The organism is Clostridium sp. YIM B02569 (assembly GCF_022320765.1).
GTDB lineage: Bacteria > Bacillota > Clostridia > Clostridiales > Clostridiaceae > Clostridium > Clostridium beijerinckii.
The window spans coordinates 1-115,343 of the sequence record NZ_JAKJJX010000001.1 but is presented as its reverse complement, the minus strand read 5'-3'; the positions used below and the strand labels follow the sequence as shown (position 1 = coordinate 115,343).

Genomic DNA, 115,343 nt, shown 5'->3' with positions numbered 1-115,343 from the left:
GGCTTTTTAAATGTTGAGCTCACACTTATTGTTAAGCTGATATTATGCATGAGGGAAATCCTTTTTCTTATTTCCTGCGCTAAATAATAACACTCATTTATTATATCCGCTTCACTAATGGTTGGCGACAAGCGTACAATAGCTGTGAATTCTCCATTTTCACTATAAAAACATTCACCGATATTGAGTTCTTCGATGGTTTCAGAAACATTTTTTATTATTTCATTAAGGGTATTTGTATAGAAATTCTCATCTTCTATATATTTAAAGAAGTTATCTATCTGGATAAGGAAAAGAACAAAAAGTTTTCCGTTTAGATTAAGGTTAAGGTTTTCAATAAGGTTATAACAATCATCTTGACTTATATCATTAAATATAAGCTTTCTTAGTGCAATATCCTTATTTTCCTTTAGGAAATTTAAAAGTTTATGTTCTTTTTTTATTTCACTCTTTTTTATAGTTATATTATCAAGATCAGTTTGAGTTTTTGCTAATATTCCATATAGATCATTAGGTGTTATTAAATCTTTTATCAAGTAGTCTGTTACGCCCATTTTCATAGCTCTTTGCGCATACGTAAAGTCCTCATAGCAGCTTAATATTAAAAATTTTTGAGATTTATTTATTTTCTGTACTTCTTCTATTAAATCTAAACCATCTATAATAGGCATTTGTATATCTGTAATAATAAGATCTGGTTTTATATCAGTATATTTGTCCAGTGCGTCTTTACCATTTGAAGCGCTATATACTATTCTAAAATCAGTGTCTTCCCAATTTATGATGCACAAGAGAATTTCTCGTGCAGGTATTTCATCGTCTACAATCATTACTTTATACATGCTATTTGCCTCCTTTTTTAGAATTAAGGCACACTGACTTGTTATTTCCCGAATGTGCTCTAGTAAATGTATGGAATATTGAATTCTATACAAGTTCCAATTCCAGTTTTGCTATATACTTTTAAGTCATATTCGCTTCCAAAATATAGTCTGAGTCTTTCGCTTATGTTATCTAGGCTTATACCATTAAAGCCTTTGTGAGTTGATTTTCTCTTACTAATTCCTACGCCATCATCGATAACTTTTATTTTTATAAAATCTTTTTGTGGCAATATATCTATTTTTATAGTCCCAGCACAACCTTTAGGTACTATTCCATGATAAAGAGAATTTTCAATAAGTGGCTGAAGAATAAGTTTGGGCACTAAACAGTTATTCAATTCTTCAGGAATATTACATACTAGTTTAACTATATCTCCATATCTATACTTCTGTATCTTCAGATAATTTTGAGTGCATGTAAGTTCATCTTTTAACGTTATAAGATTTTTACTTGTTGATATGCTTTGTCTTAGCAGACCATTAAATGATTGAATAAGTTCTCTTATTTCATTTTGATTATTTTTTATAGCCAAATAGTTTATTGTATTTAGTGTATTATGTATAAAATGAGGATTTATTTGTGATTGCAGTAAATCCAGTTGGGTTTTCATGGATTCAACTTCAAGCTTTTTGTTTTCCTCTTCTTCCTTATAGATTTGTTCAATTAGATTTTTTATATTGTAAATCATTTTATTAAAACTAATTATAAGATACTTAAGTTCGTCTTCGGTTTTGGCTTCTAGTTTGTCTGGCCATTCTCCATTTTCAAACTTATTCATTGCTTTTGTAATATCATATATAGGATCTGTAATTTTCTTTGAAGTAAAGTGGCTGATAAAAAGTACAACTGCAATACTAAAAATACCAATACAATAAATTAACCATCGAATAGAATCAAGGTTTCTGGTTAAAGAGTCCAAAGATATTAATCCAATGACTCTCCATTCTGGATATGCTTCTATAACACTATTAAATTCCATATACTTTACGTTATTAACATTTACAGTATCATTATTAACTTTTTCAAGCATTATATTGTCATAATCAATATTTCCTATTTTATAAATCAGATTACCATTTTTATCAACAATAAAAGTGCTATCAAAGACTCCATGGCAGTAATCATCTATGTTCATAAATAAATTCTTTTTCTTTATATTGATCATAAGGTAGCCGATAAGGGAGTAGTTTTCTTTATCCAAATACCTAGAAAAATAAGTTATAGTTGTTCTTTTTTCATAGTCGGCATTCTCATAATTGAATGGAAAAGTATTAGGAGAAGAAAATTTATTTGAATATCCACTTTCAATAAAGTTGTCCAATTCTTTATTTCCATAAATTAATTCACTATAAGGATATTGTGAATAAAGAGGATCCATTATTTTTTTATCTGTTGTTAAAGGAATTATAGAAATTATATAGTTACTCCATTTACAATATTCTGAAAGAGTATTAAAAAATTCTGCATTAGTTTCTGGAGTTGCAGAGTTATTTCTATTAACTTTAGACATATAATCATAAATATTTTTATCATTTTCAATCATATAAGAATCATGTCTTATAGAATCTAAATTTTCATTAAGGATTTTAGAAATTACAGTTATTTTCTCAGTAGCAACGTTATTATATTGTTTAATTATTTCTTTAGAAAAAATAGAACTTATAGAGGACGTAACAGCTAAAGTTAATCCAAGTATTATAATTGAAAAATATATAGTTATTCGATTTCTTATCTTTGTGATTTTTTTTACCTTCATTGATCATCACCATAGGAAATTATAGCACTAAGAGTATAGGAATTCTAGTGAAGGTATGTACTTAATAGTGGATTTAAATTTATGTACTGGCTAATTATAAATTAAAGATGTGGTGTAGAATATATCTTAAATTAAAAATGATGAATATTTTTAATTGAGTGCTGTATGGAAATCGGAGTAAAGAAATGTTTATTATTTTTTAAGACCAACTATGAAAGAGGGATATATAAAATTTATTTTTAATTAAGTTAATATTTTATAAGAAAAGTTAATAAATAAGATTTTTATAATGGAACGATTTCAATATAATGTGATTAACGATTACAGAAAACAATAACATACTGTAGTTTACGGAAATATGAACAGTTTATATTTAGGGCACTTATTAAAATCAATTGTGGAATTCCATGTGAGATGTAAACGTTCGTAATTTTAAAGGAGGAAAAAAGCATGTTAACCGTTATTTCATTTTTATTTTGCATCGTATTAGTAGCAACAATTACGTATCGTAAGCTAAAGGGGCAAAAAAATAATTCAAAAGATTCTTATTTCTTAGGTGGACGTAGTTTGACAGGTGGTGTGATAGGGGCATCTTTATTACTTACAAATTTAAGTGCATCTAATTTTGTAGGTATGAGTGCTCAAGCTTACTCAAGCAATATGAGTGTTATGGGCTGGGAAGTTGGCTCTGGTATTACTCTTGTAATTGTAGCTTTATTTTTACTTCCAAGATATTTAAAACAAGGGGTTACAACTGTGCCTGATTTTCTTGAAGAACGTTTCGATTCAGGTGTTAAAAAGATAGTTTCAATATTATTTTTATTAGGTTATGTTTCGAATTTACTTCCAATAACTCTTTATTCTGGTGCTATTGCATTGGCTCAAATATTTAACGTGCAAGAAATGTTTGGTATAAGCTATACAGCTAGCATTTGGATTATGGTTTGGATTATCGGTATAATAGGATTTATTTATGCTATACTTGGTGGATTAAAAGCAGTTGCAGTATCAGACACATTAAATGGTATAGGATTAGCCATTGGCGGATTAATGGTACCTGTATTCGGAATAATATATTTTGGTCATGGAAACTTTTCAACAGGATTATCAAATATATTAGTTAATCATTCAGATAAATTCAATGCTATAGGAACATCACAAGATCCTATACCTTTTGGAACTTTATTTACAGGAATGCTTTTAGTTAATCTTTATTATTGGGGAACTGATCAAGCAATCATTCAAAGAGCATTAGCAGCTAAAAATTTAGCAGAAGGGCAAAAGGGAATAATTTTTGCAGGACTTTTAAAAGTATTAACACCATTAATAGTTATAGTACCAGGAATAGTAGCTTTTCATATATATGGAGCAGGTGTTGAAAATCCAGACTTATTATATTCAAGACTAGTAAACGATGTATTACCAAAACCTTTAATTGGTTTCTTTGCAGCAGCTATGTTTGGATCAGTATTAAGTGTGTTTAATGGAGTGTTAAATAGTGCATCAACCCTATTTGCATTAAATGTATATAGTCCTGTATTTGGAAAAGGAAAGTCTGATAAGGAAATAATATCAAAGGGTAAGATATTTGGACTTGTGTTAGCTATAATTTCAATGACTATAGCACCATTTATAATGTATGCACCACAAGGATTATTCCAATACTTGCAAACAGTAAATGGGTTCTTCAATGTGCCTATATTCACAATAGTTTTTATAGGATATGTAACAAAAAAGGTACCGGCTATAGCAGCAAAAATATCAATAATATTTTTTGTATTAACTTATGGAACACTTCAATTAATAATAAAACCAGAAATGCATTTCCTTCATCAATTAGGAATCTTATTTGTAATCACATGTATGATTATGCTAATTATTGGTAAAATAAAACCAAGAGAAAAGGAATATGTGTTAAAAGACAATAAAGTAGTAGATATTAAGCCATGGAAATATCGTTATGAAGCTTGTGGAGTAGTATTATTCTTGATGGTATCAATGTATGTTGTTTGCTCAAAATTAGGATTTGCCAGTGGAAATGGAATAGGAATTAGAACATTGGTACCTATAGCTGTAATTGCAGTAGTAATGTATGGATTAGTGAAAGTAGTCAAGGCAAGAGGTCTAAGAAAGAAAGCGGGAGATAATGCAGAGTTAGTTTACAGAAATTCAGTAGAGAAATTGGATTTTTAACTAAAAAGTCATTAGGGATTTAGTATAGGTGAACATATTTAATCCTAATTATGTATAAGCAGAAATCATACTTAAATAATGATTTAGTAAGTCGATAAAGTTAGTATTATTATATGAGTTTCTGCATAATATATTATACCCATATAATTTTAAACATCTCTTCAGATAAAATCTCCCACCTTATTTATTTAAGGGGGAGATTTTAGACTTTTCATTAACACTTTATTTAGAACAATAAATGTTGCGAATTAAATGATTAATGTTCTCATATAATATTAACATCCTTTTAATATTTATTTTCTTTTAACATTGCTTAGCTCCTTTATGGGAGCTTTGTATTTATTATAATAAAAGCACAAAAGCTAGAAAGTTAAGTACTTTCTAGCTTTTATATATGTTGCAATAATAAACTTACATTTAAAATTCTAATAATCCAAGTGCTTAATTTAAATAATAATGTAGGAATTAAATTGTAGTATATATACATTCTAAAATATTAAATTATTTACGTCTTATAAATATAAACAAATCATACTTTTTTGAAAGTATGGAGTATGAAAGAAAGCTAATAACACCAGTTACTAATGTTAATACTAAACTATCAAGAAATGGAAAGGTGACAGCTAAAGAAGGAATTTTAGTCTTTAGAAAAGACATAATCATAAATGGAATTAACACAATTCCAAAGATTAATAATGAGCGAAGCTTAGAACTGGATGTTTCCTTATGTCTTAAAATAGTATTTGAGATGAAATACCCTATAGATATTAGAATACAAGTAATTAAGGTGCTCATTAATACTCCTTTTTCAAATAAAACATCTAGTAAAGTAAAGAAAAAAACTAGTATTGAAAAAGTAAATATGCCTTCAAGTACTTGTTGAATAGCAGACACTGAAGAATTATACTCATAAATTAACTTATTACAAAACTTATCCAGATCTTTGTTGCATTCTAATTTTTTTGTTGGAACCTTCTGATTTTGAGCTGTAAATACAATATCAAAAATTTGTTTTTCTATATTTCTTGGTAATAAAAGGCTAAAGTTATGTTGCATCAAACATGCTTGTATAGCATGATAGGTCTCTAAGTAGCTATTTTTTAATAAAGATATATTAGGTCTACTTTGCATGTTATCCCCCTCTTAAAAACTAATGATTTTAATTTTGTATACATTTATTTCTATAGTTAATCATTTTTATGTATTAAAATCACGGCAATTACACCTTCTACCATTTTAGCAGAGGGAAGTTAATAAGTAAATAAGTTGAAGTAATGCAAAATTGTGAACAAATATTTTAAGTCATTGTATGTAATTGGCTTATAATATATAATTTATAGTATATTTATGCAGGAGTTAAAAATATAAATAAAACAATAAAGGTTGGTTGTGTTTATATGGAATTAAAAAGATTTAATCAAAAGGATATAATTTTTGCCTTAGATATAGGAACTAGGTCAATTATAGGTACAGTAGGAATAGTAAAAGATAAGAAGTTCCAAGTTGTATGCGAGAAATATTTAGAGCATGAAGAAAGAGCCATGGTGGATGGGCAAATACACGATATTAATTTAGTGGCGTCTGTTGTTCAAAAAGTTAAGAATTATCTCGAAGATGAACTTGAAATACAGCTAAATGAAGTATCCATTGCGGCGGCAGGTAGATTTTTAAGAACTATTGATGTGAGAGCAGATATTGAGCTTAATGATGATGAAGAAGTTAATAAAGAAATCATAAGAAGTCTTGAATTGAGTGCTGTAAAAAAAGCAGAGGAGCAGATAGCTTCTACAACTGAAGGAAAACTATATTGTGTTGGATATTCAGTTAGAAATTTCTACTTAAATGGATTTTTAATATCTAATTTATTAGGGCATAAGGGAGAAAATATAGGTGCAGAAGTTATAGCAACTTTTTTACCTAGATCTGTAATTGATTCACTTTATGCAGTAATGAATAGGGTTAATTTAAAGGTTGTAAATTTGACTTTAGAGCCTATAGCTGCTATGGAAGCAGCTATACCTAAAAATTTAAGACTGCTTAATATCGCGCTTGTAGATATAGGAGCTGGAACTTCGGATATAGCCATAAGTTCTAAAGAAAGTATATCTGCATATGGAATGGTTCCAATGGCTGGAGATGAGATTACAGAAACTATTGTTCAAGAATATTTAGTAGACTTTAATACGGCTGAAAATATAAAAAGATCTATAGTAAAAGAAGAAGAAATAAAATATATTGACGTTCTGGGTATGGAAAATATAATATCATCAGAAAGTGTATACAAACTAATTGATTCTATTGTTATTAAGACTGGAGAAGAAATATCTAAAAAGATTTTAGAATTAAATGGGGGCAAGGCTCCAAGTGCTGTATTTTTAGTAGGAGGTGGAGCTCATACACCTGGAATTTTAGAGGCTATTGCTGATAAATTAAAATTACCACCTCAAAGAATAGCTATTAAAGATAGGCAGGCAGTGATAGAGTGTGTTTCAGATAATGATATGGGATCATCAGGTGTAACTGTTTTAGGAATAGCTTTAACAGCAATACGTAGTATGGGAAATGATTTTATTGATGTTATTTTAAATAATGATCCAATTAGTCTATTTAACTCCCATAAACATACTATAATGGATGTATTGCTTCAGGCGGGAATAAATCCATCGCTGCTTATAAGCAAAAATGGTAAAAGTGTCAGGTTTAACTACAATGGATGTAAAAGAATTGTTTTTGGTGAATATGGAACTAATGCAAAGATCACAATAAATGGAGAGGAAGCAACTCTTGAAACAGAAGTTAAAGCAAATGACAATATAATACTAGAATACGCACAGAATGGAAAAGATGCATCACCTAAATTATCAGAAAATATAAGAAACATAAATTCAGTTTCTATTTATTTAGATGATAATATTATGAATATAGAACCTGTAACGCTTGTTAATGAGAAAAGAGAAGAGTTAGATTATATAATAAAAAATGGTGATGAAATAAGAGTATTCTTACCATGTAAAGTTAATGAATTTAAGAAGTATATATTAAAAGAAGAGGTAATATTACTAAAAGGTGGAGAATACTTAGAAGATAATTATGAAATTTTAGAAGGTGATCACATTGTAATTAAAGCAATGGATTCACATATAGGACATGAAGAGGCTGCTAAGGTAAATGATAGGGAAGATTATGTAGATGTGATAGAAAGCGAAAATATAGAAAGTTGCAATGAAGAGAGTGAAAATATTAATTCAGATAAAATCGAAATAGCAATTGGTAGAGAAGAGTTTAGAAATATAACAGTTAATATCAATGGAGAAAATGTAGTATTGAAAGGAAAAGTTCAATATCTAATAGTAGATATATTTGAATATATAGATTTTGACTTAACAGTTCCAAAAGGAATAATTAACTTGAATTTAAATGGGGAAAAGGCACCATACACAGCAAATATAAAAGATGGAGATATAATAGAAGTTTTTTGGAGTGATAATTAAAGTTTATTATTTCTTAGAGCTAATGTTTTAAATTTAGGCATATTCAAAATTAAAATAAGTCGATATACGAATTTATTTTGTACAATTGGCATATTGTCTTCTTTAAATATGCTTAAAAATTTAATTATTATTAAATAAGGAGGAATTAGAGAAGTGATAGATTTCAAGAAAGAAGCCAATCTTATAAAAGACGAACTTATAAAAATAAGAAGGGATTTACATGAACATCCAGAACTTGGATTTGAAGAGGTTAGAACATCTAAAGTAATCAAGGATTTTTTAGAATCTAATAATATTCAGTATATTGAAGTAGCAAAAACAGGTGTATGTGGAATTATAAAAGGTACAAAAGAAGGAAATAATAAAACTATAGCCTTAAGAGGAGATATTGATGCACTTCCTATTAAGGATATGAAAACTTGTGAATTTAAATCAAAAATTGATGGAAGAATGCACGCTTGCGGACATGATGCTCATACAACAATACTTATGGGAGCAGCAAAGTTATTAAATAATAATAAAGATAAGTTTTCTGGTACAGTAAAGTTATTATTTGAACCTGCTGAAGAAACTACTGGTGGAGCTACGCCTATGATAAACGAGGGAGTTTTAGATAATCCAAGAGTTGATTGTGTTATTGGACTTCACGTTGATGAGGAAACAAAATGTGGCACTATAAAAATAAAAAAAGGTGTAGTCAATGCAGCCTCAAATCCATTTAGTATAAAGATAACTGGTCAAGGTGGTCATGGAGCATCACCGCATACTACTATTGATCCTATTGTTATTGCTAGCCATATTGTAGTAGCACTTCAAACAATAGTAAGCAGAGAAATATCACCAGTTAATCCGATTGTTATAACTGTTGGTACATTACATGCAGGAACTGCTCAGAATATTATCCCAGGAGAAGCTACCCTAAGTGGAATGATTAGAACCATGACAAAAGAAGATAGGGCATTTGCAATAAAAAGATTAAATGAAATTGTAAATGGGATTGCAGTTATGTCAAGAGCTAAAGCAGAAGTAAAAATAGAAGAAAGTTATCCTTGCTTATATAATGATGATGAGTTTGTAGATTTAATAAGTGATAGCGCAAATGAAATTTTAGGAAAAGAAAATGTTTTAGAACAAAAAGCGCCTAAAATGGGAGTTGAAAGTTTTGCTTATTTTGCAAATGAAAGGCCAAGTGCATTTTATTTTTTAGGTTCAGGAAATAAAGAAAAGAATACTACTGAGCCGGCACATAGTAATTTGTTTAATATAGATGAGGATTGTCTTCCAATTGGAGTTTCTATTCAAGCTTTGGCAGCATTTAATTATTTAACAAAGTAATAGTATTATTTTGCGATTTTATGTAAAATAAATTGACAATATGTTTAAAAAACTAGATAATGCTAAGGGTAATAAATTTAGGAGTGATTATATTTGAAAATAGAAATAGGTCCAAACGAGGCAGGTCAGAGATTAGATAAATTTTTAAGAAAATTATTAAAAGATGTGCCATTAAGCGCAATTTTTAAAGCTTTAAGAAAAAAAGATATAAGGGTTAATGGGACAAAACAAAATGAGAAATACTTCTTACAAGAAGGCGATGTAGTAGAAATAAAATACATACAAAGTAACAAAGAAGATAAAAAAGAAAAGTTTATTAAAGTTGATCCTAAAAGAATCAAGATTGCATATGAAGATGAAAATGTAGTAGTAATTGAAAAATGGCCAGATGTATTGGTTCATTCAGATAGCAATAATAGTGAAGAACCTACTCTTACAGATTATGTTCTTTCTTATTTAAATGATAAGGGTGATTATATTCCAGAAAACGAAATAACATTTACACCAGCAGCATGCAATAGATTAGATAGAAATACTTCAGGAATGGTCATGTTCGGAAAGACTTTCGAAGGTTTAAAAGCCATAAATGAAGCTATTAGAGAAGACGAAATAAGAAAATATTATTACGCTTTAGCAAAAGGAAAAATAAGAGCTGGACTTTATGAGGCGTACATATTAAAGAATCCTGAAACTAACACATCTAAGATATACGACACTGAGGTTAAGAACTCAAAAAAAATATCGATGGAAATAAGTATAGTGGAAAGCAATGGTGCATATTCACTTTTAGAAATACACTTAATTACAGGAAGAAGTCATCAAATTAGAGCACATTTAGCACATTTAGGAAACCCTATAATTGGAGATAATAAATATGGAGATAAGAAATTAAATTCATTTTTTGAAAGTAAATATGGTCTAAATTTTCAGTATTTATATGCTTATAAGTTGAATTTTAGAAAAATTAATGGAAAGTTAGAATATCTAAAAAACAAGACTATAGCATCGGCATTACCTCCAATATTTAAAAAAATAAAGCAAGATGTATTTAAGTTCTCACTTAGATAGGAGGTAATTATGGAAGATCAATCAGCCAATAGTAGCAGAGGCTTTTTAATTCTTTCAATAGCAGGGCTTTTAACCAAAGTTATATCAGTTTTTTATATACCACTGCTTCAAAGAATAATTGGGTTAGATGGATATGGAATATATCAGAATTGTTATGAAGTGTTTTTATTTGTATATGCAGTCACCAACTTAGGGACTCAACCAGCTATTGCTAAGGTAGTTGCAGAGCTTACAGCATTAGGAAAACCAAACGATGCTGTAAGAGCTCTTAAAATATCAAGAACTCTTTTATCTTTAGTTGGTGCGGTATTAACTATATTTTTAATGCTGTTTGCTTTTCCTATTGGAAATATGATTGGAAACCCAGCAGCTTCTTATGGAATTTTGATGCTTGCGCCAAGTATATTTGTTACATCGCTTTTATCATCGTATAGAGGATATTTTCAAGGAAGAAATAGTATGACTGCAATTGCGGTATCACAAGTATTGGAACAAGTAATAAATATCGCAATTAGTTTAGCTTGTGCATATTTCCTAGTACATATAAGTGTTGAATATGGTAGTGCAGGGGGAACTATAGGTACTTCCGTAGGTGCTTTCGTTGCATGTCTATATATGGTATATGTTTATGGAAAGAAGAATTTTGAAGAAGATTCTATGTATGCTCAACAAAATGTTAAAAGAGTAAGAACTAAGCATATCATAAGAAAGTTAATTAAATATGGTTTACCAATAACATTAAGTTCAGGGCTTCAGAATTTTGGTAGCTTAGTAGATATGGTGAACGTAAATAGTAGATTAGCATTTGCAGGATTTAATTTACAGCAATCCCACGTGCTTTATGGGGTTCTTGGGAGATATAAGACCTTATTATCTGTTCCATTGATAATAGTTACTGCCCTTGGGACAACCGTATTACCGGCTGTTTCGGCAGCTATGGCATTAAAAGATAAGAAGGAAATAAGAAGAAAAACTTCTTTTGCTTTTAGAATAACATTAATAATAACAATACCAGCAGCTGTAGGCCTTTCTTGCTTAGGGCAAGAGGTTTTTGAATTGCTTTATGGAACTGATCAAGGATTTGAATTAATGGTAATGGGATCAGTAGTTTTAGTTCTAATGGCCGTTGTGCAAATACAAACAATAATACTTCAAAGTATGAATAAGCTTTATTATGTGCTTGGAACATTTAGTATAGGTATAGTAGCTAAAATAATAGCAAATTACATATTAGTAGGGATACCAGAAATTAATATTTTAGGAGTAGTAGCAGGAAACTTTTTATGGTTTGCAATACCAATGATCTTAAATAAAAGAGCATTAAAAAAGGCACTTAGAGTTAAGATTCCTCTTTTTAGAAGTGCAGTTAAACCTCTTTTTGCTTCTGCAATAATGGCAGGTATAATATTTATTCTGAAGACACCAACATCAGTTATACTAACATTAACTAATGGAAATATTTTCTTGAAAGCAATCACAACGATTTTAATTATTTCTATAGCCGGTTTTGTTTATTTATATTCAATGATGCTAATAGGTGGAATAAAAAAGAATGATATTGACAGCATATCACCTAGAATATTTAACTATTTACCTAGATTTTTGAGAAAAAAACTTCAAAAGTAAAGAATGGGATTTAACTATAAACATTTAGTCAGTGTATTTATAATATCTAATATGGCCAGACGGCTTGATAGGATTATATAATGTACACTAGCAAAAATTATAGTTAAATCCCAATTTGCTTTAAGTAAGAACAAAATCTTATTAAGCTAAACTATATAAATAACTCAGATATATTAATATTCATTTTCTCCAAAGGTACCAAGGTACGTAAAAATTAAGAAAACAAGACCCATTATAATAAAGTTATTTATGATCATAGAATTAGTGAACATATGTTTTGAAAATATGTTTATAATTAAGAAAGTTAAAAATCCAAGTAATATATATATTACTATATTAAACTTGTTTAAATTAAGTTCAATATGTTTGTTAACCTCGTACATATTGAGAATAAAGCCAATCGTACACGCTACAAGCATAGTTAAACTATAACCAAATATATTAATTGAATGAATAGCAGTAAATATGTATAAACATATCAATTCAATTACAGCTTCTATTAATGAGTTTCTTAAAATTATCCCTTGTCTATTAAGTCCATTTAGTATTCCAAACATAGTTACTGCAGGAAAGAATATTGGTGCAGTAAGTGAAGCAAATCTAATATATAAACCTAAGTCATTTCGCCCATAAAACATCTCACCAAGGCTATGGGGAATAACATTACAAATTATTGTGGTCGCTATACCAAGCAAGAAAGCAACTTTAAGGACCTTTCTTATTCTAACAGAGGCTTCATATTGTTTTCCTAAAACTAGACTTTGAGAAAGATCTGGAATTAATAATGTATTAATTGTTGAGACTACAATTAACGGTATTGTTATTATGCTAAGAGCCATCCCAGTATACTTACCTATCATACTTAAAGCTTCAGTATAAGTAAAACCAGCTACTAGTAAACGCCGAGGAACAATTAGTGTTGCAAGAGTTCCTAGAATATTAGTTAAAAAACCATTTGCACAAAGTGGAATTGCTATAATTACCACATCAAAGAGAAGTTGAAATCTGCTTTCAGTCTTTTCATAAGAAATAGGCATTTTTCTAATAGAGTATTTGTAGTAAATATAGAGGAAAAATAAGCTTTGAAATTCACCAATGCATAATGCAACTGTAGCTAATGTTACCATACCTTCTAAAGTATTAGCTTTAGTAAAAAATATAAGCATACTTACAGTTAGAATTCTCATGGCTTTTTCAAAAATATCAATTATAGCTGGCACTGTAATCTTAGAAGTTCCGTAAAAGTATCCTTTAAGTATATTTGAAATTGCTATACATACCATAGCTGGACAGATAACTTTTATTGCATTTATAGTACGAGCGTCATTTACACCGTATTTACCAATTAGTGGGGCACATATAAATACTAGTATACCTACCAAGAGTGCCCAAGATATATTAAATAATGAAACAACTCTAATTGTTTTTTCTATATTTTTATGTTCCCCTTTTTGTGCATAGACAGCAGTTATTTTAGATATAGAAGCAACTATCCCTGCAGTCATAAGACATATAAATAAATTGTAAATAGGCATAACCAAATTATAGAGCCCCATTCCTTCGGCTCCTAGGACTTTAGAAAGATAGATGGAAAATATAAAACCGAGTATACCCGTAGTCACGTTAGAGGACACTAATAAAAAAGAATTTTTTAAAAAATTATCTTTGCCCAAAGTTCATTCACTCCTTTAAATTACTTTAAATAATATTCAAAATGATAACTAAATATGAATTTGAAAATTTTAGATGTAAAGGTAATATAATATAGAATAAAACAAATATTTACAGAAAAGTACTAAAAAGATATAATTATCTGTGGCTAAGTTATAAAAAAACAATTGTACTAAATGGGGGAAACATAATGAACAAAATTTCAGATAACGATATGATAAATTTTTTCTATAATGCATTACCATCTATAGGAGTCCTTTTTGATGAAGATGTATCTATGGCATTAACTGATACTAAGCAATATTTATATACAAAGTACAGCCCTAAATTGGAATTAAACACAAATAAGGGAGATATAATTCCAGAAGGAGGAGCTATAATTGAAGTGTTGAGAACTGGGAATAATATGATAAAAGTTGTACCAGAGCATGTATATGGAACTGCTTTTAAATCATTTGCAATTCCAATTAAAGAAGAGGGTAAAGTTGTAGGTGTTTTTGTCGTAGGAAAAAGTTTAGAAAGAAAAAATGCTGTGATGAGCATAACTAAAAATTTAACGGAAACTTTATCACAAATATCAATAACTATAAACGAAGTTGCAAAAGATGTACAAGAGTTAGCGACAATGAATGAAGAATTATTATTGGAAACTAAAGAAACTAATGAAAAGACCAAAGATACAGATAATATAGTAACATTTATTCAAGGAATTTCATCACAGACAAATTTATTAGGGTTAAATGCTGCAATTGAAGCGGCTAGAGCTGGTGATGCAGGTAGAGGGTTTAATGTTGTTGCACAAGAAATTAGAAAACTATCTAATTCTTCAAATGAGTCAATAAAACAGATAGATTCAGTTATAAAACATATATCAACATCAATAAATAGCATAAATGATGGTTTAATTAAATCTAATAATGTCTCACAAAGTCAATCAGCTGCATTAGAAGAAATAGCAGCATCTATAGTAGAGTTAAACTCAACAGCTAAGAAATTAGGAGAATTAGCTGAAAATCTTTAATTTATGGAATATTTATTAACATATATAAATGTGTTTACATAGTTAAAAAGAATATAGAAATTAGTAGGAGTAATAATACATATATTTTATGTGAGTTATTGCTCCTATTTTAATATGTAAAACAAAATAAAATAAAATGAGACAAATATTTACAAGGAAATGTTAAGAAGATATAATTATCTAGACCAAATCTATAAAAAAACAATTGTATTAAATGGGGGAAATATAATGAACAAAATTTCAGATAATGATATGATAAATTTTTTCTACAATGCAGTACCATCTATAGAAAGTCTTTTTGATGAAGATATAGCTATAGTATTAACTGACACTGAGAAATATTTATATACGAAATATGGCCAAGAATTAGTGTCTAATGTAAAAGAAGGAGATCTAATACTTGATGGTGGTGCTATAGTTGAGGTAATAAGGACAGGTAGAAATATAGTTAAATTTGTTCCAAAACATGTATATGGTGTTGAGGTAAAATCATTTGCAATTCCTATAAAAGAAGAAGGTAAGGTTGTTGGAGTTTTTGTAGTTGCCAAAAGTCTATCTAAGAAAAATGCTGTTACAGATATCACGAGGAATTTAACGGAAACTCTTTCACAAATATCGATAGGCATAAACGAAGTTGCAAAAGGTGTACAAGAGCTGGCTACAATGAATGAGGAACTATTATTAGAAACTAAGGAAACTAATGAAAGAACAAAAGATACAGATAATATAGTGACTTTTATTCAGGGGGTTTCATCACAGACAAACTTATTAGGATTAAATGCTGCAATTGAAGCGGCTAGAGCTGGCGATGCAGGAAGAGGATTTAATGTTGTTGCCCAAGAAATTAGGAAACTATCAAATTCTTCAAATGAGTCAATAAAACAGATAGATTCAGTTATAAAACATATATCAACATCAATAAATAGCATAAATGATGGTTTAATTAAATCTAATGATGTCTCACAAGGCCAATCAGCTGCATTAGAAGAAATAGCAGCATCTATAGCAGCGTTAAACTCAACAGCTAAGAAATTAGGAGAATTAGCTGAAAATCTTTAATTTATGGAATATTGATTAACATATATAAACATCTCTTTACATAGTTAAAAAGAATATAAAAATTAGTAGGAGTAATAATCCATATATTTTATGTGAGTTATTGCTCTTATTTTAATATGTAAAACAAATAAGATTTTTAAAGAGAGGTCTTATTTTATTAAATTTACAATATAAATTTAATATGGATATTATGATTTGTACATAAGAAGTATTTTTAGAATTTAATTATAGAGGTAAAGGAGGGAAGTGTAGTGAAAAGATTTCTAAAGTTTTTGATTATATCAATTATAATAGTTGTATTAGCTTTTGCTGTATTTAAATTATCTAATGAATATAGGATGAATACATTAAAAAATAATGTTAGCTGGAGTGTTGTTTATAAAAATTGTAAAGATTCTGTAGCTTTTGAGAAAGATGAAAACCAAAATACCTATATAGCTTACAATAATTATATTAAAGTTATTAAAATAGATGGTAGGGAAGAAACTTTATTGGAGGATAAATCCTTAGAAATAGAAAACTTGCTTTATTATAATAACAAATTGTATTTTATTTCTAAAACAGATTTATATGAATATGATTTAGCATCAAAAAGTTTAAAAAGCATTTTAGGGAATATACCTAGTGAAGGGAAATATTTGGATAGGAATTTAATTATAAAGGATTCAAAATTACTTTTAGCGATAGGAAGTGCTACGAATTCAGGAATAGCATCTAATGATAGCGAGTATTCGCAGAACAAAATACCTTATGATAAAAGCTCTATAGATGTAACATTAAATGGATTCAATTATGGTGAAAAGAAAACAGGAGCTTTTATGCCATATGGAAATTCCAGTGAAGGAGGGCAAAAAATAAAAGCCCAGAGTATAGCAAACTCTTGTATAATTGAAGTGAATCTAGATAATGATAAGACATCATTATATGCTTCAGGAATAAGAAATGTAAAGGGATGGGATCTAGATAGTGAAGGAAATCTAATTGGAATTGTTGGTGGAATGGAGAATATAGGGGATAGGCCTATTAATAGAGATTTTGATTATTTGTATAAACTAGATAAAGGAAAATGGTATGGTTGGCCTGATTTTAGTGGTGGAGATCCTATAAGTTCACCAAGGTTTAAAGGGGAAAAATTAGTATCACCTCTTATTGCTAATCCTCCTAATAAAATAGTTCAAGCACCTATATATCAATATTCAGAAGTCAGTGCTATAAGATACTTAGCCATAGATAAAGATGGAAAAATATTAGAAAAGAATTCGAATGTATATTTTAATAGTAAAGAGAACCTTATAGCTGGAATAAATTCAGAAAGTGTTGTATATGACTTATTAAAGTTAAAAGATAAGAGTAAAATACAGGGAATTAAATATTCAGATGGAGATATTTATATATTAGATAGTGGAATGGGCTGTATATATAAATTGCAATCTAATAATTTTGGATTAAAATTTAATCTTCCAAAACCAATTTGGATATTCATATTTGTATTTCTGTTTATATTAACCTGCTTAATAATATTTAAATTTTATTCTAAGCATTCATATAAAAAATAATAAAAAAGAGTTTGAGCTGTCTTAAGTGATGTTTTATCAACTTAAGACAGTTTTATTATTTAAGTAATCTAATAAACAAAAATAATTTATATTCAAATTTATGGAATAAATGCTAAAATATAATAAAAGGTATTAGTGATAATGGAGGAGATGTTATGGGAAAAACATTAGTAATTAATTTAGAGGATGTTATATTTCAAGGAGACATATTGGATGTAGGAGAAAAAAATCTTGGTATAATATATAATATATCAAAAGAAGCAAAGGATGAGATATCATTAGATTATGTATCTAGCGACAGCAAAGTAGATCTAAAAGATAGAAAATACGATGCATGTACATTTTTCTTTGAGTTAAATAAAATATGGACTAGTTTGGAGAAGGAAAGATTAATAAGAGAAATAAGTTCATATATAAAAGAATCTGGTGAAATATTTATTTGGGATATTAACAAAGAAAGGGGGAAAATATTTAATAATAAGATAAAAGTAATATTACAAAATGAAAAGGTTAAGGAGTTTACGTTTAAGAATTTAAATGTACTTTTAAGTTCTAATATTGAAGAAATAAAAAAAATTCTTGAAAAATATTTTGAAATAGAAGAAACTAAAGCATGGGAAGATGTTTTCTTCATAAAAGGAAAGAAACTGAAGACTAAAGCTGAAGTAGAGGAGAAAATTAATTATGAAGGTATTAATCACAGCAGTTGACTCTAAATTCATTCATAGTAATTTAGCAGTTAGATACTTAAAAAGTTTTACAAGAGATATGGATTATGAAAGTAAAATAAAAGAATTCACTATAAACGATAGGGAAGGTAGAATACTTGAAGAAATAATTAAAGAAAAACCAGATATTGTAGCATTTTCAACATATATTTGGAATGTTGAACTTGTCTCAAGAGTGGCTAATTTGATAAAGAGAGTGGATTCTAATATAGAAATCTTATATGGTGGACCAGAAGTTTCATTTGACTCAAGAAGTTTCTTGAAAAATAATGTAGGAGAATATGTTATTGAAGGGGAAGGAGAAAAAACTTATAGAGATTTTATTCTATATAAATTAGGTAAAATTAAACTGGAAGATGTCAGAGGGCTTCATTATAAAGTTAATGATATAGTTTATTCCAATGAAAAGCGTCCACTTATGTCAATGGATGAAATAGTTTTTCCATATGAAGAAAATGAAGATTTGACTAATAAAATTGTATATTATGAGGCTTCACGAGGGTGTCCTTTTAACTGTAAATACTGTCTTTCATCTACAAGTCATGGAGTTAGATTTTTAGATATTGATAGAGTATTAAAGGATTTAATGTATTTTATAAATAAGGAAGTTAGATTAGTTAAATTTGTTGACCGTACATTTAACTGTAATTCTAAATTTGCTATGGCAATATGGGATTTCTTAATAAATCAAGATACGAATACTCAATTTCATTTTGAGATATCAGCAGACATATTAAAGCCACAGGAAATAGAACTTTTATCAAAAGCTCCAAAAGGAAGATTTAGATTTGAAGTTGGTGTTCAAACCACTAATGACGAAGTTTTAAGAAATATAAATAGATTTGTTAATTTCAGTGATATAAAAGAAAAAGTCTTAGAAATTGAAGCATTAAGAAATATAGATCAGCATTTAGATCTAATAGCAGGACTTCCAGGAGAAGATTATGAATCTTTCAAAAAGTCTTTTAATGATATGTATGAAATAAAACCAGAGGAAATACAACTTGGTTTTTTAAAGTTATTAAAGGGATCTTCTATGAGAGAAGATGCAGACAAATATGGAATGGAATACTCACCATATCCGCCATATGAGATATTAAAAACGGATAAGATCTCATACGAAGAGTTATTAAAACTAAAAAAGGTAGAAGAGATGGTAGATAAATATTATAATTCTCAGAAGTTTAATCATATAATTAGATATTTTGAGAGAAAATTTGAGTTACCATTTGATTTTTATTATAGTCTAGGAATGTTCTTTGAAGATAAAGGTTATTTTAGCAAAAACATAGGAAATGCTGAATACTATAAAGTATTTTTAGATTATAGTGAAAGTGTATTACAAGAAAGTAACAAATATTTAAAAGAGATTATTAGATTTAATTACTTAATATTTAATAAGAAACGTGGTCTTCCAGAATTTTTGAGAAGTGGCATGGAGAAAGAGGAAGAAAAGAGTATAAAAGAAAAACTTAAAGAACAATATTCATTTAAAGAATATCATTTAGAAAAGTTTAAAATTAACATAGAGAAATATATTGAAACTGGAGAGATGTTAGAAGAAGATACTTATTATTTATTTAATGATAAAGCTGATTGTATTAGGTGCATGTAGGTAATACAAAAAAATATTTAGATTTATTTATGTAAGTTAAAAAACAGAAGAATTATTTGAATATAAGAAAGAGTAACATACATAGGAATAATATGAATGTTACTCTTTTGTGTAATTATATAATAAACATATGGGGGAGAGCGTAGTGGAAAATAATTGTACAATAAGTATTTTGCCTGAAACATCAAAAGTTGATGAACCTGTAACAGTAAAAATAAGTGGACTTAAAAAATGAAAGAGTATTAATTCGAATCTTTAAAAGATAAAATTTGGCCTTCTAAAACTCACTGTGAAATAATCGTGGAATTGCTTAGAAAAGCTCATTTTAAACATGAATATAAACATATCACATACGAAAAATCTGGACATATGCTAACTGTACCGTATCAATCTATATATTCTTCAAATAAATATCCAGACGATATAGATGGTTTTGCAAAGGCAAATATAAATTGTTGGAATGAAACTATAAACTTTATAAACAAATGGTCAAGACAAGATATCTAATAAGGAGAATGATTTACCCTAGAAAATGTATCTAAATTATTGAAATGGCTCCAACCCCTGATGTTTCCTATAAATATTTATATATTTTAATAGTTAAATATTAAAGTATATAAATATTTAACTATATATGTTTGAAAATATATATCTTTGATAATATTTAAATATAAACATATGTTAATATTTAAATTTAAATCTATTGTTATTTTAAGAAAATCTGATTTTGAATTAAATGAATGGCTAGGATATAATGATATGACAATCAATCATCTTTACACTTGAATTGTAATTAAAAAGTGTAAAGAGTTTTTTTGTTTATATTTATAACTATTGAAGATCCGAAAAAACATCTTGACTTGGAGTTAACTTCAAGTGATAAGTTATATATGACAATAAAGATAGAAATAATGTATTCCTAAAAAGAATTGGATTGTAAAATTTCATTAAGTATTAAGGAGGTGATTTTTATGACAATTACTGAAGTAAGTCAAAAGTACGATATAACGGCAGATACACTGAGATATTACGAAAGAATCGGTTTGATTCCGCCGGTGTCTAGGAATTCGAGTGGTATAAGAGATTATACCGGGGAAGATTGTAATTGGGTTCATTTTATGAAGTGTATGCGTGGAGCAGGGCTTTCTATCGAAGTATTAATAGAGTATATATCAATGTTTCAAAAAGGAAGCTCTACAATTAATGCAAAAAAGGAACTTTTGATAGAACAACGCGGTAAGCTTGCCCAAAAGATTAAAGAAATGCAGCAAACCTTGGAACGGTTGGATAATAAAATTGATGGATATGAGGAGAGGATGCTGGCAAAGGAAAACAGTATTTAGCCGATTCATAATAAAGCATTTTTTATGAATTACTAAATATAATAAGTTTAGCTAAGGAGGAATTTTTCGAGGATGAGTAAGAAAGGAATTTTGATTGTAACACTGGCGTTATTGTTATCAAATGCAATGGCTGGTTTAGATGGAACAATTGTAAACACAGCATTACCAGCAATAATAAGTGATTTGCATGGAATTCAATACATGGGGTGGATAGTAGCTGTTTTTTTATTAGGAATGGCAGTAGTGACTCCTCTTTGGAGCAAATTAGGAGAGCGTATTGGGAACCGAAGAACATATCAAATAGCCACATTATTATTCGCAATTGGTTCAATATTTCAGGCATTATCAAGTAATATAATTTTTTTTCTTATTGCAAGAACCATTATGGGAATAGGGGCAGGTGGAATGAACACTATCCCATTTATCATTTATGCAGATTTGTATACAAACTTAAGAAAGAGGGCTAAGGTCATTGGATATGCGACAGCAAGCTTTAGTGCAGCAGCAATTATAGGGCCTTTAATAGGCGGATGGATAGTTGATACTTTTAGTTGGCATTGGGTATTCTATATCAATGTCCCAATTGCAATTATCTCAATACTAAGTGTTCAAATTTTCTTTAAAGAGCCCCAAAAGATTTCTACGGTAGAAAAAATTGATTACTTAGGTGCTGTAATTATGATAGTTAGCTTGGTAACTCTTTTAACAGGTATTCAAATGATAGAGAAAGCTTCATTAAGCTTGGTTAGTAGTTTGATTATTATAAGTCTTATTTTATTGATAGTACTATTTAAAGTTGAAGAAAAGGCAGCGGATCCTATAATACCTAATAGACTTTTTAAAAATGGGCCATTAGTAGTTGATTTCATATTATTTTCTCTTTTATGGGGCGCATTTGTTGCCTTTAATATATACATACCAATGTGGGCGCAAGGGTTATTAGGAGTAAGTGCTTTAATTGGAGGGGTGACTCAGATTCCAGGGTCTATTACTAATTTTCTGGGCTCAGTAGTTGGACCAGCTATGCAGCCAGGATTGGGTAAGTATCGTACAGTTGCTCTAGGAACGTTAGCTTTTATAATTTCTTTTGGAATCATGGTATCAGCAGGATTAACTGTACCATTGTGGGTATTATTAATGGCTGGAGCATTTGAAGGGTTTGGTCTAGGTTTAAGTTTTAATATATTACAAATTAGTGTACAACAGGATGCTGAAAAACGAGATATTCCAATTGCAACATCATTTGCATACCTTTTACGTATTTTAAGTCAAACATTTATGTCATCAATATATGGAGTAATTTTAAATAATGCTTTAAATAAAGGTGTGGCTGAATCTCATGGCGAAGTCACCATTGAAGCGCTAAATAAATTAAGTGACTCCCAAAGCGCAGGAGATTTACCTAAAAATTTATTGCCACTTATGAAACAGATTATGTACGGTGGTTTACATAATATTATGTTAGTTGCATTAGTTTTGTTAGCTATTGCGTTAGTTTTTAATATTGGAATACAACTAAAGGTGAAAAAGAAGTAGTGTTTTAAGAGGAAAAAATTATGTTCTTAGTTTTTAATTAGACCGTAATAATTTTGTAATTGATATAAAATATCTTTAATAGTATAATCAAATAGGAAGTAAACCAAGATGGAATACTTGGATATAATTTACTACTGTATATTTAACTAAGGAGTAGGAAAGATGGATTATGTATTAGCAATGGTAATTTCACTTATAACTGCATTAATTACCATGCCATTTCTTATGAAACTAGCTAACAAATTACATTTCACGGATAAGCCCAGCAAAAGAAAACAACATAAAGTGCCAACACCATTATGTGGAGGTTTAGCATTATATTTTGGCTTTTTTGTTTCGTATTTTATATTCCCAAGGGACGATATGAAGCAGCAATTAACTGTTTTTGTTGCAGCAACAATGATAATAATAATTGGTTTAATAGATGACTGGTATAAGACTAAAGGAAAAGAATTTGCTATATTTCCAAGATTAGTTATTCAGCTATTATCTGCAATCTTAGTGTTTAAGGCAGGTGTTTTTTTTCAAGGATTTACAAATCCTTTTACAGGCAGTTATGTAGAGTTGAACACTACAATACAATTTATCCTTACAATAACTTGGATATTTGGAGTTACAACTGTAATTAACTGGTCTGATGGGATGGATGGATTGGCAGGAGGGTTATCCCTCATATCTGCAATAACATTTTTCTTAGCAGCAATTATATTAGAACAAAGTGATTCTGCATTAGTATCTATAATGTTAGTTGGAACAATTTTGGGATTTTTGTATTATAATAGATTCCCGGCAAAAGTTTTTATGGGGGATTCTGGAGCTAATTTTTTGGGATTTATTTTAAGTATAACAGCATTGGAGGGGGCATTTAAACAGGCAACTGTTTTAAGTCTATTTATACCAATACTTGCTTTGGCAGTACCTATATTTGACAATTTATTTGTCATTATTAAGAGATTTTCGGAGGGGAAACCAGTGTATCAAGCAGATAGAAGCCAGATACATTTTAGATTAGAGAAAAGAGGTCTTACTACTGTACAAGTCGTAAATTATATAATGTTAATAAGTTTATCTTTTAGTGCGATTTCTATAATATTGCTGTTGATTAAAAGATAAAGTTAGTATATTTAGACATTTTATATTTTAAGTGAAGTATTTAAAGTTAAAGATGAAATATTTACAAACAAGATATTATAATATATAATTAAAAAATGTAGGAACTTATCAAGAGTGGTGGAGGGACTGGCCCGAAGAAACCCAGCAACCGGTAAATTTTATAGAATTACTTGGTGCTAAATCCTGCAGCGTAAAAGCTGGTAGATAAGGTATTAAAAAGCATTTAAGCCTAAAGGAATACCTTTAGGCTTTTTTTGTTAAAATAAATTCTCAAAAAGAAAGATAATATAAATAATTGTGAAGAGTAACAATGAAAATTTATAGGACATGGTAATGCTTTGAGGTTCGTAATAAGGTGGTGATTAATATATGGGAGATTTGAAACTACAGATAAACAAGAATGAAGTACTTAGGTATCTTGGATATAAAGGACAGGATATAGATGAAAATATTGTAAATCTTATTGAGGAATGTAGAGAAGAAATCAAGAAGATAATTACCCCAAGATTTATGTATGAATATAAAGATATAATACAGCTTGATGAGGCTATAGAGGTTGTTAATACAAAACTAATTTTATATGGAAAAGATATAAAAGAGCATCTTAAAGATTCAAAAAAGTGCGTATTAATGGCAGTAACTTTGGGAAATGATGTGGAAAGAAAAACGAGATTATATGAAAAAATAAATTTAACAAAAGCACTTATATTAGATGCTTGTGCTACAACGGCAGTAGAGGAAGTATGTGATTATGTAGAAAGGATTGTTAAGGAAAAAGCTATATTGAATAATAAGGATATAACTTTTAGGTATAGTCCAGGTTATGGAGATTTGCCGTTAGATGTTCAAAGTAGCTTTTTAAGGGCATTAGATGCTCAGAAAAAAATTGGACTTACTGTATCAGAAAACAATTTACTATTTCCCAGGAAATCTGTTACAGCAATAATAGGGATAATAAATAGTGGAAGTAAAAAGAAAATAAAGAGCTGCAAAAAATGTACTAACTACAAAAATTGCAGTTTTAGAAGAGAGGGAGAAATCTGTGGGGCTTAGGGAATATATAAAAAATAACATATTAATATTTGACGGAGCTATGGGAACAATGCTTCAAAAGAAAGGGCTGAAATTAGGAGAAAATCCTGAAATTTTAAATCTAAAAGAGCCATATATAATAGAAGAAATTCATAGAGAATATATATCTAGCGGTGCTAATGTAATAACTACTAATACTTTTGGCGCTAATGAGCTTAAACTAAAACTTTGTGGCTTAGTAGTTGAAGAAGTAATAGATGCGGCAGTTAATATCGCAAAAAAAGCTAAAGGAAATAGTGAAACATATATAGCACTGGATGTAGGTCCTATAGGGGAACTTTTAGAGCCTATGGGAACTCTAAGTTTTGACAGAGCGTATGAAATTTTTAAACGACAAATAATTCAAGGGGTTAAATCTGGTGTTGATATAATTTTAATTGAAACAATGACAGATTTATACGAACTTAAGGCCGCAGTGATTGCAGCAAAGGAAAATTCAAGTTTGCCAATATTTTGTACAATGACATTTGAAGAAAATTTGAGAACATTCACCGGATGTACTCCAGAAGCCATGGTACTTGTATTAGAAGGATTAGGAGTAGATGCACTTGGCGTTAATTGCTCGTTGGGGCCAAAGCAGCTAAAACCAATTGTTGAAGAGATATGCAGCTTATCACATATTCCAGTAATGGTTCAGCCTAATGCAGGACTTCCAACACTATCAATAGGTAATGAAACAAAATATGATATTACTAAAGAAGAATTTGCAGATACCTTATGTGGATTCATTGACCTGGGGGTAAGAGTGATAGGTGGATGTTGTGGAACAAGTCCAGAATATATCGAGGAATTGTATAAAATAACGAGAAATAAGAAACTTGTGTCCATGGAAAAAGAATATTATTCTGCAGTTTGTACACCGTCAAAAGTAGTAAGGATAGATGGTGTTAGAATAATAGGTGAACGAATTAACCCTACAGGCAAAAAGATATTTAAGGAAGCTTTAAAAAATGGAGATTTAGATTATATATTAAATCAAGCTGTTTCTCAAATAGAAGTTGGAGCTCACATTCTAGATGTTAATGTAGGATTACCTGAAATTGATGAAGCAGATATGATGCATAAAGTAATTAGAGAGATTCAAGGCATAATGGATACACCACTTCAAATAGATTCTTCTGATCATAAAGCAATAGAGACAGGGCTCAGATATTATAATGGAAAACCTATATTGAATTCTGTAAATGGAGAAGATGAAGTTTTAGATAGAATACTTCCTATAGTAAAAAAATACGGCGCAAGTGTAGTAGGTTTAACATTAGATGAAAGAGGTATTCCAGCAAAAGCAGAAGAAAGATTTGAGATTGCAGAGAAAATAATAAGTAAAGCAGCGGAATACGGAATAAGAAAAGAAGATGTATTTATAGACTGTTTAGTTTTAACTGTGTCAGCTCAGCAGAAAGAAGTTCAAGAAACTTTAAAAGCTGTAAGAATGGTTAAAGAGAAATTAGGAGTTAAAACAGTACTTGGAGTTTCAAATATATCGTTTGGCCTTCCTAATAGAGAATTAATTAATGAAACTTTCTTGGCTCTGGCTCTTGCCAATGGGCTAGATTTACCAATAATTAATCCTAATGTGAATGGAATGACTAGAGTTATTGATTCATATAATGTTTTATATAATCATGATAAAGGCGCTGAAAGTTATATTAATAATTATGCAAATGTAGAGTTATCAAGAGAAGTCACTATTAAAGGTAATGGATCAGTAAAGAGTAATTCAAATACAAATACAGTTCATGATTTAAAGTATATTGTCGTTAAAGGACTAAAAGAAGAGGCGAAGCAAGCTACTGTTGAATTATTAAAAGAAAAGAAGGAGCTTGAAATAGTTAATGAGTATTTAATTCCAGCGTTAGATATGGTTGGAGAAAAATATGAAAAAGGGGAACTTTTTTTACCGCAGCTAATTCAAGCAGCTGAAACAGTAAAAAATTCATTTAGCATTTTGAAGGAAGAAATATCTAGAACTAATTCTCAAACTATATCAAAGGGTAAGATAATTGTAGCTACAGTAAAAGGAGATATTCATGATATAGGTAAAAATATAGTAAAAGTTATCTTAGAAAACTATGGCTATGAAATGATAGATTTAGGGAAAGATGTACCTATAAAAACTGTTGTAGAGGAAGCGAAAAAACATAATGCATCTTTAATTGGATTAAGTGCTCTTATGACAACGACACTTAAAAGCATGGAGGAAACAATAAAAGCGCTAAGAGAAGATGGGTACAATGGAAAGATATTTGTTGGTGGAGCAGTACTTACAAAAGATACAGCAGAAAGAATAGGTGCAGACTTCTATGCCAAAGATGCAAAGGAATCAGTAGAAATTGCAAGAAGAGTACTTTCATAGTAAATATAAATTCAAAAATTAGTATTTAAAAGGTTGTCCCATGCGTTTGAAGTGCATGAAACAGCCTTTTTATTTATGAGAAATTTATACTAAAGCTAAATTATAAAATATTATAATTCTATTATATCTAAATCATCAGGCATGTATATCTTTCCGCTGAATTCCTCTTCACCTTCATTTATGTACAAATCTTTTCTATTCTTTAGATTTTTATCTTCTGTATGATATAAAATAACATTTTTAACATTTAGATCTTGCGCATTTTTACAAGCGTCTTTTGCGGTAGCATGATGCTTTTCATATGGTTTAAATATTTCTTTTTGAGAATAAAGGCAAAATGCTTCGTGGAATAAATAATCTACATTTTCACAATGCTTCTTTACAGTTTCTCTATAAGGTTCGTCACCTAAAAATGTTAAAGATTTACCGTTTTTTAATGTTGTTGTAAATCCATGCTGAAGATCTTTCGTGCTTTTTATATCAAAGAAAGTAGTTTGTCTATTTAATATAGTCGTTGTATAGTTATCTTCAATTTCATTAAAGAATATTCTAGTATCAAATAATTTTAAAAATTTATTTTGAAGTACAAATGAAGAAATTGATTTTATAGCATCTATTGAAGTTTTGTGGCAATAGATATTGAAATTTTCGGAGTATTTATCATTTATTATACTTTGTGCTACAGCACGAATGACCCAAATACTACCTAGTATATGATCATTATGATTATGAGATATAAACATATTATGTATTTTATTAATTGGTATATTTAACTTTTCTAGATTTGATAATATTGTATTACCTCCACCTGCATCAATAAGAAAGTGTTCGTCTTCATTAGAGAAAGTAAAACATGTATTATAGCATTTTGTAACCATTGCTGAACCAGTGCCGAGAATATATATTTTTTCCATAGTAAATCTCCTTGTATAAATATAAAATTTTTAAAGATAATATGAGTAAAGATTACTAAATATTAAATTTAACATAATTACAATTATAAGAGTTAAATGAAATAAATTCAATATTATGATAGTGTTACATAAATTAGCCTAAGTTTGATATATAAATACAAATATATTTTGTCAAATGCATTTACTTATAATTAGACATGCTATATACTAGTGTATATACATGTGATGCAAGAGGAGGAGAAAATATAATGAATAATAAAATAAAACAAATGGTGTATGCCGGATTACTTACAGCATTAGCAATAATAATTCCTATTCAGTTTGGATTTTTAAGAATAGTTATTCCACCATACTTTACTGCAACATTAGCGGCTCATGTACCTATGATGTTATCAATGTTGATATCGCCTTTTGTGGCAGCTGTAGTTGGAATAGGTTCTACAATTGGGTTTTTAATAGCTGGAACACCAGCACCAGTAGTGGCAAGGGCAGCAACTCATATAGTTGTAGGATATGTTGGAGCAATGATAATTATGAAAAATAAAAGTTATGTTAAGGCAATAGCAATAACAGCTCCAATCCATGGAATCTTAGAGGCTTTAGTTACAATACCATTTATAGGATTTTCGGTTGCGGTTTATCCTGCATTGATCATTACAGTTGTTGGTGCAATATTGCATCATTCAGCAGATAGCATAATAGCATATGCAATAGTTAAAGCTATGGCAAAAGCAAGAAAGAAAAACATTTATAATGTTTTTGGAGAATTCAAGACTCAAAGAGCTTTACAGAGATAAGGATAATTAGTACTTATAATTTATAGAATATAATAGAGCTGTTCGTATTTAAAGCTGAGTGCATTATATTTAGATGCATTCAGCTTTGTTTTTTAAAATTATATGGAAAGTTATAGAAAATAATAAAAAAGATATAGACAAAAATACTAAATATCATATAATAAGGATAGAATAAATTTAAAGTTGTAAAATTGAGAAGTATGTTAAATGTTATTTGACTAAGAATCTTAAGAAAAACAATTTCAAATTAGAATACAATGAGGTGAACATTTTGGAAGAAAAAGAAATAATGTCGTTTAAAGATGAAAATGGAAATAAAGTTGATTTTGAAGCTATTGCAAAGATATATTTAGAGGAACAAGGATATTTGTTACTATCACCAGTAGATGAAAAGTGTGATGATATGTTTGCATTTAGAATAGATATTAATGAAGAAGGCAATGAAGAATTAAACCTTGTGGAAGATGATAAGGAATTTGAGGAAATAAAGAAAGAATATAAGAAATTATTGTATTAAATAGGAGTGAAATTTAATGAAGAGTTCAGAAATAATTGATTTTTTGGAAGACAATGATTTAGCAGAGGTTGAAGAAATAAAACACAAAAGCAATTATGTGATAATAAAATTTTATTATGACTTTGACAAAGAAGAATTAAGCGCTGCAAAAGCATACTCAACTGAAGAAAGTGATTTTGAACCCGAAAGTGATGAATGGTATAACGAATATTACATTCCTTACTTAAGAGATATTGCCGTAGATAATGTAGAATCAATAATGGAAGAAATATCAGATGAGTTTGAACTAGAATCTAAATATAAAGAATTCGGAATGGAAAATGGGAATAGTGGATATTTCAAGTTTATAGCAGCATTTTCTGAAGAGTTAACAGATGTAGAAATGGAAGATATTTTAAACGATTACTATGAGTAAAACTGGTATTAAAATACTATTGAAAATATATTTCCTTATGTTATAATTAAATCATAGATTTCCTGAGATGTACGTAAAGCTTATGATATTCAACCTACATGACATTATCGGGATTTACAACATATTCATAAATGTCAGGCTTCATTAAAAGCACAGTATTGTGTCAGTAGAAGACAGGAATGAATTGAGTTTAACCCACCTGCGAGGCGCAGGACTTGAATATATAGGTGAACGGCATGTTGGGAGCTATGATTGAATTCAACACCTCTATTAGAGGTGTTTTTTTATGTACAATAAAATATAAACTAAAAAGAAAATACCAAACCTATATTTAGTTTGGTATTCAGTTATATTAACATAAAACTAAAGTTATAATTAAATATTCTAGTTCTTATAAAGTAGCTATTTTTATATTTTATTTATTGCTATATTTTAAGCAGCTATGTTTTTTACAGATTTAGAGTTATGTTGCTTATAATATATTGAAATTAATTCTTTTTGATATAAGACAATGTACTTGTCCAAATTTTGAGATAAATCAACTATAAATGTTTTACTTGGTGAAAAAAACAATAATAATAAGTTAAGTAGGTTTTTCCTAAGTACAATATTACATTTTAGTTTAAAAATTACCCAAGTTTTCATACTAACACCTCTTTTTATCAGACTTGGTTTTTGTTATATGATTATTATAAACAAGAAAAGAAAATTTGTAAAAATATTTCATAATACAATTAATGACAATAATTTGCAGAAATGTTTAATAAAACGGTTAATAATTTGTTTTTCTAGTAGATTCATACCCGCATAGAACATAATTGTATATATTTTACAGGCAAAGTGTTCGACAAACGATTACGAAGAAGAATAAATGGTGTCGAAAAAATTCGGGTTGATTATATTATTTTAAATGGTAAAATTATTGATATACGGATAGAAAGGATGAAAATATGATGGACATTGAAAATGCTAAAATAGAAGAAGTTATAGAGAAAATCAATTCATTATATAAGACTAGTCAAGAAAGAGAATTAAGTAATGAAGAGAAGGATTTGCAAAGTAGATTAAGAAAAAGATATATAGATAATGTTAAGAAAAATTTTAGAGCGCAATTAGAAGGTATAGAACTTAACAATAAGAAAAAGGGATGATGATAATTGGGTGTTTTAGTTAAAAAGTTAATTGATGATTTAAACTTAGAAGTGCTTGTAGAAGGAAAAGAAGATGTTGAAATTTCAGTAAATGATATAAATAGACCGGGGCTACAGCTTGCAGGCTTTTATAATTATTTTGCTCCAGAGAGAATCCAGGTTATAGGTAAAGCAGAATGGAGTTTCTTAGATTATATGCAAATTGAATTAAGGAAAAAAAGAGTTAAAAAATATTTTAGCTTTGACATAAATTGCTTAATCATAACTAGAGGATTGGAGCCACATCCAGAGTTCATAAAGGAAGCAAAAAAGCACAATATATGGTTTGTTAGAAGTAATTTAGTTACTACACAATTTATAAGCAAAACTACAATATATCTAGCTGATAAGCTTGCGCCAGAAACAAGATTGCATGGAGTTTTGGTAGATGTATCTGGTATAGGAATATTGATTACTGGAGAGAGTGGAATAGGAAAGAGTGAAACTGCATTAGAGTTGATAAAAAGGGGACATAGACTTGTCACAGATGATGCAGTTGATATAAAAGACATAGATGGACAGCTAATAGGAAGATCACCTAAAATAACTGTTGGAATGTTAGAGGTCAGAGGCCTTGGCATAATTGATGTCACAACATTATATGGATTAAGTTCAGTAGTTCAAGAGAAAGAGATAAGGCTAGTTATGCATTTTGAACATTGGAAAGATGACAATGATTATGATAGGCTAGGAATAGATAATGAATATATGAATATACTAGGAATTAACGTGAAGAAATTAACGGTTCCTATTAGACCAGGTAGAAATATTGCAGTTATCATAGAAGCAGCAGCAGTAAATTATAGACACGCATTAATGTCTAAAATTACACCAGTTGATGTAATAGAAAATAGAATGAATGAGCTTAATGATTAATATAGTATGTAACTATTTTTACATAACTCAAGTCTAAGTAAATGATTTGAAATGCTTAGAAGATGAGATATATATTTATCATCAAAAGGAGGATTGACTATGGAAAATGAAAAAAAAGATTTAAGCAAAAATGCATGGAACAAATATGATGAGAAAGAAGTTCAAAGCATATTCGAGTTTTGTGAAGGATATAAGAATTTTATGTCTAAATGTAAAACTGAAAGAGAATGTGTTAAGGAAGTACTTAGATTAGCTAAGGCTGAAGGCTATGAAGATATAGAGGAAATTATAAAAAATAATAAACAATTAAAATCAGGTGACAAGGTTTTTGCAAATAACAAAGGAAAAGCTGTTGCGTTGTTTATTGTAGGAAGTGAATCTATAGAAAAGGGGCTAAAGATATTAGGAGCTCACATTGATTCACCAAGATTAGATTTAAAGCAAAATCCACTTTATGAAGATAGTGAATTAGCATTACTTGATACGCATTATTATGGCGGAATTAAAAAATATCAATGGGTTACATTGCCACTAGCATTACACGGAGTGGTAGCAAAGAAAGATGGTACTGTAATCGATATTTGCATAGGTGAAGATGATAATGATCCTGTTGTTGGAGTATCTGATCTTTTAATTCACTTAGCAGGAGATCAAATGGGCAAAAAAGCTGACAAAGTAGTAGAAGGTGAAGATCTTAATGTATTAGTTGGAAGTATGCCTTTAAAGGGAAGCAAAAAAGATGCTGTTAAGGGAAATATATTAAAGTTATTAAAAGAAAAATATGATTTTGAAGAAGAAGACTTTTTATCTGCTGAAATTGAGATTGTACCAGCTGGAAAGGCTAGAGATTATGGTTTAGATAGAAGTATGGTTATGGCTTATGGGCATGATGATAGAGTATGTTCATATACTTCACTAATGGCTATGTTTGAAATAAAAGAGCCTGATAAAACTTGCTGCTGTCTATTGGTTGACAAAGAAGAAGTAGGTAGTATCGGAGCAACTGGAATGCACTCAAGATTTTTTGAAAATATAGTTGCAGAAATCATTGATAGAATTGAGGGATATTCTGATCTTAAATTAAGAAGATGTCTTACTAATTCAAAGATGCTATCATCCGATGTTAGTGCAGCTTTTGATCCTAATTACCCATCAGTAATGGAAAAGAAGAATTCTGCATTCTTTGGAAAAGGAATGGTATTTAACAAATATACTGGAGCTAGAGGAAAATCAGGTTCTAATGATGCTAGTGCTGAGTATATGGCAGAGCTTAGAAATATAATGGAAAAGCATAATGTTTCAATTCAAACTGCAGAGCTTGGAAAAGTTGATGCTGGTGGCGGTGGAACAATTGCATATATATTAGCTCAATACAATATGGAAGTAATAGATTGTGGAGTTGCACTTCACAATATGCATGCACCTTGGGAAGTTGCAAGTAAAGTTGATATATTTGAAACAATGAATGGATATAAAGCTTTTTTAATAGAGGCTTAATCTCAATAAATTAAGAAAAAAGATATTATCAAGTCTAAGGACTGATAATATCTTTTTTTATTGACAGTTAATTTAATCACCTAATATTATAATAGTGGTAGATCTAAAGCGGATAGAAATTTCGATAGATAGTTACTAGGAAATTGCATACAGCCAATGTCCCCATGACGATCATCTGATTCTAAATCACCGTGAAAATCGGAACCACAAGAAACTAACAAATTGTGTTCATCTGCTAAAGAGAGGAATCTGGAAGTTTCATCTTGTGTATTTTGAAAATAAATTGATTCAATCCCATCAAAATTCATTAGCAATAATTCATCAATATTAGAATCATTTATTAATTTAGGGTGAGCTAAAAATACAAGAGCATTATATCTTTTTAGTAATTTCAATCCGTCGCTAGTAGAAAGTTTTAAGGTTGGGACATATGCCTTACAACCTTTCCCAATAAATTTATTGAAAATTTCCTCTAGGTTATAAGGATATCCACAATTAACTATTTCTCTAGCAATATGAGGCCTTGCAATAGTATCATTAGCTTCTTTTAGAATTTTTTCAAAACTAACTTCTATGTCAAATTCATCTTTAAGCTTATCAACCATAAGTTTAGCTCTCATTATTCTATGATCCTTAATATTAGTTAATTCTCTAATAAGATCATCATTTTTAAAGTTATTATCTCTAAAGAATCCCAAAAGATGTACACTTTCATTATTGTGTTGAGTTGATAATTCAATTCCAGGAATTAGCGTGATATCATATTTTAAGCTTTCTTCAATAGCTTTATCTAAACCACTTAAGGTATCATGATCAGTTATAGCTAAGTACTTAACATCGTTATCATGAGCCCTTTTAACCACTTCATTAGGGGATAATGTTCCATCTGAAGAAGATGTATGAACGTGAAAGTCCACTTTAAGCATATAATTTAACCTCCAATTTAATTTAAGGTTTATAGTAATAAAATTATCTAATTTATTGTAGATTAACTTGGAATAATATAAAAATATGTTATGCAAATTTTAATAATATAATCATATCATAAGATACTTATACAAGTATACTAAAATAAAACTTAGTGGTGGATATTTATAACTTAAGTTAATATTCACATTTTCTAACTTATGTGTATATAAATTAAAACAATTGTACCATGATCTTTTTATAAAAATATCTATTTTGATAAAGGTTTATTAGCTATATGATTACAAAAATCGAATGGATTGTATCTTAGCGGTAAATCTTTAATTGATATAATATCTTCCTTATAATTTCCATCCCAAGGTGAAACTGATATAGTTGAATCATTAAAAATCCTAAATAGATACTGGCTATTATCTTCAAAAAGTATTTTTATTCTGAAAGGTTCTTTTGTATCAACTGATTCGTCAGAATAATTAACAGTTGTTAGAGCTGAAACAAAATCTTCAATTATTGGATTTTCTTCACTTGGAACCTCTATTTCCTTATATAGATTAGTATCAAATACATAAAGAGTGAAGTTTTGATTATTTAAAATTTTAGCTTTAATTTCATCAATATAATAATGATTACTTGGTTTTACTGAAAAGTTTATGTATTTAGGACTTTGAAGAGCACAGCTGCTCAAAGTGAAACAGAAAAATAAAATTGTGAAAGCAAAAGTTAATTTTTTCAAAAGTATACCTCCTAGAAATACGTTATATACTATTAAATTTATTCTTTTAGTTATTTTTTAGAACTTTTCAGTTAGCCAATAAGTGATAATTACGAAGATTCTATAATATGAATAAAAAGTAGTGATAATTTGGGAGATTAGTTTATGTATATAATAGGAACGGTAGGCCCTAATGTAAAAGATAGAGCAGTACTTAAAGGGATAATAGAGAGTGGAGTAAATGCTTTACGATTTAACTTTATACACGGAAGCGCAGAAGAATTTTTAGAATTTTTAAAAATGGCTAAAGATATAAAGAGTGATATCCAAGTAATGCTAGATCTTTCAGGAACTAAGGTAAGAGTATCTGGTAAATTCCAATATATTTTCAAAGTTTATAATGGAGAAGTAATTTATTTTTGTGGAGAAGACAAATATAGTGAAGTAGTAAAAAATAGTAAAAATAAAATTAAAGTTATCCCATTAAATATAAAAAATAAAATTTTGAATGAAAAAGATTATAAACAAATAGGAATAAAGGACAATACGATGACTTTTGATATCGTAGATAAAGTTGATGGACTAATAAAGGCAACTACAATTCGGGGAGGAGTTATTAGAAAATGGAAGGGTTGCAATATAAAGAATCTTGAAAGGAAAGAGTTGCCACTAAATGAAAATGATAAGGATGCAATAGTTTGGGGCGTTAACAATAAAGTAGATATAATATGCCAATCGTTCGTTGAGGAAAAGAAAGATATTGATGATGTTAAATTATTTCTAAATAACAGAAAATCAAATCAATTTAAGCCTAAAATTTGGGCTAAAATAGAAACATTAAATGGAGTTAATAATATAAAAAGCATTTTAGGTGAAGCAGATGGAATTGTTATAGGCAGAGGTGATTTGATTCCAGAAACATCTATAGAAGATACTCCTATTTATGAAGAAAGAATAATAAAAGAAGTTCTAGGAGATAAAGATAAGGAGATAATTATAGCTACGCATATCCTTAATAGCATGAAAAATGGAAAAATGCCATCGATTTCAGAGGTAGAGAGCATATATAATTTCATAAAAATCGGAGCTACTGGATTTCTTTTGGCAGGGGAAACGTCAATAGGAAAAGCACCTATAAGAACAGTAGAATTTCTAAATAATTTGATTATAAAATATAGAAATATATGAGCAGTAATAAAAAAGTCCAAGCGATTATGAAATAGCGGAAATCAATTAATCATGAAAGTAATTGAAATGATATTAGTTAGACTGAGTATATTAAAAAGTATATATAAATATGTATTAAGAGTATAAGAAATAAATATGATTTATTTCTTATACTCTTAATTTGTCTATATGTTATTATGTATTCGCTTCAAATAGAAACTTATGATAATAGTCAATGCGTAATCATAAACTAAAAGTACAATTTGCCCAGCAATCCATATCATATATAAAGGATAATCAATGTTAAAATCGACTAAAAGATTAGTAAAAATAAAATAAATTACTAGAAGTGATGCATTAAAAGCGATTAATTTAAAAAATAATTCCAGTGGAATATTTCTAAGTTTTTCTGAAAAATATTTTACTATTCCATAAATCCCAAAGAATGATATATAATAGACGGCAATATTGGTTGGAATCAAAAATAAACTAAGAATACTTGAGGCTACATAAACTAATATAGTATTTTTTATTGAAGTTCTTATTATTGAGATAGGAATTAAGCAAGAAGCTATTGTCAATATTGTTAAAGTGCTTACTGGAAGTATAGAAGCAGCATAAAGTACAATTAATGTTAATGCTATAGTTATTCCGTTTTCAGCTATATATTTTGCCTTCATAAGATATTCACCTCACTAAATAAATGCAACTTATATATATGTTCTAAAAAGTTTAATTCATAGAAGTTTACTTTAAAGTATAAGTTAATGTAGTGGCAGTCAGTTAATTTTATAAAGAATGAATTATAATATTTAGAACATATATATTATAAAATAAAAGTATTCAGCATAAGCATATTCATATTAGCAGCAACTAATTAAATCGCCGCCAGCACATTCACATAAAGAATCGAGACACCAAAGATTTATGCAACAATTACACATGTCAGCATTACTAGTATTTGTAGTTCTATAATAAGGATTAGAGTAATTATTACCTCTTTGCCTTAATGAGTTCAAGCCCTGCCTATATTCAAAATTATTTGGATCCATATTAACAGCTGTAGTCATATGATCAAGTGCTGAATCAAACCATCCTTTGTTAAGCATTATTGCACCATATAAATAATGCCATTCAGCAGATTTGTTATTTATAGAATTTAAACGACTTTCAGCTGCTGCATAATTTCCAGATTGAATAAGTCTTCTTATTTCTTGAAAATCATACGAGTTACCTGATGAATTGTTATAACTAGATGTACTATTGGAATTATAACTGTTACTTCCAGGATTTTTTGTTAATGCCTCATAAGCCTCATTAATTTCGATCATTTTCTCTTGTGCTAAATTTTTTAATGGATTATCACCATATTGGTCAGGATGGTATTGCTTAATAAGTTTTCTATAAGCACTTTTTATTTCATCTTGGCTTGCACCTGGCTTTACACCTAATATTTCATATGGATTCATTATAAATCTCTCCTTTTAGTTTCATTTGTATTTTCTGGATTTTTAATTATGTTCATATATTTATCCATTAAACCTAATTCAATTATATTATATAATATATCCTCATTTCTTTTTAGGTTTAATTTTTCTAAGTTTTCTTTACAACTATATCCACAATTTAAAATTGTAAATTCGATCTTAGGCTTTATGAATTCCATAAATTTATCGTATGTTAAAGAATTTTTGTTATACAAGAAATTTATTGGATTAAACTTTTTATTTTCCATATCAGATTTCAAATCATCTAAGGCATCTATTAGATAAATCCATTTTCCTATTGAATATCCTAATCTATATAAAGTATTCCTTAAATCCAATCCGTCATCGATTAATTTATAAGGATAGTCACGTAAAATTCCGCCAACTAAATCGCTAAAAGGATCACATATTTCATCTATAGAATTAAATGATTTACTATCTTCTAAAGTGGAAAGCTTATTTAAAGATTCCATTATGTTGTTATTAATTCTAATGATTGAACTAGGAAATTTTCTTTTATAAGGGGATAAAAGAAGTGATAAAAATTTACTTTTGTAATTTTTATCATCATGAGCATCATCTAACAGTTTATAATAAAACAGGGATATATTCATAGCAGAGGCATAAGATAACGCCTTGTTATTAGCTATTACAATTTTTTTTTCAGTAGGGTGAAGAGAACATCTGTGATGAGAAATTTCTAGCTCTTCTGGATTTAATGCATCTAATAGTAAACCTAAAAAAGTCATATCATAATTTAAAGACATCCTCGGTATATTACCAAATTCTTTTTTTATATGGCAACATAATCCACAATAATAGCATTTAAATCTAGCAAAATCTTTTACTTTCATTTCTGCTTTTAATGGAGTAACATATCCAAACAATAAAAAACACTCCTTATAAAATTCAATATAAATCAATTATACAGTAAATTTAAGCATATAAACAATAAAGTTCATATATACATAATAAAATTTTCAGATAATATTAACATTTGTATGACTGTATATTGGACATATTATGCATTTCTGTAAAATATGAATTTAATTTTAATTTGTAGGAATTTTTTATTATAGAATCCAGTATAATGTTATCGTGGCCAAAACAGGAGCGATAGGAGTTAAGCAGTAAATAATAAGTATTTCAGGAAAATTTGAAATATTTATAAAAAAAGTCTTTACAACGGATAATTATTATTATATAATAACAAATGTAGAAAACAAGAAAACAAAAGATAAAATTAAATGATATAAATAAAAAATAAATAAATTAAAATTTTAGGAGGAAGAGATTATGAAAAAATTCGTTTGTACAGTGTGTGGTTATATTTATGAAGGAGAAACAGCTCCAGAAAAATGTCCAGTGTGTGGAGTAGGAGCAGAAAAATTTGTTGAACAAAGCGGAGATCTAGCTTTTGCTGATGAGCATGTAATCGGAGTTGCTAAAGGTGTTGATAAAGAAGTAATTGATGGATTACAAGCAAACTTTGTTGGAGAATGTACAGAAGTTGGAATGTATTTAGCTATGTCAAGACAAGCTGATAGAGAAGGATATCCAGAAGTTGCAGAAGCTTATAAGAGAATAGCATTTGAAGAAGCAGAACATGCTGCTAAATTTGCTGAATTACTTGGTGAAGTAGTAGTAGCAGATACAAAAGCTAACTTACAAGCTAGAGTTGATGCAGAACATGGTGCATGTCAAGGTAAAAAAGATTTAGCAACACTTGCTAAGAAATTAAACTTAGATGCAATTCATGATACAGTTCATGAAATGTGTAAAGATGAAGCTAGACATGGAAAAGCATTCAAAGGATTATTAGATAGATATTTTGCATAATATTATAAGATAGAATATAATATACACATATTTTTAACTGAATAATTAATGATAATTCTGCTTAATAAGCAAAGTAAAAGAGAAGATAATAATTTATCTTCTCTTTTACTTTTGTAATCTTTCTTCATACAAAGATTTGTACATATTATATGTTTTCTCATCTAAGCAAACCATTGCAATTTCATCAAAGGTATCTGGAGAGTTATTTATAAATGATAAAATCTCATCTAATGCTATATTGCAGGCTTCATCTAATGGATAGGAATAGGCGCCTGTGCTTATAGATGGTAAAGCAATAGTTTTAATGGGATGATCATTAATATAATCATCAAGTTCTTTTAGTATAAAGTCTCTTTGTTTATCAGTATTAAAGCGATAAAGATTTTTATTTAGAATCTCATTACACTGCTTTGAATAAAATTCCGAGTAATTAGCAGCTATTTCAAAAACAGAACGATAAGCATTTCTTAGGTATTTTTCCTCTGAGCCGTTATTTCGGTAAATGGGCCCTACAGTATGTATTACCCAATGCACACCGTGGTCACTCAAGTTATAAGATCTTGTTAATTTTGATCTACCAGTCAAACAGCCATTTAACTGTCTACACTCATCTAATAGTTTTTCTCCGCAAGCCTTGTGAATAGCACCGTCAACTCCTCCACCGCCCAGTAGAGATGCATTCGCAGCATTTACAATAGCATCAAATTTGATTTTTGTTATATCATCAAAAAGTATTTTAAAGTTAGTCAAATTAATCACCTCATATTAGTCATACAAAAATTCTCTCACTTAATAGTTTACACCCAATTAACATAAATAAAAATACTATTTTTTGAAAAAAATGTTAATTAGCTATATGAAAATTAAATTCTAGTTATACATATGAGAGAAATAATAAAATAATAAAGCACACATTTAATGTATGCTTTATTATTTTGTTTAATTACAATAATCTTTAAATTCTAGAAAAAGAACTAATAAAATAAATTAATTAAATAGGTTGATTTTCTAAATTTTTTCTTCTATTATCTAAAGGATTTAAATTTATATGATGTACTTTCATTGTTTCGTCTGGGTCCATAATTAACATGTCTAAACGAATTCTACCTTCAGAAGTATTTGCAACAACCATAGTTTCAGTACCTTTTTTGTAAAGAACCCAGTTGTAACCGTCTTTTACTACTTTATTTACATCTTCCATTGAAATTAAAGCAGTATCCTTATGATTTCCAAATTTATCTCTTAAAATTATACCCATTGTATCGTGATCGATTTTAGTACAATCATTTTTTAAACTTCTATTATATAATTCTAAATTTTCTTTTCTGTTATCTAAAGTATTTCCGTTTAAGTGTTTTATTGGAGTCTTTGGATTAACATCTAAAATAACAGATTGAATTGATTTCTTAGTGGAAACTGTTTTTCCATTAACTTTAGCAGTCTCTAAAGTTTGAACAAGATAATTATTGAAATCCTTATGCCATTCAGCAAACCAAATTCCAGCTTCTTTAACTTTTTTAGCGTCGAAAGTGTCTATCTTGCAAACTAGTTCACTTCCATCTTTTTTTAAGACAGTAATTTCAGTAAGATTACCTTTTTCAGTATATTTATTTTCTTGAGTTTTATAATTTGTATTTATGGTTAAGCACCTCTTTCATGATTTAATGTTTATTAATATATGTGAATGACAATCTAATTTGAAAAATAACACAAAATAAGTTATTTTTCAAGGTTTTGTATATATTATGACACATATATAATTAATTTAAACATTACATCATTATACCAGATTAAAAATATAAAAGATATACACCTTAGAAAAAAGCGCGAAGCGCAACCAAGATCATTAAAATTAGAAAAAAGCACTTAAAAATTAGAAAAAGCACTTACCTTATAAAAAAGAGAGCAACCAAAAACATATAATCAATAAAAAAATATCATTAATATATAATAAGAACAACTGATAAAAAAGTACGCACCTTATAAAAAAGCGCAACCAAGATCGTTAAATTATATTTCATTGTGTATGCCCACAAAATCTTAAAAAATATTAAATATATGGTAGACGTAGCTGAGTAAACTAAAGTAAAATAGAATTTGATATTAAGAAAGCGCAGATAATGAGGTACTAAATATGATAATAACTGAAACTTTAAAAAACATTTTGGAAGATAAGAAATTTATACACAAAGCTATATCTATTACAGTACCTATAACATTACAAGCTCTGTTAAACACAAGCTTGAATCTTGTGGATACTGTAATGATTGGAAGTTTAGGTCAGAGTTCAATTGCAGCAGTTGGCCTTGCAAATAAAGTATTTTTTGTTTTTACATTACTATTATTTGGTGTCGTTAGTGGGTCTTCGATTTTAACTGCCCAATATTTTGGCAAAAATGATATAAAAAATATAAGAAGAGTATTAGGTATGTCTCTGATTATTGGCTTAGTTGGATCAATTATTTTTGTAATACCGAGTTTAATATGTCCCCAAATAGTTATGAGTATTTTTACACCAAATGAAAATACGATAAAAATAGGTGCATCGTATTTAGCTATAGCTGCCATTAGTTATCCTTTAACTGCAGTTACAAATGTTTATGTAGCACTTTTAAGAGGGGTAAATCAGGTAAAAGCTCCTGTTGTCATAACAGTGTTTTCTATTTGTATTAAAGTAATGCTAAATTATACTTTAATATTTGGACATTTTGGTGTACCAGCTCTTGGGGTACAAGGAGAAGCTATTGCAACTATAATAGCTAGAACAATTGAATGCACATGTATTTTAGCTATAGTATATTATGAAAAAGGACCCGCAGCCGCAAAATTTAAAGAACTTATATCTTTTAATAAGAATTTTACAAGATTATATGCTTCAACTGTATCTCCAGTTATAATTAATGAATTTATGTGGGGATTAGGAGTAACAATGTATTCTTTAGTATATGGAAGAATGGGAGACGGAGCTGTTGCAGCAATAACAATAACCCAAACAGTTGAACAAATAATGACAGTTGTATTTCAGGGGATAAGTGCAGCAACTGCGGTTATATTGGGAAATGAATTAGGTGCTAATAAATTGGATGATGCAGAAAGTCATGCAAAGTATTTTATAATACTACAGTTTATTTTTGCTTTAATAATGTCTGCAACATGCTTGTTTATTAGAAGTCCAATAATTATGCTATTTAATGTAACTGAAAGTGTAGCAGTAGATATTAGCAGATGCCTAATAGTTTTTTCGTGCTATTTACCATTTAAGATATTTAATTGGGTAAATATTGTTGGTATACTTAGAAGTGGTGGCGACACTAAAGCTGCATTAATGCTAGATATTACTGGAGTTTGGTTAGTTGGCATACCGTTTGCCTATTTAGGTGGAATGTTACTTGAACTTCAGATATATTTCGTATATGCAATGGTTACATTTGAAGAAGTATACAAATTTATACTTGGGTTTAGGAGATATAAGCAAAGAATATGGCTTAAAAATTTAGTTTAGAATTGGGGAGGATTTTAAAATAGAAGATGAAGTCTATTTTTAGAATTCTCCCTGTCTATTCTAAAAAGGAAATATTTATAAAAAAGTGAATTGTATAAATATGGAATTCTTAATTTTTTTGTAACCTCTCAGAGGATTATTTCCTATATAATAGGAGATAATGAAAATATTAAATAAATATAGATTTCGGAGGAATATATGGATAAACAAACAAACCATAAGCCAAGAAAAAAAACGCACAAAAGAAAGAAAAGAAAATCTAATTCGAGAGTACTTTTAAAGGGATTATTGGATATGTTTATCTTTTTAGCCATAACAACACCATTGGTATTGTTCTTTGGACCATATGATAATACGAGAAAAACATTTATATCAACAGTCCTAGCAACAAGGCATGCATATTTAATAAATGATATAATTCCACAGTCAGCATTAAATAAACTTCTTGGAATAGATGAAGAGAGTGATAGTCAAGAAGTTTTTCAAGATATGAAAAAAATAAATGTTAAATATAAAGTTGGAAATGAAATAAATCGATACGATATACATACTCAGAGATTTGATGGATATGTGTTAGAAGTGAAAAATCCATTAAAAATGAAAGTTGCAATGACTAAGTTTTTAGGTAAAATGGGTGAAAAGACAAGTCAGATGGCGGAAGATAATAATGCCGTTGCAGCTATTAATGGTGGGTCATTTATTGATAAATCAACTGATGGAACTGCTTATGCAGGTACTGGATCTGAACCTGGTGGATTTGTAATATCAGGCGGAAATGTTATTTATCCAAAGTCTGGTGCAGATGAGAAAAAAGTTGAAAATGTAATTGCATTTACAAAAAGTGGAGAACTAGTAGTTGGGGATCATAGTTTGGCTGACTTAAAAAAGATGAATGTACAGGAAGCTATGTGTTTTAGAAGACCTAATATTGTAATTAATGGTATTAGACAAGTAAAAAATAAAATGGAAGATGGGCTTAATCCTAGAACTGCGGTTGGTCAGAAACAAGATGGAACTATAATTCTATTAGTTATAGATGGCAGAAAGATAACGTCACCAGGAGCGAGTTTATATGATGTTCAAGAGATAATGATGGAAAGAGGTGCTGTTAATGCAGGTGCTCTTGATGGAGGATATTCTTCAACTATGTATTATAAAGGAAATGTTATAAATTCTCCTAATGCTTGGGATGGTGAAAGAACCGTTGCTACAGCATTTTATGTGGAACAGTAAAAGGAGGATAAGTGATGAGAAATATTAAAAGAAGATTAGCATGGTGTGCGCTTGCTCTAATATTACAGCAATGCATATTTTTATATTTTGATAAAGTATATTTGGCATCTGATCTTAATATAAAAGCTGAAGAAGTTAAAGATGAGGATAATGTGGCTGATAAGAAAACAGAGATTAATATAAAAAAGGGAGTAAGTGAAATTAAAGTATCTTCAGATGCAAGATATGTATCATATATAGAAGACAGTAAGCTTAAAACATTAGATAGCAATGATGATAAGGAAAAAGTATGTGATACAGATAGTGGATCAGAAATTGTATTCTATAGATGGCTTAATAGTGAAGATAATATGATAATAATCCAAAAGATAAAGGAAAAAGGTGCGTACTATTTTGAGCCTATATCTTTTGATGCTAAAAAAGGAGAAGCAAGGGATCTTGCAGACTTTGATTTAAAAAAGGTTAGAATTAAGCTTGAGAGTACAAAGGATGAAATTAATAATGTTGTATTTTCAACATTAACTCATAGTTTATATATAGAAGTGAAGAAGAGTAGTGGAAAATGTGATTTGTATTACGCAAACGTAATGAATCAGTTGAAGAAGGTTAAAAGTGAAAAAGTTATAGGAAATGTTGTAGTACCAACAACTAGCACTAATGCGATAATGGAGGAAAATAACAGTATAACTATATTAAATACAAAAGGAAATGTATCAATACCTAATGTTAAAAGTGCAAAAATATTAGGAGCTGATGTTAATGATAATGTATATTTTGGCGAAGTAGCAGACAACAAAATTAAAAATATATATTACAGCGTGTTATCTGATAGTCAGAGGAAATGGAATCAATTAAAACTTGCGAAACCTGTTGATAAAAATGATATACTAATCGATTATTCAGGTAAAGTTTATATTAATAGTAAATCAGATAATAGTGTATTAGAATTAACAAGTAATAAAAACATAAAATATAAAGGGGAATTGGTTCAATCATATTCTAAAGGAATCATTTCTAGAGATGGCAATACATTAATTAAAAATAAGTTGGAATAAAATAATATGAATAATGAATAAGTTAAAAAAAAAAAGATAAACTATACATTGATGAAAAGAAGATCTTCATAAAAAGGAAGATCTTGTTTTTTTACATAAAATCAATGGAGGAATGAAAATGTCTAAAATAGGAGTAGTGAGTGCAATATTAGAGCATCCAAAGGAAGTGCAAGATGAATTTAATGATGTAGTAGCATCATTTAGAGGAAGCATAAAAGGAAGGATGGGGATACCTTTTGCTGATGAGTTATCAGTTATATCTATAGCTCTTACAGGGGAATCAGAAGAAACAATAAATGATTTTACAGAGCAGCTTGACTGTATTGATGGTGTATCAGTGAAAACTTCAATAGCAAAGATTGAAGTCTAGCAAGAAAAGAAATATTTGAAAATAAAGTCTGTATTTAAAAATATAAAGAATGCATACCTGACGCCTTTAAAAGCTGGTAGGTATGCATTAATTTTATCGTAACATAAATTTTACATTTGTATTTTAAAATAAATGCTATAATATATAAGTTCTAATCAATATAATTTATTCTTTACGAAATTATTTCAGTTATTAATATTAATTGATGATTTAAGGTAAACTTCTATGAAGCAGATTTTTAGAAAATACATAAGTTTATAGGAAGAGGCGGTGTTTTATGAATCCGGTAGCATTTCAAATTGGAACATATGAAATTAGGTGGTATGGTATATTAATAGCTCTTGGAGTAATATTAGCTATAATATTAGCAAACTATAATTGTAAAAAGAAAGGAATAGACTTTGACATAATATTAGATTGCTTTTTTATTGCCTTTCCTACTGCAATTATTGGTGCAAGAGCATATTATGTAATATTTGAATTTGAAAATTATAAAAACAATTTGATAGATATTTTTAACATTAGAAAAGGCGGATTAGCTATTCATGGAGGTTTAATTGGTGGATTTATTGCTACATATGTATTCTTTAAGATAAAGAAATTAAATATGCTAAAATACTTAGATCTAGCAGCACCATCAATTATTTTGGCCCAAGCAATTGGGAGATGGGGAAATTTTATGAATGGAGAGGCGCATGGTGGAGAAGTTTCACATTTATTTATAAGCCATTTTCCAAGCTTTATACAGAAAGGCATGTATATTGAAGGCAGTTATTACAATCCAACATTTTTATATGAATCAATTTGGAACATTGTGGTTTGTTTGATTTTGCTATTAATTCTATATAAAAAGAAAAATAATGAGGATGGTGTTGTAATAGCAAGCTATATAACGCTATATTCTTTAGGAAGGGTATTTATAGAAGGATTAAGAACAGACAGCTTAATGCTTGGTAATATAAGAATTGCACAATTGATAAGCATTATTGGAATGGTATTAGGAATAGTGATTGTACTATACATTAAAAGAAAAAAAGCTAAGAATTTAACTTAAGCCTAAAATTAAGTATATTATAAAACGAATAAATTTAGAGTTATAATATACTTAATGCAGCTATAAGGAAGATTATTTAAATTAAAATTTAAGAAGCAAACATATCAATGCGTATCACTTTTTTAGATGTATATCTAAAGTAATTATATCCATCAATCCAGTATTTAATAAGTTTAGGTTTATAACTTAAAACATGTTTTAAGAAATCCTCAAAAACATTTAACTTTACTAAAACTTTAATAATCTCCTTAGGATAAGGAGTCTTTTTTACAAAAACCTTTCTTGGATCTATAACTTGAATTTGTTCATTTTTGTTAACAAATATATGGGCATCTCTTATATCAAGCCTTGTAAATTTTAAAGTTTTAAACTCTTCTATAAGATTTATTATTTCGATAGATAGATTATAAGATAATCCATTATTTTTTATATAAGAACTTAGATTATCACCTTCAACATAATCTCTTAAAATCATGTTGTTAGCAATAAATAATACTTTCGGAAAGAATCTGCTGCCATTAACTTTTTCAAGTAGATCAGCTTCGTTTTTAGCTTTCTTTTTATTATAAAATATCTTTAAGGCATACCCTTCTGGCGTTAAATAAACAGCACCTTCCTTGCCTTTTCCTAAAAATTCGCACTCTTTAATATCTAAAATGTATCTCATCTTATCACTTTAATTAATTACTTTAGATATTATATGCTGAGACTATTTAGAATTCTACATTTATATAAATTTGTTCTAGGCATCTTCATAAAATCTTCATATTAATTTTGTAATATAGATTATGAAAATTAGATAAATTATATGGAGGAAATAATTATGAATATGACACATTACATGTCACTATTAGCGGATAATTAACCTTGGGATTTAACAAATATGCCACAAATGCCTGGAATGTAAAATGAATGTAGTAAGTTAAGATAATTGCATTTTTTGTTATAATAAGATAAATTGTCTTTACATTAGCATTTCCAAAATGTATAATTGATTTGTATTTTGTAAATACTATATAAAATATAAATATAGAAAAGTGCAATGAAAAAGAAGAGTAAATAGAAGTTTAATTATAAGAGATCTAGGGAGGGTGTAATCCTAGAATTTAAAACTATTGAAGGAAGCTTTTGAGTAATAAATAGAAAGCATAAGGTATATGCCTTAAAGCGTAGTATATTTATGGGGTTATTCCCTTAAAGATAATTAAGAGGATTAAATCAAACGTATTTGAAATTTAAAATTAGTATGTTTAAATTAATCAATTTAGGTGGTAACGCGGAAGTCAGCCTTTCGTCCTAAGGATATTTTAGGACGAAGGGCTTTTTTGTATTTAACTTAGAAAGGACTATATATTATATGGAGATTAATATTTCATGGTACAAAGAAGAACAAATTAATAGAACTATAAAAAATTTAAGGCAACGCAATATGGATGGTTTCTTTGTAAATGATGATAATGAATTAAAAGAACTTTTAAAACAACTCATAGATGAAAATTCTGTTGTAGGGGTTGGCGATTCTATGACGTTGTTTGAAACAGGTGTTATAGACTTTCTTCGTGAGGAAAATTATATATTTTTAGATAAGTATAGAGAAGGTATTACAAGTGAAGAAAAGAAAGGTATTTATATACAAAACTTTTCTGCTGATACTTTTATGTGTAGTACCAATGCCTTGACTGAAAGTGGAGAACTATACAATATTGATGGTAATGGAAGTAGAGTTGCACCAATGATTTATGGCCCCAAGCAGGTTATTTTAATAACTGGAACAAATAAAATTGTTAAAGATATAGAAGAAGCAGAAAAAAGAGTTAGAAATTATGCTGCTCCGATTGATGCAAAAAGATTAGGTAAAGATACTCCATGTACTAAATTAGGGTATTGTGTGGATTGTAAAAGTCCTAATAGAATATGCAATGATTTTACAATTATCAGAGGACAATTTGTTAAAGGTAGGATAAAAGTAATAATCGTAGGAAAACAATTAGGGTATTAATATTTTGTAGTGTTATTAAACTATGATAATTAAATAATTTTAATTTATTCTACATATTTATTATGTGGTTTATCCGATAGCTAGCATCCGTAATACCCACACTTCTTTAAGCGGGGGATAACGGATGCACGCTCCTGGATAAGTTCAACTAGGATTCAGATGGGGATCAAACCCTACCTGAATCAAGTTTCACTTTATATAAATTGCCATGACAAGGGGCTTATAATACCTTGTAAGGAAGAATGATAAGGAGAGATACAAATAATGAGTTTTGAAAAATTAGCAGATATAATATTTGGGAATGTTGAACATACAACTGAATATTACGTTGAAAAATATCCAAAGAGAAGTCTTAAGGAAGGTGCAAGAGTTACTAGATATGCACCAAGTCCAACTGGATTCCAACATATAGGTGGAGTTTTTGCTGCATTAATAAATGAAAGATTAGCAAGCCAAAGTGAAGGTGTTTTTTATTTGAGAATAGAAGATACTGATCAAAAGAGAGAAGTTGAAGGTGCAATAGAAGATACAATAGCTACTATGCATAATTTTGGTATGGATTTTAGTGAAGGTATGACAGGAGAAGAAACATCTAAAGGTGAATATGGTCCATACAGACAAAGTCAAAGAGCTGAAATATATAATACTTTTGCGAAAGATTTACTTATAAAAGGTTTAGCTTATCCAGATTTCTGTACCCCAGAAGAATTAGCTGAACTTAGAGAAAGACAAATAGCAAATAAAATAACTCCTGGTTACTATGGAGAATACGCTAAGTTTAGAAATATAACTGAAGAAGAAGCAATAAAGAGAATTGAAAACGGAGAAAAATATATTATAAGATTAAAATCTCCAGGAAATCCCGAAACAAGGGTTGAATTTCACGACTTAATAAAGGGAGATATCTCATTCCCAGAAAATAATCAAGATGTAGTACTTATTAAAGGGGATGGGCTTCCAACTTATCATTTTGCTCATGCAATAGACGATTATTTAATGAGAACAACAGATGTAATAAGAGGAGAAGAATGGTTATCATCACTTCCTATACACGTTCAATTATTTGAAGTTTTAGGTTTTGAAGCACCAAGATATGCTCATATTCCAACAATAATGAAGCAAGATGGTGGATCAAAAAGAAAGCTTTCAAAGAGAAAAGATGCAGAAGCAGCTGTTTCTTACTACAAAGAAGTTGGATTCCCAGTAGTAACTGTAATTGAATATTTACTTAATATAGTAAACTCTACTTATGAAGAATGGAGAGCTGAAAATCCTAAGGCTGACTACCATGAATTCGAAGTTCATTTAGAAAAGATGGGTAAGAGTGGAGCATTATTTGATTTAGTTAAATTAAACGATGTATCAAAAGATAGAATTGCTGCTATGAAAGCTACTGATGTTTATGAATACTATACAGCATGGGCTAAGGAATTTGATGAAGAAATGTATAAATTAGTTACAGAAAATGAAACTATGGCAAAGGAAATCTTCAATATAGATAAAGAAGGTCCAAAACCAAGAAAAGATTTTGCAAAATGGGATGAAGTAAAAGGTAAGATTTTCTATTTCTTTGATGAACTATTCTATAAAGAATCAGCAGAACAAATTGAACTTCCAAAGGGAGTTACATTAGAAGCAGCAAAAGAAATAGTAGAAATTTACAAGAAAGAATTTAAATTTGATGTAGAAAGTCAAGAAGCTTGGTTTGATGACTTAAAGGAAATAGGAATTAGACTTGGCTATTGCGCTAATAGAAAAGAATTTAAGGCAAATCCAGATCAATATAAAGGTATGATTTCGGATGTTGCAGGAGCAGTTAGAGCGGCATTAACTCATAGAACTAATTCACCTGACATTTATACTATAATGCAAATCATAGGTGAAGAAAATACAAGAAACAGATTTGATAAATTTTTAAATATATAAACCATAAGCAAAAGGCATAGAGTGGATGTACTCCAAACACTATGCCTTTTTAATTTTGTGGGAAAGTTTGAACTTAATTCATTTAAACTTGAAATGCATTAACTGCGTCTCTAAGCTTCTCTGCAAGTTTATTTAAGTCTTGAGTATGTTTAGCTATTTGATTTACACTTGCTAGTTGCTGCTCAGTTGTAGCAGAAATTTGTTCAGTGGCAGCAGAGCTTTCTTCAGTTGAAGCAGAAAGAGTCTCTAAAACTTCAACTATTTCATTTTTCTCGTTTTCCATTTCAAGGCTATAAGTTTTTAGGTTTTTCATATCGTTTGTAATCTTTTCTACAGATTTTAATATTTCAACAAATATATCCTTAGCGTCTATTACAGAATTATTTTGTTCCTTAGCTATTAACTTTCCGTCTTCAATGGCTTTTACAGCAGCTTTTGATTTATCTTGGATTCCATTGATTAATTCTTTAACTTTTGAAGCAGACATTGAAGATTGAGAAGCCAATTTTCTAACTTCTTCAGCAACTACAGCAAAGCCTTTTCCTTGCTCACCAGCTCTTGCAGCTTCTATAGCAGCATTTAAAGATAATAAATTTGTTTGTTCTGAAATCTGACTTATTGCCTCAGTAATAGATCCAATTTCAATAGAAGTTTTATCTACTTCCATTATTATGGCACTAGTTTTTTCAGTGGCTTTGCTATTTTCAATTGATTTTTTTGAAAGTAAATCAATTGCTTCTAAACCTCTGTTGCTTATATTAGTTGTTTTAACTGCAATATCATTAGTTTCTATTGTCAGTTTTGTAACTAAATCTATCTTCTCCGATAAATTCTTAACTCTTATAACTCCGTTTTCAGTTTCTTTAGCCTGTTCATTTGAACCTTTAGCGATCTCTTCAACGGAATCTGATACTTCATTAATCGAAGCTGTATTTTCAGCAACAATTTCATCTAACAATTTAGAAGAGTCAAAAACAACATTAACTGAATCTTTAACTGAACTTATAAAATCGTTAACATTTCTAACCATTATATTAAAGGAATTATTTAGATTACCAATTTCATCTCTATTTTTGATTTTCATAGCCTTAATATTCAAATTACCTGAAGCTACAGTATCTACAGCGTCACTAATTTCTTTAATTGGAGTAGATATGTGTTTTGCAAATATCATAATTACTGCAGAGCCTAAAATAATTACTGACAATAATATAATCAGAGTAGTAATAAGAATATTATTTGAACCAACATTAAAATCATTCATGTAAGTACCAGCGCAAACTACCCATCCCCAATGCGGATCAGTCTTTTGATAAGTTATTTTGTCTGAAATCTTATCTGAATTAGGAAGTGTCCACCAATAAGTTAGATAGCCTCCGCCATCATTAGCTACTTTAATTTGATCTTTAACGAATAATGTACCAGTCTTTTTATCCTTATAATCTAGCACGCTTTTGCCTTCTAAACTTGGATGAGCTGCTTCAACTCCATCTTGAGTATAAGCTAACAAATAACCACTTTTACCTAAGCTTAAATTTTGATTGATTTTTCTTGTACCATCCGCTTGTTTTTCGCTAAGCATATATTCTCTAACTCTTTCTTGAGCGTCATCAAGAGATAGTTTTCCTTGATCTACAAGCTTTTGATTTGCATCAATCACTTGTAATGTCATTTCTACACTATTTTTTAATAAAATCTTCCCGCTATTTTCAAGTTCAGCTCTTGCTACATAATAACTTACTAATCCGAGTACAAGTACAGGTATACTCAGCAATAAAATCATTACTAAAATAAGTTTTGTTTTTATAGGTAAGCCTTTTGTCTTTTTTGTAGATTTTGTAATCATTTGCATTCCCCCTAATATATAAACTTACTCTATTATCGAAATGTAATTTATCAACTTGATAGTAAATGTTACCTTTTATCGAAATATAGAAAATTAGGTGGAATTTATGGCTTGGTTATGATGACAATGGTGAAGAATTTTTAAGTGGTATAAAAAATTTTGATCAGATAGTTTTGTATAAAATTATCTGGATTAGGAGATTAAAAATAAATTAAGGCAGAGAAATCTTATACATTAGATTTCTCTGCCTTTTCAAGTTGCATTATTAGCTTAACTTAAATGATGATTTTAATGGTACTATTCTATTAAATACTAACTTATCAGCAGTTGTATATTTAGTATCTACATTAAAGAAACCATTTCTAACCATTTGGAATTTATCTTGAGGTTTAGCATCTTTAAATGCAGTTGGTTCAATAAAGCCTTGTAATATTTCTAGTGAGTTTGGATTAATTTGTTCAAGGAAGTGCTTTCCTTCATTTTCTGGCGCATCATCTAAAATTAAAGGTTCATATAACCTGAATTCAGCAGGAAGACAAGTTTTTGCATCTACCCAATGGATTGTTCCTTTAACTTTTCTGCCAGTAAAGCCAGAACCACTCTTAGTTTCTGGGTCATAAGTACAGTGAATTTCTACAACCTCACCATTTTTATCTTTGATTACCTCAGTACATTTAACAAAGTATGCACCCTTTAATCTAACTTCATTACCAGGGAATAACCTGAAGTATTTCTTTGGTGGATTTTCCATAAAGTCTTCTTTTTCAATATATAATTCTCTAGAGAATGGAACAAGTCTTGTACCTTGAGTTTCGTCTTTTGCATTATTCTCTATTGAAAGCATTTCTGTCTCATTTTCAGGATAATTAGTTATTACAAGCTTTAAAGGATTTAACACAGCCATAGACAATGGCGCCTTAAGTTGTAAATCCTCTCTTATAAAATAATCTAGCATTTGGGAATCAACAACAGAATTAGCCTTAGCAACACCGATAGCGCTGCAGAAATTTCTTAGCGCATCAGGAGTACATCCTTTTCTTCTAAGGCCAGAAATAGTAGGCATTCTAGGATCATCCCATCCGTCAACAACTTTTTCATCAACTAATTGTTTTAATTTTCTTTTACTCATAACAGTATTAGTCATATTTAATCTTGCAAATTCTATTTGCCTTGGGGAAGCGGTCATTTCACATTCTCTTACTACCCAGTCATAAAGTGGTCTGTGATCTTCAAACTCTAAAGTACAAATAGAGTGTGTAACATGTTCAATAGCATCTTCTAATGGATGAGCAAAATCGTACATTGGGTATATGCACCATTTATCACCAGTATTGTGATGAGTAGAATGAGATATTCTATATATAACAGGATCTCTCATATTTATATTTGGTGATGCCATGTCTATTTTAGCTCTAAGAACTTTTTCGCCGTCAGCAAATTCACCATTTTTCATTCTTTCAAATAAATCTAAATTTTCTTCAACGGATCTATTTCTATAAGGGCTGTCTTTACCAGGCTGAGTTAGTGTACCTTTATATTCTTTAGCTTCTTCAGCTGTTAAGTCACAAACATAAGCTTTACCTTTTTTTATTAGTAGAACAGCTCTATTGTACATTTCATCAAAATAGTTAGATGCAAAGAAAAGTTCATCCCAATGACCACCAAGCCATTGTACATCTTCTTTAATTGATTCAACATATTCTGTATCTTCTTTAACAGGGTTAGTATCATCAAATCTTAAATGAGTTTTTCCTTTAAACTCATCAGCTAAACCAAAATTTAAAAGAATTGATTTAGCGTGGCCTATATGTAAGTAACCGTTAGGTTCTGGTGGAAAACGAGTAATTATCTCTTTATGCTTTCCGCTTTCTAGATCTTCTACAACGATATTTCTTATAAAATTAGAAGAATTTATTTCGTTTGACATAGTCTTACCTCACTTATAAGTGTATTTAAATTAAGAAAAGAATATTTACTTGAAGTAGTATTCCCTCTTAACTATATTGTTATTTTTGCTTAATAATAATTTTAATCTAATATAAAGAAAAAATAAAGATAAAATTATTTAAATTGCCTAAAGTTGCTAAACATGAGCTTTAATAAACTTAAATTTAGTTTTAATTTTATTATTATACATATTACTATGAAAAATAGACGTAGGATAACATGTGTATTATAATATTGACATTTTTAATAACATTAGATATTATAAAATATAGACCAGTCACTATAATTTTTGAAAGGTATAATAGGTATGAGTAATAAGGTAAATACAAAGGAGAAATTTATAGAAACTGCATCAAGACTATTTGAGCTTAAGGGATACAATGCAACTGGATTAAATGAAATTCTGGCAGAAAGTGGGGCACCAAAGGGGTCGCTGTATTATCACTTCCCTAAAGGAAAAGAGCAGCTTGCTTTAGAATCTATAAATTTAGCAGGGGAAAAAATAAAAGCTAATTTACAAAAGAACTTGGAAAGTATTAAAGATCCGGTAGAAGCTATTATATTTAATATGGAGCATTTGGCGCAAGTAATTGATAATGAACAAAAAACCCACGATATGTCTATAAGTCTATTAGCGTTGGAAACATATTTGACAAGCGAGGTTTTAAGAGGGGCTTGCGAGGAAGTATTTATGACTTTGGAGAATATGTATTCTGAAAGGCTAATTGAGGCTGGAATGAATAGAGAAAAAGCATATGAATTAGGTTGCGTAATTGGAGCTATGATGGAAGGTGGGATTACATTATCATTAACAAAAAAGAATGGTAATCCACTTAGATTAATTGCAAAGCAAATACCTAATTTAATAAGCATCTAGTGAATTTGTAATAATCTATATAATTACTAACAACAAATAATATAACTATCTCAAAATTTCTTGTTTAGGATTTGATTTGTCTTGAGATAGTTTTCTTTTTAATTACTAATTATGTAGACTGGTCTAAAAAGGAGGAAAGAATTTTATATGGAAGCAACGAAAATAGCAAAATCTAAAATCAATATTAATACAAAAGCGATTGTAGCAGTATTAGTATTCAGTGCATTTATTTCAGTATTTAATGAAACTATATTAAACGTAGCATTATCTCCTTTAATGGATGAGATGAATGTTACAGGGGGAACTATACAATGGATAATTACAGCATATATGATAGTGGTAGCAGTTCTAGTTCCAGTTACAGCATTCTTAATTCAAACATTTGAAACAAAGCAATTATATTTGGGAGCTATGACTTTACTTTTAATTGGTACAATTTGTGCAGCTTGCTCAGGATCATTTGTAATGCTGCTTATTTCGAGAATGTTGCAGGCATCAGGAACTGGAATGATGATTCCTATTATGATGAATACAGTCTTACTTGTAACACCGCCCGAGAAGCATGGCTCAGCAATGGGGGTATGCGGATGTGCAATTTCACTTGGACCAGCATTAGGGCCTGCAGTTTCAGGAATTATACTTCAATTTTATAGCTGGCATGTTCTATTTATAATGTTAATTCCAATTATAATTTTAGCTATGATCTTAGGATCAATTTATTTAATTACAGCAGGAGAACTTACTAAACCTAAAATAGATTTTATATCAATTGCACTTTCAAGCTTAGGATTCGGAGGGACAATATATGGGATTAGTAGTATTAGTGGAGATGGAGATATAAGGATTATTGGCGCAATTTTTGCCATTGGAATAATATCGTTAATTTTATTTGGACTACGTCAGATGTACTTAAAGGAACCTATGCTGGACATACGTACATTTAAATATCCGGTATTTTCAATAGGGGTATTAATTGTTATGATTTCAATGATGACAATGTTCACTATGAATGTTATGTTACCAATGTTCCTTGAAGGGGCTCTTAACGCAACGACTTTTGTAGCTGCAATGGCATTACTTCCAGCAGCACTTGCTAATGGTTTTGTGACTCCTATAGGTGGAAAGATCTATGATAAATTTGGAATAAAGATTTTAGTACCAGTAGCATTGACTATAACTTTAATATCATTATTCATTTTATCTAAATCCAATAGTGATACACCAGTTATAAGGATTATAGTTCTATATGTTTTAGTATGTATTGGAGTAGGTTTTACAATGTCACCTTGTCAGACAAGCTCATTAAATCAGTTGCCAAAGGAATATTATCCTCATGGGGTAGCTATATTAAATACGCTTCAGCAGATATCGGCTGCAATTGGTTCCTCATTATTTATAGGTATTATGTCAGCATCAGAATTAAAAGCTTTAAGCAATTCTGTACCAGAACAAGCTGCTATAGCAACTGGATTTCAATCAGGGACTTTAGTTGCTGTAATATTTGTTATAATAGGTCTTGGCTTATCATTTACTCTTAAATTGGGAGATAAAAAATAGAAAAAATTATAGATGTAATAAGAATACCAATATATCATATTAAAAGGATAATCTGTTATACTAGCTTAAAGAGTAGTTCTATAAATTTCTAATAGAACTTCTTTAGGTAGGTTATAACTAGGTTATTCTTTTTTTACAAAATTTAAGCCAGACACAGCTATGTACTATTAGAGGAACAATATTAATAGTGAAAGCCTATAAAAGATATAAATAAATTGTGAAAAAAATAAGATGAACTATGAAAAAATTCAATAATAATTATGATTCAAATTAAAAAATGAATTGAATATTTCATTAAATTGATGTAAACTGACTATTAGTTAGAAGATTAGGTTATAATCAGCTTTGCACACGTGAAACTAAAATTTGAGCTAATGGAATTATTGCAAGTAATTGGCACTATAATTCCAAAAATAATTTTGAAAATCGTAAAGGAGAAGTATGAAGAAATTATTAACACTTATAATTAGAATGACATTCGGATTTTTATTATGCGCATTAGGAACTGTGTTAGCTCTTAATTCAAATTTAGGATTAAGTCCATGGGATGTATTTCACCAAGGATTAACAAATGTGACTAGTTTAACTATAGGACAGGCAAGTATTGTAGTTGGAATAATTATAGTAGCAATCACTAGTATCTTAGGCCTTAGAGTTGGATTGGGAACTATAGCGAATATGATAGTAATTGGATGTTTTATAGATTTAATCATATATTCTAAAATCATTCCAGTTTGCAATAACGTATATACAGGCATATTAATGTTAATTGGAAGTTTATTTGTTACAGCTTTAGGAAGCTATTTGTATATTGGATGTGAAATGGGATGCGGTCCTAGAGATGGTCTCATGATTGCATTAGTTAAGCGTACGGGTAAACCTATTGGAATAATAAGATTATGTATAGAAGCAGGAGCTTTAATTATTGGATGGATTTTAGGTGGTTTTGTCGGAATTGGAACTTTAGTTACTGCTATTGGAATTGGGTATTGCGTACAGTTAATTTATAAAGTATTCGGATTTGATATAAAGGTGCTAAAGCATAGGAGTATAATGGAAGGATTAAAATTTGTTAATGAATGTATAACCATTTGTTAAGATTCTAATACAATCCACTTTAACTGATAAAGAAAGATATAGAATCGAAAAAGTATGTCTAGTTTTATGTATCTATATAATATAGTAATTCAAAGTAAGTGAAAAATTTTATGGTATGTAGTATAATTGTGTATTACTATAAAATTTTTAAGGGTATATTTATTTAAGGTGAGAAGATTTTTTATATGAATTTTCTCACCTTAAATTCTTAAATAAGGTGGGCTTTAATAAAGAAATTTAATATATTATAAACTGGTCAATATAATTCCAAAACTAGTTATTAAGTTAAATATAAACATATACTTGAAAATTAACATAAATATATATATAATATACATAGCAACAAATTAATAGTTATAAAAACAGCGATGATAAAAACTACGATTTATAAATTTCTTCAGAGAGCCGATGGGTGGTGCGAATCGGTGAAAGGTTAAATCTTTCCACTTTTGGAGCTGTGCGTGATAAATGCAAAGGTTAGTAACCTATATAATACTAGTGTCGAGGGGCTGGTTGTAATATTAACCAGCAATTTGGGTGGCAACGCGGATTATTCCGTCCCAATTATATATTGGGATGGTTTTTTTATTTTTTGAAATAATAATATATATATTTAATCAGGAGGGAAAAAAATGTTAGACATTAAATTCGTAAGGGAAAATCCAGAGATTGTTAAACAAAACATAAAAAATAAGTTTCAAGATAATAAGTTGGGGTTAGTAGATGAAGTATTAACTTTAGATATTGAACTTAGAAAAGTTAAGCAAGAAGTAGAAGCTTTAAGAGCTGATAGAAATAAGTTATCAAAACAAATTGGTGGCTTAATGGCTCAAGGTAAAAAAGAAGAAGCTGAGGAAATAAAGAAAAAAGTTAATGCGGATTCAGAAAGAATGGCTGAGTTAGACGTTAAAGAAAAAGAACTAGAAGAAAAAGTTAAAGTTATCATGATGACTATTCCAAACATAATAGACCCAAGTGTTCCAATTGGTAAAGATGATAGCGAAAATGTAGAAGTAGAAAAGTTTGGTGAACCAGTTGTTCCAGATTTCGAAATTCCATACCATACAGATATTATGGAAAAATTAAGTGGTATTGATTTAGATAGTGCTAGAAAAGTAGCTGGTAATGGTTTCTATTACTTAATGGGAAATATAGCTAGACTTCACTCAGCTGTAATTTCTTATGCAAGAGACTTTATGATAAATAGAGGATTTACATATTGTATTCCACCTTTTATGATTCGTAGCCAGGTTGTAACTGGAGTTATGAGTTTTGCAGAAATGGATGCTATGATGTACAAAATTGAAGGTGAAGATTTATACTTAATAGGAACAAGTGAACATTCTATGATTGGTAAGTTTATAGATACAATATTACCAGAAACTTCACTTCCTCAAACTTTGACTAGTTATTCACCTTGTTTTAGAAAAGAAAAAGGGGCACATGGTATAGAAGAAAGAGGAGTATACAGAATTCACCAATTTGAAAAGCAAGAAATGGTTGTTGTATGTAAGCCAGAAGACAGTATGATTTGGTATGATAAAATGTGGAAAGATACAGTAGATTTATTCCGTTCTTTAGATATACCAGTAAGGACTTTAGAATGTTGTTCAGGTGATTTAGCAGATTTAAAAGTAAAATCAGTAGACGTAGAAGCATGGTCTCCAAGACAAAAAAAATACTTCGAAGTAGGAAGTTGCTCTAACTTAGGGGATGCACAAGCACGTCGATTAAAGATTCGTGTAGATGGTAAAGATGGAAAATACTTTGCTCATACATTGAATAATACAGTAGTAGCACCACCAAGAATGCTTATTGCATTTTTAGAAAACAATCTAAATGAGGATGGTTCTATAAATATTCCAGCAGCATTACAACCTTACATGGGTGGAATGACAGTAATTAAATAGAATAAGATTGACCAGATATATTTAAATTTAGAAAGACAACAAATCAATGGGGTATTAAGCTCATTAATTTGCTGTCTTTTTCATACAGTAAAATATTATTAAATATTTTCAATAATATTTTTAGTAGTGGATTAAGATATTATACACGGTAGCAATTAAGAATTATAAGAACAGATTACATAATATTACTTTAGTATAAAAACAAAAATTCTAAAGAAATTGAAATATATACATATAAAAGCAAAAGTTACTGACACTGTGATATAAATCACGCTAAAAATTCAGCACAATGGTTATAATATTATCATCTAAGAAGAAGTTTAGATAATAATATTAAGGGAGGAATTAATTATGTCAAGTTTTGCTGTTAGTATAGATGTTAGAATTTATGAAAGAGGTCATAAAAAAGAGATCATATTTAAAGCTTTTGAAGAGCTTGAACAAGGTGAAACAATGGAGCTCATAAATGATCATGATCCTCGTCCACTTTATCAGCAGTTTATAGTTAACTTTCCAGAACACTTTGAGTGGAAGTATTTAGAGCAGGGACCTGAAATATGGAGAATAGATATCACAAAGAAATAAGGCACATTCAATAAGATAGAAAAGGAGTTGTTTTTATAATATGCCATTTATAAGTAAAGAGTTATACCAATTTAATAGCTATGTTGAACCAATTAACCTTACATTTCATCAATATTTATTATTAGGGGATGAACCATTATTAGTTCATACAGGGAACGTTATGCAGGCAGAAGCTTTGCTGCCAGAATTAAAAGATATACTTAATGGTAAAGAGCTAAAGTATATTTTTATTTCACATTTTGAAGCGGATGAATGTGGAGGATTATCATTAATATTAGAACATTTTCCTAAAGCTAAAACAATTTGCTCTGAAGTTACCGCGCGTCAGTTAAATGGTTTTGGAATAAAAGCAGAAATCATTACTAAGAAAGCAGAAGAAATTTTAAATACTGATAATTATGAATTAGAGTTTATAAATTATCCTTCGGAAATGCATCTTTGGGATGGATTATTAGTTATAGAAAATAAACGTAGGATATTTTTTAGCAGTGATTTGATGTTTGCGTTGGGAAAAGAAATAGGCACAGTACAAGAATCTGATTGGTATACAGAAGTAAACAGCATTAAGCAAGAACAAATACCAGACAATAATAAGCTGGAAGATTTAAAAGAAACTTTAAAAAAGTTAAAGCCTGACCTTATAGCTACAGGCCATGGGCCATGTCTTAAACTAAAATAAAATAAAGGTTATATTTAAGAAACAAATCAATTTATTCTTAAATATAACCTTTTTTCTTTAAATTTAAAGTTTAATATTCTAATGGTAATTCTTTTATAACTTAAATATTTGAAATTTTGATTTAAATCACATTATTATAATAAAAATTTAAGTAGAATTAGGTCATAGAGATATTGAATATATAAATTTATATATCCATAGGAGGATTTTGAGATGAATAATACCAAAATACAAAGTTTGACTGAAGTTTTACAAAAATTAAATAAAGATGGAATAACAGAGACATTAAGAAAAGAAGCATTGGAGATTGTGTCTGACATAAATCCTATTGAGCTTTCAATAGCGGAGCAAAATTTAATAGAAGAAGGAATGAATCCACAGGATTTAAGACATCTGTGTGATATTCATATGGAAGTTTTAAGAGGAGAACTTGATAAAATAAAGAATAAAATTGAACCAGGGCATGTTGTGTACACATTTATTGCAGAACATGATAAAATTCTTGGATTTTTAAAAGAACTTGAAGATATTAATTCAAAGATTCAAAAATTAGAAAGCTATGATAGCAATTTAATTGAATTTGAAGAATTAATAAAGGTTATTGATAATATATTAGATGCAGAAAATCACCATAAAAGAGAGGAAGAAGTGCTTTTCGCTGAGATGGAAGATAGAAAAATTACAGGACCAACAAGAATTATGAGAATGGAACATGACGATTTAAGAGCAAAGAAAAAATTTTTGAAGCAAATAGCAACAGAAGTATCTAAATTAAAATTTATTGAATTTAAAGAAAAAGTTGATGAAACTGCAAAATATATTATATTCAATTTGAGAGATCATATATTTAAAGAAAATTATATATTATACCCTACAGCAGTAGAAGCCATAACTGAAAAGGATGTATGGAATAGTATGAAGACACGATGTGATGAAATAGGATATTGTAGTTTTACACCAGAATCATAATTCCTATAAATATAATCTTCATATAGTAGCAATAGAAAAGGCAGCAAACTAGCTGTCTTTTTATTTTTGAAATTGCGTAACTATTGTTACAGATTTAAACAGAGTATTTTAGTAATATATATACGTAGCACAGAGCTAATATAGAAATTAAAAAATATTAATTTTATTTTAGTAACGTATGTTACAGAAATGATACTTGTAATATAGTAAACTCTAAATTGTCAAAGTTAAGAGGGATTAACAAGAAATTATTAATTATTTATATAAAAAGAAAAATAGGAAATAGGAGGACATAATATGTCAATGTTTTGTTATCAATGTCAAGAAACAGCTGGATGTAAGGGCTGTACTAAAGTAGGGGTATGCGGTAAGGATGAGTATGTAGCAAAGGCTCAAGACTTATTAATATATGTAACTAAAGGACTAGCTATAGTAAGTAATGAAGGAAGAAAAGTTGGAGTTAAGGATAGTAAAGTTGATAAATATATAACAGAAAACTTATTTACAACAATTACAAACGCTAATTTTGATAGAGATTCTATTTTAGATAGAGTTAAAGAAACTTTAAAATTAAGAGAAGAATTAAAAGCTAAAGTAATTAGCTCTGGTGGTAAAGTTGGAGAAGTAAAAGTAACTGGTGGTTTCTTCAAGAAAATATTCGGAATGCAAACTACAGAAATGATTATGCCAGAAGCAGCTACTTGGACAGCTGACAATACAATAGAATTTGATGAAAAAGCAGAAAAGGTTGGAGTTCTTGCAACTGAAAATGAAGATATAAGAAGTTTAAGAGAACTTATCACTTATGGATTAAAAGGATTATCTGCTTACATGAAGCATGCTATGAACTTAAAATATAATAATGAAGAAGTTCATGCATTTATGGCAAAAGCATTAGCTGCTACAATAGATGATACATTAACAGTTGATGATTATGTTGGACTTGCATTAGAAGCAGGTAAATTTGGTGTAGATGGTATGGCATTACTTGATAAAGCTAATACTGAAAGCTACGGACATCCAGAAATAACAACAGTAGATATTGGAGTTAGAACTAATCCAGGAATATTAATTTCAGGACATGACTTAAGAGACTTAGAAATGTTACTTGAGCAAACAGAAGGTACTGGAGTAGATGTTTATACTCACGGAGAAATGCTTGCTGGGCAATACTATCCAAAATTTAAAAAATATAGTCATTTTGCAGGAAACTATGGTAATGCATGGTGGAAACAAAAAGAAGAATTTGAAAGCTTCAATGGAGTAATCCTTATGACTACTAACTGTATAGTTATACCAAAGGATTCTTATAAGAACAGATTATTTACAACAGGTGCTACAGGAATGCCAGGATGTGCTCATATAGAAGCTAAGGCTGATGGGACAAAAGATTTCTCTAAAGTTATAGAAATGGCCAAGAAATGTAAAGCTCCTACAGAAATAGAAAAAGGACAAATAGTTGGTGGATTTGCTCATAACCAAGTATTAGCACTTGCTGATAAAGTTGTGGATGCTGTTAAAACTGGTGCTATAAAGAGATTCTTTGTAATGGCAGGTTGTGACGGAAGAGCTAAGTCAAGAAACTACTACACAGAATTTGCAGAAAAATTACCAGAAAACACAGTTATATTAACTGCAGGTTGTGCAAAATATAAATATAACAAATTAAACTTAGGTGATATTGGTGGAATTCCAAGAGTATTAGATGCAGGGCAATGTAATGATTCATATTCATTAGTTGTTATAGCACTTAAACTTCAAGAAGTATTTGGATTAAAGAGTGTAAATGAATTACCTATTTCATACAACATAGCTTGGTATGAACAAAAAGCTGTAATAGTATTATTATCATTATTACACTTAGGAGTTAAAAACATTCACTTAGGACCAACACTTCCAGCATTCCTTTCACCAAATGTTGCTAAAGTATTAGTAGACAACTTCGGGATTGGTGGAATCACTAATGTAGATGATGACATGAAGATGTTCATGGAAGCATAAAAATAATTTATGGCAAATTACGATGACAAATAAAATAAGTTCGATCAAATAAGGAAACACCCTATTTAATAATCTACAATATATTTAAAGTATATAATCCTAGTAGCATGATTGCTGCTAGGATTTTTTTTTAATGCTTTTAAAAGAATTTATTTTAATTTTTAATATCCTTTTAAGGATGAAGCAGATATTCAGCGATCTGTTTTCACTAATAGAGAAATTTTCATATTTTTATAGATTCATAGTTTTATATAAAAATATGAAAAAATATAAAAATAAATATATGTTTATATATTCCTATAAACATTTTTTTCTATATAAATATGAAAATATATAAATATTTATAGGAAACATCAGGGGTAAGAGAGTAGAGAAGACTAAATAATAGAAAAACTACTTAGTGGCTGCGTAAAATGAACTTTTAATATTTAAAGCAATTTTGAAAGCCTAAATAGTGTTAAGTATTATGCAAAAAATCTTATCATAAATTATTTTTTAAATATTCATAAAGACAAAAAACCATAGATAAACCTATCATACAATAAGTTTATCTACAGTCCTTAAATAAAGAAAATAACAATCAAACCTTATTGCAACAGACTAACATAATTGCAATTTTCGCGTAACCCTACAATAACTAATCAATTATAGAAAACTCTAACTATAGGATTGCATCTTTATTTCTCAAGTTAAGTCTTTTGACTCTATATTGAGAAGGCATATTCATTCTTGAATATTTAATGCTTAACTGCTAACTTCTTTATAATCTTAATGTGCCCCTAATTATGTAGCCAATACTATGAAGTTAATAGTTATACTGGAAATTTATCTTAATAAATTTATCAAATGGTAGATTATTTTTTACATATAAAATTTATAAGTTTATGTTAATTTATTAAATACATGATAATGCAATATTAGTGAGAAATTATATGGGATAAAAATTATGTATAATATTTTAGTAATTGAAGATGAAAAAAGTGTATCAGAAGTTTTGAAGGCATATTTTGAAAGAGAAGGATAAGGAGTTTATTCAAATATATTTATAAAAGTGTGCAGAAAAATTTCTGTACTTTTTTTTATATCCTCATAAAATCTTCATAACTTTATATTATAATCTATATATGTAATTTGAGTTATGGTTTAAAATGCATCACTGTCTATAATAAGCAGCGATTTATTAGGAGGAGATTATGAGTAGTATTAAGAGGGAGAATATTAAAGTTTATGATATGACATGTACGTCTTGCGAAAATAGAGTGGAAAGAGCTTTAATGAAAATTGATGGAGTTTTAAATGCTATGGCTAGCTATAGTGCACAGCAGGTAACGGTTGAATATGATAGCAAGCTTTGCAGTATGGAACAATTAAAAGAAGCTATTAATAAGGCGGGTTATAGTACAAAAAATTCGGTTAGCTTAAAATTTGCAGGCTTTTTAGTTATAGCAGCAGCAGTCTTACTTCTTGGGAATTCAACGGCAGGATTTGATATGAGTGCTAAGTTAAATAATGCGTCTTATGTAGTGTTATTTATTGTTGGAATGCTTACATCTATACATTGTGTTGGTATGTGTGGTGGAATAATGCTTACACAAAGTTTATCTAAAAATAGTATTATAGACGAGAAAGAGAATAAATTTAAAGCTTTAAAGCCTTCAATTTTATATAATGCTGGAAGAGTAACCTCATATACAATTATAGGAGGTATTGTAGGTGCATTAGGCTCTGTTTTATCGCTATCACTTAATGTAAAAGCTGGATTGCAAATATTTGCAGGATTATTTATGGTAATAATGGGATTAAATATGACAGGCTTTTCTTTATTTAGAAAGCTTAATATTAAGCTGCCATGGTCCTCTTGCAAAATTAAAAATAAACCTAAGGCTCCGTTTTTAGTTGGGATGTTAAATGGGTTAATGCCATGCGGTCCACTTCAGACAATGCAGCTTTATGCATTAGGTACCGGTAGTGCCATAAATGGAGCAATATCAATGTTTTTATTTTCACTCGGAACAGTTCCTTTGATGCTTATATTTGGTGCTGTATCGGGTTTATTAAGTAAGGGATATACGAAACAACTTTTAAAATTTAGTGGGATTTTAGTAGTAGTACTTGGATTAATAATGGGGAATAGGGGATTAGCTCTTGCTGGAGTTGGAATTCCCAATGCTAGTACACTAGCACAAAATTTTTCTGGAGATGGAGCTCAAGCCGCGCAATCCAATATAGGTAAGGCGACGATAGAAAATGGAGTTCAAGTAATTAGAATGACAGCAGATAATAATGGATATACTCCTAATGCATTTTACGTACAAAAAGATATGCCTGTTAAGTGGATAATTACAGGAAATCAAATAAATTCTTGTAATAATGCAGTAGTAGTGCCATCACTTAACATTCAAAAAACATTAAAATCTGGAGAAAATGTTATAGAATTTACACCTAAAGACGGGGACATAAACTTTAGCTGTTGGATGGGAATGATAAGAGGGATAATTAAAGTTACAGATAATCTTGATTCAGTGGATACATCGAAAGCAGATTCATCAATTCCGGCTCCTAGTAGTGGTATGAGTTGTTGTACAGGAACATCAGCAAGTAATACTCCTCAAGCTCCAAGTATATATGGTAATGATTTAAGTAAAGTTTCTACTGATAGGTTAATTAAAAAAGCTAATATTTCAGGAGACACCCAAAATCTAAGTATAAAGGGAACTGGTTATGAATTTGAACCACTTGTAGCAGTTCTACAAAAAGGCATAAAGACTAAACTTTCTGTAGATCTTAATTCCTTTGATAAGGCCGATGGAGTTTTCATAATATATAATGCAGATAGTGGAGACGAGGTAACTACTTTTACAGGTAGAAAAGATGTAGTAAATGTGGAATTTAATATAGACAAGAGTGGAACATACGTAATTGTTAAAGACAATGTAGTTGCAATGGGAATAGAAGTTACAGATTCATTAAAAACTGTAAATTTAGATGAAGTTCGTAAGAAACTTATAAATGAATAAAGAATAAATGAGAATTAGGGCTGGTATATAGCAAATTAATGTATATCAGTCTTTTTTTCGGTTAATTAAGATATGTATTAAAGATATTTATTATAAGCAGATAATATATGTTGCAATTCACAATTACAGCTAAAATTCTTGCAATATTTTCAGAATTATGATGAAGAATTATTTGTGGAATATATATACAATGAAAAATAAAGAATTTCACAAAAGCAACACAATTATGATGTATTATTATTTAACAATTAGATAAATACAGTTTATAAAAGGTATTATTGTTCATAATTAAAGATATTAGCAAGTAACTATGATTAAAGGAGGTTTTTTATGAGAAGTAAGTTAGCTAGATTTATAATAATTGCAGCTTCAATATTTACATTAGTTTCTGTTTCGGATTACTTACCTAGAAATAATGGCATGAATAGTACGAGTAATAGTGTAAGCAATTTTGTAAAATCACTAAGAAGCGGTGATTTAGATAGCCTTCTAAGTAGTGTGAAAGATATAATAAGTGTTGATAAAAATAATAATAATAAATATAACTTAGTGTCACCAAAAGATCTAGAACAATACATTTTAAATGAAATTGGTGATATAAAAGGGATTAAAATAATCAATGAGCCTAAAATTATAAAAATAATAAAACCCATACAGAAGACTCCTGTAAAAAGTGATTTTAGATTAGGAGAGATAAATGAAAATACTAATAAAGCTGTAAATGATCCTGGATATAAGTATGAGTGGGATATAAGCTATACAGAGGCGGATAAAGCATGGCCTCTAATAAAACAAAAAAGAGAAATTAATGTAGCGGTTTTAGATACAGGAGTAGATTACACACATCCAGATTTAAAAAATAGAGTATTAAAGAGCAAGGGGTATAATTTTGTAGATAATAATTCTGATACTATGGATGACAATGGTCATGGTACTCATGTATCAGGAATAATAGCTGCAAATGCTAATGACAATATTGGCATAGCAGGAATTGATGGGACATTAGATGTAAAAATAATTCCGATAAAAGTATTAGATAGTAATGGGGAAGGGGATATAAATGATATAGTTAAGGGTATTAAGTATGCTGCAGACAACGGAGCTGATATAATCAATTTGAGTTTTGGAGCTAATGAGAAGAGTAAATCAATTGCAGAAGCAATAAGCTATGCTAAGAGTAAAGGCGCATTTGTAGTAGCTGCGGCTGGTAATGATAATGAAGATAGTGATAATATCAGTCCAGCCGGAGATGGAGCTTTTACAGTAGCTGCAATGAGTTATAATTATAAAAAGGCCTCGTTTTCTGATTATGGTAATTGTATAAAAGTTTCAGCGCCAGGAGTAGAGATATTAAGCACGGTTCCAGGTGGCTACGAGGCATGGGATGGAACGAGTATGGCAGCACCAGTAGCAACAGGAATAGCAGCTATGGTTAAAGCAGAAGATCCTAATTTATCTCCAAGCCAGATTGAAGATGTTTTAGATAGTACTGCTAAGGATATTATGTCCAAAGGTAAGGATAAACAATCAGGATATGGACTTATAGATGCTTATAATGCTATCAAAAAAGTGAAGCAATTAGAAAAGTAATATAGATGAAGTTAATTTTAAAGAAGTTAATCAATAATTTATATAATGGTTAGCTTCTTTTTTGTTTCATGACAAAATATAACTTGTAATCATACTATATATTAAAAAGTTTTAGGAGAAAAATCAATGAATGATGCTTTGAAAAGTTGTCCTTTTACACTAAATACTACTAGAATTTGTGCTGATGATGAATTAGATACTTCTATAGAAATATCTAAAATTGGTTTTAATAATATGAGACCAAATGCTGTCATTTTAGTCAATAAAGATGAAGTTTTTGATGGAATTGCAGCAACATCCTTAGTACATTTTCCAATTAATGCATCACTTTTATTTACTGATGGTAATAGTTTAAATGAAAAAACCTTAGGAGAAATTGAGAGATTATCCCCTAAGGGATATAATGGAGTACAAGTAATTTTAGTCGGTAATATTTCTAAAAATGTATCTTTTGCATTAAACGATCATGGTTATAGAACAAAGCATATATTTGGTCGCAATTATTACGAGACTGCATGTATAATATCTAGAATAAGAAAAGAATTTAATAATATTCTTATAATTTCAGGGGAAGATTATTCAGAAGGAATTATTACGGGTTATTGGTCGGCACATCATGGAGATCCTATTCTATTTGTACAAAGAAACAGAATTCCTAATTGTACTATTGATATAATCAAGAAAATGAATGATATCAATATTTATATAATTGGTTCAACTAAAACAATATCAAAAGATGTTGAATACTATTTGTCGGGATTAGATAATGTTAAAAAGGTAGACAGAATTGGCGGGGAAAATCCATACGAAATAGCAGTTAATTTTTCTAGATATAATGATACGAAAACTGATTTTGGGTGGGGACGAAATTATAGAGGAGGTCATGCTTTTACGTTTGGACAACTTAATGAGCCAATGAAAATTATTGCTAGTGTAGTATTTGCTCATATGGGAAAACATACTCCGCTTCTTTTAATTGAAAAAGATAAAATACCAGAAGTGGTAAATAGATATATTAACTTAATTAAACCTATACAGCCCAAAGGAATGCCAAAACCTCCATTTATGCACGGTTTTATATTAGGGGATGTTTCAAATATAAGTTATAAAGCACAAAAAATGATTGAAGGAATGCTTTCTATTGATCAGCATATGATGGATAATGAAAATATGGAAGGTATGACGGGGAAAATGAAAGATAATGTTATGAATGCTGATAAAGAAAATATGATAATAAATAATGGTATGCAAGATATGAATGAAAATATAAAACATGATTCTATATATGACAAGGATTATATATTTGAATGGAGGAATTTAGGCTATAGAAAAGTTAATGTAGACGAAATACTATAATTTTGGGCTATAAATTATCACAATCCTTCTTGGTTTTGAATAAAATAATATTTGGAAGGAGATGGTTTAAAGAATGGATGTAGAAAAAGATAACTACAGAGATTTAAGAGGCCTATATGATAATTGCAAAAAATACATGTATTACGGAGCAACTTTAATAATGACAGATGGAAGTACATTTGATGGAATCATTGAAAATGTAGATGGAGATAATGTTTGGGTATTAATTGGTGAAGACGTAATAGATAAAGAGAATGAGGGAAATTCTAATCAGCAACGGCAATATGGAAGATATGGCTATAACCCTAGATTTAGACGTTACAGACGTAGAAATTTCCCACTTTCTGCTTTGGCAGAAGTAGCTTTGTTGCCTTATATCGCTCCACCAGTACCTTATCCTTATTATCCGTACCCTTACTATCCTTATTAGAGATATACTTAAAGAAGAAGCCTAATAGATAAAATATATAACTTTGTTAGAAACATGTGCATTTATAATATTGTGTAGGCAATTGTTTGATAAGAACAATTGCCATTTGTACTAATAAGCATAATGCAGGATTCTACAAATATCTATATTTTCAAAAATCATTATAACCATCAGATTTATTTAAAAAATGAGCTAAATAAATAGTTTAACGTGAACTATTTGATGTTTTCTAAGTTTGTCAGCTATTTTAAATTAGATAATTGTCCCACGGATTGACGTTCGACTAGTTCCACATCTAAAGTTATTTTGTTGTTGGATACAGAACCATTTTCTATATACTCTATGAGTAGATTTACAGCTTTTGTTGCTTTGGACTCTATATCCTGAGAAATTGTAGTAAGCTTTGGTGTGACATAAACGGATGGTAGAAGATTATCAAAACCAATAACTGATAAATCATTAGGAACAATTTTTCCGTTCAATTTAGCTCCTTCAATTATACCAATTCCCATAATATCAGCCGTTGTAAATACAGCAGTAACATCAAAGTCTTTATTACATATAGACCTGCCTAAATTGATACCAACTTCGTAGTTAGGCTCAACATCGACTATGAGATTTTCATTAAACTCAATATTAGATTCTAATAAGGCATCTTTATAGCCTTCAAGTCTTTTTATAATCTGAGGAATTGGAATATCATCTTTATGACATGGCCCTGCAAATAGAATTTTCCTATGTCCATTGTTTATAAGATAGCGAGTAGCTATATAGCCGCCTTTATAATCATTTATACCTACACTTATTATGTTATCAATTTCTGAATAACTATCTAGAAAGACCATTGGAAGTTTATTTTCCTTTAATATTGAATAGATAAGATTGTCATAGTCAGGCATTAAAAATATAGCACCATCCATATTCCAATTTTTAAGCAATGCAGATATATCTGAAACATCCTTAACTGAGCGAACCATTAAATAGTATCCGTTTTCACGAACAACATTTTGTATAATACCAAATAATTCACTAATATAAGGATCTTTAAACAAATTATTAAATGAACCCTTAATGGGAACTATAACTCCTATAATTTTAGAGGATTTAGCTGTCAAGCTTCGTGCAGTTAGATTAGGAACATAATTATATTTTTGTATTATCGTTTCTATTTTTTCTATAGTCTTTTTTGATACTTTTGAATGATTTCCATTTATTACATTTGATACTGTCATGATACTGACACCAGCTTCAGCTGCGATATCTTTTAGTGTAACCATAATTGCCTCCTAGTTTACCGATATACTATTATGAAGATAAGTGTATATAGATAATATTAATATATATTACATATTATTGCAATGAGAGCATATGCATTAATAATAAGAATTAACGTATGGAAAAGATACTTCATGACCTTTAAGTATAAGAAAAGTAAAGTATTTAGAGTAGGTTTAAACACTAGGTTTACGAAATGTTAAATGCTTGAATAAACAAAAGAAAAGTACTAAGAATTCTTAAGCTATTAAATTAGCTATATATAGTATTAAATATAAAAAATGTAGATAATTGAGGTAAAAATGCCTATGAAAACGATTGACAGAAAAAAGAAACAATGTTAATCTTATCATATAGTTTAGCGCTAAACATAATGACTCGAAGATAGGCATAATAATATAAATATAAATCATATTAATCTAAATAAATGTATATGAGGTGAAAAGATATGAGGAAAAAAGTGTTAGCAGCATTACTTGCAAGTACTATGGTAATTGGTTCTTTATCAGGCTGTGGAAGTAGCTCGAGTCAAGCTAGTTCTGATTCTAAAACATCAACTGGGAATAGTGAAGCAATTCGCTTCGTAAATACTAAAATTGAGATTGATAAGCCACTAAAAGAATTTGCAAAAAAATATCAGGAGAAAACTGGACAAGAGGTAGATATTGAATCTCTTGGAGGTGGAGTAGATGTTAATGGACAGTTAAAGAATTATTTAGCAGCAGGAAATATGCCAGATATATATGCGTTTGGACCAGATTCGTATGTTTCATTTAAAGATTATTTAACAGACTTAAGTGATCAAGAATGGATAAAAGATACTGATTTTGCATTTAAGGGTGATGACGGTAAGGTATATGGATTTCCATTTGCAATTGAAGGTATTGGATTAGTGTATAATGCGGATATATTGAAGAAGGCTGGGATTGATCCAAAGACTTTAACAAACATCAATGCTTATAAAGAAGCGTTCAAAAAAATTGATGGAATGAAAGATCAGCTAGGTATTCAAGCGGTTGCATCAGTAGCAGCAGAATCAGGACAAATGTATTGGTCAACTGGTAATCATATCATGGGGGCTTATTTATCAGAAGGACTAGATAGAAAAGATAAAAAATATATTGATATGTTGAATAAAGGACAATTAGACGATGATCGTTTTGGGGAATTTGCGGATTATGTAAAATTATTATTTGATTATGCAGACAAGACTGTTTTAATATCAGGTACTTACGATGATCAGTTAGCATTATGGGCAAAGGGAAAAACAGCTTTTATTACTCAAGGAAATTGGATAGATCCTTCTTTAGCAACATATGATGTGAAGTTTGATTGCGGAATTGCGCCACCAGCATTTACTACAAAAGATACCCCAGGTATTTTAGCAGATGCGCCAGCTTATTGGGGAATTTATAAAGATAGTAAAAAAATAGATGCGTGCAAAGAATTTCTTAAAGCTTTTGTCTCTACAGAAGAAGGGCAAAAATGTTTGATAAAAGATAGTGGAATGGTTTCACCATTTAAGACAAGCACTATTGAACCAGACTTACCTTTAGCAAAGAGCGAGAGCAATTATATTAAAAATAATCAAACTTATGCATGGGATTGGACACATATGAAAGATGGTATTGCAATGAATTCTACAGGACCTGTTTTTGAATTATATGCTAAAGGTCAATTAGATAAAGATGGATTTACAAAAGCAATGAAGAAAGCAGTTGCAGATTATATGGCAAAATAATAACTGTAGTATAAATTATATAGGTTACTTGCAAATAGAGTAGCCTATATTAATTATATTTTTTTATTCTTTAGGAAATTATAATGCAATTAAATCTGTGAATAATTTTTATAGTAGTCTATTTTATTAGGGTTAATTACTATAAAAGAATAAAAAAATAAATCATAAGGGGGGAAAGCATAAGCGCAAAGTATGAGCAATTACAACAATGATTATAATAATCATTCAAGTTTAGGAGGAAAAAGCATGAATGCAAATATAAAAAGATTGCTTTCAATCGGAGTAATGTTAGTTGGCATTTTAGCTATGACTTTTGCACTATATTTAGATATTATGGGTAGTAAAAACACGATGCGTGGAACTATATTAATTGTAGGTGCTTTATTAGTGATTTTAGGCTTATATAGTTTTCCAACTAAGAAGCATAGAATGATAATTAATATCTTATTTTTATTTCCATTGCTATTTGCATTTTTTGTAACTGTGTTAATACCATTTGTATGCGGTGTTTTTTATTCCTTTACTAACTGGAATGGGATTAAGTTTACGGAATTTGTTGGATTAGGCAATTATATCAGTATGTTTAAATCTGAGGACTACGTATATTCATTTATAGTGACCTTTATTTTTACAGTTGTTAATATGATTCTTGTAAATTCGGCAGCGTTTGCATTAGCATTATTTTGTACATCAAAAGTAAAAGGAAAAAATTTTTATCGTGCAGCTTTCTTTATACCAAATTTAATTGGAGGAATTGTACTTGGTTATGTGTGGCAGTTCATCTTTAATAAGGTATTCACAGTTGTGATAAATGGTAGTGCGTCTATGCTTACAAACCCTAATTTGGCGTTGATGGCAATTCTAATAGTTAGCACTTGGCAATATGCAGGGTACATTATGATGATTTATGTTACAGGATTACAAAATGTTCCTCAAGATATTCTTGAGGCATCTAGTGTAGATGGTGCAAGCGGCTGGGTTACACTGTTTAAAATTAAGATTCCAATGATTGCTAATACATTTACAGTTTGTATATTTCTAACATTGGTTAATTCGTTTAAGCAGTTTGATTTAAATTTAGCAATAACTAATGGTGCTCCTAGTAGAATTTTAAATGGAGATATTGTTCAATCAACGGAGTTTTTAGCTCTTAATATTTATAATACTGCAATTGGCAAAAATCAATATGCTCTTGGACAAACTAAGGCGGTTGTATTCTTTATTATATTGGCAGTTGTATCATTAACTCAGGTATATATAAGTAAGAAGAAGGAGGTAGAAGTATAATGAAGTCGATAAAAACAAGAAGTATGATTGGAGAAATTATTGGAATTATACTTGCTCTTATAATTCTTTCACCATTTATTTTAGTGATTTTGAATTCAGCTAAAACAAGTGCAGATATTGTAATCAGCCCTCTTTCTATTCCTAATAAATGGGGACAGATGTTAACAAACTTTAAAAATGTAATACACAACGATAGCTTTAACTATTGGAAATCTTTTTTTAGTTCATTATTTATTACAATCGTTTCGTTGGCTCTATTGTCTCTTTTTTCATCCATGACAGCATGGGTACTTTGCCGAAATAAGAAAAAATGGTCTGGATTTATTTTTATGCTTCTTGTAGCTGCTATGGTTATACCTTTCCAAGTTGTTATGCTACCTTTGCTTTCTACATTCAGAAATATATCTAATTTTCTTGGAATTCAAATGCTGCAAAGTTATCAAGGTGTCATATTTGCTTACCTAGGATTTGGCGGAAGTATGTCTGTATTTATCCTTCATGGCTTTATAAAAGGAATTCCACGTGAATTAGAAGAAGCAGCATGGATTGATGGCTGTAGCCCAGAAGGAACTTTCTTTAGAATTATTTTTCCCCTATTAAAGCCAGTTCAAATGACGATTTTGATTCTAAATGGGATTTGGATATGGAATGATTATCTATTACCATCATTAATGCTTGGGTTAAATGGTAAAATAAAAACTCTTCCAGTAGCAGTAAGTGCCTTTGTAGGATCCTACGTAAAGCAATGGGACTTAATTCTTTCAGCTGCATTTTTAGCAATGATACCAATTATCATCTTATTCTTATTTGCTCAAAAGCAGATAATTAAAGGTATAGTAGATGGCGCAATTAAATAAGTAATAAATTTATAAAATAATAGATAGTCGAAGTAAAAGATATTATTAATGAAAATCTTAAGTGGATTTTTGGGAATAAAAGCATTTTTAGAAAATGTTGAAACAATGGAGGTACTAGTGTATGGGAAAATATCAGGAAGAAAAAATGAAATTTGGTAAAATGCTAAATCATAAAATCGAAAATAACGTAATCAATATTAGATTCCAAGAAAAAGCTGTTTTTATAAAAGTATTGAATTCGTATATAATTAATTTCTTTGTGCCTTTACATAGGGAGGAAAGAAATTCTAAAGCGGTTGAAAATTTAAAAGATAATTATTATGATTTTCAGGTTGAAAATATAACAAATGGAATTCAGGTAACCACAGAAAAATTAGTTTGTAAGATTTATGATGAATTTAAAGTAGATATTTATGACAAGAGAGGAACATTGCTGTGTGCAGATTATAGAGGTGAAAGTAAACCTTTTAAAAGAAGATATGGTGATTATATACTTGCAGAATCAGAGGGGCATTCTCTTAGGGAAGAATCTGATTATAAGGTATATGTTTCAAAAAGAATGGAAGAAGAAATGCATTTCTATGGTTTGGGAGAGAAGACAGGGCATTTAAATAAGAAAGGATATCATTATGTAAATTGGAATACAGATAATCCAAAGCCTCATGGAGAAACATTTGATAGACTTTATAAGTCAATTCCATTTTTTGTTGGAGTAAGCAAAGATAACGCATTTGGAATATTCTTTGACAATCATTTTGAGACTCATTTTGACATGGGAAAAGATAATTCTGAATATTATTATTTCGCTGCAGTTGATGGGAATTTAGATTATTATTTTATTTATGGTCCATCAGTTAAAAATGTTATCAAAGGATATACTGAAATTACTGGGAATATGCCTTTGCCACAAATATGGACTCTTGGTTATCAGCAATGCAGATGGTCTTATGATTCAGAAGAAAGACTCATGGAAATTGCAAGCACTCTTAGAGAAAAGAAGATACCTTGCGATACATTATATTTAGATATAGATTATATGGATGGCTATAGGGTATTTACATGGGATAACGAAAGGTTTCAGAACCCAGAAGCAATGATTAAAAAATTAAATGACATGGGATTTAAGGTAGTGACTATAATAGACCCAGGAGTCAAAGTTGATAAAGGATATAAGATTTATGACGAAGGACTTAGAAAAGGGTATTTTGCAACTGACAAGTCAGGTATAACATATGTAAATGAAGTTTGGCCAGGAGATGCTGTTTATCCTGATTTTTTAAATTCAAAGGTTAGGGATTGGTGGTCAGAAAATCAAAAGATAATGATAGATTCAGGTGTGAGTGGAATCTGGAATGACATGAATGAACCTGCAAGCTTTAGAGGACCATTACCAGATGATGTTATGTTTAATAATGATGGAATTACAGTTAATCATAAAGAAGCTCATAATGTATATGGCCATATGATGGCTAAGGCTACTTATGATGGAGTGAAGAAAGCAACTGGGAAGAGACCTTTTGTAGTAACAAGAGCGTGTTATGCAGGAACTCAAAAATACTCAACTGTGTGGACAGGAGACAATCAAAGTACATGGGAGCACTTAAGAATGTCGATTCCAATGCTTATGAATCTAGGACTTAGTGGAATGGCTTTTTGTGGGACTGACGTAGGAGGCTTTGGATATGATTGTACTGGGGAATTATTAAGTAGATGGGTTCAGGTCGGAGCGTTCACACCACTTTTTAGAAATCATTCTTCTATGGGAACAAGGGATCAGGAACCTTGGACATTTGATAAAAATACGGAGGAAATTAATAAGAAGTATATAAAATTACGATATAAACTAATTCCATATATATACGATATGATGTGGGAGTGTAGTAAGAATGGAGCACCACTTATAAGGCCACTTCTATTTAATTATCAGAGTGATAAAAATACTTATGAAATTAATGATGAGTTCCTTTGTGGAGATAATATTTTAGTTGCACCAGTTGTTGAGCAAGGATTAAAAGCTAGAAGCATATATCTTCCTAAAGGGGAAACTTGGATAGATTATTGGACCAAAGAAGAATATAAAGGTGGACAATATATAATCAAAAAAACTCCGTTAGACCTATGTCCGATATTTATTAAAGGAGGCACATTGATTCCAATAGGTCAGGTACAAAATTATATTGGTGAAAAACAGTCTAATGCTTTAACTATAGAAGTCTATCTATCTAATGATAATTCGGATACTGAATATAATCACTATGTTGATGATGGAGAAAGTTTTAGATATGAATTAGGAGAATTTAATAATTATAGAATTAAAGTAGTCAATAAGGAGAGAGTTGAAATAAAAATTGACTTGATAAATTATAGGTATGATGACAAATATGAAAATATAGAATTCATCGTTCACAATTTAAATAAGAAAACTTTAGTCATAAATGGAGAAACAGTGGAAGTTATGAATGGCAAGGCGTTTATAGCTAATCCAACAAGATAAATATATTCAATACTAATTTAGGAGGTTTTACGTTATGAAGAAATGGTGGCACGACAAGGTAGCATATCAAATATATCCAAAAAGTTTTTGCGATTCAAATGGAGATGGAATAGGTGATTTAAAGGGTATTATTAGTAAGCTAGATTATTTAAAAGACTTGGGAGTGGATATAATTTGGCTATCACCAATTTATTGTTCTCCTTTAGTAGATCAAGGTTATGATATATCTGATTATTATAATATTGATCCAAGGTTTGGAACCATGGAGGATATGGATGAACTTCTAAGACAGGCAAAAAAAAGAAATATGTATATATTAATGGATTTAGTAGTCAACCACTGCTCAGATAAGCATGAGTGGTTTAAGAAAGCATTGGATGATCCAGAAGGAGAATATGCAGATTATTTTTATATTCGTGAAGGTAAAGGTGATAATCCTCCTTGTAATTGGCGCTCTTACTTTGGCGGAAGCGTATGGGAAAAGATACCTAATACCAATAAATATTATCTGCATTTATTTGCAAAAGAGCAGCCAGACTTAAATTGGGAAAATCCAAAACTAAAAAATGAAATATTTAAGATGGTGAATTGGTGGCTTGAAAAAGGATTGGCAGGTTTCAGAATTGATGCCATTATTAACATAAAAAAAGATTTGAGATTTCAAGACTTTCCAGCTGATAGAGAAGATGGACTTTGCAGCATAGATAGAATGCTAGAAGCAGCAGAAGGTGTAGGCGACATGTTAAATGAGTTAAAAGAGAAAACCTTCGAAAAATTTGATGCATTTACAGTTGGAGAAGTCTTCAATAGAAAAGAAGGAGAACTTGATAAATTTATAGGTGAAGACGGATATTTCTCTTCTATCTTCGATTTTGAAATGGAAGTCTTGGGAAAAAGTGAATTTGGTTGGTATGATAATAAACCTTTTTCAATTAATGAGTTAAGAAAAGCTATTTTTAGCAGTCAATTAGAGACTTGTGGAATAGGCTTTAAGGCTAATATTATTGAAAATCATGATGAGCCTAGAGGCGTAAGTAGATATATTCCTGAACAAGACTTGAATGATAAAAGCAAGAAAATGCTTGGGGCAATATCACTTATGCTTAGAGGAATACCATTTATTTACCAGGGACAAGAGATTGGAATGACAAATAACAAATTCAATTCGATAAAAGAATTTGACGATATTGCAACAATAGACCAATATAATGTAGCTATTGAAAAAGGGTATAGTGATGAAGAAGCTCTAAAAATTATAAATATATTTAGCAGAGACAATGCTAGAACACCATTCCAATGGGATGGAAGTGAAAATGCAGGCTTTACAACTGGCAGACCTTGGCTTAAAGTTAATGGAAATTATAAAGTGATTAATGCAAATTCACAAATTAAAGATGAGGAATCAGTATTTAATTTTTATAAGAAGCTCATAAATTTAAGAAAATCAGAAGAATTTAAAGATTCCATAGTATATGGAGAATTCGTACCTACATTAGAAGAATATGATAACTTATTTGCTTTTTATAGACAAGGAGAATCTAAAAAATTAATGATACTTGCAAATTATCAAAAGGAAGAGCAGAGTATTGATTTAGATAAACAACATGTTAAAGTGTTAATCAATAATTGTGAAGAAATAAAGAAAGATAAGAATAAAATCATATTGCAAGGATATCAAGTACTTATTCTTGAAGTTTAGTAAAGATAATATACTTGCGGTATAAATATTGAAGAAATATAATAGAATTCTCTCCAAAAGACCTGGGGAGAATTCTTTATTGCATACTAAAATATTAATATAAAAGTAATATAATAATAAATAAAACTTAATTATTTTTGTGCTATAATGAACGGGAATAAAGGAATTAAATTTTTGGACATAATTTATAGCATAATAATATAAGGAGAATAGAAAATATGAAATTCAAATCATTTATGTCAAAGGCAATTATTTCATCTTTAGCTTTGAGTGTGTTTTTTACTTCAGTTACAGGAGGACAGGCGTTTGCAGATTCATTTAAATCTGTTACGTTAGGAGCTGATTTAAGCGATGCTCAAAAGGCAGAAATGTTAAAATATTTTGAAGTAACAAAAAATGATGCTAATGTATTAGAGGTAACATCAAAGGAAGAGCATTCATATTTAGGTAAAGTTGCAACAGAAGCTCAACTTGGCAATAAAGCAATATCATGTTCTTATGTAGAACCGACTGAAAAAGGAGGAATAAATGTTACTACAAACAATCTTACTTGGGTTAATGACGGCATGATAAAAAATGCATTGATTACAGCAGGAGTAGAAAATGCCAATGTAAAAGCATCTGCGCCATTTAAAGTGTCAGGAACTGCTGCACTTACAGGAATATTAAAAGGCTTTGAAAACAGCAGTACAGGAAAAAAGATTGATGAAAATAAAAAAGAAGCAGCTAATGAAGAATTGGTTACTACAGGAGATATCGCAGAAAAAATAGGGCAAAATGATGCCAGTAATTTAATGAATGACATAAAAAAAGATGTAGTAAAGGAAAAACCAAAAACAGATGAAGAATTAAATAAGATAGTAGATAAGGCTGTCAAAGACTATAAAGGCAATTTATCAGATGATGATATAGCTAAAATTAAAGATGTAATGAGTAAAATAAATTCATTAGACCTTAACTATAATAATTTAAAAGCGCAGATGGATGATGTAACGAATCAATTAAAAGATAAGCTAACTAGCAAAGAAGCACAAGGCTTTTTTGATAAGTTAGAAAAGATGTTCTCTGATTTTTTAAGTTCGATTAAAGGTGCAGTTTCTAAGTAACAGATTAAAAGTTTATCTTAGTATAATTTAGTTAAAGTAAGAAAATGTAAATTTTAGTTACCATTCTTGAGCATTATAGTAATATATGATATAATTATTAATAAGAAATAAATGAATATATTAAGTTGTACGGTTGGGCAAATTTTATAATTTGCTTTCAAGCAATTTTAGTTTCTGGGGTGGGAAACTCTTTTTGAGTATTCCCACCTCTTTTTTGCATAGATTTTTAATAAATTAAGGGTTAAATAAGAGATTAAATTAATATCTTATTTATGCTGATTTTTGGGAATAAATAATTATGTGAAGGAGAATAAAGTATGAAAAACAAAATTCAAAATAAAATTTTAAATCCATTCTTGCAATTCTTTAAGAATGAGTCTTCGAGTGGCATAGTGCTGCTGTTTTGTGCAATTATTGCAATAATAATTGCAAATTCAAATTTTTCTAGTATGTATAATGATATAATTCATACTTATATAACTATTGGGTATAAGGATTTTTCTTTATCTATGTCACTCTTGCATTGGATTAATGATGGGTTGATGGCTATATTTTTTTTGGTAGTTGGAATGGAGATAAAAAGAGAAATAGTATTTGGAGAACTCAAGTCTTTTAAGAAAACTATACTGCCTGTATCAGCAGCTATAGGTGGAATGGTCGTGCCAGCTATAATTTATGCGTTATTCAATTTTAATCAACCGACTATAATAGGATGGGGGATTCCAATGGCTACAGATATCGCGTTTGCATTAGGAATACTTTCTTTGGTTGGTAAAAAGGCTCCAAAAGGAATAATAATTTTTCTTACAGCATTAGCTATAGTTGATGATTTGGGAGCTATTATAGTAATTGCTATATTTTATACAAGTGAAATTTCATGGATTGCATTAATCTTAGGTTTGATTATTTTTTTAGCGATTATCTTGGCTAATAAACTTAATGTTAAGAATAAATGGCTATATATTATTTTTGGAATTGCGTTATGGATTTGTTTCTTAAAATCTGGAGTACATGCGACAATTGCTGGAGTATTACTTGGAATGGGATTACCTATAGGAAAAAATATGGAGGAATTTAGAACATCAATTTTATATAGATTTGAGCATGTTCTAACGCCATTATCTTCATTTATAATTATGCCAATATTTGCATTAGCGAATTCAGGTATAACTATAGATATTAATAGTTTATCAGCAGCAATAATGAATCCAGTCAGTCTAGGTATAATTTTTGGATTATTTATAGGAAAACAAATTGGTATTTTTGGGGCTTCGTATATTTTAGTGAAATTAAAAATTGCAAAATTGCCATCTAAAGTAACTAAGAGGCATTTATATGGAGCAAGTGTACTTGGCGGAATTGGATTTACTATGTCACTTTTTGTTTCATCCTTGTCATTTACAGAGGAAAGTGCTTTATCCATGGCTAAAATAAGTATTATAATCGCCTCTATTTTATCTGCTGCATTTGGAGCTGCAATATTTAAAATAATAAGATTTAAAAATGAAGAACGATTGTAGTATAAATTTCATGAAAAATTAAAACTTATTTTTCTAAGGATAAAGACAAAGGAAGAATAGTTAAAGTTTTGTAATACAAGCCATCTGTGCTAGTTTTGTTAAGATTTTTATAGGTTATATTTTGTGATAGTGGTTAAGATATTACTGCCAAACAAAATCAAAAATTTAAGGGAGGTAGATTTATATGGCTTCAAAAAATAGTGGAACAAACAGAACATTGGTACCAGAAGCAAAACAAGGATTAAACAGATTAAAAACAGAGGTTGCTTCAGAAGTTGGATTAAGCAATTATGAAAGTATGGATAAAGGAAACCTTTCTTCAAGACAAAACGGTAGCGTTGGTGGAGAAATGGTAAAAAGAATGATAGAAAGCTATGAACAAGGACTATAGAAGATAAATAAAAGCAGATGTACTGAGTTTATTCTCAGTACATCTGTTATTTAGATTACATACATTCAAAGTAAAAAGCAAAATTTTACTTTAGCAACGAGTTCCTTTATTAATGATAAATTTAATTTTTAATAATTATATATATTGCAAAAATAATTCGTCATCATAATTCTAAAGATATTGTAAGAATCTTAGCAGTAATTGTGAATTGTGAAATGAGCATTGTAAATTGCGATATATATGAGTATATAATTTTATATAACTTCGGCATAGTATGTAAACAATAAGTATTGAGCTTATTGTTTTTTTATTCTTTAGGAATTTATATTTCAGTGAAATCTGTGGATGACTTAAAAAGGTTGATTAAATAGTTTTGGTATTTTAAAAAGAATAAAATCTCTGTTTCAACAGTCGCCTGTGATTTTTTATTGGAAAGGCTGAAAATTATTCTCATTTCTATTGACAAAATAAAGTAATGTCGAATATAATAAACGTATGAACAAATATTCATATGTTCAAACGAAGAGGTGAAGAGTATGGAAAATAATAATATTGAAGTTTGTAACTGCACTATAATTCATGAAGATATAATTAATAAGGTTAAGGAATCTATACCAGAGGAAGAAACACTTTATGATTTAGCAGATTTATTTAAAGTGCTTGGGGATTCAACAAGAATAAAAGTATTATGTGCATTATTTGAGGCTGAAATGTGCGTCTGTGATATAGCAGCATTGCTTGGCATGACTCAATCTGCTATTTCACATCAATTAAGAGTTTTAAAACAAGCAAGATTAGTGAAATATAAAAGAAATGGTAAGGTAGTCTACTATTCACTAGATGATGAACATGTTAAAAGTATTTTTGATCAAGGGTTGATTCATATATCTGAGAAAAAATAAGTTTTAGATTGGGGGAAACATTATGGCAAGCAATATAAAAATAGCTAGTGGTCCTGTTAACGCAAAATTATCAAAGAAAGATAGTATAAAGAAAGTAAAGAAAGAATTTATCTTAGAAGGACTTGGATGTGCCAATTGTGCAGCTAAAATAGAACAAAAAATAAATGAATTAGATGGAGTTAATTTTGCCAATGTAAATTTTCTTACTAAAACTTTAATATTAGAAACAAATGAAGTTAATAAATTAGAAGAGCTGATAGGAGCAGTAACTAACATTGTAACTAATATTGAATCTCATGTTAAAGTTGTAGAAAAGGTAACAGAAAAAATTTTGAAAAAAGAAATTTTACTTGAAGGATTATGCTGTGGTAACTGTGCTGCAAAAATCGAAAGGGAATCAAATAATATAGATGGTGTGAAATCTGCACTAGTGGACTTTATATCAACAAAGCTTATTATAGAGATGGAAGACCCAGCAAAAGAAAATGCCATTATTGATAATGTTAAACGAATTGTCAAAAGAATAGAACCAGATGTTAATGTTGTTGAAATTGATGGAATAGATAGAAGAGCTATGAGCAAGAATGAAAAAGTTGAAGAGGATAATGATAAGTTGGAAATTATAAGATTAGCTATTGGTGCTATAATTTTTGGAGCTGCTACTATTTTTAAATTTTCAAATTATATAGAATTATTATTATATCTAATAAGCTATATTCTTATAGGTGGAGAAGTGGTCTTAAGAGCTCTAAAAAATATAGCTAAAGGTCAAGTATTTGATGAGAATTTCTTGATGACTATAGCAACTATTGGTGCTTTTGCAATAGGCGAATATCCAGAAGGAGTTGCAGTTATGCTTTTCTACCAAATAGGAGAAATGTTTCAAGATATGGCTGTTAATCGCTCTAGAAAATCCATCACATCACTTATGGATATAAGACCGGATTTTGCTAATTTAAAAATAAATAATGATTTCAAAAAAGTAGATCCAGAAGAAGTTAAGCTTGGAGATATTATATTAGTTAAACCAGGCGAAAAAGTGCCATTAGATGGTGAAATAATTGAAGGAAACTCTATGGTTGATACTGCTGCATTGACAGGTGAGTCTGTTCCTAGAGAAGTAGGGGTAGGAGACAGTATTTTAAGTGGAGTAATTAATAAAAATGGACTTTTAACAATAAAGGTAGAAAAAGAATTTGGAGATTCTACTGTTGCTAAGATACTGGATTTAGTTCAAAATGCAAGTGGAAAAAAGGCTCCGACAGAAAATTTTATAACAAAGTTTGCTAGATATTATACTCCTGCTGTTGTTTTTGCAGCTTTAGCACTAGCTGTAATACCACCAATTGTTATTGAGGGAGCAACATTCTCACAGTGGATTTATAGAGCATTAGCATTCTTAGTTGTATCTTGTCCATGTGCATTAGTTGTATCTATACCTCTAGGATTTTTTGGAGGAATAGGTGGAGCATCAAAAAATGGGATACTCGTTAAAGGTGGGAATTACCTTGAAGCATTAAATAATGTTGAAACAGTTGTGTTTGATAAAACAGGAACTCTTACAAAAGGAATATTTAAAGTGACAGAAATAAGGCCAGAAAATAATATTTCAAAAGATGAACTCATAGCTTGTGCGGCTTATGCAGAAAATTACTCAAATCATCCAATAGCAACTTCTATATTAAGAGCTTATGATAAAGAGATAATTACAGATAAGATAACAGGTTATGAAGAAATATCAGGGCACGGCGTAAAAGTTGTTCTAGATGGAAAAGAGGTATTTGCTGGAAACTACAAGTTAATGGATAAGGAGAATATATCTTATAACAAAGTAGATGAAATAGGAACTGTAGTCCATATTGCTATAGAAAAGAAATATGCAGGTTATATTGTTATTTCAGATGAAGTAAAAGAAGATTCATTAAAGGCTATAAAAGCTTTAAAAGAAATAGGTATTAAGAAGACAGTAATGCTTACAGGTGATAATAAAACTGTTGGAAGTAAAATTGCTAAAGAATTAGGTTTGGATGAAGTTCATGCTGAACTATTACCAGATCAAAAAGTAGAAAAGCTAGAGCTATTGTTTAAGGAAAAATCACCTAGAGGCAAGATAGTATTTGTTGGAGATGGAATAAATGATGCGCCAGTTCTAGCGAGGGCTGATATAGGTATAGCAATGGGCGGTGTTGGCTCAGATGCAGCAATTGAAGCTGCTGATGTAGTTATAATGACAGATGAACCATCAAAAATAGCTTCGGCTATAAAGATTGCAAAGAAGACTAGAACTATAGTAATGCAAAATATAGTTTTCGCATTAGGTATTAAATTGATAATATTGGCGCTTGTAGCTGTAGGTATGGGCACTATGTGGGAAGCGGTATTTGGTGATGTTGGAGTTGCATTGCTTGCAGTCTTAAATGCTATGAGAGCTATGAAAGTAGATAATATATAGTTATAGATTGGTGTAGTCATAATATTGCTATGACTACACTTTTTAAATGCAAATTTTTTTCTTATGTGACTAAGTCACACAAATTTATTAAAAAAAAGAATATAATACAATAAAGGAGGGATGAAGTGAATAATAGAATTGAAATATCAAGTGGGAATAGGTTGGAATATATAAAATCTCTATATAAGGTATATCCGGTGTTATATGAGATTAATAAAAAGAATAATGAAGTAATAAACGAACAAGCTGATTTTAAAACTTTATATGCTGATGAATATGTAGAAGCCACAGAGAAAGCGTGTAAAGGGATATTATTTGTTATAAAAGGTGTAATAAAAATACAAAAAATTAATAAGAATGGTGAAGAAACTAACCTTTATAATATAAGCCAAGGTGAATTTTGTCATGAAGCCTTAAGCTGCTTATCAGATTTGGAATCATTAAATATAACAGGTAAGGCAATTCAAGATTCTAAGGTATGCATAATTCCTTTTGAAGTGGTTAAAAAATATTTTATTAGTGATAATGACTTCTTATTATATATATATAAAGATTTGTATAATAAGTTTAATACTATCATAGGGAATAAAGAAGAAATTATTCATGAATCCCTTGAAACAAGGCTTATAAAATTGCTAATAAGCAAGAAAAGCAAAATAATTTATGCGACTCATAGTGAATTGGCTTTTGAAATTGATTCAGTTCGTGAAGTTATAAGTAGAAAGCTAAAGAATTTAGAAAAGCTTGGGTATATAAAATTAGAAAGAGGCAAAATAATCATACTTAAGGATTTAAATAAAATATTAAAAGATAATTAGAGATGAGAAATTAGGAAAGTATTTTAGGAGGAAGTTATAGTGTTTGAATTTTTAAAAAAAGATGATGGAAGAGTTATTAATGTAAATGAAATTGATGATCTAATAGGAAAAGTTGAATTGATTGATATAAGAGAAGAATATGAGTATAAAGGTGGAAGTATAAAAAGTGCCCAAAATATTCCTATGGGAGAGCTTTTAGATGAACCAGAGAAATACTTAAATAAAAGCAAAGAATACTATATAATGTGCCAATCAGGGGGAAGAAGTGCAAGAACGTGCAACAATCTAAGAAATCAGGGTTTCAAGGTTATAAATGTTGCAGGAGGAATGGGCTCTTATATAGGAAACAAAAGAAAATAAAGTACATAATACTAAGTAGTATTATTATTATTTTATAAATAATAATTATTTTGCTAGATTGAGGGGATATAACATGAAGAAAGTTATTGAATTTCATAAAGAAGGATATAATTGTGCAGAATCTATACTTAAAGCATTTAATGAGGATACAGGATCTGAAATTCCAATTGCAATAGCAAGTCCTTTTGGAGGAGGCATGACTATTGGAAGTACATGCGGAGCAATCACTGGAACTTTAATGGCGATAGGTGCATTAAAAGGAAGAAATAGTAGTGAAGAAAAAAATAATTCAAGAGTAGTAACTAGAGAAATTATAAATAAAGTTAAAGAGAAGTATGGTACTCTTGAGTGTATTGAGCTTAAGAAAAAAGGTATAACTTGTGATGAAATTATAGAATATGCTTATAATATTTTGAATGAATATGCAAAATAGCATGATAAAAGAGGGGATTAAAAAATATTGTTTATTTGCTTCATGCAAATAAATAATATTTTTTACTATAATAAAACTAATTTAAAAGCTTGTACTATTTATGTTTTTTACCCAAAGGTTCATGTCTTCAAAGGTACCGCATATATTACAATTGTTTACTAGTCTGCCAGCAAAATTATAATTATGCTTACTTAGAACAAAGTTAATGCTAGGATTTATTGATCTAGATAAACTATATAAACAGAGAAAACCCTTAGTTTTTAAGTCTGATTCTAAAGAATAAATAATGTTTGATAATATGCCTATGCCTCTATAGGATGGATGAGTAGCACAGTCAGTTATTTCAGCATTCAAATTTTCTTTATTCATATCCGCTGAAGCTATGCTGATTATTTTTCCATTATATACGGCAACTTTGTATAGAACTTTATCATTCATTGTTTGTTTTAAATATTCTTCATCATAAATAGGTGATTGATAAGTTAAGAAAACGGTGGAAAACAAATCTATCATTTCTTTTATATCATTTTTATTTGCGTTTCGAATAAGGTATCCTAAATTATTTTTTTGATGCGCATATGTGTTCCTAACATTCTGACATTCTTTTATTAATAGTTCTTTTCTTGCAAAATTGCTGCAAACTTTTCTATCGCTATTAATAAAGTATGACATACAAAAAGCATCGTTACCTTTAAAATATCCATTGATCTTGCCTTCGGAATTGAATCCCGCATTAATAAAAGTTTCAAATGATTTAGTATCACAATTACAAATAATTTTACTTAAATGTTGTTTTGATGCAAAGTGAATTATTCTTTTCAAGTTTTGCATTGATATGGCATTAAAGTCAATTATTTTTATTCGCTTGTTAGGTAAATCTACTAATATTTTAGTCCGATCTATTTTTGCGTAAAAAGTATTATTTAATTCACATCTACTTGCTCTCATTAAATTGCTTTCTCCTTTTATCATAATGTATTACTTGAAGTTAGGAAAAAGTTTCTTAACTATAAGATATTTTTCCAGCCTCAAAAGTTTGTCCTAAGTTTAAGTTTATAATTATAAAAAAATAATAAGCTATAGAGAAGTCTCTATAGCTTGTAAAGCAATAATATTTATAGGCATACATAAAAAATATCAAAGTATACCAAAACTTCTCTTCTACGCTTACGAGATTAGCTGACGGATTCGGATTGAAGAAAATTAACCCTACTTATTATCGTGTAATAAGATTCACCCCAAAAAATGGTTCTCCCGTTCAAAGTGATTAAGCGTTACATATATCATTTTGTAATTATTAATATCTTATATATAAACATATCATTTTTAAATATTTGAGTCAATATATGTATAAGTCAATGTGTATTATTATGCAAATATAAACATTAATTAATCAATTATATATTATAAATTCTCCATTTTTCTTTATTTGTGAAAGTGAAGCAAATTTAATTAGTATAGGCTCGCATGCATTCGCTTGTGTTTTATTAATGTGTGCTAAATGAATAAATTATATTTTACGGAAATATTATTAGATATAGCAATACTAAGGAGTTTAATGTGCCTAGTTTTAAAAAATGTAATTTATATTATGCTGGATTTCCTAATTATTTAGTGCAATATAGGGGAGATTTTCAAGGACAAATTGATAATATATCATATGCCTGTGGCGACAAAATTACTGATACAATTGCAGTAATTTCTATAGCACCAGAAGATTTAAACCGTTTAAAGAAGGATGTTCCATCAATTCTTTATGTAAATCCTAGAAGCAAATACGTACTACAAGAGGTCTCGCCATCAAGTGTAGATAATATCAATGCAATCAAAATTAATCCATACTTAGACTTAAATGGAAGAGGCGTGCTTATAGGTATGGTTGACAGCGGAATAGAATATTTAAATGAAGAATTTATAAGAGAGGATGATACTTCAAGGATTGTAAGTCTCTGGGATCAGACAGTACCAGATTCTACCGATACATCAGTGTATATTGGAAGAACATTTAGCAATGAAGAAATTACTAAGGCAATCAAAGCTTATAGAAATAATCAAGATCCATATCTAATAGTCCCATCAAAGGATGAAGTTGGACATGGAACACAGATGGCTGGTATTATTGGCGCAAGAGGTTATAATGCTGATGTTCAAGGCGTTGCATCAGGATGTGAATTTGTAATTGTTAAGCTTTTTGAATCTATCAATTTTAGAAATGAGCTTCAAGCAAATGGTATTCCTTATACACCAGTATATAATGATTCAGAAGTTTTAGCAGCAATATATTATTTGCAAAGTGTTGCAGTAAGACTGAATAGACCTATGGTTATATATCTGGGTGTAGGTACAACCGAAGGCAGTCATGATGGTAATAATCTGCTCTCAAGGTATTTAACTTCTATTGGAAAACTTAGAGGTATTGTTACTGTTACTGGTGTTGGAAATGAAGGAGCGTCAGAAGGTCATACTTCTGGAATCATAAAACAAACTGGGGATGTGGCTTCTATTGAATTGAGAATACCTAGAGAGATGAAATATTTTTCTTTCACAATCTGGTTAATAAAACCTAATAGAGCATCTATAAATGTGGTTTCGCCTAATGGAGAATCATCAAAATTTATTAAAGCAAAGGCAAATGAAATACAAAATGTTAATTTTGTATTTTTTAAGACTCAAATGACTGTAAAATACTATGTTCCTGAGCATTTCACTGGTCATGAAGCCATAGCAATTAGTTTTGATGGCATAAAAGCAGGAATATGGACCTTTCAGCTAAGGGGAGATTATATAACAGATGGTAGATATCATATATGGTTACCACCACAAAAAACATTGCCAGAAAATACGAGATTTCTTCAAGCAGATCCATTTACTACATTGACAATACCATCTACGGCGCGAAGTGTAGTCACAACAGCTTATTATGGAAATGACAATGCTTTGGTTGCAGCATCTGGAAAGGGCCCTAATGTTAATACATATGTAGAAAACCCGGATATAGCTACTTTGGGGGCAGATATATTAGCAACGAATATAGGAGGCAAGACTACTACTGTTTCTGGCAGTTCAGTAGCAGCTGCTATAATAGCAGGAGCTTGTGCGCTTTTATTGCAATGGGGGATTGTTAATGGAAATGATAGAACTATGTTTGCAGCAAAAATCATAGCTTATTTAGTGCTTGGTGCAGATAGGAGCAATTTGGCTTATAGATACCCTACTAGAGAAATTGGATATGGATTTTTTGATTTACTAGGTACTTTTAATATAATAAGCAGAAGCTATAGAATGGACCTAGGCCTAGAAAATAAGTCAAGGGCAGATTGTAAAAAATGGGATAAGTATATTGAATACAGTGTAAAAGCATTATTTATAAGAATTCCTAAAGAAATATAAATGTTAAAAAACAATACATTTGTTTAAAATTGCACATTGAAGTAAGAAAATATGTAATATAAAGAAAAAAATCCTATTTTACCAACTAAAAGGTACTATAAATGGTATTTAATATTGTATTATATAGTGAACAGCATTGTTTGGTGCTAATACAATAATTTAGGGGGATATAATATGAATAGAAATATTAAAAGAATAGTTGCATTAACAATTGCGGCAACTGCCTTTAGCGCAATTGTACCAGCAACAAGCTTAACTTTAACTACAACAGCTTATGCGTCAACAGGTGATTTATCAAGCATTAAATTAAAGACATCAGGCGGAAGCACAATAAAGACTTATAGTGATGATAATTATAAAAGTAAAAATGAAGTTGATGACGATGAGTTGAAAAATAATGAAACTTATTACGCTAAGACTTCATCTAGTAAAATAAAGATAAGTGTAAATGGCGCTGACTCAAGTAATGTTAGAATCTTTAAAGGAAGAACAAGTTCTACTAAAGGTGTAAAAACAAGCAGCACTATTGAACTATCCAAAGGATCAACAACAGTTCTTACAATAAGAACATATAACGATAATCCAGGAACGGTCAAATACAGTGATGATTCATATTCTAGTCAATACACTATTAGGGTGAAGTGTACAGCAAGTTCTTCTAGTGATGATGAAGATGATAATAAAGATGTGTATTTGAAGAGCATCTCACTTAGTGAAGGGGATTTGAGTTTTTCTAAAAATACTTCTGATTACAGTGTAAATGTTTCTGGATCTGTTGATGAAATTAAAATAACCGCAAAACCAGATTGCGATAGTGATGAGTATGATGATTATGAAGTAAAAATAGATGGAAGTATTGTAGATGAAAGCGATAAATTTAGAAAAACAGTATCTTTAAATAAAGGAAAGAATAATATAAAGATAACTGTTAAAAATGATGGTGATAAGAGAACATACACATTGAATATTTATAGAGGTGGAAGTAGCAATAACTCTAATAGCAGTGGTACACCATTGCCAACTAAGAATATTAAGACAAATCAATGGGTACAGGTCAATGGAAGATGGCAATACAACGATTCCATGGGTAATTCAGTAAAAAATAATTGGATACGTAATTACTACTTACAATCAGATGGAAACATGGCCACAGGGTGGTTAAACTATGGAGGTACATGGTATTATTTAGGTGGCGACGGAGCAAAAAAAGCAGGCTGGCAGTTAGTTAATGGCAATTGGTACTATATGGATTCAGAAGGAAGAATGCAAACAGGATGGATTAAGGATGTGTCTGGAAAGTATTATTACTTATATAGTAATGGAGCTATGGCATATAATACCACTATTGGTGGATATAGATTAGGATTTAATGGTGCTTGGATTAAGTAGAATTCATAAAATGCTTAATGTAAAGTTTTTATTTAGAAATAGTGATAATCTAGCTAATTAACATATATAAATAAACTAATTATAATCTATACTTATGCGTATAACTCACCGAAATGAATAACATACTTTTGTTACAGTTTCTGGGCAATTCTGATGGGTGATTCTAAGTCTATAAAGTTGCATCCAAAGTGCTAGCCTCAAAGAACAAGCTTTGAACTAGCACATTTGGAACAACTTATAGCCAAAGAATCACATCCATCAAAATTACCAATGAAACATTCCACAAAAGTATATTACTCATTTCTGGTTGGAAGATATTTCATAGTCTAAGTATAGTCTATGATTGTCTTATCTATACTTTTAATAAATTTATGACCCATACTAATATTTATAAATATTAGTATGGGTCGCATTTTTATAAATATAATAAGGCCATTTAATTATATTTATATTTTCATAATGAATAATTTGTACTTTAGCTAAATACTATTAAATATAAGTAATACTAAGGAGTCTGCTGTGCCTAGTTTTAAGAAATGTAGTTTATATTATGGAGGAATGCCTAATTATTTAGTTCAATATAGAGGAGATTTTAGAGGTCAAATAGACAAAGTATCTTATGCGTGTGGAGATGTAATTACTGATACTATCGCGGTCGTATCTGCTTCACCAGAAGATTTGGTTAGATTGGCTAAGGATGTACCATCGATTCTTTACATAGATCCTAGAAGTAAGTACGTATTACAAGATATATCTCCGTCAAGTGTAGATAATATAAATGCAATTAAAATTAATCCTTACTTGGACTTAAATGGTAGAGGTGTCCTTATAGGCATGGTTGACACTGGAATAGATTATTTAAATGAAGAATTTATAAGGGAAGATGATACTTCAAGAATAATAAGTCTTTGGGATCAAACTATTCCTGATTCTGATGATACCTCAGTTTACATAGGAAAAACCTTTAATAATGAAGAGATTACTAATGCAGTCAAGGCTTATAGAAATAAACAGGATCCATATTTAATTGTACCTTCAAGAGATGAAGTTGGGCATGGAACTCAAATGGCCGGTATCATTGGAGCAAGGGGGTATAATGCCGATGTTCAAGGGATAGCTTCTGGAAGTGAGTTTGTGGTTGTAAAACTTTATGAGTCCATGGAATTCAGGGAAGAGCTCATAGCAAATGGTATTCCATATACACCAGTATATAATGATTCAGAGGTATTAGCAGCAATAGATTATTTAAAAAATGCTTCAGTAAGTCTTAATAGACCAATGGTTATATATATTGGAGTTGGAACAACAGAAGGTAGTCATGATGGTAATAATTTAATTTCAAGGTATATAGCATCGCTAGGAAGGCTTAGAGGACTAATTACAGTTGCTGGTGTTGGAAATGAAGGCGCTTCAGAAGGTCATGCTTCGGGAATTATAAAGCAAACAGGGGATATAGTTTCTATAGAATTAAGAATATCAAAGGAAATGAAATATTTTTCCTTTACAATTTGGGTAATAAAACCTAATAGGGCATCTATAAATGTAATTTCGCCTAATGGAGAATCATCTAAATTCATTAAAGCGAAAGCCAATGAAATACAAAATGTTAATTTTGTATTTTTTAAGACTCGAATGACTGTGAAATATTATGTTCCGGAATATTTTACAGGCCATGAAGCAATAGCCATAAATTTTGATAGCATAAAAGCTGGAATATGGACATTGCAATTACGAGGAGATTATATAACTGATGGAAGGTATCACATTTGGCTGCCGCCGCAGAAAACATTACCAGAGAATACAAGATTTCTTCAAGCAGACCCATTTACTACACTAACAGTACCATCTACAGCCAGGAGAGTAGCCACAATAGCTTATTATGGAAATGATAATGCGTTGATCGCAGCATCTGGAAAAGGTCCAAATGTTAATGTAGATATAAATAACCCAGATTTAGCGACTTTAGGGATGGATGTATTAACTACAAAAGTAGGAGGGGGAACTACAACTGTTTCTGGTAGCTCGGTGGCTGCTGCGATAATTTCTGGGGCTTGCGCACTTTTGTTGCAGTGGGGAGTTGTTAATGGAAATGACAAAACCATGTTTTCAGCGAAAGTTATAGCATATTTGATTTTGGGTGCTGATAGAAGTAACTCGACATATAGATATCCTAATAGGGAAATAGGGTATGGATTTTTTGATTTACTTGGTACATTTAATATTATTAGCCGAAGTTATAGAATGAACCTAGATTTAAAAGAAAAAGATGAAGTCAGCATGGAGAAAAAATGTATTGAATATAGTGTGAGAAATCTATTTATAAGACTTCCGAAAACACATATGGAAATATTAAAATAAAAAATATGAGTATTTAATTAGGAAAATTTTCTTTATATATAATAATAAAGTTTCATATCAGAACTTGTATTATTTCTGAAGATTGTATTCCAAATTCATTTACAGTTTAACCCAATGTGTAATTAAATAATTGTGATGTTGCAAATCAACTCTAGTCATACTTTTCATTTTTAAGCAAATACTATTACTGATCTAAATTTATTAGAATAATTTTGGATAGTAAAAGGAGGTTTACACATGACAAATAAATTTAAAGAAAAGTTCGTTGGAATGCCAATAGAAAAGCATGATGCAGCAGCATGGGCTAATATGGAAGACGCACAACCTGTATCTAATGTGAACATTCCCAGCGAAGTACAAGTTAGGAATGCAAAAGAATATGTAGATACAAATCAAAAGTAAGATCTATAGTTTAAGATTCAGTCAACCGAAATGACAGGTACTCTGTTGCTTCGGTTGCTATAGAATAGAGTTGTGAATTTCTAACAGCAAAAGTTGTACCCATTTACGCATGCTCCTTAGACGAGCTAAGGACAAGCGAGAATGGAACAACTTTTGCTGAAGAAATTGCTACGACTCCATTCTAAATGCAACACTGCACAAAAGAGTACCTGCCATTTCTGGTGAGGAATATATTTTAAACTATAAATGTAACTTGAAATTGAGGTATCTATAGAAAAATCCCCGGAAAATCGGGGATTTTTTATTTTGGTTACTATTTACATGTATGTTATTTGGAGCTTTTTACTAATATTGCATATCAGCTAAGCGCTTATAAGTTTCATATCTTTCTTTTGCATTCTTTTCTGCTTCATCAAATAATTTATCGGCTACCTCTGGGAATACGTTCATTAATGATGAGTAACGTATTTCTCCATGTAAGAAGTCTTTATATGGAGCAGAAGGTTCTTTTGATTCAAGTAAGAATGGGTTTTTACCTTCATCTTTTAATAATGGGTTATATCTATATAGATGCCAATATCCAGACTCAACAGCTTTCTTTTCTTCTTTTATACTGTTACCCATACCAACTTTTATACCATGGCTTATACATGGAGCATAAGCTATAATGATTGATGGTCCTGGATATTTTTCAGCTTCAGCTATTACCTTAATGGCATGATTCATGTTTGCACCCATAGCTATTTGAGCAACATACACGTAGCCATAGCTCATAGCCATAAGTCCTAAATCTTTCTTTCTAGTTTTCTTACCTGCTGCTGCGAATTTAGCAACTTGAGCAGTTTGAGTAGATTTTGAAGCCTGCCCTCCAGTATTAGAGTAGATTTCTGTGTCCATTACAAATATGTTTACATCATCACCCATAGCAAGCACTTGATCCACTCCACCGTAGCCTATATCGTAAGCCCATCCGTCTCCACCGAGTATCCAGTGAGACTTTTTAACTAAATAATCTTTTCTTTCTAATATCTCTTTTGCAATTTCATTATTAGAATTTTTTAGAACTTCTAAAACTTTAGAAGAAGCTGTTTTTGATCCGTTTCCATCATTGAAGTTATTAAGCCAATCGCGGAAAGCATTCTTAATCTCGTCATTAAAGTCAGATGATTCTAAACCTTCATTCATTAAATCTGCTAGCTTTTCTCTTATTTGTTTAACACCTAGGAAAATACCATATCCAAATTCGGCATTGTCTTCAAATAATGAATTTGCCCAAGCTGGACCTTTTCCTTCAGCATTTGTGGTATAAGCTATAGAAGGAGCACTTGCACCCCATATAGATGAACATCCAGTTGCATTAGCAATTATCATTCTTTCACCAAAAAGTTGTGTTAGAAGTCTTATATATGGAGTCTCTCCACATCCAGGGCAAGCACCGTTGAATTCTAGGAGAGGTCTAACTAATTGGCTGCCTTTTAAGGTATTTCTATCAATCAAGTCTTCCTTAGGTGTAAGCTTCATTGCGTATTCCCAGTTTTCAGCTTGCTCTAATATTTGTTCTTCAGCCGGTTTCATTATAAGAGCTTTACCAGGAGCAGGACATACATCAGCGCAGTTGCCGCAGCCTGTGCAGTCTAGAGGAGCTATTTGTATTCTATAACCGTAGTTTTCTAGACCTTTTCCAGCAGCCTTCTTTGTAATGAAGTCCTCAGGAGCATTCTTCATTTCGCTTTCATCAACTAAGAATTGGCGTACTGTAGCATGAGGGCATATGAATGCACATTGACCACATTGTATACACTTATCTGTTTGCCATTCAGGAACATTAACAGCTATACCACGTTTTTCATAGGCTGTAGTTCCAAGAGGGAAAGTACCATCTTCCATTCCTTTAAATGTACTTGTTGGTAATTCATCACCTTCAAGTCTTGCCATAGGACGTTGAATATTTTTAACAAAGTCTGGTTCGTCTTTAACTGGTTTATCACTATCTTTAGCATTGGCCCAAGATTCAGGTATACTAATTTCGTTCAATGAATCTACTCCTCTATCAACAGCATCATGATTCATTTTTACTATTTTATCACCTTTTTTACCATACAAGTGGGAAATTGAATCTTTTAAATATTTAACTGCATCTTCAACAGGAATAACATTAGCAAGTTTAAAGAATGCAGATTGCATTATCATATTAATTCTATTTCCAAGACCTATTTCGCCAGCAATAGCAATTGCATCTATAGTATAGAATTTAATATTATTTTTTGCCATATATCTCTTATATGCTGCAGGTAATTTATTTTCAATTTCATCCTTATTCCATGGGCAGTTAAGTACAAAAGTTCCATTATTTTTTAGTCCCTTTAACACATCAAAATTATAGATAAAGGATTTGTTGTGACAAGCAACATAATCTGCATTATAAACTAAATAAGGAGATTTTATAGGGCTCTTTCCAAATCTTAAATGGGACACTGTAGTACCACCAGATTTTTTACTATCATAAGAAAAATATGCTTGAGCATATAAATTCGTATTATCACCTATAATTTTAACAGCACTCTTATTTGCTCCAACTGTACCATCTGATCCTAACCCCCAGAATTTACAGCTTATAGTTCCTTGTGGTGTAGTATCAATTATTTCTCCTTCAGGCAGAGAAGTGTTAGTAATATCATCAACTATACCAACAGTGAAATTATCTTTTGGCTTATCTGAATTTAAATTAACAAAAACAGAAATAATTTGTGATGGTCTTGTATCTTTAGATGCTAAACCATATCTTCCACCAACTATCACTGGTTTGTTGTCTTCGTTATAGAAAAGCTTAGTAACGTCTAAATATAATGGCTCAGCAGGTGCGCCAGGTTCTTTTGTTCTGTCTAATACTGCTATTTTCTTAACAGACTTAGGTAAAACGTTAAAGAAGTACTTATCACAGAAAGGTCTGTATAAATGAACCTTTATCATACCTACTTTTTCGCCTTTTTCTCTTAAGTAGTCTACAACTTCGCTTATAGTGTCACACACTGAACCTATGGCTACTATAACTCTTTCAGCTTCAGGATCTCCATAGTAGTCAAATGGGTGATATTCTCTTCCAGTAATATTTTTTAATTCTTTCATGTAATTTTCTACTATATCAGGTACAGCATCAAAGAAAGGATTTTGAGCTTCTCTTCCTTGGAAGTATATATCAGGATTTTGAGCTGTGCCTCTGGCAACTGGATGTTCTGGATTTAAAGCTCTATCTCTAAAGGCTTTTAATGCAGCTTTATCTACGAGTTTAGTTACTTCTCCAAAATCAGGTACCTCAATTTTTTGGTATTCATGTGATGTTCTAAATCCATCAAAGAAATGAGTAAATGGAACTCTTCCTTTAATTGCACTTAAATGGGCTATACAGGCTAAATCCATTACCTCTTGAACACTGCTTGATGCAAGCATAGCAAATCCAGTCTGTCTAGTTGCCATAACATCTTGGTGATCTCCGAAAATTGATAGTGCGTGAGTTGCAATTGCACGAGCAGTTACATGAAATACTGCAGGCAAAAGTTCTCCAGCAATCTTATACATGTTTGGTATCATAAGCAGCAAGCCTTGTGATGCTGTATATGTAGTAGTTAGTGCACCGGCTTGAAGTGATCCGTGTACTGCGCCAGCTGCACCAGCTTCGGATTGCATTTCAGCAACCTTGATTGGCTGATTGAACATATTTTTCTTTCCGTGAGCAGACCATTCATCAACCCCCTCGGCCATAGGTGTAGAAGGAGTTATAGGATATATTGCAGCTACTTCAGTAAAATTATAGGAAGCATATGCTGCGGCTTGATTTCCGTCCATTGTTTTTGTGACTTTTTGCATTAGGCTAATCCTCCTCTTCTATTTTTATAGAAAATCATAATTTATTTATCTCATTTATTATTTGAAAACTGAGGAAAAGTATACATATTTCTGATAAGCCGTACATTTAGTAATAATTTATATTAAATTATGGACATGGAAGATATTAAATATAAAATTCTATAAACGAAATCTTTATACAATCTTTATGCAGAAGAAAAAAGTCTTAATCCAATCTTTATATTATAGCTAGTAATATTTATATATGAGATATGAATGACGAAAGGAGAAATATGATGATGCTAGATTTTATTTTTTTGACATCATTATTTGTAGGATTTTTTTCTATCATACTGTTTGCTAATTGGTGTGGAAAACAAACTAACAAGTAAAAGAAAATAAATGGGGGAATATAAATGCTAAGTTTAGTTGTAATTATAATTTTACTTTTTGGATATTTAGGGTATGCATTGTTTAATGCAGAGAAATTTTAAAATTATTAGTAGTGGAACTAGGAGGAATAGTTATGGAGTGGTTACAAATAATAATAACTTTACTACTTTTTATGATAATAGTAGTACCAGTTGGAAAGTATCTATATTATGTTAGCACTGGTCATAAAATCATTGGAGACAAGCTATTTGATAAAATCGATAACTTTATCTACAAGATATGTGGAATAAGTAAAGATAACGAAATGGATTGGAAAGAATATATTTTTTCTATTATAGCAGTGAATGCTGTAATGGTATTTATAGGTTATATAATGCTTAGAGCTCAAGGATTCTTATTTTTTAATCCAAATAAAATAAATGGAATGGAACAAAGTCTATCTTTTAATACAATTATAAGTTTTATGACTAATACAAATCTTCAAGATTATAGTGGAGAATCAGGACTTTCTAATTTTAGTCAAATGATAGTGATTATTTTTATGATGTTTACATCAGCAGCAACAGGCTTTTCAGCAGCTATTGCTTTTATTAGAGGAATAATTGGAAGAAAGTTAATGGGAAACTTTTTTGTAGATATGACAAGAGTTACAACAAGAGTTTTATTGCCACTATCAATAATAGTGGGAATTCTTTTGGTAAGTCAAGGCGTACCACAAACTTTATCTGGAACTAAAACAGTTACTACAATAGAAGGTAAAATGCAAGATATAGCAATTGGCCCGGTAGCAGCTCTTGAATCAATTAAGCATATAGGTACAAACGGCGGAGGTTTCTTCGGGGCAAATTCGGCTCACCCATTTGAAAATCCAACACCTATATCAAATTTAATTGAAATACTATCTATGATGATACTTCCAGGAGCACTAGTTTATACTTTTGGGTTAATGCTTAGAAATAAAAAACAAGGCTGGACCATATTTGGAGCAATGGCTGGAATATTTATAATAGCACTTCCAATATGTTATTATGCAGAAAAGGCTGGAAATCCAGCATTAGCACATGTGGGACTAAATCAACTTATGGGGAATATGGAAGGGAAAGAAGTGAGATTTGGAGTAGGACAATCTGCATTATTTACGACAGTAACTACGTCCTTCACAACAGGAACAGTTAATAATATGCATGATTCCTTAACACCTATAGGTGGAGCAGTTGCTCTTATGAATATGATGCTTAATGTTGTATTCGGAGGTAAGGGCGTAGGCTTTATGAATATGATGATGTATGCTATTCTTACTGTCTTTTTATGTGGACTTATGGTTGGAAGAACACCAGAATTTTTATCAAAGAAAATTGAAGGTAAAGAAATTAAGCTTATAGCATTAGCTATAATAATTCACCCATTACTAATATTGATGTTTTCAACTTTGGCATTAATATCGCCAGAGGGAATTGCAGGAATATCAAATTCAGGATTTCATGGGTTAACTCAAATAGTTTATCAATTTACATCCTCAGCAGCAAATAATGGTTCTGGATTTGAAGGGTTAGGAGATAATAATCTGTTTTGGAATACTACGACAGGTATAGTGATGTTTTATGGAAGATATTTATCAATTATAATTCTTCTTTCAGTAGCTGGCTCTTTAGCCGCCAAAAGAACAATTCCAACAACAATAGGAACTTTTAGAACAGATAATACAATGTTTGCATTAACTCTAATTGCAATTGTTTTAATAATTGGAGCATTAACATTTTTACCTGCTTTGGCGCTTGGACCAATAGCAGAACATTTAACATTGTGGAATTGATTATTATGAAGTAGAAAGCAAGGAGAAAAATAATATGAGTGATAAAAGAAAAAAGTCTAAATTTATTACAAGAGATATATTAAGAGAATCGATTATAGAGTCCTTTAAGAAATTAAATCCTAAATATATGATAAAGAATCCAGTTATGTTTGTTGTTGAAGTGGGTTTTGTTATAACTTTATTGCTTACATTTTATCCAAGCTTATTTGGAGATAAAGGAAGTAATTTAAGAATATATAATTTTATTGTAGCTCTAATATTGTTTATAACAGTACTTTTTGCAAATTTTGCGGAAGCCGTAGCTGAGGGTAGAGGAAAGGCTCAAGCTGATAATTTAAAGAAAATGCGTAAAGATACTGTAGCAAAATTGTTGAATCCTGATGGAACAACTAAAGTCATAAATGCAAATGAATTAAAAAAAGGAGATATAGTTTTAGTTGAAAATGGAGATATAATTCCTAATGATGGTGAAGTTGTAGAAGGAATAGCCTCTGTTGATGAATCTGCAATAACTGGTGAGTCAGCACCTGTTATGAAAGAACGTGGAGGAGATTTTGCATCAGTTACAGGAGGAACAAAGGTTGTAAGTGACTGGCTAAAGATCGAGATAACAGCAACACCAGGTGAGTCATTTTTGGATAAAATGATATCTCTTGTAGAGGGAGCATCAAGACAAAAAACTCCAAATGAAATTGCGCTTAATACTGTACTTGTTAGCTTAACAATTATATTTCTTATAGTTATAGTTGCACTTTATCCAATGGCTAATTACTCGGGTGTTTCAATTTATATTTCAACTTTAATAGCACTCCTTGTTTGTTTAATACCAACAACAATTGGTGGTCTATTATCAGCTATTGGGATTGCGGGTATGGATAGAGTTACTAAATTCAATGTTATAGCTATGTCAGGAAAAGCTGTAGAAGCCTGCGGCGATATTGATACAATGCTTCTTGATAAGACAGGTACTATAACATTTGGTAATAGATTAGCCTCGGATTTTATACCAGTTGACAACGTAAGGAAATTAGATTTAATAAATTATTCAGTAATCTGTTCAATAAAAGATGATACACCAGAAGGAAAATCAATAGTTGATCTTGCTAGAAGAAGCGAAGCAACAATTAATGAAGAAGAGTACAAAAATTTAGATTTTATTGAGTTTACAGCTCAAACAAGAATGAGCGGAGTGGACTTGCCTGATGGTACTGATATAAGAAAGGGAGCTTCTGATTCTATAAGAAACAGAATAAAAGAAATGGGAGGAATTATTCCAGATGATTTAGATGAAGCTGTTAACAGAGTATCGAAACTTGGAGGAACACCTCTTGTAGTTTGCGTAAACAATAAAATATACGGAGTTATATATCTTAAAGATACCGTTAAGCCAGGTCTTGTTGAAAGATTTCAAAGACTTAGAGAAATCGGGATTAAAACAGTTATGTGTACTGGTGATAATCCATTAACTGCTGCAACTATTGCTAAAGAAGCTGGTGTAGATGAATTTATAGCTGAATGTAAACCAGAAGATAAAATTGCTGCAATTAAAAGAGAGCAAGAACAAGGTAAACTTGTAGCCATGACTGGAGATGGAACCAATGATGCACCAGCTCTAGCACAGGCAGATGTAGGGCTTGCCATGAATAGTGGAACCACAGCGGCTAAAGAAGCAGCTAATATGGTAGATTTAGATTCGGATCCAACAAAAATTCTTGAGGTAGTTGAAATAGGAAAACAATTATTGATTACAAGGGGGGCTTTAACTACTTTCAGTATTGCTAACGATGTAGCAAAGTATTTTGCTATTATACCTGCAATATTTACAGTAGCTATACCTGAAATGCAGATTATGAATATAATGAGACTTTCAACACCATATAGTGCTATACTATCGGCTCTTATATTTAATGCAATAATAATACCACTACTTATTCCAATAGCAATGAGAGGTGTAAAATATAAACCGATGAAAGCAGAGATGATGTTGCTTAGAAATATGCTTATTTATGGAGGCGGTGGAGTAATTGTTCCATTCATAGGAATAAAGGTAATTGACATGATTATTACTCCGTTAGTTAGAATTCTTAATATTGGTTAACTTAGATAATGAAGATTATTGGCTAAGAAAAAATTATGCACCTCAATAAGAAAAGGAGATTTTTATATGAAAATAATCAAAAAATCTATTCTGTTAAGTATTACTTTTATGGTACTTTGTGGGCTTATATATCCTCTTTTAATGACTGGAATAAGCCAGTTGGCTTTTAATAAAAAAGCTAATGGAAGTATGATAACTGTTAATGGAAATGAAGTTGGATCAGAACTTATAGGACAAAATTTCACAGATCCAAGGTTCTTTAGAGGAAGAATTTCAGCTGTAAATTATAACACTTATACAGAAGCAGATAATGTACCAGATGAAAGTGGAAAAGTAGTATATAGTGGAGTTGGCTCAGGATCACAAAATTTGGCTCCTTCCAATGAAGTTCTTAGAGAAAGAGTTGAAAAAGATATAAATGAATTTTTAGCTGCTAATCCTGGAGTTAAGAAAGAAGATATACCAACAGACTTGCTTACAAGTTCTGGTTCTGGGTTAGATCCTGATATAAGTCCAAAGGCGGCAGAAATTCAAATTCCAGCAGTTTCAAAAGCATCAGGAATAAGTGAAGCAGATCTTCAAAAAATAGTTGATAAATATACTGAAGGTAGAACACTTGGGGTATTTGGTGAACCAAGAGTAAATGTTCTAAAAGTCAATATGGAAATAGCTTCATTATTAAATAAAAATAACTTTATTAAATAAAAATAACTTTATTAAATAAAAACAACTTTTCCTGAGGATAAACAAAATCACTTTTATATTATTATCAGGAGATATATAATTTCATTAGGAAAAAGGTAAAATTACGGAGAGGTTAGGAGTGATTTAAATAGGAGTAGATGAAAGGCCAGATCCACAGTATCTTTTAAATCAAATAAAAAAAGAAGAGAATGTGTCTTCAAGAGGAAAATTGAAAATATTTTTTGGCTATGCTGCTGGTGTTGGCAAGAGTTATGCAATGCTTATGGAAGCACATGATATGAAGAAATTGGGCTACGATGTAGTGATAGGTTATATAGAACCACATGCAAGGCCAGAAACTATGGCATTGCTAAATGGACTTGAGAGTATAGAAAATAGGATTATTGAGTATAAGGGGATAACCTTAAAAGAATTTGACCTGGATATGGCTCTTATTAGAAAACCTGAAATTATGCTAGTAGACGAACTAGCTCATACAAATGCTAGTGAGCAAAGGCACAGAAAAAGATGGCAGGATATTGAGGAACTTTTAGGGGCAGGAATAAATGTTTATACGACTTTAAATGTTCAGCATATAGAAAGCTTAAATGATATAGTTGAAAGTATAACCCATATTTCAGTTAGAGAAAGAATTCCGGACAAAATATTTGATGAGGCTGATAAAGTAGAATTAATTGATATTGAACCAGATGAACTTTTGAAAAGATTTAGTGATGGAAAAGTGTATGATAAGGAACAAGCGACAAAAGCATTTAATAATTTTTTTACTAAAAATAATTTATTTGCACTTAGAGAAATTGCATTAAGAAGAACTGCTGATAGAGTAAATTATGAAGTAGAAAGTGTAAGGTTGTCAAAAGGGCAAATAACTGTAATGCCAACAGTCGATGCAATATTAGCCTGCATTTCTTCATCACCTTCTTCTTCAAGAGTTATAAGAACAGCAAGAAGAATGGCAGAAGCACATCATTCAAAATGGATAGCATTTTATGTGGAAACAACAAAGTCAAGAAATTTAAATAAAAAAGATAAAGAGAGTTTGAGTGCAAATTTTAAGTTGGCAGAAGAATTGGGTGGAGAGATAGTAACTGTATATAGCGATGATATAGTTGAACAAATAATTCAATATGCAAAATTTAGAAATGTCACAAAGATTATAATAGGAAAAAATCATAAAAAACCAAATAATTTTTTTAGAATTTATGCTAGAGATATAGTTGATAAATTAATGGAGTCTAATTCATATATAGACGTTTATGTTATACCAAATTCAACTTTTAATAAAGAAAAAGAAAATATTATAAAAAGAAAAAAAGTAAGGTTCAATATTTCGTGGAAAGAAATCTTAACAGCTAGTTTAATAATGATTATATCTACAATGATTTCATTATTCATAGACTACATAGGCTTTCGTGAAGCAAATGTAATCATGATTTTTATTCTGGGTGTAATTATAGTAAATATGAAAACAAGAGGGTATCTTTTAGGATTTATATGTTCAATCATAAGTATATTCTTATTTAATTTTCTTTTTACTGATCCAAGATATTCTCTTGAAGTTTATGATAAAAGCTACTTAGCTACTTTTCCAATAATGTTAATAGTGACATTTACAATTGGTACCCTCACAAGCAAGATACAAAGGGAAGCACAAAATTCTTTAGCAAGAGAGAATACAACACAAATTTTATATAGAGTAAGTAGAAAGTTACTAAGTGCAACAGGTACAGCTGATGTTGTGGGAATAGGGATAAAATATTTATCTAGATTACTAGAAAGAACAGTTATTTGCTACTTAGTTCAAGAAAATAAATTAACAACACCTTTTATTTATACGGCTACTAAAGGTGAGAAAGATCGGACATTGCTAAATAAAGAGGAAGAAGCTGTTGCATATTGGACATTATTAAATGATAAAGAGTCAGGTACGGGAACTAATACTTTCTATGGAGCAAAAGGATATTATATGCCTCTGAAAAGTCATAATAAAGTATTAGGCGTGTTAGGTGTCTCTTGTATCACTGGAAACTTAAAACCAGAACAAAAATTCATTTTCGAGACTGTAGCTAGTCAAATATATATTGCTTTAGATAGAGAAATTCTCGCTGAAACTCAGAAAAATTCAAAGTTAGAAATTGAAAGTGAGAGATTAAGAAGTAATCTTTTAAGATCAATTTCCCATGATTTAAGAAGTCCACTTGCAGGGATAAAAGGAGCAATAAGTACTATCATTGAAACAGGAGAACTTCTATCTAAAGATACTAAAGATGAACTTTTTCAAGGAATTTATGATGATACTGAATGGCTTATAAGATTGGTAGAAAATTTACTCAGCATGACTAGATTTGAAGGTGGGAACATGAAAATTAAAAAGAACCTTGAACTCGTAGAAGAAGTTGTATATGAAGCAGTTCAAAGAACTTCAAAACGATTGAAAGATCATGAGATAAAGGTGACAGTTCCAGAAGATGTTATAATGTTATCTATGGATGGAAATTTAATTGAGCAAGTTCTTATAAATCTTTTTGATAATGCTATTAAGTTTACTCCTAAGGAAGCTTTAATTGAGGTTAAAGTATATGAGGAAGTAGGTGATGTTATATTTGAGGTAATAGATGATGGGATAGGAATATCAGAAGAAATATTACCACATATATTTGATAGATTTTTTACAAATGGAGATAAAATATCTGATTCAAGAAGAGGTGTTGGGCTTGGGCTCGCAATTTGTAAATCTATAGTTGAAGGACATGGTGGGAAAATCAGCGCCCAGAACAAAGATGAAGGAGGCGCAATTTTTAGATTTAACATTCCAAAGGAGGGAAAGATAGATGGATAATAAGCCATATATTCTTGTAGTGGAAGATGACAGGCCCATAAGAAATTTCATAACAGCATCATTAAAAGCACAAGGATTTAATTATATGGAAACAGAGAAAGGAATTGAAGCTATTGCGCTTTCTATGTCTCATAAGCCAGACTTGATAATATTGGATTTAGGACTTCCAGATATTGATGGAATCAATGTTATCGCAAAGGTAAGAGAATGGTCTAAAATACCTATAATAATAGTTTCAGCAAGAGAAAATGAAAGACAGAAAATAGAGGCTTTAGACAAAGGAGCAGATGATTATTTGACTAAGCCTTTTGGAATTGGAGAATTATTAGCGAGAATTAGAGTTTCTTTAAGGCACAGTGTAACAAATGCATCTGAAAATAAAAATACAGAAATATTTAAGGTCAAGGGATTGGTTGTTGATTTTAATAAAAGAAAAGTTAGTATAGATGACGAGGATATACATCTAACCCCTATAGAATATAAAATAATGGCACTACTTTGTAAATATGCAGGAAAAGTATTGACCCATAATTTCATAATTAATGAAATTTGGGGTGCAGCTTTAGGTAATGAAACTCAATCACTTAGGGTTTTTATGGCAAGCCTTAGAAGGAAAATAGAGAAGAATCCAGCACAGCCACAATATATTTATACAGAAGTTGGTGTTGGATACAGGCTGATAGATGATTAGTTATTAAGATAAAAGCTTATCCTAATTCTTTTAAGGAGAGGCTTTTTTTAAACAGCTTTAATTTGTGAAGATAGTTCTGTTATAATTAAGAATATTTCATTCCAGTTATTAACTCTAGTTATTTTATCATTTATAGGTTTCCTGTTATAATTTGTATCCATAAGAAGAACGTTGAATCCTGCCTCCGATAGCTGAATTGCATTATTGTAGTTATCTTCAATAAAAACATTACAATCTAATTCGTGTGCTTTGTCAACCTTGTAGTGGCTACCTAAAACAAATAAGTTATCATAAGGTATTTCATTGTTTCTTAAAAATAGATGAGTCAGTGTTTTTAGCTCTAAATCTCTAGCTGTCACAAAATATATATTATGAAATTGATGCAATGTAGTTATAACAAGTTTAGCACCATCTCTTAGTTTTTGATCTGAGTGAAGTTTGAACTTATTTTTATTATAGAAATCGTCATATTCCTGCCTTTTTATACCCATAACTTCATGAATTTCATATTCTGTCACCTGATCTTCTGTTATATTCTTCTTAAAATATTTATTCGCCATATCTAGCCAGTCATAAGCATTGGTTATCGTTCCGTCGATATCAATACAGATATTTAAAGTATTCATTTTATTTACATCTCCTTTATTAATTATTGATATTAGAAAACTTCCACAGGGTTATTCTTAATTGAGGAAGCAAAGAATGGTTAAATTCTTTATAGATATAGTATATTTATAAAAAGCTAAGATAGCATTAAAGGTATGTTAATGTTGTGTTACTTTTATGAATAATAAAATAATGTTAGTTTATGATAGTTATTAATATGGAATTTTTAACATTATCTTAAAATTTTACGTGCAGAAATTTAACAATTTTGTTGTATGATATGAGCATATAGATTTAGAAAGGTTGTATTTAAAACAATTTACTAATTTAATGCTTATATTAAATATAATTTATACGCATTATGGTGAAAAATTAGAAATGTGATGTATAATTACAGTAAAAGATAAATAAATTTTAAGTACAGCGTTTTATAGAATAAATGATGTGATTTTAATACTATACCAAGTAATTAATGTGTACAAACTTAATATATTTACCATTGACTTTATGTAATGATGAAATTTAATTTCAAAAATAAAAAGGATGGTGGGATAATATGACTCCAAAAGAACTAACTCAAAAAACAGTTAAGGATATAATTAAAAGAAGAAAGAGAGCTGAAAACGAGATTAAAGCTTATCAAAGTGACCAAACTGCAAAGAAAATGAGGAACTGGAGTGTTAGGGTTGGAGGAAGTAGATGGTAATGATTTAAATATAGATCGAGTATATGGATTATATAATAAATAGAGTTACCAACAAAAGGTGACTCTATTTTTCATTTATATGTTATTTGAAATAAGTACATTGATTTGCTATTTATGTCATCGTTACTGCTAAAAAATGTGGAGAGAAAGTTGAAAATAGAAATATTGTGCTATTGAAACATGCAACGCAGTAGGTTTTGTATAGTATCATGATTTAAAGTATATAATTTTAATAAAGATAAGTATTTAGAGTAATAATTTTGGATTTAAGTTTTAATTGAGAAGTTGTAGATGTAAACAATCATAGAATTTTTAGAGGGTAGATTTACTAAAGTTACAACTGTCAATTTAAAATTATCAATATAAGATTTAAAGGAGAGGGAAAGAATGTCAGTAAGGGTTAAGTTTATAAGTGAAGTAGAAGTTAAAGATGAGAAAAAGGTTTTAAAAGCTGCTAAAAATGCTAAGGTAAAAATTAATGACTCATGTGAAGGAAAAGGAAAATGTGGAAAGTGTGTTATTAAAGTTATAGAGGGAAAACTTTCTGAACCAACCAAAGAAGAATTAAAAGTTTTAGGAAAAGAAAAAATTGATGATGGATATAGATTGGCATGCCAAACCCGTATACTTGAGGATTCAGTGATAGAAATAATAGATAGCGAAGATATAAAAGCTAAAAAGGATACTAAGTGTGGTGCTTTAAAAGTTAAGGATAGTGATAAAATAAAATTACGCAAAGAAGATATAGATGCTAATGATAAAGTAGAAGCTTCTGAAACTAAAGAGGTGAAAATTAAGATAGATAGTGATGATGATAAGTTGAACCATAAGGTACACAACAAAGATACGGCAAAAAAGAATAAAAAATCAGATAAATAGAATATATATAATATAAGGTACATAAACAAAAAAATAGTTAAATTAATAGGAATAGATTAGTGAATAATATTTATTTTAAAATAAGGCTTAGAAATGTTATTAAATTGCATTTCTAAGCCTTATTATTCATTTCGGCGAGTTATATGCATAGGTTAAGGTCTTAGTTGAATTATCTATATAAAATCAGTAAAAACAGGAGGATTTTTAACATGCTTTTTACAAGGAAACAAGTGTTAATTAATAATCGGGTATTACACTTAATAATGTAAATAAATAGATTTTAAAGGATAGGTGAAAGAATGTATACTAGAAATTTACTGTCTTATAATTATAAGTCTAATATAGATAGCATAGTTATAAGAAAAATTAATCTAATAAAAATGCTTTTTCTCCTGTTATTGTTAATTATTTTTTTGGCAAGTATAGTAAGGTTATATAATTCTATTGAATGTACAAATAGTAGTAGCCTCGCAGTTGATGACTTTAAAACCGATATCAGTATGCTTAGTGAAACGGTGAATATTATTGAGACGGAAAGAACATCAAATGAGAATCTTCAAATAAATCATTTTGGATCTGATGGCAAAATAGTTGATGCTAGTGAAATTAGAACAGACTTAGCGACAGCTTTAATTAAAATCGGAGATATGGATAACGATAAAAAGTTATCAGATGAGGAAATTACAGAACTTGGGATGATGAAATTGGATACCAAAGCTATTCAAAAAGAACTTAGGGAATTTCAATTTAATTTAAGATCATCAGACCATAATTTGAAAAATTTTATTGTTATAACGAAGGGGAAATATGCAGGAACAATACTTTATAATGGACCTTTAAAATTTATTGATGATGAACATAAGCGTTACTTTGGATTAGAATTATGTATGGATATTAAATGATTTTCAAATTTTAGAGTGATGTATTTATATTATTCAAAAACTAACATCAAATTTAAATATTATTAAATTCGACATATATATTTAATAAGTTTATCATATAAGATATAATAAATGATAAATTTATCTTTGTGTAAGCATAGGAGAAATATATGGAGAATTATGTGGATTTTATTAATAAGGCTTGGAAAGACTTTATTTCTACAGGAAATGTCAATCCTAAGGTTAGAAGTGAAATTGGTGATTCATGGATAAGATGCATGAACTACGGTGTTGACCCTTATGATGGTAAGGGTCATGTTAGATATTCTAATATAAATGAATTAATTAATAAAAATAATGAACTCATATCTGTAGCTAGGCCTGTTATGGAAAGTATTTATAGCATGGTTCGAGGATCAGGATTTGCATTATTTTTAACAGATAAAGATGGATATATAGTAGATGTAATAGGCGATAACGATATAATGAAGAGAATTGAGGAATTAAACTTTCTTAAGGGTGAATTATGGTCAGAAAATGTAGTTGGAACTAATGCTATAGGGACTGCCTTATACCTTGGTAAACCAGTGCAAACTATAGGAGCAGAACATTATGGGGTAAATCAACACTCTTGGACTTGTTCTGCATCTCCTATTTATGACGAAGATGATAATTTAATTGGATGTATAAATATGTCTGGAAATTATTATAATGCACATTCTCATACGTTAGGTATAGTAACTGCTGCGGCACAATCAATACAGAAGCAAATGGCACTCGCTATTTCGTATAAGTTACTTAATGTGACATTTGATTCCATATCAGAAGGCATGATAGTTATTAATGAGTATATGAAAGTTAAAAGAATAAATGGACGAGCTTTGAAAGTTCTAAATATATCATTAGAAGAAGCAATGAATATGAAAATTAATGAAGTACTAAATGGTGTAGACTTTCAAAAATTATTACAAGAAAAAAATAAATCTTTAAATAATATAGAATGGGATTTTTCTATAAATAATGACATAATAAAATGTGTTATAAATGTCTTGCCATTAAATAAAAATGGTAAGAGTAGTGGTATGGTAATAACTTTTACAGAAGTTAAGATTGTACATAAACTAGTAAATAAGTTTGTGGGATATAAAGCACAATATGAATTTAAAGACATTATGACAACAAGCAAAGAAATGGCAAATATGATAGCCTTCGCTAAAAAGGCTTCAAAAAGTGACTGCAATATACTAATACAAGGAGAAAGCGGTACTGGTAAAGAGTTGATTTCTCAGTCGATACACAATTATAGTGATAGGGCTAGAGGTCCGTTTGTCGCTGTAAATTGTGCATCAATACCTAGCGAATTAGTTGAAAGTGAATTATTTGGATACGAAAAGGGTGCTTTTACTGGAGCATCAAAAGAAGGGCATCCAGGTAAGTTTGAATTAGCAGACGGAGGGACAATCTTCCTCGATGAAATTGGTGAGCTGCCATTAGATATTCAAAGTAAGCTTCTTAGGGTTTTAGATAATGGAAAGATCGTTAGAGTCGGTGGGACTTATGAGAAGCAGCTAAATGTTAGAGTTATTGGTGCTACTAATAGAATATTGAAAAATGAAATAAGAAAGAAAAATTTTAGAGAGGATTTATATTATAGGTTAAGTGTAATGGAAATAAAGACTATTCCATTACGAGAGCGAAAAGATGATATAGATGTACTTGTAAATGATTTTGTTCAAAGGCTAAACATAAAAAACAAAAATAAGATTATAACTGTAAGTAAGGAATATATTGATAAGTTAAAGAAATACGATTGGGATGGAAATATAAGAGAACTTAAGAATGTTGTTGAGCGAGATTATTACTTGAGTGAAGATGAAATGATGAATATAGATATAAACAATTTAGATTACAATAATATGACACAAACTTTGCATCAAGAGCCTCTAAAACAAGAGGAGATTAAAATAGTTCCTCTTGATGTATTAGAAGAGAATGCCATAAGGGATGCTATAAAAAAATGTGATGGAAATCTTCAACTAACATCTAAATTGCTAAGTATAGGAAGAGCAACTTTATATAGAAAGATAAAAAAATATCATATAGATGTATCAAAATGAGAAAAGAAAAATCTGTGTATCAAAATGAGAAAATAAAATGTATCGTTTTGATACGTTTTTCTTTTATAGTTAATAGTTTTTATATAAAATCATACTATAAATAATAGGTAAAATAAAATTATATCAAGCAAATAACCTAAATAACTCAAAAAAATATAATCTTATTCATAACTTGGCATGGAAATTGCTTAATAAAATATATGTGAATTAATTAACAATTTATCCAAGGAGGAGTTTTAAGATGAAAGCAGCATTATGGTATGCAAAGAAAGACGTTAGAGTAGAGGAAATTGAAGAACCTAAAGTTACAGTTAATGGTGTAAAGATTAAAGTAAAATGGTGTGGAATATGTGGATCAGATTTACATGAATATTTAGGAGGACCTATATTTATACCAGTAGGACAACCTCACCCATTAAGTGGTACAACAGCTCCAGTAGTTTTAGGACATGAATTTTCAGGAGATGTCGTTGAAGTTGGTCCTAATGTAAAGAATTTTAAACCAGGAGATAGAGTAATAGTTGAACCTATAGTTGCATGTGGAAAATGTCCAGCGTGCTTAGAAGGAAAATATAATTTATGTTCATCATTAGGTTTCCATGGACTTTGCGGAAGTGGTGGAGGACTTGCTGAATATACAGTTTTCCCAGAAGAATTCGTACATAAGATTCCAGATGAAATGTCTTACGAACAAGCTGCTTTAGTTGAGCCAATGGCAGTAGCATTACATTCAATTAGAATTGGTAATTTTAGAACAGGGGATACTGCGTTAGTACTAGGATCTGGTCCAATAGGACTAGCAACTATTGAGTGCTTAAAAGCAGCCGGTGCAAAATTAATAATAGTATTACAAAGAAAATCTATAAGACAAGAGTATGCTAAAAGAGCAGGGGCAGATGTAGTATTAGATCCTAATGAAGTAAATATAGCAGAGGAAGTTAAGAAGCTTACTAACGGATTAGGAGTTGACGTGGCGTTTGAAACTACAGGAGCTCAAATAGGTTTTGATACAGGTATAGATAGCTTAAAGTTTGAAGGAACTTTAGTTGTAACTAGCATATGGGAAAATGATGTTAAATTTAATCCTAATGTATTAGTATTCACTGAGAAGAAAATCATTGGAACATTAGCATACAGACATGAATTCCCAGCAACTATGGCTCAAATGAAAGATGGAAGAATAAAAGCAGAAGGATATGTAACAAAGAAAATACATTTAGATGATATAGTTGAAGAAGGGTTTGGAGCATTAACAGGTCCAGAAAAGAAGAAACATGTTAAGATATTAGTATCTCCAGACAAAGAACTTGTATCTAAATCTTAATCTATATAGAATTTGCAATTAGCAATAAAGATATTAAATGGTACTTATAGATAAAGTATATTCTCGCAAGAACAAAAATTATACTAAGATTCAGATGAATAGAAAAAATCATCTGAATCAAGTTTACTTGGTTAAATTAGGAGGAACGTAAATGTATAAAATAGTGAATAAAAAGGAGCTAACAAATAATATATTTTCAATGGATATAGAAGCTCCAAGAGTAGCAAAATCTGCAAAGCCTGGACAATTTATTATCATAAAAAATGATGAAAAAGGTGAAAGAATTCCTTTAACTATAGCAGATTATGATCAGGAAAAAGGAACAGTAACTATAGTTTTTCAAACTGTAGGAAAAGGAACAAAACAGTTAGCTGCTTTTAATGAAGGGGATCATGTAGCTGACTTTGTTGGACCATTAGGTGTACCAAGTGAATTTATACATGAGGATATAGAAGAATTAAAGAAAAAGAATTTCATCTTTGTGGCAGGTGGAGTTGGTGCAGCACCAGTTTACCCACAAGTAAAATGGATGCATGAACATGGAATAGCTGTAGATGTTATTTTGGGAAGCAGAAACAAAGATTTATTAATATATGAAGATAAATTAAAGAATGCTGCTGGAAATCTTTATGTAACAACTGATGATGGTTCATATGAATTTAAGGGAACTGGATCAGATATGCTTAAAGAGCTAGTTAATAATCAAGGTAAGAAATATGATCATGCAATTATTATTGGACCAATGATAATGATGAAATTTACTTCTATGCTAACTAAGGAATTAGGAATAC

At 29.8% G+C, this 115,343-nt stretch carries 90 protein-coding genes, 1 other RNA gene, 2 pseudogenes, 2 riboswitches and 2 other annotated features (1 of these 97 running past the window's edge); of the genes and pseudogenes, 73 read left to right on the top strand and 20 right to left on the bottom strand.

The window, feature by feature from the left end:
* Together L3B96_RS00465 and L3B96_RS00460 are read right to left on the bottom strand one after the other, a co-directional pair.
* Positions 1-842 carry the 5' portion of a response regulator gene (locus tag L3B96_RS00465; RefSeq protein WP_011968714.1) on the bottom strand. 784 nt of this gene lie to the left of the window's left edge, so 842 of the gene's 1,626 nt are visible here — the first part of the coding sequence; it begins with the start codon at positions 840-842; its stop codon lies beyond the left edge, outside the window.
* Between the two features lie 59 nt (positions 843-901).
* Entirely contained in the window at positions 902-2,641 is a 1,740-nt protein-coding gene (locus L3B96_RS00460) for a sensor histidine kinase (protein WP_238858553.1), read from the bottom strand.
* A 450-nt stretch (positions 2,642-3,091) separates the two neighbouring features.
* On the opposite strand from L3B96_RS00460, the gene L3B96_RS00455 reads away from it, so the two are divergent.
* Positions 3,092-4,834 carry a solute:sodium symporter family transporter gene (locus L3B96_RS00455; protein ID WP_238858552.1) on the top strand — a complete coding sequence of 581 codons (1,743 nt, stop codon included), beginning with the start codon at positions 3,092-3,094 and terminating at the stop codon, positions 4,832-4,834.
* 501 nt (positions 4,835-5,335) lie between these two features.
* Here the strand turns inward: L3B96_RS00455 and L3B96_RS00450 are convergent.
* Positions 5,336-5,965: a hypothetical protein gene (locus tag L3B96_RS00450; RefSeq protein WP_238858551.1), complete on the bottom strand. Its 630-nt coding sequence runs from the start codon at positions 5,963-5,965 to the stop codon at positions 5,336-5,338.
* A 266-nt stretch (positions 5,966-6,231) separates the two neighbouring features.
* Here L3B96_RS00450 and L3B96_RS00445 point away from each other — a divergent pair, with 266 nt between their 5' ends.
* The 4 genes from L3B96_RS00445 to L3B96_RS00430 all read left to right on the top strand — a co-directional run bounded on the left by L3B96_RS00445 (position 6,232) and on the right by L3B96_RS00430 (position 12,354).
* Positions 6,232-8,325 (top strand): cell division protein FtsA, encoded by a 2,094-nt coding sequence (locus tag L3B96_RS00445; RefSeq protein ID WP_238858550.1) that lies wholly within the window; start codon positions 6,232-6,234, stop codon positions 8,323-8,325.
* 153 nt (positions 8,326-8,478) lie between these two features.
* The gene (locus L3B96_RS00440; protein WP_171780247.1) at positions 8,479-9,660 is read left to right on the top strand and encodes a M20 family metallopeptidase; all 1,182 of its coding nucleotides are present in this window, start codon (positions 8,479-8,481) and stop codon (positions 9,658-9,660) included.
* Between the two features lie 93 nt (positions 9,661-9,753).
* Positions 9,754-10,728 (top strand): RluA family pseudouridine synthase, encoded by a 975-nt coding sequence (locus L3B96_RS00435; protein WP_011968720.1) that lies wholly within the window; start codon positions 9,754-9,756, stop codon positions 10,726-10,728.
* A gap of 9 nt (positions 10,729-10,737) precedes the next feature.
* Complete coding sequence (locus L3B96_RS00430) at positions 10,738-12,354, top strand: polysaccharide biosynthesis protein (protein WP_238858549.1); 1,617 nt, start codon at positions 10,738-10,740, stop codon at positions 12,352-12,354.
* A 173-nt stretch (positions 12,355-12,527) separates the two neighbouring features.
* Here the strand turns inward: L3B96_RS00430 and spoVB are convergent, their stop codons facing one another.
* Positions 12,528-14,027 carry a stage V sporulation protein B gene (gene spoVB, locus L3B96_RS00425; RefSeq protein WP_238858548.1) on the bottom strand — a complete coding sequence of 500 codons (1,500 nt, stop codon included), beginning with the start codon at positions 14,025-14,027 and terminating at the stop codon, positions 12,528-12,530.
* Between the two features lie 188 nt (positions 14,028-14,215).
* Here spoVB and L3B96_RS00420 point away from each other — a divergent pair, with 188 nt between their 5' ends.
* The 11 genes and pseudogenes from L3B96_RS00420 to L3B96_RS00370 all read left to right on the top strand — a co-directional run bounded on the left by L3B96_RS00420 (position 14,216) and on the right by L3B96_RS00370 (position 27,444).
* Positions 14,216-15,046: a methyl-accepting chemotaxis protein gene (locus tag L3B96_RS00420; protein WP_238858547.1), complete on the top strand. Its 831-nt coding sequence runs from the start codon at positions 14,216-14,218 to the stop codon at positions 15,044-15,046.
* A 228-nt stretch (positions 15,047-15,274) separates the two neighbouring features.
* Positions 15,275-16,105, top strand: a complete 831-nt coding sequence (locus L3B96_RS00415) for a methyl-accepting chemotaxis protein (RefSeq protein ID WP_238858546.1) — start codon at positions 15,275-15,277, stop codon at positions 16,103-16,105.
* A 251-nt stretch (positions 16,106-16,356) separates the two neighbouring features.
* The gene (locus tag L3B96_RS00410; protein ID WP_238858545.1) at positions 16,357-17,661 is read left to right on the top strand and encodes a hypothetical protein; all 1,305 of its coding nucleotides are present in this window, start codon (positions 16,357-16,359) and stop codon (positions 17,659-17,661) included.
* Positions 17,662-17,816: 155 nt separating this feature from the next.
* Entirely contained in the window at positions 17,817-18,371 is a 555-nt protein-coding gene (locus tag L3B96_RS00405; protein ID WP_238858544.1) for a hypothetical protein, read from the top strand.
* Positions 18,346-20,004: a B12-binding domain-containing radical SAM protein gene (locus tag L3B96_RS00400; protein WP_238858543.1), complete on the top strand. Its 1,659-nt coding sequence runs from the start codon at positions 18,346-18,348 to the stop codon at positions 20,002-20,004. Before L3B96_RS00405 ends, L3B96_RS00400 begins: the two co-directional genes overlap by 26 nt.
* Positions 20,005-20,268: 264 nt before the next feature.
* Positions 20,269-20,511: pseudogene (locus tag L3B96_RS00395) on the top strand (acyl-CoA thioester hydrolase/BAAT C-terminal domain-containing protein); the annotation flags it as partial.
* A 464-nt stretch (positions 20,512-20,975) separates the two neighbouring features.
* The gene (locus L3B96_RS00390; protein ID WP_238858541.1) at positions 20,976-21,347 is read left to right on the top strand and encodes a MerR family transcriptional regulator; all 372 of its coding nucleotides are present in this window, start codon (positions 20,976-20,978) and stop codon (positions 21,345-21,347) included.
* A 72-nt stretch (positions 21,348-21,419) separates the two neighbouring features.
* Positions 21,420-22,883 (top strand): MFS transporter, encoded by a 1,464-nt coding sequence (locus tag L3B96_RS00385; RefSeq protein WP_238858540.1) that lies wholly within the window; start codon positions 21,420-21,422, stop codon positions 22,881-22,883.
* A gap of 162 nt (positions 22,884-23,045) precedes the next feature.
* Complete coding sequence (locus L3B96_RS00380) at positions 23,046-23,996, top strand: MraY family glycosyltransferase (RefSeq protein WP_017211490.1); 951 nt, start codon at positions 23,046-23,048, stop codon at positions 23,994-23,996.
* A gap of 102 nt (positions 23,997-24,098) precedes the next feature.
* Positions 24,099-24,207, top strand: a riboswitch (SAM riboswitch).
* Positions 24,208-24,365: 158 nt separating this feature from the next.
* Positions 24,366-25,049 (top strand): vitamin B12 dependent-methionine synthase activation domain-containing protein, encoded by a 684-nt coding sequence (locus L3B96_RS00375; protein WP_011968733.1) that lies wholly within the window; start codon positions 24,366-24,368, stop codon positions 25,047-25,049.
* A complete protein-coding gene (locus tag L3B96_RS00370; protein ID WP_238858539.1) occupies positions 25,039-27,444 on the top strand; it encodes a homocysteine S-methyltransferase family protein in 2,406 nt (801 codons plus the stop codon). Before L3B96_RS00375 ends, L3B96_RS00370 begins: the two co-directional genes overlap by 11 nt.
* Positions 27,445-27,554: 110 nt before the next feature.
* Here L3B96_RS00370 and L3B96_RS00365 read toward each other — a convergent pair whose 3' ends face one another.
* Positions 27,555-28,358 (bottom strand): MBL fold metallo-hydrolase, encoded by an 804-nt coding sequence (locus L3B96_RS00365; RefSeq protein ID WP_238858538.1) that lies wholly within the window; start codon positions 28,356-28,358, stop codon positions 27,555-27,557.
* A gap of 248 nt (positions 28,359-28,606) precedes the next feature.
* On the opposite strand from L3B96_RS00365, the gene L3B96_RS00360 reads away from it, so the two are divergent.
* From L3B96_RS00360 to ssrS, 4 genes are all read left to right on the top strand, one after another.
* A complete protein-coding gene (locus L3B96_RS00360) occupies positions 28,607-29,155 on the top strand; it encodes a hypothetical protein (protein WP_023974228.1) in 549 nt (182 codons plus the stop codon).
* Positions 29,156-29,426: 271 nt separating this feature from the next.
* Positions 29,427-29,672 carry a DUF1292 domain-containing protein gene (locus tag L3B96_RS00355; protein ID WP_011968737.1) on the top strand — a complete coding sequence of 82 codons (246 nt, stop codon included), beginning with the start codon at positions 29,427-29,429 and terminating at the stop codon, positions 29,670-29,672.
* Between the two features lie 16 nt (positions 29,673-29,688).
* Positions 29,689-30,087: a hypothetical protein gene (locus L3B96_RS00350; RefSeq protein WP_238858537.1), complete on the top strand. Its 399-nt coding sequence runs from the start codon at positions 29,689-29,691 to the stop codon at positions 30,085-30,087.
* Positions 30,088-30,143: 56 nt separating this feature from the next.
* Positions 30,144-30,337: non-coding RNA, 6S RNA (ssrS, locus tag L3B96_RS00345), on the top strand.
* Positions 30,338-30,519: 182 nt separating this feature from the next.
* Here the strand turns inward: ssrS and L3B96_RS00340 are convergent.
* Positions 30,520-30,732, bottom strand: coding sequence for a hypothetical protein (locus tag L3B96_RS00340; protein WP_017211484.1), 213 nt, complete (start codon positions 30,730-30,732; stop codon positions 30,520-30,522).
* A gap of 308 nt (positions 30,733-31,040) precedes the next feature.
* On the opposite strand from L3B96_RS00340, the gene L3B96_RS00335 reads away from it, so the two are divergent.
* The 3 genes from L3B96_RS00335 to L3B96_RS00325 all read left to right on the top strand — a co-directional run bounded on the left by L3B96_RS00335 (position 31,041) and on the right by L3B96_RS00325 (position 33,650).
* Positions 31,041-31,238 (top strand): DUF896 domain-containing protein, encoded by a 198-nt coding sequence (locus L3B96_RS00335; protein ID WP_078115016.1) that lies wholly within the window; start codon positions 31,041-31,043, stop codon positions 31,236-31,238.
* Positions 31,239-31,244: 6 nt separating this feature from the next.
* Positions 31,245-32,153, top strand: coding sequence for an HPr(Ser) kinase/phosphatase (hprK, locus tag L3B96_RS00330; RefSeq protein WP_011968740.1), 909 nt, complete (start codon positions 31,245-31,247; stop codon positions 32,151-32,153).
* Positions 32,154-32,252: 99 nt separating this feature from the next.
* On the top strand, positions 32,253-33,650 hold the full coding sequence (locus L3B96_RS00325) for an aminopeptidase (RefSeq protein WP_017211483.1): 1,398 nt from the start codon (positions 32,253-32,255) through the stop codon (positions 33,648-33,650).
* Positions 33,651-33,736: 86 nt separating this feature from the next.
* On the opposite strand, the gene L3B96_RS00320 is transcribed toward L3B96_RS00325, so the two are convergent.
* On the bottom strand, positions 33,737-34,576 hold the full coding sequence (locus L3B96_RS00320) for a PHP domain-containing protein (RefSeq protein ID WP_238858536.1): 840 nt from the start codon (positions 34,574-34,576) through the stop codon (positions 33,737-33,739).
* Positions 34,577-34,827: 251 nt separating this feature from the next.
* Positions 34,828-35,310: a DUF4883 family protein gene (locus L3B96_RS00315; protein ID WP_238858535.1), complete on the bottom strand. Its 483-nt coding sequence runs from the start codon at positions 35,308-35,310 to the stop codon at positions 34,828-34,830.
* Between the two features lie 144 nt (positions 35,311-35,454).
* On the opposite strand from L3B96_RS00315, the gene L3B96_RS00310 reads away from it, so the two are divergent.
* Positions 35,455-36,477, top strand: a complete 1,023-nt coding sequence (locus L3B96_RS00310; protein ID WP_065415867.1) for a pyruvate kinase — start codon at positions 35,455-35,457, stop codon at positions 36,475-36,477.
* Positions 36,478-36,641: 164 nt separating this feature from the next.
* Here the strand turns inward: L3B96_RS00310 and L3B96_RS00305 are convergent, their stop codons facing one another.
* The 3 genes from L3B96_RS00305 to L3B96_RS00295 all read right to left on the bottom strand — a co-directional run bounded on the left by L3B96_RS00305 (position 36,642) and on the right by L3B96_RS00295 (position 38,830).
* Positions 36,642-37,136: a hypothetical protein gene (locus tag L3B96_RS00305; RefSeq protein WP_011968745.1), complete on the bottom strand. Its 495-nt coding sequence runs from the start codon at positions 37,134-37,136 to the stop codon at positions 36,642-36,644.
* 183 nt (positions 37,137-37,319) lie between these two features.
* The gene (locus L3B96_RS00300; protein WP_077305572.1) at positions 37,320-37,925 is read right to left on the bottom strand and encodes a J domain-containing protein; all 606 of its coding nucleotides are present in this window, start codon (positions 37,923-37,925) and stop codon (positions 37,320-37,322) included.
* Complete coding sequence (locus L3B96_RS00295; RefSeq protein ID WP_077831079.1) at positions 37,925-38,830, bottom strand: DUF5685 family protein; 906 nt, start codon at positions 38,828-38,830, stop codon at positions 37,925-37,927. Before L3B96_RS00295 ends, L3B96_RS00300 begins: the two co-directional genes overlap by 1 nt.
* Before the next feature lie 409 nt (positions 38,831-39,239).
* Here L3B96_RS00295 and L3B96_RS00290 point away from each other — a divergent pair, with 409 nt between their 5' ends.
* Positions 39,240-39,782, top strand: coding sequence for an NADH peroxidase (locus L3B96_RS00290; protein WP_011968748.1), 543 nt, complete (start codon positions 39,240-39,242; stop codon positions 39,780-39,782).
* 105 nt (positions 39,783-39,887) lie between these two features.
* Here L3B96_RS00290 and L3B96_RS00285 read toward each other — a convergent pair whose 3' ends face one another.
* A complete protein-coding gene (locus L3B96_RS00285; protein ID WP_023974219.1) occupies positions 39,888-40,532 on the bottom strand; it encodes a macro domain-containing protein in 645 nt (214 codons plus the stop codon).
* A 241-nt stretch (positions 40,533-40,773) separates the two neighbouring features.
* A complete protein-coding gene (locus tag L3B96_RS00280; RefSeq protein WP_026015806.1) occupies positions 40,774-41,421 on the bottom strand; it encodes a hypothetical protein in 648 nt (215 codons plus the stop codon).
* Between the two features lie 495 nt (positions 41,422-41,916).
* On the opposite strand from L3B96_RS00280, the gene L3B96_RS00275 reads away from it, so the two are divergent.
* The 5 genes from L3B96_RS00275 (at position 41,917) to lgt (ending at position 46,996) form a co-directional block, all read left to right on the top strand.
* Positions 41,917-43,284: an MATE family efflux transporter gene (locus L3B96_RS00275; RefSeq protein WP_077305580.1), complete on the top strand. Its 1,368-nt coding sequence runs from the start codon at positions 41,917-41,919 to the stop codon at positions 43,282-43,284.
* A gap of 198 nt (positions 43,285-43,482) precedes the next feature.
* Positions 43,483-44,517 (top strand): phosphodiester glycosidase family protein, encoded by a 1,035-nt coding sequence (locus tag L3B96_RS00270; RefSeq protein WP_011968752.1) that lies wholly within the window; start codon positions 43,483-43,485, stop codon positions 44,515-44,517.
* Positions 44,518-44,531: 14 nt separating this feature from the next.
* Complete coding sequence (locus tag L3B96_RS00265; protein WP_077867993.1) at positions 44,532-45,572, top strand: hypothetical protein; 1,041 nt, start codon at positions 44,532-44,534, stop codon at positions 45,570-45,572.
* A gap of 118 nt (positions 45,573-45,690) precedes the next feature.
* Complete coding sequence (locus L3B96_RS00260) at positions 45,691-45,942, top strand: TM1266 family iron-only hydrogenase system putative regulator (RefSeq protein WP_238858534.1); 252 nt, start codon at positions 45,691-45,693, stop codon at positions 45,940-45,942.
* 277 nt (positions 45,943-46,219) lie between these two features.
* Entirely contained in the window at positions 46,220-46,996 is a 777-nt protein-coding gene (gene lgt, locus L3B96_RS00255) for a prolipoprotein diacylglyceryl transferase (RefSeq protein ID WP_238858533.1), read from the top strand.
* Between the two features lie 88 nt (positions 46,997-47,084).
* On the opposite strand, the gene L3B96_RS00250 is transcribed toward lgt, so the two are convergent.
* On the bottom strand, positions 47,085-47,663 hold the full coding sequence (locus L3B96_RS00250) for a serine/threonine protein kinase (RefSeq protein WP_238858532.1): 579 nt from the start codon (positions 47,661-47,663) through the stop codon (positions 47,085-47,087).
* 690 nt (positions 47,664-48,353) lie between these two features.
* Here L3B96_RS00250 and L3B96_RS00245 point away from each other — a divergent pair.
* Together L3B96_RS00245 and gltX are read left to right on the top strand one after the other, a co-directional pair.
* Positions 48,354-48,995, top strand: coding sequence for a lactate utilization protein (locus tag L3B96_RS00245; protein ID WP_023974211.1), 642 nt, complete (start codon positions 48,354-48,356; stop codon positions 48,993-48,995).
* A 264-nt stretch (positions 48,996-49,259) separates the two neighbouring features.
* Positions 49,260-50,921 (top strand): glutamate--tRNA ligase, encoded by a 1,662-nt coding sequence (gene gltX / locus L3B96_RS00240; RefSeq protein WP_238858531.1) that lies wholly within the window; start codon positions 49,260-49,262, stop codon positions 50,919-50,921.
* 82 nt (positions 50,922-51,003) lie between these two features.
* Here gltX and L3B96_RS00235 read toward each other — a convergent pair whose 3' ends face one another.
* Positions 51,004-52,767 (bottom strand): methyl-accepting chemotaxis protein, encoded by a 1,764-nt coding sequence (locus tag L3B96_RS00235; protein ID WP_017211465.1) that lies wholly within the window; start codon positions 52,765-52,767, stop codon positions 51,004-51,006.
* 265 nt (positions 52,768-53,032) lie between these two features.
* Positions 53,033-54,694 carry a glutamine--tRNA ligase/YqeY domain fusion protein gene (locus tag L3B96_RS00230; protein WP_077855352.1) on the bottom strand — a complete coding sequence of 554 codons (1,662 nt, stop codon included), beginning with the start codon at positions 54,692-54,694 and terminating at the stop codon, positions 53,033-53,035.
* A 327-nt stretch (positions 54,695-55,021) separates the two neighbouring features.
* Between L3B96_RS00230 and L3B96_RS00225 the strand changes: the two genes are divergently transcribed.
* From L3B96_RS00225 to L3B96_RS00165, 13 genes and pseudogenes are all read left to right on the top strand, one after another.
* Positions 55,022-55,591 carry a TetR/AcrR family transcriptional regulator gene (locus L3B96_RS00225; protein ID WP_238858530.1) on the top strand — a complete coding sequence of 190 codons (570 nt, stop codon included), beginning with the start codon at positions 55,022-55,024 and terminating at the stop codon, positions 55,589-55,591.
* Between the two features lie 147 nt (positions 55,592-55,738).
* Positions 55,739-57,148: a DHA2 family efflux MFS transporter permease subunit gene (locus tag L3B96_RS00220; protein ID WP_238858529.1), complete on the top strand. Its 1,410-nt coding sequence runs from the start codon at positions 55,739-55,741 to the stop codon at positions 57,146-57,148.
* 441 nt (positions 57,149-57,589) lie between these two features.
* Positions 57,590-58,246, top strand: a complete 657-nt coding sequence (locus tag L3B96_RS00215) for a hypothetical protein (protein WP_238858528.1) — start codon at positions 57,590-57,592, stop codon at positions 58,244-58,246.
* 359 nt (positions 58,247-58,605) lie between these two features.
* Positions 58,606-58,812 (top strand) — a binding site (T-box leader).
* Between the two features lie 66 nt (positions 58,813-58,878).
* Complete coding sequence (serS, locus tag L3B96_RS00210) at positions 58,879-60,156, top strand: serine--tRNA ligase (RefSeq protein ID WP_238858527.1); 1,278 nt, start codon at positions 58,879-58,881, stop codon at positions 60,154-60,156.
* Positions 60,157-60,507: 351 nt separating this feature from the next.
* Positions 60,508-60,741 carry a DUF2249 domain-containing protein gene (locus tag L3B96_RS00205; RefSeq protein ID WP_041895307.1) on the top strand — a complete coding sequence of 78 codons (234 nt, stop codon included), beginning with the start codon at positions 60,508-60,510 and terminating at the stop codon, positions 60,739-60,741.
* A gap of 40 nt (positions 60,742-60,781) precedes the next feature.
* The gene (locus tag L3B96_RS00200) at positions 60,782-61,420 is read left to right on the top strand and encodes an MBL fold metallo-hydrolase (protein ID WP_238858526.1); all 639 of its coding nucleotides are present in this window, start codon (positions 60,782-60,784) and stop codon (positions 61,418-61,420) included.
* 213 nt (positions 61,421-61,633) lie between these two features.
* On the top strand, positions 61,634-62,389 hold the full coding sequence (locus L3B96_RS00195; RefSeq protein ID WP_238858525.1) for a DUF438 domain-containing protein: 756 nt from the start codon (positions 61,634-61,636) through the stop codon (positions 62,387-62,389).
* A 297-nt stretch (positions 62,390-62,686) separates the two neighbouring features.
* Positions 62,687-64,390 (top strand): hydroxylamine reductase, encoded by a 1,704-nt coding sequence (gene hcp, locus L3B96_RS00190; protein ID WP_238858524.1) that lies wholly within the window; start codon positions 62,687-62,689, stop codon positions 64,388-64,390.
* 946 nt (positions 64,391-65,336) lie between these two features.
* Positions 65,337-65,411: pseudogene (locus L3B96_RS00185) on the top strand (DNA-binding response regulator); the annotation flags it as partial.
* A gap of 172 nt (positions 65,412-65,583) precedes the next feature.
* Positions 65,584-67,407 carry a sulfite exporter TauE/SafE family protein gene (locus L3B96_RS00180; RefSeq protein WP_238858523.1) on the top strand — a complete coding sequence of 608 codons (1,824 nt, stop codon included), beginning with the start codon at positions 65,584-65,586 and terminating at the stop codon, positions 67,405-67,407.
* A gap of 330 nt (positions 67,408-67,737) precedes the next feature.
* Entirely contained in the window at positions 67,738-68,997 is a 1,260-nt protein-coding gene (locus tag L3B96_RS00175) for a S8 family peptidase (protein ID WP_238858522.1), read from the top strand.
* Positions 68,998-69,123: 126 nt separating this feature from the next.
* Positions 69,124-70,353 carry a cell wall-binding repeat-containing protein gene (locus L3B96_RS00170; protein WP_238858521.1) on the top strand — a complete coding sequence of 410 codons (1,230 nt, stop codon included), beginning with the start codon at positions 69,124-69,126 and terminating at the stop codon, positions 70,351-70,353.
* A 73-nt stretch (positions 70,354-70,426) separates the two neighbouring features.
* Positions 70,427-70,783 (top strand): hypothetical protein, encoded by a 357-nt coding sequence (locus tag L3B96_RS00165; RefSeq protein WP_065415882.1) that lies wholly within the window; start codon positions 70,427-70,429, stop codon positions 70,781-70,783.
* Positions 70,784-71,025: 242 nt separating this feature from the next.
* On the opposite strand, the gene L3B96_RS00160 is transcribed toward L3B96_RS00165, so the two are convergent.
* Positions 71,026-72,060 carry a LacI family DNA-binding transcriptional regulator gene (locus L3B96_RS00160; RefSeq protein ID WP_077830467.1) on the bottom strand — a complete coding sequence of 345 codons (1,035 nt, stop codon included), beginning with the start codon at positions 72,058-72,060 and terminating at the stop codon, positions 71,026-71,028.
* A 446-nt stretch (positions 72,061-72,506) separates the two neighbouring features.
* Here L3B96_RS00160 and L3B96_RS00155 point away from each other — a divergent pair, with 446 nt between their 5' ends.
* The 13 genes from L3B96_RS00155 to L3B96_RS00095 all read left to right on the top strand — a co-directional run bounded on the left by L3B96_RS00155 (position 72,507) and on the right by L3B96_RS00095 (position 88,118).
* Entirely contained in the window at positions 72,507-73,799 is a 1,293-nt protein-coding gene (locus L3B96_RS00155; RefSeq protein WP_236895064.1) for an extracellular solute-binding protein, read from the top strand.
* Positions 73,800-74,045: 246 nt separating this feature from the next.
* A complete protein-coding gene (locus tag L3B96_RS00150) occupies positions 74,046-75,086 on the top strand; it encodes a sugar ABC transporter permease (RefSeq protein ID WP_238858520.1) in 1,041 nt (346 codons plus the stop codon).
* Positions 75,086-75,943, top strand: coding sequence for a carbohydrate ABC transporter permease (locus tag L3B96_RS00145; RefSeq protein WP_238858519.1), 858 nt, complete (start codon positions 75,086-75,088; stop codon positions 75,941-75,943). The genes L3B96_RS00150 and L3B96_RS00145 overlap by 1 nt, the downstream gene beginning before the upstream one ends.
* 121 nt (positions 75,944-76,064) lie before the next feature.
* Positions 76,065-78,437 (top strand): glycoside hydrolase family 31 protein, encoded by a 2,373-nt coding sequence (locus L3B96_RS00140; RefSeq protein WP_238858518.1) that lies wholly within the window; start codon positions 76,065-76,067, stop codon positions 78,435-78,437.
* A 34-nt stretch (positions 78,438-78,471) separates the two neighbouring features.
* Complete coding sequence (locus L3B96_RS00135) at positions 78,472-80,136, top strand: alpha-glucosidase (RefSeq protein WP_238858517.1); 1,665 nt, start codon at positions 78,472-78,474, stop codon at positions 80,134-80,136.
* A gap of 218 nt (positions 80,137-80,354) precedes the next feature.
* Complete coding sequence (locus L3B96_RS00130; RefSeq protein WP_238858516.1) at positions 80,355-81,242, top strand: DUF1002 domain-containing protein; 888 nt, start codon at positions 80,355-80,357, stop codon at positions 81,240-81,242.
* Between the two features lie 131 nt (positions 81,243-81,373).
* Positions 81,374-81,431: a sequence feature (sodium ion sensor (DUF1646 type); this cis-regulatory element may regulate processes involved in with the transportation of sodium ions), on the top strand.
* Positions 81,432-81,559: 128 nt separating this feature from the next.
* Positions 81,560-82,762: a Na+/H+ antiporter NhaA gene (gene nhaA / locus L3B96_RS00125; RefSeq protein ID WP_238858515.1), complete on the top strand. Its 1,203-nt coding sequence runs from the start codon at positions 81,560-81,562 to the stop codon at positions 82,760-82,762.
* A 184-nt stretch (positions 82,763-82,946) separates the two neighbouring features.
* Complete coding sequence (locus tag L3B96_RS00120) at positions 82,947-83,153, top strand: alpha/beta-type small acid-soluble spore protein (RefSeq protein ID WP_011968779.1); 207 nt, start codon at positions 82,947-82,949, stop codon at positions 83,151-83,153.
* Positions 83,154-83,689: 536 nt separating this feature from the next.
* Positions 83,690-84,055: a metalloregulator ArsR/SmtB family transcription factor gene (locus tag L3B96_RS00115; protein WP_011968780.1), complete on the top strand. Its 366-nt coding sequence runs from the start codon at positions 83,690-83,692 to the stop codon at positions 84,053-84,055.
* Positions 84,056-84,077: 22 nt separating this feature from the next.
* Positions 84,078-86,507 carry a heavy metal translocating P-type ATPase gene (locus L3B96_RS00110; protein WP_238858514.1) on the top strand — a complete coding sequence of 810 codons (2,430 nt, stop codon included), beginning with the start codon at positions 84,078-84,080 and terminating at the stop codon, positions 86,505-86,507.
* A 125-nt stretch (positions 86,508-86,632) separates the two neighbouring features.
* Positions 86,633-87,325, top strand: a complete 693-nt coding sequence (locus L3B96_RS00105; protein ID WP_238858513.1) for a Crp/Fnr family transcriptional regulator — start codon at positions 86,633-86,635, stop codon at positions 87,323-87,325.
* Between the two features lie 39 nt (positions 87,326-87,364).
* Complete coding sequence (locus tag L3B96_RS00100; RefSeq protein ID WP_011968783.1) at positions 87,365-87,685, top strand: rhodanese-like domain-containing protein; 321 nt, start codon at positions 87,365-87,367, stop codon at positions 87,683-87,685.
* Positions 87,686-87,758: 73 nt separating this feature from the next.
* On the top strand, positions 87,759-88,118 hold the full coding sequence (locus L3B96_RS00095; RefSeq protein ID WP_238858512.1) for a C-GCAxxG-C-C family protein: 360 nt from the start codon (positions 87,759-87,761) through the stop codon (positions 88,116-88,118).
* Positions 88,119-88,199: 81 nt separating this feature from the next.
* Here L3B96_RS00095 and ablB read toward each other — a convergent pair whose 3' ends face one another.
* Complete coding sequence (ablB, locus tag L3B96_RS00090; protein WP_023976251.1) at positions 88,200-89,066, bottom strand: putative beta-lysine N-acetyltransferase; 867 nt, start codon at positions 89,064-89,066, stop codon at positions 88,200-88,202.
* A gap of 201 nt (positions 89,067-89,267) precedes the next feature.
* Positions 89,268-89,402, bottom strand: a riboswitch (cyclic di-AMP (ydaO/yuaA leader).
* A gap of 276 nt (positions 89,403-89,678) precedes the next feature.
* Between ablB and L3B96_RS00085 the strand changes: the two genes are divergently transcribed.
* The 4 genes from L3B96_RS00085 to L3B96_RS00070 all read left to right on the top strand — a co-directional run bounded on the left by L3B96_RS00085 (position 89,679) and on the right by L3B96_RS00070 (position 95,657).
* Positions 89,679-91,508 carry a S8 family peptidase gene (locus L3B96_RS00085; protein WP_238858511.1) on the top strand — a complete coding sequence of 610 codons (1,830 nt, stop codon included), beginning with the start codon at positions 89,679-89,681 and terminating at the stop codon, positions 91,506-91,508.
* Positions 91,509-91,682: 174 nt separating this feature from the next.
* Positions 91,683-92,897 carry a cadherin-like beta sandwich domain-containing protein gene (locus L3B96_RS00080; RefSeq protein ID WP_238858510.1) on the top strand — a complete coding sequence of 405 codons (1,215 nt, stop codon included), beginning with the start codon at positions 91,683-91,685 and terminating at the stop codon, positions 92,895-92,897.
* Positions 92,898-93,416: 519 nt separating this feature from the next.
* Positions 93,417-95,255, top strand: coding sequence for a S8 family peptidase (locus L3B96_RS00075; protein ID WP_238858509.1), 1,839 nt, complete (start codon positions 93,417-93,419; stop codon positions 95,253-95,255).
* Between the two features lie 237 nt (positions 95,256-95,492).
* Positions 95,493-95,657, top strand: coding sequence for a DUF3787 domain-containing protein (locus L3B96_RS00070; RefSeq protein WP_011968789.1), 165 nt, complete (start codon positions 95,493-95,495; stop codon positions 95,655-95,657).
* A 345-nt stretch (positions 95,658-96,002) separates the two neighbouring features.
* Here L3B96_RS00070 and nifJ read toward each other — a convergent pair whose 3' ends face one another.
* Positions 96,003-99,521, bottom strand: a complete 3,519-nt coding sequence (gene nifJ / locus L3B96_RS00065) for a pyruvate:ferredoxin (flavodoxin) oxidoreductase (protein ID WP_238858508.1) — start codon at positions 99,519-99,521, stop codon at positions 96,003-96,005.
* A gap of 505 nt (positions 99,522-100,026) precedes the next feature.
* Between nifJ and kdpA the strand changes: the two genes are divergently transcribed.
* The 5 genes from kdpA to L3B96_RS00040 all read left to right on the top strand — a co-directional run bounded on the left by kdpA (position 100,027) and on the right by L3B96_RS00040 (position 108,039).
* Entirely contained in the window at positions 100,027-101,706 is a 1,680-nt protein-coding gene (kdpA, locus tag L3B96_RS00060; RefSeq protein WP_238858507.1) for a potassium-transporting ATPase subunit KdpA, read from the top strand.
* A 34-nt stretch (positions 101,707-101,740) separates the two neighbouring features.
* On the top strand, positions 101,741-103,804 hold the full coding sequence (gene kdpB, locus L3B96_RS00055) for a potassium-transporting ATPase subunit KdpB (RefSeq protein WP_238858506.1): 2,064 nt from the start codon (positions 101,741-101,743) through the stop codon (positions 103,802-103,804).
* A gap of 66 nt (positions 103,805-103,870) precedes the next feature.
* Positions 103,871-104,509, top strand: a complete 639-nt coding sequence (locus L3B96_RS00050) for a K(+)-transporting ATPase subunit C (RefSeq protein WP_238858505.1) — start codon at positions 103,871-103,873, stop codon at positions 104,507-104,509.
* Between the two features lie 127 nt (positions 104,510-104,636).
* Positions 104,637-107,348, top strand: coding sequence for a sensor histidine kinase KdpD (locus tag L3B96_RS00045; RefSeq protein ID WP_343073041.1), 2,712 nt, complete (start codon positions 104,637-104,639; stop codon positions 107,346-107,348).
* Complete coding sequence (locus tag L3B96_RS00040; protein ID WP_238858504.1) at positions 107,341-108,039, top strand: response regulator; 699 nt, start codon at positions 107,341-107,343, stop codon at positions 108,037-108,039. Before L3B96_RS00045 ends, L3B96_RS00040 begins: the two co-directional genes overlap by 8 nt.
* Positions 108,040-108,086: 47 nt before the next feature.
* On the opposite strand, the gene L3B96_RS00035 is transcribed toward L3B96_RS00040, so the two are convergent.
* The gene (locus L3B96_RS00035) at positions 108,087-108,665 is read right to left on the bottom strand and encodes a hypothetical protein (RefSeq protein WP_238858503.1); all 579 of its coding nucleotides are present in this window, start codon (positions 108,663-108,665) and stop codon (positions 108,087-108,089) included.
* Positions 108,666-109,201: 536 nt separating this feature from the next.
* On the opposite strand from L3B96_RS00035, the gene L3B96_RS00030 reads away from it, so the two are divergent.
* The 6 genes from L3B96_RS00030 to L3B96_RS00005 all read left to right on the top strand — a co-directional run.
* Complete coding sequence (locus tag L3B96_RS00030) at positions 109,202-109,351, top strand: hypothetical protein (protein ID WP_173706928.1); 150 nt, start codon at positions 109,202-109,204, stop codon at positions 109,349-109,351.
* 387 nt (positions 109,352-109,738) lie between these two features.
* The gene (locus L3B96_RS00025; RefSeq protein WP_238858502.1) at positions 109,739-110,230 is read left to right on the top strand and encodes a 2Fe-2S iron-sulfur cluster binding domain-containing protein; all 492 of its coding nucleotides are present in this window, start codon (positions 109,739-109,741) and stop codon (positions 110,228-110,230) included.
* 413 nt (positions 110,231-110,643) lie between these two features.
* Entirely contained in the window at positions 110,644-111,132 is a 489-nt protein-coding gene (locus L3B96_RS00020) for a hypothetical protein (RefSeq protein WP_238858501.1), read from the top strand.
* A gap of 149 nt (positions 111,133-111,281) precedes the next feature.
* Positions 111,282-113,228 (top strand): sigma-54-dependent Fis family transcriptional regulator, encoded by a 1,947-nt coding sequence (locus L3B96_RS00015; protein WP_238858500.1) that lies wholly within the window; start codon positions 111,282-111,284, stop codon positions 113,226-113,228.
* 241 nt (positions 113,229-113,469) lie between these two features.
* Complete coding sequence (locus L3B96_RS00010; RefSeq protein WP_011968796.1) at positions 113,470-114,552, top strand: 2,3-butanediol dehydrogenase; 1,083 nt, start codon at positions 113,470-113,472, stop codon at positions 114,550-114,552.
* Positions 114,553-114,703: 151 nt separating this feature from the next.
* Positions 114,704-115,343, top strand: a 640-nt coding sequence (locus L3B96_RS00005; protein WP_238858499.1) for a sulfide/dihydroorotate dehydrogenase-like FAD/NAD-binding protein, incomplete at its 3' end; no start/stop codon positions are given.

Excerpts from the sequence above, each read along its gene's own strand:
- L3B96_RS00385 (WP_238858540.1), top strand. The coding sequence starts at position 21,420 with ATGAGTAAGAAAGGAATTTTGATTGTAACACTGGCGTTATTGTTATCA.
- L3B96_RS00455 (WP_238858552.1), top strand. The coding sequence starts at position 3,092 with ATGTTAACCGTTATTTCATTTTTATTTTGCATCGTATTAGTAGCAACA.
- L3B96_RS00325 (WP_017211483.1), top strand. The coding sequence starts at position 32,253 with ATGGAAAATGAAAAAAAAGATTTAAGCAAAAATGCATGGAACAAATAT.
- L3B96_RS00030 (WP_173706928.1), top strand. The coding sequence starts at position 109,202 with ATGACTCCAAAAGAACTAACTCAAAAAACAGTTAAGGATATAATTAAA.
- L3B96_RS00275 (WP_077305580.1), top strand. The coding sequence starts at position 41,917 with ATGATAATAACTGAAACTTTAAAAAACATTTTGGAAGATAAGAAATTT.
- L3B96_RS00025 (WP_238858502.1), top strand. The coding sequence starts at position 109,739 with ATGTCAGTAAGGGTTAAGTTTATAAGTGAAGTAGAAGTTAAAGATGAG.
- L3B96_RS00115 (WP_011968780.1), top strand. The coding sequence starts at position 83,690 with ATGGAAAATAATAATATTGAAGTTTGTAACTGCACTATAATTCATGAA.
- L3B96_RS00305 (WP_011968745.1), bottom strand. The coding sequence starts at position 37,136 with ATGAAGGCAAAATATATAGCTGAAAACGGAATAACTATAGCATTAACA.
- nifJ (WP_238858508.1), bottom strand. The coding sequence starts at position 99,521 with ATGCAAAAAGTCACAAAAACAATGGACGGAAATCAAGCCGCAGCATAT.
- L3B96_RS00205 (WP_041895307.1), top strand. The coding sequence starts at position 60,508 with ATGTCAAGTTTTGCTGTTAGTATAGATGTTAGAATTTATGAAAGAGGT.
- L3B96_RS00380 (WP_017211490.1), top strand. The coding sequence starts at position 23,046 with ATGGATTATGTATTAGCAATGGTAATTTCACTTATAACTGCATTAATT.
- L3B96_RS00235 (WP_017211465.1), bottom strand. The coding sequence starts at position 52,767 with ATGATTACAAAATCTACAAAAAAGACAAAAGGCTTACCTATAAAAACA.
- L3B96_RS00320 (WP_238858536.1), bottom strand. The coding sequence starts at position 34,576 with ATGCTTAAAGTGGACTTTCACGTTCATACATCTTCTTCAGATGGAACA.
- L3B96_RS00350 (WP_238858537.1), top strand. The coding sequence starts at position 29,689 with ATGAAGAGTTCAGAAATAATTGATTTTTTGGAAGACAATGATTTAGCA.
- L3B96_RS00050 (WP_238858505.1), top strand. The coding sequence starts at position 103,871 with ATGAAAATAATCAAAAAATCTATTCTGTTAAGTATTACTTTTATGGTA.
- L3B96_RS00135 (WP_238858517.1), top strand. The coding sequence starts at position 78,472 with ATGAAGAAATGGTGGCACGACAAGGTAGCATATCAAATATATCCAAAA.
- L3B96_RS00300 (WP_077305572.1), bottom strand. The coding sequence starts at position 37,925 with ATGAATCCATATGAAATATTAGGTGTAAAGCCAGGTGCAAGCCAAGAT.
- L3B96_RS00010 (WP_011968796.1), top strand. The coding sequence starts at position 113,470 with ATGAAAGCAGCATTATGGTATGCAAAGAAAGACGTTAGAGTAGAGGAA.
- L3B96_RS00170 (WP_238858521.1), top strand. The coding sequence starts at position 69,124 with ATGAATGATGCTTTGAAAAGTTGTCCTTTTACACTAAATACTACTAGA.
- L3B96_RS00290 (WP_011968748.1), top strand. The coding sequence starts at position 39,240 with ATGAAAAAATTCGTTTGTACAGTGTGTGGTTATATTTATGAAGGAGAA.
- L3B96_RS00340 (WP_017211484.1), bottom strand. The coding sequence starts at position 30,732 with ATGAAAACTTGGGTAATTTTTAAACTAAAATGTAATATTGTACTTAGG.
- L3B96_RS00070 (WP_011968789.1), top strand. The coding sequence starts at position 95,493 with ATGACAAATAAATTTAAAGAAAAGTTCGTTGGAATGCCAATAGAAAAG.
- L3B96_RS00420 (WP_238858547.1), top strand. The coding sequence starts at position 14,216 with ATGAACAAAATTTCAGATAACGATATGATAAATTTTTTCTATAATGCA.
- L3B96_RS00145 (WP_238858519.1), top strand. The coding sequence starts at position 75,086 with ATGAAGTCGATAAAAACAAGAAGTATGATTGGAGAAATTATTGGAATT.
- L3B96_RS00080 (WP_238858510.1), top strand. The coding sequence starts at position 91,683 with ATGAATAGAAATATTAAAAGAATAGTTGCATTAACAATTGCGGCAACT.
- hcp (WP_238858524.1), top strand. The coding sequence starts at position 62,687 with ATGTCAATGTTTTGTTATCAATGTCAAGAAACAGCTGGATGTAAGGGC.
- L3B96_RS00165 (WP_065415882.1), top strand. The coding sequence starts at position 70,427 with ATGGATGTAGAAAAAGATAACTACAGAGATTTAAGAGGCCTATATGAT.
- L3B96_RS00460 (WP_238858553.1), bottom strand. The coding sequence starts at position 2,641 with ATGAAGGTAAAAAAAATCACAAAGATAAGAAATCGAATAACTATATAT.
- L3B96_RS00035 (WP_238858503.1), bottom strand. The coding sequence starts at position 108,665 with ATGAATACTTTAAATATCTGTATTGATATCGACGGAACGATAACCAAT.
- L3B96_RS00390 (WP_238858541.1), top strand. The coding sequence starts at position 20,976 with ATGACAATTACTGAAGTAAGTCAAAAGTACGATATAACGGCAGATACA.
- L3B96_RS00130 (WP_238858516.1), top strand. The coding sequence starts at position 80,355 with ATGAAATTCAAATCATTTATGTCAAAGGCAATTATTTCATCTTTAGCT.
- L3B96_RS00220 (WP_238858529.1), top strand. The coding sequence starts at position 55,739 with ATGGAAGCAACGAAAATAGCAAAATCTAAAATCAATATTAATACAAAA.
- L3B96_RS00200 (WP_238858526.1), top strand. The coding sequence starts at position 60,782 with ATGCCATTTATAAGTAAAGAGTTATACCAATTTAATAGCTATGTTGAA.
- L3B96_RS00040 (WP_238858504.1), top strand. The coding sequence starts at position 107,341 with ATGGATAATAAGCCATATATTCTTGTAGTGGAAGATGACAGGCCCATA.
- L3B96_RS00195 (WP_238858525.1), top strand. The coding sequence starts at position 61,634 with ATGAATAATACCAAAATACAAAGTTTGACTGAAGTTTTACAAAAATTA.
- L3B96_RS00140 (WP_238858518.1), top strand. The coding sequence starts at position 76,065 with ATGGGAAAATATCAGGAAGAAAAAATGAAATTTGGTAAAATGCTAAAT.
- L3B96_RS00215 (WP_238858528.1), top strand. The coding sequence starts at position 57,590 with ATGAAGAAATTATTAACACTTATAATTAGAATGACATTCGGATTTTTA.
- L3B96_RS00260 (WP_238858534.1), top strand. The coding sequence starts at position 45,691 with ATGTCTAAAATAGGAGTAGTGAGTGCAATATTAGAGCATCCAAAGGAA.
- L3B96_RS00270 (WP_011968752.1), top strand. The coding sequence starts at position 43,483 with ATGGATAAACAAACAAACCATAAGCCAAGAAAAAAAACGCACAAAAGA.
- L3B96_RS00110 (WP_238858514.1), top strand. The coding sequence starts at position 84,078 with ATGGCAAGCAATATAAAAATAGCTAGTGGTCCTGTTAACGCAAAATTA.
- L3B96_RS00150 (WP_238858520.1), top strand. The coding sequence starts at position 74,046 with ATGAATGCAAATATAAAAAGATTGCTTTCAATCGGAGTAATGTTAGTT.
- kdpB (WP_238858506.1), top strand. The coding sequence starts at position 101,741 with ATGAGTGATAAAAGAAAAAAGTCTAAATTTATTACAAGAGATATATTA.
- L3B96_RS00155 (WP_236895064.1), top strand. The coding sequence starts at position 72,507 with ATGAGGAAAAAAGTGTTAGCAGCATTACTTGCAAGTACTATGGTAATT.
- L3B96_RS00250 (WP_238858532.1), bottom strand. The coding sequence starts at position 47,663 with ATGAGATACATTTTAGATATTAAAGAGTGCGAATTTTTAGGAAAAGGC.
- L3B96_RS00430 (WP_238858549.1), top strand. The coding sequence starts at position 10,738 with ATGGAAGATCAATCAGCCAATAGTAGCAGAGGCTTTTTAATTCTTTCA.
- L3B96_RS00360 (WP_023974228.1), top strand. The coding sequence starts at position 28,607 with ATGAATAATAAAATAAAACAAATGGTGTATGCCGGATTACTTACAGCA.
- L3B96_RS00375 (WP_011968733.1), top strand. The coding sequence starts at position 24,366 with ATGGGAGATTTGAAACTACAGATAAACAAGAATGAAGTACTTAGGTAT.
- L3B96_RS00120 (WP_011968779.1), top strand. The coding sequence starts at position 82,947 with ATGGCTTCAAAAAATAGTGGAACAAACAGAACATTGGTACCAGAAGCA.
- nhaA (WP_238858515.1), top strand. The coding sequence starts at position 81,560 with ATGAAAAACAAAATTCAAAATAAAATTTTAAATCCATTCTTGCAATTC.
- L3B96_RS00095 (WP_238858512.1), top strand. The coding sequence starts at position 87,759 with ATGAAGAAAGTTATTGAATTTCATAAAGAAGGATATAATTGTGCAGAA.
- L3B96_RS00445 (WP_238858550.1), top strand. The coding sequence starts at position 6,232 with ATGGAATTAAAAAGATTTAATCAAAAGGATATAATTTTTGCCTTAGAT.
- ablB (WP_023976251.1), bottom strand. The coding sequence starts at position 89,066 with ATGAGAGCAAGTAGATGTGAATTAAATAATACTTTTTACGCAAAAATA.
- L3B96_RS00415 (WP_238858546.1), top strand. The coding sequence starts at position 15,275 with ATGAACAAAATTTCAGATAATGATATGATAAATTTTTTCTACAATGCA.
- serS (WP_238858527.1), top strand. The coding sequence starts at position 58,879 with ATGTTAGACATTAAATTCGTAAGGGAAAATCCAGAGATTGTTAAACAA.
- L3B96_RS00180 (WP_238858523.1), top strand. The coding sequence starts at position 65,584 with ATGAGTAGTATTAAGAGGGAGAATATTAAAGTTTATGATATGACATGT.
- L3B96_RS00405 (WP_238858544.1), top strand. The coding sequence starts at position 17,817 with ATGGGAAAAACATTAGTAATTAATTTAGAGGATGTTATATTTCAAGGA.
- L3B96_RS00400 (WP_238858543.1), top strand. The coding sequence starts at position 18,346 with ATGAAGGTATTAATCACAGCAGTTGACTCTAAATTCATTCATAGTAAT.
- L3B96_RS00245 (WP_023974211.1), top strand. The coding sequence starts at position 48,354 with ATGGAGATTAATATTTCATGGTACAAAGAAGAACAAATTAATAGAACT.
- lgt (WP_238858533.1), top strand. The coding sequence starts at position 46,220 with ATGAATCCGGTAGCATTTCAAATTGGAACATATGAAATTAGGTGGTAT.
- L3B96_RS00160 (WP_077830467.1), bottom strand. The coding sequence starts at position 72,060 with ATGGTTACACTAAAAGATATCGCAGCTGAAGCTGGTGTCAGTATCATG.
- L3B96_RS00265 (WP_077867993.1), top strand. The coding sequence starts at position 44,532 with ATGAGAAATATTAAAAGAAGATTAGCATGGTGTGCGCTTGCTCTAATA.
- L3B96_RS00230 (WP_077855352.1), bottom strand. The coding sequence starts at position 54,694 with ATGTCAAACGAAATAAATTCTTCTAATTTTATAAGAAATATCGTTGTA.
- L3B96_RS00310 (WP_065415867.1), top strand. The coding sequence starts at position 35,455 with ATGTATATAATAGGAACGGTAGGCCCTAATGTAAAAGATAGAGCAGTA.
- kdpA (WP_238858507.1), top strand. The coding sequence starts at position 100,027 with ATGGAGTGGTTACAAATAATAATAACTTTACTACTTTTTATGATAATA.
- gltX (WP_238858531.1), top strand. The coding sequence starts at position 49,260 with ATGAGTTTTGAAAAATTAGCAGATATAATATTTGGGAATGTTGAACAT.
- L3B96_RS00175 (WP_238858522.1), top strand. The coding sequence starts at position 67,738 with ATGAGAAGTAAGTTAGCTAGATTTATAATAATTGCAGCTTCAATATTT.
- L3B96_RS00015 (WP_238858500.1), top strand. The coding sequence starts at position 111,282 with ATGGAGAATTATGTGGATTTTATTAATAAGGCTTGGAAAGACTTTATT.
- L3B96_RS00450 (WP_238858551.1), bottom strand. The coding sequence starts at position 5,965 with ATGCAAAGTAGACCTAATATATCTTTATTAAAAAATAGCTACTTAGAG.
- L3B96_RS00365 (WP_238858538.1), bottom strand. The coding sequence starts at position 28,358 with ATGGAAAAAATATATATTCTCGGCACTGGTTCAGCAATGGTTACAAAA.
- L3B96_RS00225 (WP_238858530.1), top strand. The coding sequence starts at position 55,022 with ATGAGTAATAAGGTAAATACAAAGGAGAAATTTATAGAAACTGCATCA.
- L3B96_RS00335 (WP_078115016.1), top strand. The coding sequence starts at position 31,041 with ATGGACATTGAAAATGCTAAAATAGAAGAAGTTATAGAGAAAATCAAT.